Source organism: Pigmentiphaga litoralis (assembly GCF_013408655.1).
Taxonomy (GTDB): domain Bacteria; phylum Pseudomonadota; class Gammaproteobacteria; order Burkholderiales; family Burkholderiaceae_B; genus Pigmentiphaga; species Pigmentiphaga litoralis_A.
Window position 1 is genome coordinate 461,374 of record NZ_JACCBP010000003.1, and the last position, 84,637, is coordinate 546,010.

Sequence of the window (84,637 nt, forward strand, 5' to 3'; positions counted from 1 at the left end):
TCGGCCTGTCCGATTCCGTGCCGTTTACCGAAGTCGATCCCCGTGCACCGCAAAATCGGCGCATCAGTATCGTGGTGCTGAACAAACGCAGTGAAGAATTCCTCAAGAAAGGCGGGGTTTCGGCCGATGTTCCAGCCATCCCCGAAGCACTGGAAGTTGAAGGGGCACCCTGGCGCGTCTCCGCGACCACGGACGCACGTTAATCATTATTTAGGCCGGGGCAACCCGGTCGGTTTGGAGGAAGATCATGGGTGCCGGTGACAATCGGTTGATGGATATGGTCGACGAAAAAGCGCGGCTGGCAGGCTCCAACAAAATGGAACTGCTGCTGTTTTCGTTGGGCGGCAATGAAGTATTCGGCATCAATGTGTTCAAGGTTCGCGAAGTGTGCGAAACCATTGCCATCACCAAGACGCCGAATGTCCCGCGTGGTGTGGAAGGCATCATCTCGCTGCGTGGCGCGATCCTGCCCGTGATCGACCTGGCAACCGCCATCAACATGCAGATCGATGCCCCGCGCACCAAGCTGTTGATCACGGAATTTTCCAGCCACACCCAGGCGTTCCTGGTGGCGGACGTGGACCGTATCGTTCGTGTGGACTGGGAAAAGGTGAAGTCGCCCCAGTCGATGCCCACCAGCAACATGACGTTCATGACGGCGCTGACCGAGCTGGCCGACGGCAAGCTGGTCTCGATCCTGGATGTGGAACAGATCCTGGCGTCGGTGATTGGCGAAGACAAGATCCCGACCGAGATCCTGCCAGTCGACGCGGACATCAAATCGAACGTGTTCTTTGCCGACGATTCCGTGCTGGCACGCAAGAAGATCACCGAAGTGCTTGACCGGATGGGCCTGCCGCACCAGCACGCCATCAACGGCGCCGAGGCGTGGGACAAGCTGAAGGGCATCGCTGCGCGCTGCGACGCCGAAAAGATTCCGCTCGACCTGTCGCTCGGCATGATCCTGGTTGACGCCGAAATGCCGGAAATGGACGGTTATGTCCTGACGCGCCACATCAAGTCCGACTCGCGCTTTGCCGGCATTCCCGTCGTCATGCACTCGTCGCTGTCGTCTGTCGCGAACAAGAAGCTGGGTCAGCAAGTGGGCGTTGACGCCTACGTGGCCAAGTTCCACCCGACCGAGCTGTCTACTATGATCGCCGCTCAACTCACCCACGTAAAGGCTAGAAAGGGAGCAAATGAAGCCTGACGATCTCAAGTTCCTCATCGTCGATGACTTCTCGACGATGCGGCGAATTGTCCGCAACCTCCTGAAAGAGTTGGGATACAACAACGCCGACGAGGCCGAAGACGGCCAGATCGCGTTGGGTAAGCTGCGCACCGGAATTTTCAATTTCGTTGTCAGCGATATCAACATGCCCAACATGAACGGCTTCGAGCTGCTTCGGGAGATTCGCGCCGATGACAACCTCAAGAAATTGCCTGTCCTGTTGGTGACGGCAGAGGCCAAGAAAGAAGACATCGTCCTCGCGGCGCAGATTGGCGCAAACGGCTACATCGTGAAGCCGTTCACCAAGGCAACGCTCGAAGACAAACTGACAAAAATCGTCCAGAAAATGAACGGGAGCGCGTGATGGCCAACGCCCGCGACAATGAAGACCTCGAAGCGTTGTTCGATCAGATCTCGTCCGAAACTCTTGCACGTATCAACGACGAGAGCGCCCCGTCCGCAGCGGCGGCAGTGCCAGCCGCGCCGGTAGCCGTCTCGGCACCGGCTGCCAGCAGCAGTGCCGCCAGCAACGTCACCAGCCATGCCGCGGGCAACGCGCCTGGCATCGCTTCCGGTGAACTGGGCGAAGCCGAACAGGCCGAGTTCTATCAACGCGTGGGCGCGCTGACGCGTCAGTTGCATGACGCGCTGCGCGAGCTGGGGTATCACCAGAAAGTCGAGCAGGCGGTCAATTCGCTGCCCGACACCCGTCAGCGCCTGGACTATATTGCCCGCCTGACCGGGCAAGCCGCCGAGCGCGCGCTGTCCAACGTCGAGAAGGGCCACGACATCCAGTCGCGCGTCGAAGCCGATGCGTCGGCGCTCGACGCCCAGTGGACCAAGTTGTACGCACGGACCTTGTCGGTCGACGAGTTCAAGCAGGTGGCAAGCGACACGCACGCCTATCTGCGCCGCTCGGCCCAGGATTCCCAGGCCACGCAAGCGCTGTTCACCGACATCATGATGGCGCAGGATTTCCATGACCTGACGGGTCAGGTCATCCAGAAAGTGCTCAAGCTGGCTCAGGACTTCGAAGAACAGCTGGTCATGCTGCTGATCGAAAGCACCCCCGCAGACAAGCGTCCGGCCGCCCATGGCGAATGGATGAACGGTCCCGTGGTCGACACATCAGGGCGTGACGATATCGTCACGGATCAGGCCCAGGTCGATGACCTGTTGGAAAGCCTGGGTTTTTGAGCGAGAAGATAGTGTCCGCCTTTGCCGAAATGCAGGATTTGCTGTCAGATTTCCTGACGGAAGCGTCCGATCTGCTCGATGACGTCGATATCGGTCTGCTTGACCTCGAACAGCGGCCCCACGACACGGGGTTGCTGAACCAGGTCTTCCGCGGATTCCATACCGTCAAGGGCGGCGCGGGCTTCCTTGATGCGACGCCGTTGGTCGAACTGTGTCATCGCGGTGAAAACCTGCTCGACCTGCTGCGCAGTCACGTGCTGGTGATCACCCCGGAAATCATGGATTTGATCCTGGCGGCGACGGGTGAAGTTCGCCGCATGTTTGGCGAGATGGAACGGGGCACCATGCCCGAAGCGGCGCCGCAAGCGTTGCTGCTGGCACTTGAAGCAGCCGCACGCGGCGAGACCGTCGACACCAGCGCGCTGCGCGGCATCGTGGCTGAAAGCATCGAGCCGCACATGGCGCCTGTGATGGCGCTGGACCACAACGAGCCCGACTGGCTGGGTTACTACCGCGCTGCCTTCGGCGAACCGCCGGCGGTGGCAGGGCAGGGGGCTGGCGCAGCACCCGTTCCGGCATCCGGCGCTGCGCCGGCCCCGGCCGGTGCGCAGGCCGCTGCAGGCTCGCCTGCAGGTGTTCCCACCGCCAAGCAGGCCGCCAAGCCGTACCGTGCCGACATGCTGGCGCCGCCCGCGGCGACGGCCGTTGTCAAGGATTCTACGATTCGTGTCGATACGGCGCGTTTCGACCAGATCCTGAACCTGTCGGGCGAAATCGGCCTGACCAAGAACCGTTTGAGCTGCCTGCGCGACGCCCTCGTGGCCAACCGCGCTGATGACGACATCACCGAGACGCTGGACGTCGTGTTCAGCCAGCTCGATACGCTGGTGTCCGACCTGCAGTCCGCGGTCATGATGGCGCGGATGCAGCCGGTCGGCCGCGTGTTCCAGAAGTACTCGCGCCTCGCTCGCGATCTGGCGCGGCAACTTGAAAAGGATGTCGAGCTGGTCATCACTGGCGGCGAGACCGAGGTCGACAAGACCATCCTCGACGAACTGAACGATCCGCTGGTCCACCTGATCCGCAATGCCGTCGACCACGGTATCGAAACGATGGTGGAACGCCGGTCGGTCGGCAAGTCGCCCCGCGGCAAGCTCCACCTGTCCGCGCGGCAGACGGGCGACTCGATCGTGATCGAAGTGTCCGATGACGGGCGCGGGATGGATCCCGAACACATCCGCCGCAAGGCGGTGGAAAAGGGTGTCATCAGTGCCGAAGAAGCGTCGCTGCTTGACCACTCGCAGTGCCTGAAGCTGATTTTCCTGCCGGGGTTTTCGACCCGCGCCGAGGTCAGCGATCTGTCGGGCCGGGGTGTCGGGATGGACGTCGTCAAGACGAACATCGAAAAGCTCAAGGGTCAGATTGACCTGCAATCGTCCCCAGGCATGGGTTCGCACATTGTGGTGTCGCTGCCACTGACGCTGGCGATCCTGCCTGTCCTGATGCTCAAGCTTGTCGATCAGCCATATGCGATCCCGCTGTCCGCCGTGCGTGAAATCATCCCGCTCCGCCAGGAAGAGATGCACAACGTCGGCAACGCGCAGGCCATGACGATCCGCGGTGAAGTATTGCCCGTGATCGATCTGGCGGTGCTGCTGGGACGCGCCCGCAAGGCGCCGCCGACATTGGCCGTGGTGCTGGCCTATGGCGACCGGCAACTGGTGCTTGGCGTCGATGGTTTCATCGGCCAGGACGAGGTCATGATCAAGCCGCTGGAAGGCATCCATCCGAAAGGTGTCGCTGGCGCAACGCTTTCGGGCGACGGCACGCTCGTGCTGGTGCTGGAAATGAAGCAACTTCTCGACGGTCTGTTCTGACGTCAACCCGCGCCGGACCGCGCTCTGCAAGGGCGCGGAGCCGGTCGCGGTCATTCGCGGGTCCGCCAGCCATTCGGCTCATTGGATAAGCCCCGGTTTCCGCTGTCTGTTCATCGTTTTGCCTGTTACGCGTAACGGAAATAATGGGTTACGTATTGAAGGATTAATCCCGCGTCTCTCGTGTCGCGGCTTCCTTCAAGCCGTTATCAGGCATTCCGGAACACCGTGTCAGACAGCAACGAAAGCGACAACGAAAAACCCCTAGCCCCGTCCCAACGGCGGCTGGATCAGGCACGTGAGAACGGCCAGGTCGTTCGTTCGCGCGATCTGTCTGGCGCGCTGTCCACGTTCGCGTGTGTGTGCGCAGTGGCCATCGCGGGCGGCCACATCTCCGAGCAGGCGATGGGCTGGATGAAAACCTCATTCGTCACCGCCGCCAGCATGGCGTCCAGCACGCGTGATGACGCTGTCCTCGTCAACGCTGTCTACGAATTGATTGGCGCGGGCCTGCTGGTGACGGCCCCCATCATGGTCGCGGGCATGCTCGCCGGCGTCGTCGGTTCGGTGGCGCTGGGCGGCTTTCTGCTGTCAGGCAAGGCGCTGACCCCCGACTTTTCCCGTCTGTCGCCCCTCAAGGGACTTGGCCGCATTTTCTCGATGGCCGGCCTGGGCGAGCTTGGCAAGTCCATCCTCAAGGTCGTCGTGCTCGGCGGTATCGCTGGCGCGCTGGTGTGGCAGGGCGTGCAGGAATGGCTTGTCCTCATGCTGCCATCGCAGCCCGAAGCGCTGTTCACGCTTGGCAATCTGCTGTCCAGCCATTCGCTGGCAATGGCCGGCGCGCTGTTCATCATTGCAGCCGCCGACGTGCCCTTGCAGTGGTGGAAGCATCACAAGCAGCTGCGCATGACGCTGGAAGAGGCCAAGCAGGAAAACAAGGAATCGGAAGGCGATCCCCAGGTCAAGGGCAAGATCCGGCAGTTGCAGCGCGAGCGTGCCCGCGCGCGCATGATGCAGGCCGTGCCGACTGCCGACGTGGTGGTGACCAACCCGACCCACTACGCCGTCGCACTCAAGTACGACGACCGCCGCATGGGCGCCCCGCGCGTCGTTGCCAAGGGTTCCGACGATGTGGCCGCAAGGATCCGCGAGATTGCGGCCCAGCACCGGGTGCTCCGTGTCGAAAGTCCGCAACTGGCGCGGGCCCTGCACAAATACGCCGAGATCGAGCAGGAAGTTCCGACCGCCCTGTATCGCGCCGTGGCGCAGGTGCTGGCCTACGTCTATCAGGTGCGCGACCACGTCCGTGGCCCGATGCCCGAACTGCAGCCCGTTGAAGTGCCCGATGGCTGGGACCCGATGGATGGTCATGAGCCGGTTGACCTGCGGGGCCGTCGATGAACGCGCGTTCGATCAAGGTAGGCGGCCTGGTCTTCAGCACCTCGCAACTGCGCGAGATGGGCATGCCGGCATTCATCCTGCTCGTGCTCGGGATGATGCTGCTCCCGCTCCCACCGTGGATGCTGGACCTGCTGTTCACCTTCAACATTGCCATTTCGCTGCTCGTGCTGCTGGTGTCGACGTACACCAAGCGCCCGCTGGACTTCGCCGTTTTCCCTACCGTCATTCTGGTGACGACACTGCTGCGCCTGTCGCTCAACGTGGCATCGACGCGTATTGTCCTGCTGCACGGGCACAGCGGCCCGGACGCAGCCGGCAAGGTCATCGAGGCGTTCGCCACCTTCCTGGTCGGCGGCAATTTTGCGGTGGGCGTGGTTGTTTTCCTGGTGCTGGTGATCATCAACTTCGTGGTGGTGACCAAGGGCGCCGGCCGGATCGCGGAAGTGTCGGCGCGATTCACCCTGGATGCCATGCCGGGCAAGCAGATGGCCATCGATGCCGACCTGAACGCCGGGCTGATCAACGAAGCCACGGCGCGCCAGCGCCGTTCCGACGTGTCCCGCGAAGCCGACTTTTACGGCGCCATGGACGGTGCTTCGAAATTCGTGCGCGGCGATGCCATCGCCGGCATCATGATCCTGTTCGTCAACATCATCGGCGGCCTGCTGATCGGCGTGACGCAACATGACCTGAGCTTTGCCGAAGCCGGCCGCAACTACGTGCTGCTGTCCATCGGTGACGGCCTGGTCGCCCAGGTTCCGGCGCTGCTGGTATCGATCGCCGCCGGCCTGATCGTGTCTCGTGTCGGTGAAGGCGAAGACATTGGTACCGAGGTAGGCCGGCAGTTGCTGGGCACGCCGCAGGCCCTCGCGTTGTCCGCTGGCATCATCGGCATGCTGGGGCTGATTCCCGGCATGCCCAACTTTGCGTTCCTGTTGCTCGCCGCCTGCATGGGCGCCCTGGCGTGGAAGCTGGCGCGCACACGGGCTGACGCCAAGGCCGCCGCCATAGCCCCCGTCGTGCCGAACGAGCCCGCCGAAGCCCAGGAAGCCAGTTGGGATGACGTCAGTCACGTGGATACCGTGGGCTTTGAAGTGGGGTATCGCCTGATTCCCCTGGTCGACAAGACAGGCGACGGCGACCTGCTCAAGCGCATCAAGGCCCTGCGCAAGAAGTTTGCGCAAGACGTCGGCTTCCTGCCCGCGGCGGTCCATATTCGCGACAACCTGGAATTGCGTCCGGGTGGCTACCGCATCACGCTTAAGGGCGTGACGATCGGGGAAGGCGAGGTGCAGACCAACTGCTCGCTGGCCATCAATCCGGGCCGTGTCACACGGGAAGTGCAGGGCACGCCAACCCGCGATCCGGCATTTGGTCTGCCTGCCTTGTGGATCGATGCCACGACCCGCGAACAGGCGCAGGCGGCCGGCTATACGGTGGTTGACGTCAGCACCGTGGTGGCCACGCACCTCTCGCACTTGCTGCATGCCCACGCGGCGGAACTGCTGGGCCGCGGCGAACTGCAGGCGCTGGTCGATCATTTCACGCGCGCCAACCCCAAGATTCTGGAAGACCTTGTTCCAAAGCTGATGTCGATGGCCAGCCTGCAGCGGGTGTTGCAGTCCCTGCTCGACGAGGGCGTCCATATCCGCGACTTCCGCAGCATTGTCGAGACCCTGTCCGAACACGCGGTCCGCACGCAGGACCCGGCCGAACTGACTGGCGCCGTGCGGGTCGCCCTGGGCCGGGCCATCACGCAGGGCATCTTCGGTTCGACGGGCGATGCCGAAGTGCTGGCGCTGGACCCCGAACTCGAACGCATCCTGCAGAACACCAGTGTCCGTCCGGGCGAGCTTGGCGCGATCGAACCCATGCTGGCCGAGCGCCTGCTGCACGAAGCGTCGGCTGCCGTCGACAAGATGGACGCGCTGGGCAAGCCCGCCGCGCTGCTGGTTCCCGACCGCCTTCGCCTGGGCCTTGCCCGACTGTTTCGCCGTACCGTGCCCCGCCTGAAGATTCTGGCGCATTCCGAAATTCCGGAGTCGCGTCTGATTCGCGTGGCCATGACGCTGGGTGGGCGCTAGCCATGACCCGCCGCGTTTGCTCCATCACCGCTGTAGCTGGAAACTGACTCATGACATTCCGTAAATTCGTTGCTGCCTCGACCCGCGACTGCCTGCGCCTGATGCGCGAAGCGCTGGGTCCCGATGCGATGATCGTGTCCACGCGCCGCACGGCCGGCGGGGTGGAGGTGATCGGTACGCGAGGCGAGCCGATGCCGGAAGCACCTGCGCCGGCTCCGGCCCAGATGCAGACGCGCGCGCCGCAGTACGAGCCCTCGCCGCTGGCCGCTTCGAACCTGTGGGACGCGATGGAAGACGAGCCCGTGCGCCTGTCGCCCGCAGCGCGCGTGCTGGCCGAACATGACCGGCCGGAAGGCTATCCGCCCGAGCCGGGCGACCTGCCGCTGGCACGCTGGCCCCAGTTGCCCGAGCGCCAGATCCCGCATGTCGTTCGTTCGGCACGCAACGAATACGCCAGCCACGCCCAACCGGCGCCAGCTGTCGAAGAGCCCCGCGGCGTGCCCGCACACCGTCCGGTCCCGCCTTCGGCGACGGTGCCGTCGGAATCCGAACGCAAGATGCGTGAAAGCATGGGCCTGCCCCGCGCGGCAGACATTCACACCGCCGACGCCAGTGCGCGCGCGCAGGCCTCGGCCACCACGCGCCTGGATGACGGGGACCGTGCCGCGCTGGCTTCCGAAGTCTCGGAACCGATCATGAGCGAAATGCGGTCGATGCGCGGCTGGCTCGAGCATCAGATGGACGCCCTGGCCTGGCGCGATTCGACCCAACGCGATCCGTCACGCCGCATCTTGTGGCGCAAGATGGTCGATGGCGGTTTCACGCCGGAACTGGCGCGTACGGTGGTGACCCACCTGCCTGAAGGCATGAACGAAGACCGCGCCGATGATTGGCTGGCGACGGTGCTGACGCGCAACCTGGCTACGGTCGACCCGATTGACACGATGGTCGAGCGCGGCGGCCGCTTTGCCATCGTCGGCCCGACCGGCGTGGGCAAGACCACCACCACGGCCAAGATCGCGGCTCATTGCGTCGTCAAGTACGGCGCGGCGGCGCTTGGCCTGATCACGACCGACCAGCACCGCATCGGCGCGGTCGACCAACTGCACACCTTCGGCCAGATTCTTGGTGTGGAAGTCTATGCGGCACGGGGCGCCTCTGATCTGGAAGCGATCCTGGCAGGCATGGGTGACCGTCGTCTCGTGCTGGTCGACACTGCCGGCATGAGCCAGCGTGACGACAGCATGAGCGATCACCTGCGCGCGCTGAATGTCTCCGGCGTGAAGCGGATCCTGGTTATGCCCGGCGGCACCCATGCCGAGCAGGCCGAAGACATCGTCCAGGCGTACAGTGCGGGCGGACTGGCTGGGCTGATCATGTCCAAGCTGGACGAAGCGGTTCGTGTGGGCGGCGTGCTCGACGCGGCCATCCGTCATCGCGTGCAGCTGCAATTCGTGACCAACGGGCAGCGCGTTCCCGATGACCTGCACGTGCCCAATGCACCGGTGCTGGTGCATCGCGCTTTGCGCCCGCGTCATTCGCCGGTGTTCGCACTGAATGCCAATGAGCTCGACTGGGCATGCATGCCTTCGGCGGCCGGTGCAAGCCTGCACGCGGCGAGCGTTTGATGTCCGGGATGTGTGACGTCGGCCCCGGCCCGACTCTATTTGGTGACGCGTATGTATACCCGTGAAGGCGTGCTCGATCGGCAGGACAATATCGAGCAATACATTCCGATGGTCCGCCGCATGGCCCATCACCTGGTTGCGCGCTTGCCTGCCAGCGTACAGATCGAAGACTTGATGCAGGCCGGCATGATGGGGCTGCTGGATGCCCTGGGCCGGTTCGAAGAAGGCCTGGGCGCCCAGTTCGAAACCTATGCCACCCAGCGGATCAAGGGGTCAATGCTCGACGAGTTGCGCCGTGGCGATTGGCTGCCCCGCAGCGTGCGCCAGACGCAGCGCAAGATTGAAGGCGCCATGCAGCGAGCCGAGCACAAGCTGGGCCGGGGTGCGTCCGATGCCGAAATGGCTGCCGAGATGGAAGTGCCGCTGGGGCAGTATCAGGAAATGCTGGCCGACGCGCGTGGCGCGCAGTTGTTCTATTACGAAGACATGGACAGTGGCGAAGACAGTGACAACTATCTGGACCGCCATGTCGTCGACCGGACGGCAGATCCGCATCAACGCCTGTCTGATCGCCGGTTCCGCGAAGCTATCGTCACGGGCATCGAGCGTCTGCCCGAACGTGAAAAGCTGGTCATGGGCCTGTATTACGAACAGGAAATGAACTTCAAGGAAATCGCGGTGGTGCTTGGCGTGACCGAGTCGCGTATCTGTCAGCTGCACTCCCAGGCGGTCGCGCGGTTGCGCACCAAGCTCAAGGATTGGGGCAAGTAGAACGATCGCCGTAGGAAGGAATAAAAAAAGCGCCTTGAGCAATCGGGCGCTTTTTTTTGGTGCTGGGTCTGCCTGCTGGGTCTGGCCTGCTGGGTCTGGCCGGTTTGATCTGGCCTGTTTGATCTGGCCTACCTTGTCCGGTCTGGCTTGGTCTGGCTCGGTCGGCTTTGCGATCCGGCTCGTCAGTAATCAGTAACGCGCGCCCAATCCCAGCTGGCCATTGTTCGCGTAGGACAGGTCCGCGCCGCTGGCTTGCGCAAGGAACGCCAGACGGCTGGTGGCCGATGCGGCCTGGATATCTGACAGTTCTGCACCGACCTTGGAATCCAGCGCGGCAGCTTCCAGGCGAACCGTGAAGGCTTCACGGATGGCGGGGGAGCAGTGTTGCAGCTGCACAACCGCTTTGGGCATGGCTTGCTGCAAGGCCAGCGTGGCGTCGGCCAGCTTGCGGCTGGCGAGCTGAATGCCGTCCGCGTCGCGGGTGTGCACCAGTCCGGTCAGCGTGGCGCTTGCCGCGGCGAAGCGGTCAAGAAGCACGGAAAAAGCGTCCAGCGTCATTAACGTCCCAACGTGTCTCGTTCGATTTCCAGCATCTTGTCGGCAACCGCTTCGGCGTTCACGTGGAACTCGCCGTTCCTGATCGCCGTCTTGATGCGTTCAACATGTTCCAGATTGACCGGGGCTTCTCCGGCGCTGGTGCCGGCAAGGCGGCTCGACAGCTTCGAAAGATGCACGGATTCGCTTGCGGCTGTGGATGGCGAGGACGCGGCTTGCGTCCGGGCTTCCGTTGGTTCGTTGCGGGTCAGGTTGACTGGCGGCGAACCCTTTTGTGTGATTTTCACCATGTAACTCCGTCCAGGCATGTCCGGGAAGAGGACTGAATGTCCAGCTTCGGACGATATCTAGCCTTATCGGCTCTTCCTGCCCAAACTTTAGCACTGGCCTAAAACCGGTGTTACAGGTTGACCTCGATCTCGCGGCCGTCGCGCATGGTGCCCGCCACCGTGCGCCCGGACTCCAGTTGCACGCGCGTGGACTGGCCGGGGGTGGCCTGCTGAAGAAGCTTGCCGGCTGCCTTGATAGTGAAACCCGGCCCGATCAAGACCACTTGCACTGGATCCCCTGACGCCATGCGGGCGCCGGACTGCAGGGCGTCTGGCGGGATGGGTTCGCCCGCGCGCGCCTGCCGGACGATCCGGGACCCGGCCAGCGCCTTGTCGTCGGTTACCACGCCGCGTGGCCAGGCGGCCATGTTCACGTCGCTGTAGGTCCAGTCGCCGGGTTGGACCACGGAACCCGGAGCCATGGGACGCACGAACATGGGAACGGAAACGATCAATGCGACGTCCACGGGCACCCTGACCTGCCAGTTGGGCGTGGCGCAGCGCAGTCCGATGTACGTTTTTCCCCACACGCGCGTTCCCGGTGGCAGAAAAACGTCAGGTTGGCACGGAGCACGGGACAACCGGTCGTCCAGTACGGATCCCAGCGCGATTTCGATCCGTGCACCCAGGGCCTGAGCCTGTGCTTCGACCCGCTCGCGCAGCATCTGCTCGGCCTGCGCGGCGGCACCGCCTTGCGCGGGCGCGGCGTTCACCCCTGTGGTCCACGCCAGGGCGAGGGCCACAAGAAAGAAGAGGGTGCGTGTCATCGGGCATTCCGGTTCATCAACGATGAAGCACTCTACCGTGCACCCTGATTCGCCAAGATGAAAACAGCACTGAAAAACGAGGCTTACTCCGGGTTTAGTCCTCAACCCCACCCCGAATAATGGTTACGTCTGGAAAAGTTTCCATCCTCTGTCCCACCCGGTCGTGGAGTCCTCGTGATCAGCCGTCTAAGTGATGAATTGCGCTTCAACGCGCAATCGCTCGAGTTGCGCGCGCAGCGCCAGGAAGTGTTGTCCGCCAACCTGGCTAACGCCGAAACGCCCAATTTCAAGGCGCAGGACTTCAATTTCAGCGATGCCTTGCGATCTGCCACGGGTGCCGGCAACGGGCCGTCCGTCCCGCCGGTACAGATGGCGACGACCAACACCCGCCACTTGAGCGGCGATGGCAGCGTCGGCATTCCCGTGGCCCTGCAATACCGCACGCCCACCCAGGCCGCGATCGATGGCAACACCGTCGACCCCGATCTGGAGCGCACCCAGTTCACCGACAACGCGATGCGGTATGACGCGTCGCTGCGCATGCTGAATGGTCAGATCCAGACCCTGCAGCGCGCCATCCAGGGCAACTAAGGAAACCGACGATGTCCCTCAACAAGGCATTCGAAATCGCCGGCTCGGCGCTGACCGCGAACAGCCAGCGCCTGAATACGGTGGCCAGCAACATGGCCAACGCCGAAAGCGTCAGCGGCCCCGATGGCGAAGTCTATCGCGCTCGCAAGGTAGTGTTCGAGTCCTACCTCGTGCCAGGCGCCGCCTCGGGCGGGCAGGGCGTGCGCGTCCGCGAAGTCATGACGGATCCGGCGCCTGCCAAGCGGCTGTATGACCCGCAACACCCCATGGCCGATGGCGAAGGCTATATCAGCATGCCCAACGTCGAGATCGTCGACGAAATGGTGGACATGATCGCCGCGTCGCGGGCGTACCAGACGAACGTCGAAGTCATGAACACCGCCAAGACATTGATGCAAAAAACGCTGTCGCTAGGCAGCTAAGGACCCACCATGGCCGTTTCGAACGTTTCCAACGTCAGCAGTACCGATAACCAGTCCACGTCCAGCCTTGCCGCCACCAGCGCCAAGGAACTGTCCGATCGTTTCCTGACGATGCTGACCGCGCAGATGCGCAATCAGGATCCGCTGAATCCGCTGGACAACGCGCAGTTGACCTCGCAGATGGCGCAGATCAGTACCGTGACGGGCATCAGCCAGCTCAACACGACCATGCAGTGGCTGGGCTACAGCATGGGTTCGCTGCAAGCAACGCAGGCCACGTCGCTGATCGGCCGCCAGGTGCTGGCCACCGGCAACACGCTTACCCTCGACGAAGGGAAGGGCACCATCGGCTACACGGTAGCTGCCGATGCGGACAGCGCGAAGCTGCAGGTCTACGACAAGGACAAGAACGTCGTGGCGACCCTGCCGCTTCAAGGCAATACGGTTGGCACGCACACCTTCGAATGGGACGGCAAGACCGCCGATGGCAAGACCGTGCCCGATGGCGCCTACACGTTCGACGTCATGCTGACGCAGGCGGACAAGTCCGCCAAGGCCGCGACGCTCGACGTCAAGGAAGTGGCCGCCGTGCGTCCGTCGTCCAACGGCACGGTCGTGCTCGATTCCAAGGGCGCCTCGATCAACCTGGCCGACGTCTACCAGGTCTGGTAAGTCCACTTTCACACCGATCATGCCAAGGTTCGTCGCAGGCGGCGAACGGCACCTCCTACTTACGCAAGGCACATCATGAGCTTTCAACAAGCACTGAGCGGACTGAACGCCGCCGCAAAGAACCTCGACGTGATCGGCAACAACGTTGCGAACGCGAACACCATCGGCTTCAAGGGCGGCCGTGCCGAATTTGCTGACGTGTACGCGGCCAGCGTGGTCCAGTCCACAGCATCGCAGTCGGGTATCGGCACCAAGGTGGCGGCAGTCACGCAGCAGTTCACCCAAGGCAGCATCACGACCACGAGCAATCCGTACGACGTCGCCATCTCGGGCAACGGCTTCTTCCGCATGGATAGCCAGGGCGCGACCGTCTACACCCGCAACGGGCAATTCCATCGCGACGACGCCGGCTATCTTGTCAACGCCGAAGGCCTTAAGTTGACCGGCTATTCGGTCAACGCGAACGGCCAGGTCGTCACCGCGCAGCCACAGCCCCTGCAGCTCGTCGTGAACTCGATCGAAGCCAAGGCAACAACCAAGGCAACGCAAAGCGTGATCCTCGATTCGCGCAAGCCGGCAATTGCCGACAACGTCGCGTTCGACAAGAATAACTCCGACACTTTCACTGACGCGAACTCGATGAGCCTGTACGACTCGCTTGGCAATTCGCATCTGTTGTCGGTGTACTACCGCAAGACTGACGCGGGTGAATGGGACACGTACTACTCATTCGACGGCGGCGAAGCGAAAAAGGTCGCCAGCATGCAGTTCAACACCAGCGGTCAGCTGATGTCCATCGACGGCAACGTCGATAAATTGCAGCCCACCATCACGATTCCTGCTGCCCAGATGACGACGGGCGCCGCCGATTTGACGTTCACCTACGACATGTCGAAGACAACGCAGACCGGCCAGGCCTTCAGCACGAACACCCAAACGCAGGACGGCTACACGTCCGGCCGCCTGACCGGCTTCAGCATCGACGAGACCGGCTCGCTGCTCGCCAGCTATTCCAACCAGCAGTCGCGCGTGCAGGGTCAGATTGCCCTGGGCATGTTCAACAACCCGACCGGGCTCGCGTCCATCGGCGGCAACAACTTTGCCGAGACCGCGGCATCGGGCACGCCGCGTCTGGGTTCGCCGGGCAGCAGCGACTTCGGCACCGTACGTTCCGGCGCGCTGGAAGAAGCCAACATCGACCTGACGGCCGAGCTTGTCAACATGATCACTGCGCAGCGCGGCTACCAGGCCAACGCGCAAACGATCAAGACGCAAGACTCGATCATGCAGACCATCGTCAACCTGCGTTAACGCAAGCCAGGAAACGCCTCCCCATGGACCGCGCCCTTTTCATCGCTGCCACCGGAGCGCGCGAACTCATGCGTCGCCAGGATGTGCAGACGAACAATCTGTCCAACGCGATGACGCCCGGGTTCCGCGCCGAAGTGGCCGCGCAGCGCACTGCGCCGGTAATCGGTGGCGCCGGTCTGCCGACACGTGCGTATGCCGTCGAATCGACGCCGGGTGCCGATCTCGCGCCTGGCGCGATGATCGCCACGGGTCGCACGCTGGACGTTGCGGTGCAGGGCGAGGGCTGGTTCGTGGTGCGGTCGAATGACGGCACCGAAGCCTTCACGCGCTCGGGCAGCTTCCAGCAGTCCGCCGACGGCGCCCTGGTCGACAACGCGGGCCGTCCGGTCATCGGGTCGAACAATCAGCCGGTGGTCCTGCCGGTCAACAGCCGAGTCGAAATCAACGAAGACGGTTCGATTTCGTCGATTCCAAACGACGACCGCATTCAGGCCGCGATTGTGGGTGACCTGAAACTGGTCAATCCGCCGGCAGCCAGTGTGACCCGCGGCGGTGACGGACTGTTCCGGCTGACAGCGGGTGGCGTGGCGCCGAACGTGGACGGCGTTCGCGTGGCGGGGGGCATGATCGAAGGCAGCAACGTCAATTCGGTCGAGACCATGGTCACCATGATTTCGGCAGCGCGCCACTTCGACATGCAAGTGCAAATGATGCAGAAGACCGATCAGAACCAGCAGGCGGCAACACAGATCCTGTCCCTGAGCTGATCTGGCTCCAAACTGATTGCGCATGTCGGGCGCGTCGGCGCCGGCTTGGATCGTGGTTGCGACCCGAACATCGCAAGCGACGTCTTAATGAACATCCCGCGGCCCGTATCAGGGCGGCGGCAAGAAAGAACATGGGTGGCGCGGGCTGCCCTCAAGGAAAGTCATCATGATGCGTGCCCTCTGGATTGCCAAGACCGGTCTCGATTCGCAGCAGACCCAACTGGACGTCATTTCGAACAACCTGGCCAACGTCAGCACCAACGGCTTCAAGCGTTCGCGCGCGGTATTCGAAGATTTGCTGTATCAGACCATCCGTCCGGCCGGCACACAGGCAACTCAGCTGAACCAGGTGCCTGCAGGGTTGACCGTGGGCACGGGCTCGCGCCCAATCGCCACTGTACGCAACTTCACCCAGGGCGCGTTGCAGCAGACGTCGAGCAGTACCGACGTGGCCATCAACGGCCAGGGCTTCTTCCAGGTGCAGATGCCCGACGGCACGCTGGCCTACACCCGTGACGGCAGTTTCCAGGTGGACGGTCAGGGTCAGCTTGTCACCAGCAACGGTTTTGTTGTCGACCCCGGCATCGTGTTGCCGCAAGGCGCGAAGGAATTGGCGATCGGCCAGGACGGCACCGTCAGCGCCGTGGTCGCGGGGCAGGTCCAGCCCGTGCAGTTGGGACAGATCCAGGTCGCGACCTTCATCAACCCCGTCGGCCTGTCGCCGCTTGGCCAGAACCTGTTCGGCGAAACGGCGGCGTCGGGCGTGCCGACCGTGAACGTGCCGGGCGAGAACGGCGCCGGCATGCTCAATCAAGGCTATGCCGAAGCATCCAACGTCAACGTCGTCGAAGAACTCGTTGGCATGATCCAGACCCAGCGCGCGTACGAAATCAACTCGCGCGCCATCTCCACTGCCGACCAGATGCTGTCGCGCATTGCGCAGCTGTAAGCGCGATCACGAGGTTCGTATGACCAAGGTTGTTGTGTGCCGCGCGCCGCTGCGCCGGATTCTGATGGGCGTTGCCGCGATGGGATCGTTGCTGGCGGCATTGGGCGGTTGCGCCGTGCCCAAGATCGATATCGCGGGTCCCACCACCGCGCGTCCGGTTGACCCGATCGCCATGAGCGCAGCGCGTCGGCCCACCGGCGGCATCTATGCGTCGGCACCGGGGTATCGCCCGCTGTTTGAAGATGTGCGGGCACGCGACGTAGGCGACACCCTCGTGGTCAAGCTTGAAGAGCGGATCAACTCCACGCAAAGCAACAACACATCAACCCAGCGCACCGCGTCGGCACGCGCCAGCATCCCGTCGCTGGCCAAGTTGCCGGGCGGCGGGCTGCTGCGCGGCCTGGGCATCGAAGCTGACAGCGACAACAAGTTCAACGCCAAGGGCGCCACGGGCGCATCCAACATCCTGTCGGGCACCGTGGCCGTGACCGTGACCGAAGTGCTGCCCAATGGCAACCTGGTGGTCGCCGGCGAAAAGCAGATCGGCACCAACCGGGAGACCGAGCGCGTGCGCTTCTCGGGTGTCGTCAACCCGACCAACATTGTTGGCGGCAATACGGTCAGCTCGACCCAGGTGGCCGACGCCCGGATCGAGTACCGCGGCCAGGGCGCCATTGATGATGCCCAGACCGTTGGCTGGCTGTCGCGTTTCTTCTTCTCGGTGTTGCCTTTCTGATGTCTTCCTTCTTCTTTCCGGTGCGTACGGGCGCCTCGCGTGCCGGCTTGGCCCGCCTTGTGGGCGCAGTGTGCATAGGCGCGCTGTCGCTGGTGCTTGCCGCCGCGCCGGTGCAGGCCGCACGCATCAAAGACCTGGCGACCCTGCAGGGTGTGCGCAGCAACCAGCTGGTGGGCTACGGCCTTGTGGTCGGCCTGGACGGTACCGGCGACCAGACCACGCAGACGCCATTCACCACCCAATCCCTGATGTCCATGCTGTCCAACCTGGGCATCAACGTGCCGCCCGGGACGCGGCTCCAGCTTAAAAACGTGGCAGCCGTGATGGTCACGGCGTCATTGCCCGCGTTTGCGCAGCCAGGTCAGCAACTCGACATCACCGTCAGTTCCATGGGCAACGCCAAGTCGCTGCGCGGCGGCACCTTGCTGCTCACGCCACTCAAAGGCCTGGATAACCAGGTCTATGCAATGGGACAGGGCAACCTGTCGGTGGGCGGTGCGGGCGCGTCGGCGGCGGGAAGCCGCGCGCAGATCAACCACTTGAGCGCTGGACGTATTCCCGGCGGCGCCACGGTCGAACGCGAAGTCGCGACCCCGTTTGCCGACGACAGCATGCTTCGCCTGGAACTCACCACGGCGGATTTCTCGACCGCGCGTGCGGTGGTTGAAGCCATCAACAAGTTCTTCGGCAGTTCGGTGGCCCGCGCGCTGGATGGCCGCGTGATCGAACTGGCATCGCCCGGTACTCCGAACTCGCGGGTGACCTTCATGTCGCAGATCGAAGACATCGAAGTCAACGGCAGCCGCGCACCGGCACGCGTCGTCATCAACGCGCGCACCGGGTCAGTCGTCATGAACCAGAGCGTGCGCCTCAGCCCGGTTGCGGTGGCGCACGGCAACCTGAGCGTCACGGTGTCGACGACGCCCCAGGTCAGCCAGCCGGCGCCGTTCAGCGCCGGGCAGACCGTGGTGACCGAACGTGCCGACATCGAAATCCGCCAGGGCGGGGGCCCGATCATGCATCTTGATGGCGGCGCGCAGTTGTCCGAAGTGGTCAAAGCCTTGAACATGCTGGGCGCGACACCGCAAGACCTCATTTCCATCCTGCAGGCACTCAAGACGGCAGGCGCACTGACGGCGGACCTGGAGATCATCTGATGGCAAAACTGGATGCAGGCACTTCGGCCGGGATGGCCATCGATGCGCGGTCGCTCGACGCGCTCAAGGTGCAGTCGCGGACCGACCCGAAGGCGTCCGCACGGACCGCCGCGCGTCAGTTCGAAGCCCACTTCGCGCAGACGCTGCTGAGCCAGATGCGCCAGACGTCCTTCGCGGGCGAAGGCGGCATTGCCGAAGCCTTCAACAGTCCCGCCACCCAGAACTGGCGTGGCATGCTGGACCAGCAGATGGCGCAGACACTGTCTGGCGTGCCGACCAAGCGTCCCGATGGGTCCACGTCGCCCGCACCCGAACATAGCGGTCTGGGGCTGGCCGACGTGATCGAAAAACAGATGACACGCAGCACCGTGTCGGCCGACTCGGTGGCCCGCGCGGGCATGCCGCTGTCGATGTCGACGCTCAGCCTGGCGCGCTCGCGTGCCAGCCTGCAAGGGCAGGGGCAGCAGGTCGACCCCGGCGCGGCGCTGAATCTGAACGGAGCGCGCCGCATCCAGAACGGCAGTTTTTCCAGTGCGTCGGGCAGCAACGGGGTAGATGCAGGAACAGGTAAAGGTTCAGTCGGCGGGGTGGGTGCGGGCGGCGCCATGGCCGACACGATCCGCCGCTACACCGGGCAGACGCAGCAGCGGGTCGGCGCCGCGGTTTCCGCGGGTGCAGCAGGCGCATCCGGCGCGGCTGCAACGGCCACCGTCGCCGGCTCACCCGAAGACGTGCGCACCGCGTTTCTGGCGAAATACATGCCGGCGGCGCGCAGAGCGGAAGAAGCGACCGGCATTCCGGCCGTGTATATCCTCGGTCAGGCAGCGCTCGAGTCCGGCTGGGGCAAGCACGAGATCCGCAGCGCGGACGGCCAGCGCAGCCACAACCTCTTTGGCGTCAAAGCCACGGGCTGGTCAGGCCGTGTCGCTGAAACCCGGACCACCGAATACACCGATGGCAAGGCGGAACGCGTGTCCGCCAAATTCCGGGCGTATGACTCTTACGAAGACGCGTTCGAAGATTATGCGCGCATGTTGTCGACCAATCCCCGTTATGCCAACGCCTTGAAGGGCAGCGGCAGCGCCGAGCAGTTCGCGCAGGGCCTGCAGCGCGCCGGCTACGCCACGGATCCGCGCTACGCCGAAAAGCTGTCCAGCACGATCCGCCGCGCCATGAAGGTGGTGGTCTGACGGGGGTGGTCGGCGTAGGTCCGGTTGGGCAGGCAGCGCCAGCTTGCCGACCCAGGCGATTTGTTCCGAGCGAGCTTGACCCCAAGCGGTTCAGTGCAGCGCCGTGGCTCAAGATTCCCCCCCGACAACCGTTAATCCAAGGAACGGGCGAAACCGCTCCAGGCACTTCGCATAGGCATCTGCTGATATGGCAACCAGTATCCTGAACATCGCATTGACCGGACTCAAGGCCGCCCAGGCCGGCATGTCCGTCACCGCGAACAACATCACCAATGCCGATACGGTCGGGTATTCACGCCAGACCTTGGTGCAGAACGCGTCGTTCTCCAATTTTTCCGGTTCGGGATACTTCGGCCAGGGCGTGGACGTGGTGACCGTTACCCGCGCCTACAACGCGTTCCTGACCGCACAGACCACGCAGGCCGCGTCGTCGCTCAGCTACCTCGATACCTACTCCGACCAGATGACCGGGCTGATGAACCGGATGGGCACGGTCGAAACGGGTATCACGAACTCGCTGAATACCATGTACGAGGCCATGAGCAATCTTGGCCAGCGTCCCAGCGAATCGGCGCCGCGGCAGGCGGCGCTGACGGCGGCCCAGTCCGCGTCGGCGCGCTTTCGCAGCATCAGCGATGACCTGAGCAGCCTGCGCAACGGCACCAACCAGCAGATCTCGGCGACCACGGTCAAGATCAACGAACTGGTTCAGTCCATTGCGACCTACAACGACAAGATCAACGTGGCCATGGGCGCTACCGGCAATGGCCACTCGCCCAACGAACTGCTGGACCAGCGCGAGCAGGTGCTGCGCGAACTCGGCAAGCTCACGTCCATCAGCTTCAGCACGCAAGAAAACTCCGTCAACGTGAACCTGACCAGCGGCCAGCCGCTGGTTGTTGGCACCGTGGCATCGCAATTCGTTTTCCAGTCCGATGCGAACTCGCTGGCCGGCGGTACGCTGACCCTAATGCGTTCGGGCAAGGAAACGCCGCTGCGCGAGTCCGACCTGGAAGGCGGATCCCTTGGCGCGCTCGTCCAGTTCCGCGACAAGGAACTGAATAACGCGCAGACCCAGCTTGGCAAGATCGCCATTGCCATGGCTGCCGGCTATAACCAGCAGCAGCAATTCGGGATCGACGCCAAGGGCGCCGCGGGTACGCCCATGTTCACCATTGGCGCCCCCCTGGTCGTGCCGGGCCGCAGCAATACCGGAGACGGCTCGGTATCGATCAGCGTGACCGACATCCGGTCGCTGACGGGCGATGACTATCAGGTGACCCGCAACGGCAGCGATTACGTCGTGACACGCGGCAGTTCCGGCGCGGTCGTGGGCACCTACGATTCCTTGCCCCAGAAATTTGAAGGGCTGCAAATTGGCCTGACGTCCGGCGACATGGCCGACGGTGACTCGTTCACCATCAGCGTGGCGCGGGAAGCGGCAAGCGGTCTGCAGGTGCTGATCAACGATCCGAACAAGATCGCCACGGCGGCGCCGATGGAACTCAAGACGGCAGCCGCCAACAAGGGTACGGGCGTCATCGGCCACCTGCATTCGGTTCAGGCTGATACCGTGGACTACGGCAGCTCGGTCAATGTCGTGTTCACCGACAGCAGCAAGTACGAGCTGCGCAACAATGCAGGCGCGGTGCTGGGCGCTGGCGCGCTTACCCCGCCCAAGTCCGAGATCGCGTTGAACGGCTGGTCGTTCGACATGACCGGCACGCCATCCGCAGGGGACACCTTTACGGTGGCTGCGTCGCCCGGCGATCCCTCGGGTGACAACCGCAATGCATTGGCCATGGCCGCGCTGAGCACAACCAAGCTGCTTGATGGCAATACCCTGACCGACAAGTACGCGTCGCTGGTCGCGCAGGTCGGTACCCGGGCCAGCGCCGTCAACGTCAGCAAGACGGCGCAGCAGGCCGCCTTCACGCAGTCGATCAACGAAGAACAGTCGAATGCCGGCGTGAACACCGACGAGGAAGGCGCGTCCCTGATCCGCTATCAGCAAGCCTATGCGGCGGCCGGCAAGATCCTGGCGATGTCGTCGCAATTGTTTGATGAACTGATCACGTCGATCCGCTGATTGGTGGGGTAGTCACCCTATCCGCACTTCGATCCGTACGCCGTTCCGACTTTCGCCTGACCCGCATACCCCACGCACCAAGAGACTTGCCATGAGAATCAGCTCCGCCCAGTTGCATGAAGCCAGCGTCCGCGCCATGACCACCCAGCAGGCGTCCCTTGTGAAGGTGGCCCAGCAGGTGGCAGAAGGCCGTCGTGTCTTGACGCCGGCCGATGACCCGATCGCGTCGAGCCGCGAAGTGGCGCTGGATGCCAGCCTCCGGTCGTCGGAACAGATGCAGAAGAATCAGGCGGACGTGAAGGGGCAGCTGGAGCAGGCCGAAAACTACCTGGGCCAGGGCAGCACGCTGCTGTCGGCGTTCAAGTCGTCCATCGTCAAGGCGGGCAGCGGCGTGTTGAGCCCGTCCGATCGGGCCTCGGTCGTGGCGGACATGACCAGCCTGCGCGACCAGATGATGTCGTTGGCCAACACCCAGGACGAAAGCGGCAACTTCGTGTTCGCAGGCTTCAAGCGCGACTCCCAGCCGTTTTCACGCACGTCCGAAGGCGTCGTCTACGGCGGCGACAGCGGCATCCGCCAGAGCCAGATCGGACCGAACCGGTTCATCGACGCCAACTTCTCGGGCGCGTATGTGTTCGATACGGCGCTTACCGGCAAGTCCGGTGTCGTGGCAACCGCCGGCGACGCCAATATGGGTGGCCTGCTGCTGACGGGCAGCACCATCAACGACAAGACAATCTGGGGCACCGAAAAAGCCCTCGGCCCGTTCAACGTGGCGTTCGGCGCCGACGGGGCGTACACAGTCACTGACGGCGATGGCGAGCCTTACGCTGCCGGCACGCTGACCAAAGGTGCGGCCACGCTGGACGTTGCCGGCGTCCGCCTGTCGTTCAGCGGCGCGCCCAAGGCCGGCGATACGCTCAGCGTGTCCAGCTCGACCAGTCAAAGCATCTTCGACACCATGGATCAGGCCATTGCGGCGCTGAGCATGCCGGAGTCGTCGCAGGAATCCGCGCGGCGGGGCAATGCGCTGTTTGCCCTGTCGGCAAACATCGACGGCGGCCTGGACCGGATGCTGGAAGCCCGCACATCGCTGGGCAGCCGGCTGAACGAGGTCGAAGCCGCCCTGTCGGCGGACAGCGCGCGCAGCGACGCGTTGACCGAAGAAATTGCCCGCGTGACCGGGGCCGACGCAACGTCGCAAGTCGAGTTGGCAACGCAACTGGCCCAGCGCAAGTTCAGCGTCGAAGCCGCCCAACTGACTTACACTAAGATTTCGCAACTAAGCATCTTCAACTACCTCTGATCCCAGCTGCCGGTGTGAACTTCGCCCTCCGGCACGGACCGCAGGGGCATACTCAGAGGCAGCATGCAGCAGGACCTGTTCAACATCTTGGTCGTGGATGATGAGCCACTCAATCTGGCCATCATTTCCGAACACTTGTCGGACCCCCGATACCGATTGAAGGCTGCCAGTGATGGCATCCAGGCCTGGGACATGCTGCAGCATGGCGGCGTCCCCTTCGACATCGTCGTGCTCGACCGCATGATGCCGGGCATCAATGGCATCGAATTGCTCGAGCGGATGAAGTCCGACCCCCGCTTCGCCGACATCCCCGTCATCATGCAGACGGCCGCGTCGCGCCAGCACGAGGTCCTGGAGGGCTTCACGAAGGGGGCCCACTACTACCTGACCAAACCCTACGAACACGCGATCCTGGTGGCTGTGGTGTCCGCTGCGATCGATGTTCGCGCGCGGCAGAAGCAGCTCAAGCGCCAGCTGACCGACGCGCAGGAAATCTTCTCCAACGTTCAGCGTGCGCAGTTCACGTTTTCGACCCTGTCGGAAGCGCGCCAGCTGGCGTCTTTCCTGGCCAAGCTGTGCCCAAATCCGGAAGCCGTCGTGGTCGGCCTGGCCGAGCTCATGATCAACGCGATCGAACACGGCAACCTGGAACTCGGCTATGCCGAGAAGGGCCGCCTGAGCGTGGAAGGTGGATGGGCGCAGGAAATCGAGCGGCGCCTGGCCATGCCCAAGTACGCGCACCGCATCGCGCAGGCGACCTTCCGGCGTTTGCCCGACCGGCTTGTCTTTCACATTCTGGACGAAGGCCCGGGCTTCGACTGGCCGTCATTCCTGGAAATGTCGCCCGATCGCGCCTTTGATTCGCACGGCCGGGGCATTGCCATGGCGAACATGCTGGCGTTCGATAATCTTTCGTATCTGCGTGACGGGCGGGAGGCAGTCTGTACCGTGCTGCATTCCGACACGACCGGGGCGGCGTTGGACAAGGCCGGCGGCGGGAAGTACTACACGAGCCGGATGGGCGAGTAACTCTGCCGTGACTGCCGCGCCCTGACGGGCGACGACGGCACGGTCCTACACGCCACCCAAACAAAAGGCGTCGCCCACCGGGCGACGCCTTGTACCTTCAACTGCAGCAGCAAGAGCCTGAGCGTCAGTCCACCAGCCGATGCTTCAGCGCGTAGTGCGTGAGCTCGGAGTTGTTCTTCAGCTTCATCTTTTCGAGCAGTCGCGCGCGATAGACCGACACCGTCTTGGGCGACAGCGACATGGCTTCGGCGATCTGCGTCAGCGTGCGGCCCGAGGCGATCATGGCCATGGTCTGGTATTCGCGATCGGACAGCGTTTCGTGCACCGGGCGCTCGTCCCCCTGGCTCAGATGCGTGGCCAGCTGTTCGGCGAGTTCGGGCGTGATGTACTTCTTGCCGCGCGCAACGGTGCGGATCGCTTCGATAACCGTTTCGGGCGGCGAGTTCTTGTGCAGATAACCGGCGGCGCCTGCCTTGACGCTGCGTACCGCATACTGGTCTTCGGGATACATGCTGAGCATCAGCACGGCCGTCTTGGGCCAGCGCTCTCGTACCTGCTTGAGGGCGTCGAGCCCGCTCTTGCCAGGCATGGAAATATCCATCAGCACCACGTCGGCTTCGGTCTTGCGCAGCATGTCGAGCAATTCGCCGCATTCGCCGGCTTCACCGACGACGCTGATGCCGCCTTCTGTCTGTGCGATCTGACGCAGGCCAGAGCGAACGATGGCGTGGTCGTCAACGATAACCAGGCGAATCATTCGGCGCCTGCATTGGGCTTGGGATCTTTGGAATGTGCGGCCATGGATGGATCCTGACTGTGTAGCGGTATAGATATCATTAGTGTAGTTCCTTTGGATGAGGCTGCGCTGCCACTATCCGCCATGGGTGTTCCACTTATATCCATCCAGCCACCTAAACTGTGGATGCGTTCCATCATGCCGCGCAGCCCGAAAGACGTCTGTTTTCGCAGGGCATCGGGGGCCAGACCGACCCCGTTATCGCGCACTTCCAGCGTCATGCTGGTGTCGTCTGCAAACAACTCTATGTTCACGCGCGTGGCCTGCGCGTGCTTGAAAATGTTGGTCAGGGCTTCCTGGAAGATGCGAAACACGGCGGTGGATTGCTCCAGGCCGAGCGACAGATCTTCCTGATTGGTGTTCACCTTCACTTCGATGCCGGAGTGCTGCGAGAAGTCGCGGGCCTGCCATTCGATGGCGGCGACGATGCCAAAATCCAACACCGGTGGCCGCATGGCGCGCGCAATGCGCGAGATCGCCACGCCCAATGATGCAACCATCTGCTCGGCTTCTTCCAGCAATTGTGCCGTAGCCGGTTCACTGGAGCGACGGCGGGCCAGCGCGAGGTCGGCGCGGATTCGCGTAACGAGTGCACCCAGGTCATCGTGAATCTCGCGGGCAAGCTCCGCGCGTTCGTTTTCGCGAACGAGTTCGGTATGGCGCGACAGTTCGCGCAACTGCTGTTCGGACCGGCTCAGTTCGGCTTGCGCGCGAGCCAGGTGGGTCACATCCGACAGCGACACCACACAGCCTGCAGGCGGCCGGCCGCTCAGCGGGCTGGCGGACACCAGCAGCTCGCGGCGTTCGCCGCGGGCCTGCATGCCGAAGGGCAGGCCGGTCAGGGGGAAGCCGCCAAGTGCCGGCATGATCAGCGTCAGCAGGCGTTCGGTGTCGCCCGGATCGGGCAAGGTGAATTGTTTGGTCAGGACTTCGGTGTGCGACATGCCGGTCAGTTCTTCGATCGCCGGGCTCCACATCGTGACCTGCAAGTTGCGGGCTACTGCAAACAGCGCAACGGGTGTGGCCGAGAAGATCGCGTTTAACTGATCATGCGCGGATTCCAGCGCGGTCTCGGCACGCATGCGCTGATCGCGGCTGCGCACTTCGCGCAGGCTGCGTTCCAGGGCAGGCGGCAGCCGGCGCAGGTTGTTCTTCATGACGTAGTCGTCGGCGCCCGAGCGCATGGCGTCCACCGCGGCTTCTTCGCCGATGGCGCCCGACACGATCAGGAAGGGACCGGAAAAGCCGATGTCCTTGGCCACCGCCAGCGCGCGTTTGCCGCTGAAGGTGGGCAGGGAGTGATCACTGACGATCGCGTGCCATTGCGCCGTGCTGAGCGCTTCGCGCATGTCCTGTTCGGTCTCCACGCGGCGTGCGGAGATCGTCAGGCCAGCATTGGCCAGCACCGCCCGCATGAGCGAGAAGTCGGAGGGGGAATCCTCGACGAACAGCACGCACAACGGCGTGGCATCGCGGCCGTCGGCGTCGTCCGGACCGGGCAGGGTGGGTGGCGTAGCCATCATGGTGTGAAGAACCTGGTATTGGGTGCCCACGCCGCACCGGCAGTCAGGCGTGTCATCGGATTTGCAGCAATTTGACGGGCTGCTCTCAATAAGCGTGGGCCTACTGCCGATAAGCTCTGCAATGATAGCGTGCGACGATATCACGCGGCGCAGCCGCGCGGGCGTCGCCCCCCTTTTTAAGGACCACCGTGATCCCGAGAAGCCCCACTTCCACACTCGTACAGGGCCTGGCCGCGCTCGGCGAGTCCGCCGGGGCCACCGAATTTGCCTTCGACACCGCCGATTTCGACAAGGTGCGTTTGCTGCTGAAGCAACACACCGGCATTGCGTTGTCGGAAGCCAAACGCAGCATGGTCTACAGCCGTCTGGCGCGCCGCCTGCGCGCCACCGGGGCGTCGACCTTCCGCGCCTACCTTGACGCGCTGCGCAGCGGGTCGCCGGAATGGGAACAGTTCGTCAACGCCTTGACGACCAATCTGACCTATTTCTACCGCGAAAGCCATCACTTCCAGATGCTGGCCGACCACTTCAAGCAGCGGGCTCGCCCGGGTCATACCCAGCAGATCTGGTGCGCTGCGGCATCTACCGGGGAAGAAGTCTGGACCATCGCGCTGACCGCGGCGGAATCCTTCGGCACGTTGACGCCGCCGATTCAGATCATCGCGACCGACCTCGATACCCACGTGCTGGACCAGGCGCGCAAGGGTGTCTACCGCGAAGACCAGATCGCCAAGGTGCCCGAAGCGCAGGTGCGCCGGTACTTCGTGCAAGGGCCGCCCGGCACGTATACGGTGCGGCCGGAATTGCGGGCGCTCGTCACTTTCCGGCAACTGAATCTGCTGGACCCGGTGTGGTCGGTGCGGGGGCCTTTCGATGCCATTTTCTGTCGCAACGTGCTGATCTATTTCGACCGCGCCACGCAGCTCAAGGTCGTGTCGCGCATGGCGCCGCTGATGCCGCCCGACGCCTTGTTGTTTGTCGGCCATTCCGAGAACTTCTCGCACGGTCAGCAGGCGTTCGTGCTGCAGGGCAAGACGGTGTACGCGCGGGCACGCCAGCCCGGCGCAGCCACCTGATCGCCCGGACCCGGCCATGACCGAGCCCCTTGCGCCCACGTGCGCCACCCTGGCCGCCGTGCATGCCGGCCGGTACGACCGCCGCCTGATCATTGCGATCGGCGCGTCGACCGGCGGCACCGAAGCCATCCGCGAAGTGTTGATGCATTTGCCCGCCGGCCTGCCGCCGATCGTGATCACGCAGCACATGCCGCCCGGCTTTACCCGCAGTTTTGCCGACCGGCTGAACAAATATTCAGCCGTGCACGTGAAGGAAGCCGAACACGAAGAACGCCTGCTGGCAGGCTGGGCCTATGTTGCGCCCGGCCATGCGCACCTGGCCGTGCGGCATGCGCTGTTCGGCTACAGCGCGGTGCTGTCCGAAGACGAACCGGTGAACCGCCACCGGCCGTCGGTCGAAGTGTTGTTCTTGTCGGTCGCAAAGATGGCGGGGCAGGCTGCCGTGTCTGTCATGCTGACGGGCATGGGCAAGGATGGCGCACGCGCCATGCTGACCCTGCGCGACGCTGGCGGCTACAACCTGGCGCAGGACCAGGCCACCAGCGTGGTGTTCGGCATGCCGCGCGAGGCAATCGCGCTGGGCGCCGTACACGAGGTGGTCGCGCTGCCGCAGATCGCGCAGCGCATTCTGGTGGCGGTGGAAGCCAGGCAGCGGGCGCTGGTGCCCTGAAAGGCCGCCTTGCCTTGGACAACCGCCTTACCCCTGACCCACCGCCTTACTTCAGTCCGAGCACGTCCTGCATGTCGAACAGGCCGGTGGCCTGGTCGGCCAGAAAGCGCGCGGCGCGTACGCTGCCTTCGGCGTAGGTGGCGCGGCTGCTGGAACGGTGCGTGACTTCGATGCGTTCACCCGGTCCGCAGAAGAACACGGTGTGATCGCCCACCACGTCGCCCCCGCGCGCAGCGGAAAAACCGATCGTGCCGGCTTGACGCGCGCCGGTGTCGCCATGACGCGCCCAGGTTGCCACGTCGGCCAGGGGCTTGCCCCAGGCGTCGGCCACCGTTTCGCCCATCTTGAGCGCGGTGCCCGATGGTGCGTCGACCTTGTGCTTGTGATGCAGGTCGAACACTTCCACGTCGTAGTCGTCTTTCAGGATGCGCGCGGCAATATCCAGCAGCTTGAGCGTGACGTTGACGCCGATGCTCATGTTCGGCGCGAACACCACGCCGACCTGCTCGCCAGCCTTGGCAATGGCGGCCTTGCCGGCTTCATCGAAGCCCGTGGTGCCAATCACCAGTTTCACGCCGTGGCGTGCGCAGGCGTCCAGATGGTCCAGCGTGGCCTGGGGCCGCGTGAAGTCGATCAGGCAGTCGGCGTTCGCCAGCGCGTCGAGGTCGGACGTGACGATGACCCCGCTGTCGCGCCCCGTGAATGCCGTGGCGTCGGTGCCGATGCTTTTGCTGCCGGCATGGCCCAGGGCCACCGTCAGCGTCATGTCGGGCGCGGCAGTCACGGCTTCGATCAGCATGCGGCCCATGCGCCCGCTTGCGCCTGCAATGGCAATCCGCATCGTCAGTTCCTTGCCGGCGTCGGCATGGGCACCGAGCTGGGATCCAGGCTGGCGGGCGGCGGCGTGCCGTCCAGCGTCTCGCCTTGCGGGACCGTTTCCGGACCGGGATTGGCGGCCGTATTCGAGCGGAACACGGGCGTCGCGGCTTCGCGGCGCGTGTCCGTCTTCTGGAACGGCTGGCGTGCCGGCTGCTTGTCGCCATTCCAGCGGTCCAGCTTGTCGTTCGCGAAGTAGACGGTGAACACGCGTTCTTCGGTCGGGCCATTACCCGGAATGAACAGGTAAGGGTAGTCCCAGCGTTCGCCGCGGAAGATGCTGGTCAGCGTTGGCGTGCCGAGGGCGAAACGCACCTGTTCGCGCGTCATGCCCTGGCGCAGCATGTCGACCTGCGACTGCGTGAGCCAGTTGCCCTGCTGAATGTCGGCCTTGTAGGGCTTGATGAAGCCCGGCACGTAATTGGTCACACTGCTGCATCCGGCCAGTGCCATGACGGCAGCCATGCTGGCAAGCTTCCAGCGCACAGGGGCTGCGCGGCGGGAATCAGGGGCGGCCGGCAGCGTGGCGCGGGCGGGCGAGCGAAATAGGTAAATCAGAGCGTTTGGCACAGATGCGCAACTCGTCTTGACTGGGGAAACCGTTATCATAAAGGCTGAACGAAGTAACAGGCTGCTAAAGGACCACCATGACTGACCAGAACGAACTCAAAAGCATCGGCCTGAAGGCGACGTTTCCTCGATTGAAGATCCTGGATGTGTTCCGTAAAGCCGAAACGCGCCACATGAGCGCAGAGGACGTTTACCGGGCGTTGATCGGCGAAAACGTCGAAATCGGACTGGCAACCGTGTATCGCGTGCTGACCCAGTTCGAACAGGCCGGCCTGCTCAGCCGCAGCCAGTTCGACAGCGGCAAGGCCGTGTTCGAATTGAACGAAGGCGAACACCACGACCACCTGATCTGCACCAACTGCGGCCGCGTCGAAGAGTTTTTTGATTCCGAAATCGAAAAGCGCCAGCAGAAGATCGCCAAGGACCACAACTTCACCCTGACCGGCCACGCCCTGTCGTTGTACGGTATCTGCCAGCGCTGCACCAAGGCGCGCTGACCTGCTCCCGCTGCCGCCCCGCTAGTTGTTCCCCAACATCTCCCGCGCGTGTTTGCGGGTGGTGGCCGTAATTTCGATACCCCCCAGCATGCGGGCAATTTCGTCGATCCGGCCGGTACGGTTCAACAGATGCACGCCTGATACGGTGCTGCTTCCCGACTGGCGCTTTTCCACCTCGTAATGCACGTTGCCGCAGGCCGCGACCTGGGGCAGGTGGGTCACGCACAGCACCTGGTGGAAGTTGCCCAGCTCGCGCAACAGGCGGCCCACCACTTCGGCCACTGCGCCGCCCACCCCGGTATCCACCTCGTCAAAGATCAGGGTCGGCACGCGGGCCGCGCGGCTGGCGATCACTGACAGCGCCAGGGAAATCCGTGCCAGTTCGCCGCCCGACGCCACTTTGGCCAGGGCGCGCGGCGTGGTGCCGGCATGGCCGGCCACACGGAACTCGACAAGGTCGGCGCCCGCCACGCCCGGTTCGCCGGGCTGGACCACGGCTTCGAACTTGCCGCCGCTCATGGCCAGCGTCTGCATCGCCTGCGTGACCTGCCTGGATAATGACGCAGCCGCCTTGTGGCGCGCGGTGCTCAGTTCCTTGGCCAATGCGTCGTAGGCCGCCCGGGCGGCCTCGGCACGCGCACGCAGGGCCTGGACGTCTTCCGATTCCTTGAGCGTATCCAGCTGGGCCAGCAGGGTCTGATGCCGTTCAGGCAGTTCGTCGGGCGTCAGCCGGAACTTGCGGGCGGTCTCGAACACGGCCTGCAGCCGGGCTTCCACGATCGACAGCCGCTGCGGGTCCACTTCGAGCCGGGCCAGATAGCTGTTCAGATCGGACACGGCCTCCTGCAGGGCGATCCGCGCGGATTCCAGCGCTTCGGATACCGGGGTCAGCGCCGAGTCATGATTGGCGAGCTGGGCGATCCGCTGCGATGCCGCGGCCAGCCGGGTGTGTGCCGCGTCGTCGTCTTCTTCCAGCGCCGCAATGGTCTGGCTCGCGCCGTCGATCAAGGATTGGGCATGCGCCAGCCGGGTGTGTTCGGCCTGCAGTTCTTCCCACTCGTCGGCGCCCAAGGCCAGGCGGTCCAGTTCGTCGGCCTGCCATTGGAGCCGTTCGCGTTCCTGCTGCAGGCTTTCGGCGTCGCGTTCCACGGTTTCCAGGCGGCGCGCCACGTCGCGCCAGGCCTTCCAGGCGTCGGCGATGCCGCGGCGCAGGGCGGAATGATCGCCATGACCGTCGAGCAGATCGCGCTGGGAATCGGCCTTGAGCAGGCTCTGGTGGGCATGCTGGCCATGAATGTCGACCAGTTGCTCGCCCAGTTCACGCAGTTGCGTGAGGGTGGCTGGCATGCCGTTGATGAAGCTGCGGCTGCGGCCCTGGCTGTCGATCAGGCGGCGGAGCACGAGGCTGTCGCTGTCCAGTTCGTGGTCGGCCAGCCAGCCGGTCAGGGTATCCGGAACGTCGAAGACGGCGCTGATTTCGGCGCGGGTCGCCCCTTCGCGCAAAACCGAGGCGTCCGCCCGCTCGCCCAGCGCCAGGGCCAGTGCGTCGATCAGGATCGACTTGCCTGCGCCCGTCTCGCCGGAAAACACGGTGAATCCGGGGCCAAACTCGACCTCGGTGTGGTCGACAATCACAAAATCATTGATGTGCAGCGCGCGCAGCATACGGGAGAAGGCCAGTAAAGATCGGGGTCAGTCGACTGCTGCGCCGGAAATCTGGTTCCAGTGCAACTTTCGTCGCAAAGTGGAAAAGTAACTGTATCCGGCCGGATGAAGGAAGCGGATGGTATGTTCTGCACGTCTCACTACGATGCGGTCGCCGACCTTCAGGGACGACCAGCTCTGCATGTCGAAGTGAACGCTGGCACTCTCGTCACGGCCACCCTGCGCGCGGGTGAGCGTGATTTCGATCGTACAGTGATCGGGGATGGTGATCGGCCGGTTGGACAGCGCCTGGGGCGCGACCGGAACAAGCACCAATCCGCGCAATGACGGATGCAGGATCGGACCGTTGGCGGACAACGCGTAGGCGGTCGACCCGGTGGGGGTGGCGATGATCAGGCCGTCGGCGCGCTGCTTGGACATGTACAGCCCGTCCACCTGCACCGTGACTTCGATCATGCCGCCCAGCCCGGCCCGGCTCAGCACCACGTCATTCAGCGCCAGCGCCGAGATCATGGTGGTTTCGCCGCGGATCACGCTGGAGTCCAGCAGGATCCGCTCTTCAGACTCGAAATTGCCTTCCATCATGCCGGCAATGGCTTCTTCGGCCGATTCGAGCGGGATATCAGTGATGAAGCCCAGACGGCCGTGGTTGATGCCGACAAGCGGCACATTCCAGGGCGCCAGTTGCCGGGCCAGGCCCAGCATGGTGCCGTCGCCGCCCATGACGATCGCGAGCGAGGCGCGCTGCCCGATCTCGTCGACCGTGGCGGCCGGGTAGTCGGTCAGCCCGATATTGACGGCGGTTTCGGCTTCAAACAACACTTCTCGGCCGCTGGCCTGAAGCATGCGCGCAAGGGCCCGCAGCGGCCCGGCGATGCCGGTGTCATGGTATTTGCCAACGAGGGCGACGATGGGAAAATGCATGCTTGGGATTATATGGGTGAAGGTGGCCGGCGAGCGGGAAAAACCGTCCTGCCAAGCCCGACCGTCATTACAATAGCGGATATGGACGATCGCGCACGCACGCTACTCAAGGCGCTCATAGAGCGTTACATCACTGACGGCCAGCCCGTCGGTTCGCGCACCTTGTCGAAAGTCTTCGATCTGTCGCCGGCCACGATCCGCAACGTCATGGCCGACCTGGAAGACCACGGGCTGATCCACAGTCCGCACACCTCGGCCGGGCGGGTTCCCACGCCCAAGGGCTACCGGGTGTTCGTCGATTCCCTGCTGACCGTCCGCCCGTACGAAGTGTCCGAAGAAAACCGGATACAGACGCTGCTGCCCGCGGCCGACCCGCAACGCGTCATTGCATCAGCCGCGTCGCTGCTTTCCAACCTGTCGCAATTTGCAGGGGTGGTGATGGCGCCCAAACGCACGCAAATGTTCCGGCAGATCGAATTCATCCGGCTGTCCGACAAGCGGGTGCTGCTGATTATCGTGACGCCGGAAGGCGACGTGCAGAACCGCATCCTGTTCGCGCAGCGCGACTATTCGTCCACCGAACTGATGGAAGCGGCCAATTTCTTCAACCAGCATTTCGGCGGCAAGTCGTTTGACGACGTGCGGCTGACGCTGCAGCGCGACCTGGGCAAGCTGCGCGAAGACATCTCCCGCCTGATGCAGCAGGCCGTGGACGCCAGCACCGAAGTCGCGGCTGACAACTCCGATTCGGTTGTCATTTCGGGCGAGCTGAACCTGCTGGGGGTATCCGACCTGGGCGCCGACCTGGACAAGCTGCGCAAGATGTTCGGCCTGTTCGAAAAGAGAACCGATCTGATGCAGCTGCTCGACATTTCCAGCCGCGCGCAGGGCGTCCAGATCTATATCGGCGGCGACTCGCAACTGGTCCCGGTCGAAGAATTGAGCGTGATCACCGCGCCCTACGGGGTCGACGGCAAGATCGTGGGCACCCTGGGCGTCATCGGCCCTACGCGTATGTCGTACGATCGCGTCATCCCGATCGTCGACATCACGGCGCGCCTGCTTTCCAACGCGCTCAGCCAACACTAGGACACGCATGCGTTTTCTTCCCGAACCGCCCCATCGTCATGGCGCGGTTGTCCACGGCGCGGCCGCCAAGACCGGCGTGCTGCTGGTCAATCTCGGCACGCCCGACGCGCCGAATCCCAAGGCCGTCCGCCGTTTCCTGGCCGAATTCCTGTCCGATCCCCGCGTCATCGAAATCCCCCGGCCGATCTGGTGGGTGATCCTGAACGGCATCATCCTGAACGTGCGTCCCAAGGACGCGGCGGCGCGGTATGCGTCGGTGTGGATGGCCGAAGGATCGCCGCTCATGGTCTGGAGCCGGCGCCAGACGGCGGCGGTGGACGCGGCGTTGACAGCACGCGGCCACGCGGTTGAAGTGGTGCTGGGCATGCGTTATGGCAATCCGTCGCTGGCCAGCGCCATGCAGACCCTGCGCGAGCGTGGCTGCGACCGGATCCTGGTGTTGCCCCTGTACCCGCAGTATTCCGCCAGCACGACGGCCACTGTGTCCGACGCGATCAATGCGCTGCTGGCGCGCACCCGCAACACGCCCGAACTGCGGTTCGTGAAGCATTTCCATGACGACCCGGGCTACATCGCCTCCCTGGCGGCGCGGGTGAACGACTTCTGGGAACACAACGGCCGCGGGCAGAAACTGGTGCTGAGCTTTCACGGCCTGCCGCGCCGGTCCCTCGACCTGGGCGATCCGTACTTTTGCGAATGCCAGAAAACCGGGCGGCTGCTGATCGCTGCCCTGGGGCTGACGCCGGACCAGGTCGAAATCACCTTCCAGAGCCGCTTTGGCGCCGCCGAGTGGCTGCAGCCCTACACCGAGCCCACGCTGAAAGAACTGGCCAAGAATGGCGTGACGTCGGTCGACGTGTTCTGTCCGGGATTCGTGGGCGATTGCATCGAGACCCTGGAAGAAATGGCCCAAGAAGCGCGCGACGCGTTCCTGGCCGCCGGCGGTACGCAATACCGCTACATTCCGGCGATCAATGACTCGGCGCCGTGGATCGACGCCCTGACGTCGCTGGTCGAACGCCACCTGCAGGGCTGGCCGACAAAAGCGGCCCGTTCCCCCGACATGGCCGCCGCCGAGGCACGCGAATTGCAGGTTCAGCGCGAACATGCCCTTGAACTTGGCGCAACCGACTGAATATGTGTCCGGGCATGCTGGCATTTCCAGTCTGGAACACACATACGTATGGAAGAACTGCGGATCGATAAATGGCTCTGGGCAGCCCGTTTCTTCAAGACGCGCACACTGGCCCAGGCCGCCGTGGAAAACGGGCAGGTCAAAGTGGCCGGCGATCGGGTCAAGCCCTCCCGGTCCGTCCGGCCGGGCGACATGCTGCAGATTCGGGTTGGGCAGCAGGACTGGGAAGTCCTGGTCCGCGGCATTGCCGCCCTGCGTGGCCCGGCGGTGTTTGCGCGCACGCTGTACGACGAAACGCCTGACGGCATGAAAAAACGGCTCACTGCCATCGAACTGAACCGTCAGGCGCGCGACCCTTCTGTCGAACTCAAGGGCCGTCCCACGAAAGCCGATCGCCGCCGCCTGGATCGCTTCCGCCACGGCGACGAATGAACTTTCTTCTGCCTGCCGCGTCGCGGCAGGCTTGAAATGCCGGTCCTTACCCCCATCTGTGGCATATCGCGAAAGCAAGTGCCTGATTTTTCTCGACTTTTTTCATTGGAGGACTTCGATGTCTGCTGAGCAGTCGCCTGGCGACCAACCTACCCAGCGCGCCCCGCAGGAAGACGCTTTTTCCATGCCCGAGGGCAATGCCGGGACCCCGCAAGAACAGCCCGCGGTCGAGACCGATCCTGTAGCCGACCTTCAGGCGCAGCTTGCTGCCGCCCAGGCTCAGGCCCAGGAACACTACGACGCCCTGCTGCGTGCACGTGCCGACGCGGAAAACGCGCGCCGCCGCGCCCAGGACGACGTGGCCAAGGCCCACAAATTCAGTATCGAATCTTTCGCCGAAAGCATGGTGCCGGTGCGGGACAGCCTCGAAGCGGCGCTGGCCCAGCAAGGCCAGACCGTGGAATCGCTGCGTGAAGGCGTCGACATCACGCTCAAGCAGCTGACCGCCGCGTTCGAGCGCAACAAGCTGATGGTCATCCAGCCGGAAGCCGGCGCCAAGTTCGATCCGCATCAGCACCAGGCGATTGCGTCAGTGCCGTCGGATCAAGCCGCCAACACGATCCTGCAGGTGCTCCAGAAGGGCTACCTGATAGCGGACCGTGTGCTGCGTCCGGCCCTGGTGACCGTCGCCGCCGCGAAGTAAACGGACGCTGTGGAAGGCGGCCGGTTGATGCAACGCCGGTGGCCGCCATAGCGGATTCAGGCACATCGGGCATGGCCCGATAAAACAAATTGATGGAGGCCATTGAAAATTCCTCCATCCCACCTATTTAGTGTTCAAGCAAAGTTTTTCTGATATTTCAGGAACAGGATCATGGGCAAAATCATTGGTATCGACCTTGGAACCACCAACAGCTGCGTAGCTGTCTATGATGGCAACCAAGTCAAAATTATCGAAAACGCCGAAGGCACCCGCACGACCCCGTCCATCGTCGCCTACATGGAAGACGGTGAGACCCTGGTCGGCGCACCCGCCAAGCGTCAGGCAGTCACAAACCCGCAGAACACCCTTTACGCCGTCAAGCGCCTGATTGGCCGCAAGTTCGACGAAAAGGCGGTCCAGAAAGACATCGAACTGATGCCTTACAAGATCATCAAGGCAGACAACAACGACGCCTGGGTGCAGGTTCGCGATCGCAAGCTCGCGCCGCCTCAAGTGTCGGCCGAAGTGCTGCGCAAGATGAAGAAGACCGCCGAAGACTACCTGGGCGAAGAAGTGACGGAAGCGGTCATTACCGTGCCAGCCTACTTCAACGACAGCCAGCGTCAGGCCACCAAGGACGCCGGCCGCATCGCGGGTCTGGACGTCAAGCGCATCATCAACGAACCGACCGCTGCGGCATTGGCTTTCGGTCTGGACAAGTCGGAAAAGGGCGACCGCAAGATCGCCGTGTATGACTTGGGTGGCGGCACGTTCGACGTGTCGATCATCGAAATCGCCGACGTGGATGGCGAAAAGCAATTCGAAGTGCTGTCGACCAACGGCGACACCTTCCTGGGTGGTGAAGACTTCGACCAGGTCATCATCAACTACATCATTTCTGAGTTCAAGAAAGAGCAAGGCGTCGACCTGTCGAAAGACGTGTTGGCCCTGCAACGCCTGAAGGAAGGCGCGGAAAAGGCGAAGATCGAACTGTCGTCGGCTGCGCAGACCGAAGTGAACCTGCCGTACATCACGGCCGACGCATCGGGTCCGAAGCACTTGAACCTGAAGATCAGCCGCGCCAAGCTGGAATCGCTGGTTGAAGAACTGATCGCTCGCACGATCGAGCCTTGCCGCATCGCCATCAAGGACGCCGGCGTCAAGGTTTCCGAGATCGATGACGTCATCCTGGTCGGCGGCATGACCCGCATGCCCAAGGTGCAAGAGAAGGTCAAAGAGTTCTTCGGCAAGGATCCGCGCAAGGATGTGAACCCCGACGAAGCCGTGGCTGCTGGCGCCGCGATCCAGGGTTCCGTGCTGTCGGGCGACCGCAAGGACGTGCTGCTGCTGGACGTGACGCCGCTGTCGCTGGGTATTGAAACCCTGGGCGGCGTGATGACCAAGATGATCAAGAAGAACACCACGATTCCTACCAAGTTTTCGCAAGTGTTCTCGACCGCTGACGACAATCAGCCGGCCGTGACCATCAAGGTGTTCCAGGGTGAACGCGAAATCGCGGCTGGCAACAAGGGCCTGGGCGAATTCAACCTGGAAGGGATCCCGCCTGCATCGCGTGGCACGCCGCAGATCGAAGTCACGTTTGACATCGACGCCAACGGCATTCTGCACGTGTCGGCCAAGGACAAGGGCACCGGCAAAGAGAACAAGATCACGATCAAGGCCAACTCTGGCCTGACCGAGGAAGAAGTTCAGCGCATGGTGCAGGACGCCGAGGCCAACGCCGCGGAAGACAAGAAGGTGGCCGAGCTTGCGCAGTCGCGCAACCAGGCCGACGCGCTGGTGCACGCCACCCGCAAGTCCCTGACCGAGTACGGTGACAAGATCGAAGCGTCCGAAAAGGAAGCGATCGAAGCCGCGATCAAGGATCTGGAAGACACGTTGAAGGACGGCGACAAGGCCGCCATCGACGCCAAGGTGGAAACGCTGTCGACGGTCTCGCAGAAGCTGGGCGAGAAGATGTATGCCGACATGCAGGCCCAGGCCGGCGCAGCCGGTGGTGCCGAGGGCGGCGACGCCCAGGGCGCCTCGGGCAAGCCTGCCGACGACAATGTCGTCGATGCGGACTTCAAGGAAGTGAAGCGCGACAAGTAATCGCGTCTTGAACGGGAGGATCCGGCTTGCCGGCGCCTCCCGTTTTGTCGTTTCCGAAACGGAAAGGCAAGGGAGTGCCCGCGTGGAATGCTCCCCATAGCGCCCGGATCGTGGTTGAAGGCCGGCGCTATCGAGAACATTCCCCATTCAAGGATTCCGCCGCGGCGGGATCTGGTTGTTGACATATTGGTTACCACAGGCTCCAACGCACCATGGCAAAACGCGATTTTTACGACGTCCTCGGTCTGGCACGCAATGCGTCCGACGAAGAGATCAAGAAGTCCTACCGCAAACTGGCCATGAAATACCATCCGGACCGCAATCCGGATAACAAAGAGGCCGAAGAAAAGTTCAAGGAAGCCAAGCACGCCTACGAAGTGCTGTCCGACGCCGAAAAGCGTGACGCGTATGACCGGTATGGCCATGCGGGTGTGGACGCGGCGGCAGCCGGCGGCATGGGCGGCGGCGCGGGTGGATTTGCCGATGCCTTCGGCGACATTTTCGGCGAAATCTTTGGTGGCGGCCGCCAGCGCGGCGGTGGCGGCGGATCGCAGATGTACCGCGGCGCCGACCTGAAGTACGGCCTGGAAATCACGCTGGAACAGGCCGCCAATGGTTTCGACACCGAAATCCGCGTGCCGAGCTGGGAAAACTGCGAGGTCTGCCACGGCTCGGGCGCCAAGCCCGGGACCGAACCCAAAACCTGCCACACCTGCGGCGGCGCGGGCGCGGTGCGCATGCAGCAGGGCTTTTTCAGCGTGCAGCAAAGCTGCCCGACCTGCCATGGCACCGGCAAGGTCATCCCTGATCCTTGCACGACGTGCGATGGCGCAGGCAAGGTTCGCCGCAACAAGACGCTGCAGGTCAAGGTTCCGGCCGGTATCGATGACGGCATGCGCATCCGGTCGTCGGGCAATGGCGAGCCAGGCGTCAACGGCGGCCCGTCGGGTGACCTGTATGTGGAAATCCACATCAAACAGCACGCGATCTTCCAGCGCGATGGCGACGACCTGCATTGCGAACTGACGATCCCGTTCACGACCGCGGCCTTGGGTGGCGAACTGGAAGTGCCGACCCTGGGGGGACGCGCCGAGATCACGATTCCGGAAGGCACCCAGTCGGGCAAAGTGTTCCGCCTGCGGGGCAAGGGTATCCGCGGCGTGCGCGCCAGCTACCCCGGCGACCTGTACTGCCATGTGGTGCTGGAGACGCCGGTGCGCCTGACCGACAAGCAGCGCCAGTTGCTGCGTGACTTTGAAGCATCCCTGACCGAAGGTGGCGAAAAGCATTCGCCGCAAAGCAAGTCATGGACGGATCGCGTGAAGGAATTCTTCAGCTGATCGGCCACGCCGCTCAATAAAAAACGCCCACCGGTGCAGGCCAGTGGGCGTTTTTTTATCCGGGTGCGCGAAGCCTTGCGTTCAGTGCCCGCCGCCCAGATACGCGGCCACGACCGCCGGATCGTGCCGCAGCCGTTCCGCCGAACCGTGTACCGAGATCCGGCCGTTTTCGAGCACGTAGCCGTAGTCGGCGACCTGCAACGCCGCCGCGGCAAACTGTTCGACCAGCAGCATGGTCACCCCTTCGCTTTTCAGGCGGGCGATGATGCGGAACACTTCTTCGACCAGGATGGGCGCAAGGCCCATCGATGGTTCGTCGAGCAGCACCACGTCGGGATTGAGCATGATGGCGCGAGCCATGGCCAGCATCTGCTGTTCGCCGCCCGACAGCGTGCCGGCCAGCTGCGTGCGCCGCTCCTTCAGGCGAGGGAACAGTTCCATCGCCCGTTCCAGGTCGGCCTTGACGTCACCCTTGGGCCGCCCGCCGGTCAGCCGCGGAAAGGCGCCGAGCAGCAGATTGTCGTTGACCGAACTGCGCGGAAACACGCGCCGGCCTTCGGGGGAGTGCGCCAGGCCCAGCCGCGCAATGTGATGCGAGGCCATGCCATCGACCCGCGTCCCGTTCAAGGAAATGCTGCCGCTGGTCGGCTGGATCATGCCGCTGATGGCGCGCATGGTGGTGGTCTTGCCGGCGCCGTTCGACCCGATCAACGTGACGACCTTGGCCTTCGGGACGTCGATGTCGATGCCGTGCAGCACCTTGACCTTGCCGTATCCCGCTTCGAGATTCCTGATGGACAACATGGTGTCTCCTTGGTGCTGAATGCTGGATTGGAAAGGACCGGTCAGGCCGCCGCCGCAGTGGGGGCGCCCCCCAGGTAGGCTTCGATCACCTTGGGATCCGACTGGACCTGCCGCGGCAGGCCTTCGGCAATCTTCTGCCCGAAGTCCAGCACCGACACCACATCGCACACGCCCATCACCACGTCCATGTGATGCTCGATCAGGATCAGGGTGATGCCGTGATCGCGGATCTTGCGGATGATGGCAAGCAATTCCACGATGTCGGGTGCGGTCAGGCCGGCAGCGGGCTCGTCCAGCAGCAGCAGTTGCGGATCAAGCGCCAGGGCGCGCGCGATTTCCAGCAGGCGCTGTTTACCGTAGGGCAGGTTGCGGGCTTCTTCCAGCGCAAAGTCGGCCAGGCCCACAAAGGCCAGCAGCGCCATGCCGCGCTGGCGAGCCGCCGCTTCTTCGCGCTGCCATGATCCGGTGCGCAGCATGATGCCCGGCAAGGCCGTGTTGAAGGTGTGATGCAAGCCCACCAGCACGTTGTCCAGCGCGGTCATTTCACCGAACAGCTGGACGTTCTGGAAGGTGCGCGCGATGCCCGACAAGGCGATGTCGGACGGCGTGCGGCCCGCCAGTGATCGGCCCGCAAACGTCACGCTGCCCGCGGTGGGGGTGTAGATGCCGGTCAGCACGTTCATCATCGTGCTCTTGCCCGATCCGTTCGGGCCGATCAAACCGTGGATGGTGCCGCGGCGGATTTTCAGGTCCACCTGATTCAGCGCCTTCAGGCCGCCGAACTGCATCAGCACCTGGTTGGCGTCGAGCAGGCCGGCATCGCCCGCCGGATCGCTGCCCGCCGGTGTGCGCGCAATCGCCAGGCTGGCCTCGGCTTCGGGCAAGGGCGTGGCCGCCGCACGTTCCGCGCGCTTGTGTGCAAAGAAGGTGTTGCGCACGAAGCCCACGATGCCGTCGGGAAGGTAGTACACGACGAACAGGATCATCACGCCAAAGATCGTCAGCCGCCAGTCGGTCACGGCGTCCAGCCAGAAGGCAAACGCCGCCAGCGCCACGGTGCCGATCACCGGCAGCATCACGCGCTGCGGCGTGGTGCGTTTCTGCGCAAGCAGATAGACCGCGCCCAGCACCACCAGCAAGGCGACTGCCACCGCCACCATTCGGAACGTTCCGATATCGTCCAGCATCTTGGGCAGCATCACGATGATGGTGGCGCCCAGCAGCGGCCCGATACGCGTCTTGCGTCCGCCCATGATCACGGCCAGCAGGAACAGGATTGTCAGTTCGAAGTTGTAGGTGTTGGGGGAGATGTACTGCTCGGAATACGAGTACAGCGACCCCGCCAGTCCGGCGAACCCCGCACTGATCACAAAGGCATAGACCTTGTACCGATAGACCGACACGCCCATGCAATCGGACGCGATCGGGCTGTCGCGCAGCGCTTCGAACGACCGGCCCAGATGCGACTTGAGGATGCGGTGCACGGCCAGCAGCGCCAGCACCATCAGCACGGCCACGATCCAGAAGTATTCGGTCTTGTTGACCAGATGCGTGCCGAACATGGGCTTGGACAGCTTGATGCCCAGCGGACCTTCGGTCAGGAAGGTCATTTCGTTGATCAGGATCTGGATGATCGTGCCAAACGCCAGGGTCACCATCGCCAGATATGGCCCGGTGACGCGCAGCGCGGGCAGCGCCAGCACCGCGCCGAACACGGCGGTGACGGCAATGGCCGCCGGCACCGTGATCCAGATCGGCATGCCCAAGTGGAACACCAGCACGCCGGCCGTATAGGACCCGATGCCGAACAGACCGGCATGACCGAGGGACACCTGCCCGGTATAACCCACCACGATGTCGAGCCCAAACAGCAGGATCGCGTAGATCATGATGGTTTCGGCCAGGTGCTGGTAATACGGATTGGTCACCGCCAGCGGGAACAGCGCCAGGCAGACGATGCCCAGCACCGAGAGTGCGATATGCAAAGGTTTCATCGTCATACCTTCTTGATGGCAGTCTTGCCGAACAGGCCGGCTGGCTTGAGCGCGAGCACGAGCAGCAACAGCACGAGTCCGGGCACGTCCTTGTAGCCCGTGGACAGGTAGAAGCCGGTGGTGGTCTCGGCAATGCCCAGCACCAATCCCCCGACGATCACCCCCATGCCGCTGGACAGCCCGCCGATGATGGCGACGGCAAACGCCTTGAGGCCGAGCACGGCGCCCATGGTCGCGCCGGTCAGCGTCAGCGGCGCGATCAGCACGCCCGCAAACGCGGCCGTCATGGACGACAGGGCATACGAAAACGTGATGACGCGGCTGGTGTCGATGCCCATCAGGCCGGCTGCCGCACGATCGTCCGACGTGGCCACCACGGCCTTGCCATAGATCGATTTGCGGTTGAAGATTTCGACCGCCAGCATCAGCGCCAGGGCGCCCACCACGACCAGCAGTTCCATGGGCAGCACGTTGGCGCCAAACACCTTGATCGGCGCTTCGGGCAGGGGGGACGGAAAGCGGAGGTCATCACGGCCCCATACGTTTTCGGCCACGTTCTTGAAGATGATGCCCAGCGCGATGGTGGCCATGATCCAGCCGAATTCGGACCGGGTCTTGATTGCCGGCCGCACGCCGACACGTTCGACCAGCGCGCCTTGCGCCAGCCCGAACAGACACACCAGCGGGATCATGAGCCAGTAGTTGACGCCCAGTCCGACGAGCGTCAGGCCGACGAGCGCGCCCAGCATCAGAGCTTCGCCCTGCCCAAAATTGAGGGTGCCGGATGTCGCGAACGTGACCTGGTAGCCGAACGCGATGACCGCGTAGATCATGCCAAGCGCCACGCCGCTGTAGATCAGCTGTATGAAGATTTCCATCTGGGATCCCGAGCAGAAAACCGGCTTTCCCGGCGCCTGCCGGAAAAGCCGTGGAGACAGCCGGCGCCGCAGAGCGCCGAGTCCAGGTCAGGCGCCGGGCGGCGCCTGAGTGCACAAGCCCGCCTTATTTGGCCAGGGCGGTGCTTTCTTTTTTGCGCGCCGTGGCGCCCGACTTCATGTCGGTGTCATAGGCATAGACGACGCGTCCGCCTTTCACTTCGCCGATCACGGTCAGGTTGGCCGTGATGGCGTCATGGTCGTCGTGCGAGAACGGCTTGTCGTAGGTCATCACGACGCCTTCCACCGGGGTCTGCAGGTTTTCGAGTGCTTCGCGCAGCTTCACGCCGTCGGTGCTCTTGGCCTGGTTGATCGCGGCCGCCAGCAGATAGACCGAGTCATACCCCTGCGCGGCCGACACCGGCGAGTCGATCCGGTTGTTCTTGGGCTTGAAGGTCTTCAGGTAGTTGTCGATGAAGGCCTTGCGCTTCGGGGTGTTCGGTTCCTGGATGAAGGTTTGCGGCATGCGCGCGCCTTCGCCGTTGGTGCCCGAGTTGTCGATGTAGTTGGCCATCGACAGGGTCCAGCTGCCGATCAGCGGCACCTTCCAGCCCAGCTTGGTCATGCCGTTGGCGATCTGCGCCAGTTCAGGGCCGATGCCGTAGGTCAGCACCGCTTCCGCTCCGGCCGATTTGGCCTTGAGCAGTTGCGCGGTCATGTCCACGTCCTTGATATTGAATTTTTCGACGGCGACCGGCTTCATGCCTTTGGCGGTCAGGGCTTTTTCCAGGTCTTCGCGGCCCAGCTGGCCGTAGTTGGTGGAGTCGGCCAGGATCGCGACCTTCTTGAAGCCGCGCTTGGTGACCGCTTCTTCGACGATCATGGGCGCCTGGATCGTGTCATGCGCGGCGTTGCGGAACACGTAGTTGTCGGGATGCTCGGGCTTCTTGAACTGGTGCGTGATCACGCTGCCGGTCGCCACGTTGTTGATCACTGGAATCTTGGCGTCCTGGAAGAAGCGCTGCGAGGCCAGGGCAACGCCGGTGTTGATGTAGCCCAGCATGGCCACGACCTGTTCCTTGTTGATCATTTCCTGCGCGATCTGCACGCCGCGTTCGTTCTTGGCTTCGTCGTCGCGTTCGACCAATTGCAGTTGACGCCCCATGACGCCACCGGCCTTGTTGATCTCGGTCGTTGCCAGCCGGACGCCATCACGCATGCTGACGCCCATGGACGACGAGCCCCCTGTGAAGGGCCCCGACACGCCGATCTTGATCGGGTCGGCAGCGTGGGCGAACGAGGCGGTCAACGACAGAGCGAGGATGCCGGCGAGTTTTTGTAATGGGAAAGTCATGGTGTCTCCTGAGGTGCAGCGGAAGTAGCGGACTGAGGCAGTACGAACCGGATCAAGCAACAGCGGGTCAAGCAAAACCAGGGCAAGGCAGGGCAGGCTTCAGGCCGCCGTGCGGGTGTCGTTCCAGAGCACGTCGCTCGTCACGTCGCGCACGTCGCGGGTGCCGGTCAGCGCCATGGCCACGTCCAGTTCCTTGCGAATGATGTCGAGGGTGGCCGTCACGCCGGCTTCGCCGAGCGCGCCCAGGCCATACAGGAAGGCGCGTCCGATCAGGCAGGACTTGGCGCCCAGCGCCAGCGCGCGCAGCACGTCCTGGCCCGAGCGGATGCCGCCATCGAACATGATCTCGACCCGGTCGCCCACCGCGGCCGCGATCGACGGCAGGGCGGCGATGGAAGAAGGCGCGCCATCGAGCTGGCGCCCGCCATGGTTGGACACCACGATGGCGTCGGCGCCGCTGTCGGCCGCCAGGCGCGCGTCTTCGACGTTCAGCACGCCTTTCAGAATGAGCTTGCCCGGCCACAGGCGCCGCACCCAAGCGACGTCGTTCCAGTTCAACGACGGGTCGAACTGGCCCGCGATCCATTCGGACAGGGTCTTGAGGTTGCCGGCCTTGGCCAGCTGCGCTTCCAGGTTGCCAAAGCTTTTGCGTTTGCCCATCATCACGCCCCAGGCCCATGACGGCTTGGTCGCGATATCGAGCGCATTGGCGAGCGTCAGGCGCGGCGGCACGGCCAGGCCATTCTTGATGTCGCGGTGCCGCTGCCCCTGGATCTGCAGATCGAGTGTCAGCACGAGCGCGGAACAATTGGCCGCAATGGCGCGTTCGATCAGCGACTGCGAAAATGCGCGGTCGCGCATCACGTACAGCTGGAACCAGAAGGGCTGGGTGACGGCGTCGCGTACGTCTTCGATCGAGCAGATCGACATGGTGCTGAGGCAGAAGGGCACACCGGCGCGTTCCGCCGCGCGGGCAGCCAGGATTTCGCCATCGCCATGCATGATGCCGGTCAGCCCCGTAGGTGCAAGACCCACGGGCATGCTGACGCGCTGGCCGAGCATGGTGCTTGCAAGATTGCGCGAGGAGACGTCGACCATGACGCGCTGGCGCAGACGCAGCGCCGCCAGGTCATTGCAGTTGGCGTGCAGCGTGACTTCATCGTACGAACCGCTGTCGACGTAATCGAAGATGGCGCGCGCCACCCGGCGCTTTGCCATTGCTCGCAGATCCCCGACATGCGTGATTGCCTGCATCCCCGTCCCCTCTATTTTTGTTATGAGAGAGCCATGCTATCGAGGTAGAGCATGTGTTGCGCAGAATATCATTCCGCATGAGCCTGGAAAATGTTTCCGCCTCGGGGTTAGTACGTGCTGGTTTGCCCGTTCCGGGTTAACGCGGTCAGCCAGGTGGCGAACAGATCGACGACCTCGTCAAAGGGTTGGGAGGCATCGCGGCACAGGTAGTAGTCGGATGTCGAAGGCACCGTAATGTCGAACAGGCGGACCAGCTTGCCTTCGTCCAGCCATTGCCGCACCAGGCAGTCGCGGGCCAGGCCGACGCCCATGCCGGCGCGCGCCGCTTCCAGCATCATGCCCAGATCAAACATGCGCACGCCGCCTTCGGGTTCGGAACTGTCGTTCACGCCTGCGGCCATCAGCCAGGGCCGCCACGGTTCCAGGGGGCAGCGCAGCAAGGTGGCCTGGCGGATGTCCGCCGGACTGCGCAGGCCCGGGTGCGCCGCCAGATACGCGGGCGAACACACCGGAAACACCGGGTCGTGCGTCAGGCGCTGCGAGATCAGGCCGGTAAAGCTGCCGGTGCCGAAACGGATCTGCAGGTCCGCATAGGGCGGTCCCATTTCAAGATAGGGGATGGACAGCAGCAGCTCGATTTCGACATCGGGATGCCGCTCGGTAAAGCCCGCCAGATGGGGCACCAGGATCTGCCGCGCGAACGTGGGAGTGGACACGATCCGCAGCGGTTCGCGGCGGCGCACGACGCGTTGATGCAGCGACGCGTTGGACAGCAGTTCAAGGGCGCTGCGGACCTGCTCCAGATATTCCTTGCCGGCCAGGCTCAGGTCCAGCCCGCGGCCCCGGCGCACGAACAGGCTGACGCCCAGTTGCGCTTCCAGGGCGACCACCCGCTTGCCCACTGCACTGGCCGTAATGCATAACGCTTCGCTGGCCCGCTCGAACGATCCCAGGCGGGCCGCCGCCTCGAAGGCCTGGATGCCGGCAAGGGGCGGAAGCCGGACATCTTTCCCGGTCGGACTATGCATGCGAAGGTCCTGCGCTGGCAGCGTGGCAAACCGGAAGTATAGGTTCTGCCGGACGCCAAAAAACAAGGCGCGCAGTGGGGATTTCCCGCTGCGCGCCCGGTGTCGTCAGGCTGCCTTGATGAAGCAGCCGCTACATGCCTACTTGGCCCGGAAATCTCCCGCCGCCGCCGAACTGAAGGCTTCCGGCTTGAGGTATTTCCGCAGGACGGTATTGACCTGGTCGGTCGTCAGCGCCTGCATCTTGCGGTCCAGGTCGGCCGAGAACGCAAACGTGCGGCCCAGTTCCAGGTACTCGGCCCAGGTGCGGACCACGGCGCGGTCCTGCGCCCGGGTCAGCTTGCGCAGACTCATGATCGACGCAATGCCGTCCTTGACTTCCGCGTCGGTAAAGCCGTCCTTGGCCGCGCGCGCCAGTTCTTCCTTGATGGCGGTTTCGAGCTTGGCGCGATTGCTTGGCGCGTAGATGGCGTACACGGTCCAGTCGGCCGTCGGTTCATACAACGAGACATTCAATGCGCTGCGCACGTTGTAAGACAGGCCTTCCTTTTCGCGCACGCGAGTCCAGAGCCGTGACGTTTCGGACGTGCCCAGCAGGTAGTTGGCGACATACAGCGCCGGATAGTCGGCGTTGGTGTCCTGCACCGGCATGGGCATCGTGGCGGCGTAGAAGGCATTGGCCTTGTCGGGCAGCGGCAGGTCGAACTGCTTGGGCTCGACAGGGTGGAACGGGTCCGACACGCGGGTGTAGGACGGCGCGGTCTTCCAGCCTTCCAGGCCCTTGGTCAATGACTGTTCGACCGCCTTGCCATCGAAGTCGCCCACTGCCACGAAGCGAACTTTTCCGGCGCCGTAGAACTGGTTGTAGAACGCAACCAGATCCTCGCGCTTCAGGCCGTTGATGGCCGCCGCTTTTTCTTCGAAGGTCTGCACATAGCGCACGTCACCCGCCGGCCACGGATTGCCGTGACGGGCCAGCGTGCGGCGCGCGACTTCGTCGGGTTCCTGGCGGTCGTCTTCGATCGATGCCAGTTCGCCGCGCTGGTATTCGTCCAGCTGCGCTTCCGGGAAACTGGCGTTGCGCAGGATGTCCATGACCAGTGCCACGGCAGGCGCCAGGTTGTCACGCGTGGTGGTGATGTTCACGCTCAGGTCGGTACCGCTGCCAGCAAAGCTGACGTCGGTGCGCAGGGCATCGAACTTGTCGTCGATCTGCTGGCGCGTCAGGGTCGGCGTGCCGCGATACACCAGCGCCGACACGGCGCGCGAGACGTCCATCTTCCCTTTCAGGCTGTCGGCGTCGCCGAACTGCAGCGACAGCCGTGCGTTGACAACGCGTCCACGCGTGGACTTTTCCAGCAAGGCCAGTTGCACCGGACCGTTCGGCAGGTCCAGCGTCTTGCGCTGCGTGCGCGCATCCAGGTTGGCCGGCGTCGGGTCAAAGGCCTCGGCCTGCGCGTAGTCCTTGTCACCGGTATATCCGTTCAATTCCTTATCCAGATCGAAGGCCTTCGGTGCCGGCGCGCGCTGCGGCGCGTCGGTCGGCACATAGGCGCCCAGCGTCCGATTCGATTGCAGCAGATAGCTTTCGGCCACGCGCTGCACGTCGGCAAGCTTGATCGCGCGGACGCGGTCGCGAGCCAGGAAGAAGGTGCGCCAGTCGCCGATCGCGATCGATTCCGACAGGGACACGCCCACCTTTTGCGGATCGCTGTAGGCGGCGTCCCAGTCCTTCAGCCACTTGGTGCGCGCGCGTTCCAGTTCTTCTTCGGTGATGGGTTCGGTCTTGATCGACTCCAGCGTCTTGAGCATGGCTTCGCGCGCGGCATCCTGCTGCGCGGGGCTGGCCAGCTGCGCGCCGAACATGACGGTGCCGGGATCGTGCGAGTCGAACGTAAAGCCAAAGGTGGCGGCGGCCAGGCGCGATTCCACCAGGTTCTTGTACAGACGGCCCGACGGGTTGTCGCCCAGGATGCCCGACAACAGGTCGACGGCGGTGGCGTCCGGATGGCTGCCCTGCGGCACGTGGTAGAGCGCGGCCACCAGCGGTGTGCCGCCCGTGCGGCGCAGGGTGATGCTGCGTTCGCCGTCCTGTACCGGTTCAACGGTGTAAAGCGGGGGCAGGGCGCGTTTGGGCTTGGGCAGCTTGCCGAAGGTGCGCGAGATCGATGTCAGCGTCTTGGCCGGGTCGAACGCGCCCGACACGATCAGCACGGCGTTGTCTGGCTGGTAGTAGGTGCGATAGAACGCCTGCAGGCGGCTGATGTCGACGTTCTCGACATCGGACCGGGCGCCGATGGTCGACTTGCCGTAGTTGTGCCACTGGTAGGCCACGGCGTTCATCTTGCTCATGAGAATGCGGAAAGGATTGTTCTCGCCGCTTTCCATTTCGTTGCGGACCACCGTCATTTCGGTGTCCAGGTCCTTGCGCGCAATCAGCGAATTGACCATGGCGTCGGCTTGCCAGCCCAGATACCACTCCAGGTTGTCTTCATTCGCGGCAAAGCTGGCGAAGTAATTGGTGCGGTCGGTCCAGGTGCTGCCGTTGGCGCGCAGGCCGCGGCGCGAAAATTCACCCAGCGCGTTGCGCAGCGTGGGGGTGCCCTTGAACAGCATGTGCTCCAGCAGGTGGGCCATGCCGGTCTCGCCGTAGTTCTCGTGGCGCGAGCCCACCATATAGGTCATGTTCACCGTGGTGGTCGGCTTGGATGCATCGGGCGCCAGCAGCACGCGCAGGCCATTCTGCAAGCGGTATTCGGTAATGCCTTCGACCGACGTCACGCGCGTCATGCCCTTGGGCAGCGCCGGCCCGGACTGGGCGGCCAGCACGCTGGGCGCGGTAAACGCGGCGGCAGGCACGACCACGGCCGCGGCAGCCAGCCGAAGCAGGGTTAACGAAGCCAGGTGGCGGGAAGCAAGATGACGCGGTGACGATGCACTCATGGATGCCCGATAGAGAAGTGAAAAGAAAGGTTGGAGTCGAGGCGGCCGGTTTGGTTCGGCCCGATCATTTCGACAGCAGGCGCATGGCCTGTTCAAGACCGCCCAGTGTCACACCGAACATGCGGTTCTGCATCAGCTTGCGGATGATGTCGATCGATTGCCGATACGGCCACAGGCTTTCCGGTTCCGGATTGAGCCAGATGCTTTTGGGAAACGCGGACGCCACCCGCTGCAGCCACACGGCGCCCGCTTCGGGATTGTTGAATTCGACCGAGCCGCCCGGTTGCAGGATTTCGTAGGGACTCATGGTGGCGTCGCCCACGAAGATCACCCGCCAGTCCGCGTTATAGGTCCGCAGCACGTCCCAGGTGGGAATGCGTTCGGCATGGCGTCGCCGGTTGTCGCGCCACACGAAGTCGTACAGGCAGTTGTGGAAGTAATAGACTTCCAGGTGCTTGAATTCGCTGCGCGCTGCCGAAAACAGTTCTTCGATCCGCGCAATGTGGCCGTCCATGGTGCCGCCCACATCCAGGAGCATCAGCACCTTCACGGCATTGTGCCGCTCGGGCACCATGCGGATGTCCAGGTAGCCGGCGTTGCGGGCGGTCTGGCGGATGGTGTCATCCAGGTCCAGTTCCATGTCGGCGCCCTGGCGCGCAAAGCGCCGCAGCCGGCGCAGCGCCACCTTGATGTTGCGCGTGCCGATTTCGACGGTGTCGTCGTAGTCCTTGTAGCTGCGCTGATCCCAGGCCTTGACTGCCGTGCGATTGCCCGACGATTCGTCGCCAATGCGGATGCCCTCGGGGTGATACCCGCCGCTGCCAAACGGCGATGTGCCGCCCGTGCCTATCCACTTGCTGCCGCCTTCGTGGCGTTCCTTCTGTTCTTTCAGCCGCTTCTGGAATTCTTCCATCAGCTTGTCCCAGCCCAGCTTTTCGATGGCGGCCTTGTCTTCGGGCGACAGGTCGCGCGCCAGGTTGCGCAGCATCCATTCCAGCGGAATGTCCTTGCCCGGCGGAAAGGCGGCGTCGATCGCGCGGGTGTAGCTGGCAAAGGCCAGGTCATACCGGTCGAACAGGCTTTCGTCCTTGACCAGCACGATGCGCGCAAGCAGGTAGAACTCGTCCAGCGACGGCGGAATCACCTGGGCCTTGAGCGCTTCAAGGAGGCTCAGGAATTCGCGTATCGACACCGGCAATTGGTGCTTGCGCAGGTGGTAGAAAAAGTCGATCAGCATGCGAGCCCTCCGGCGTCGGCGTCGATGCGCTTCAGCCGCGCCGGCCCGATCGCGCCATCGCGACCAGCCGTTCGAACAGGTGCACGTCCTGCTCGTTTTTCAGCAGCGCGCCATGCAGCGGCGGCACGATCGCGTCACGGTCCTGGCTGCGCAGCGCTTCGGGCGGAATGTCTTCGGCCAGCAGCAGTTTCAGCCAGTCCAGCAGTTCGGACGTGGACGGCTTTTTCTTCAGCCCGGGCACGTCGCGCAGTTGGTAGAAGGTGGCCAGGGCGGCTTCGAGCAGCGACTTTTTCAGACCCGGGAAGTGCACGTCGACAATGGCCTGCATGGTGGCCTCGTCGGGGAAGCGGATGTAGTGAAAGAAGCAGCGGCGCAGGAAAGCGTCGGGCAGGTCCTTTTCATTGTTGGACGTGATGATCACCAGCGGGCGATGCACCGCGCGCACCATCTGCTGCGTCTCGTACACAAAAAATTCCATGCGATCGAGTTCACGCAGCAGATCGTTCGGGAATTCGATGTCGGCCTTGTCGATTTCGTCGATCAGCAGCACCACGGGCTCATCGGCCGTGAATGCCTGCCACAGCACGCCACGCACGATGTAGTTGTCGATCACGCGCACGCGCTCATCGCCCAGCTGCGAGTCGCGCAGCCGCGACACCGCGTCGTATTCATACAGGCCCTGGTGGGCCTTGGTGGTCGATTTGATGTGCCACTGCAACAGCGGCCGGTCCAATGCGCGCGCCACCTCTTCGGCCAGCATCGTCTTACCCGTGCCGGGCTCGCCCTTGATCAGCAGCGGGCGCTGCAGCGTCAGCGCCGCATTGACCGCCAGGGTCAGGTCTTGCGTGGCGACATAACTGTCGGTGCCGGCAAAACGGGGGGTAGGGGCGTCGGCTTTCTGCGGCGTCTGGTCAGGCATGGAATCCGTCCGTAGGCTAAGGCATGGCAGGGCACGGCGTGCCGTGCGGGGCAGACATGAGCATAGCGGATCGGCGCGCCGGGTCGCTCTGCACTGGGCAAGGTGGCGGATAAAGCAGTGGAGTGATGTATCATCCGGCGTTATAAAGTAGAAAGGCATAAGCAGCTTCCGAGCCATGACGCGACAGCGGCACGGGCGGATGCCGCGGGCACCTCGGGGGGGATACCTTGGCGCCGCCATAGAACGAGACAGGAGCGACACCCTCGTGTCGACCGGGTCAGCCCGGTTCCGGCTCGCAGGACTTCCCGCCTGCCGCTCCCGGCCACAGGCATTGCCGACATCCCAGCGCCCCGTAGCCGTCAGCGTTGTCCAGCCAAGGCCGTTAGCGGGATTTACATCGATTCTGATAGAGCCGTCGAATGAAGTTCAGCATAACGAGCGTGTTGGGAGCAGGGCGGTTGCCGCTGCAAAATGGGCATGGATGGTCCGCCATCGCACAGCGGGCAATGCCTGTCGTGCTGGCCATGGCCGCCTGTGCGATGGCGGGTCCGGCTGCGGCGCAGGCGCCCGCCGCGCCCGTGACCGGCAATGCCGACGCCGCCCGCCAGAAGGTGTCGATGTGCATCGGCTGCCACGGCATCAAGGGTTATCGCGCCAGCTTTCCCGAGGTCTACAGCGTTCCGATGATTGCCGGGCAGAACGCCAAGTACATCGAAGCCGCCCTGAAGGAATACGCGTCGGGCGCGCGCACGCATCCGTCGATGGTGGGTATTGCCAAGAGCCTGTCCGATCAGGACATCGCCGACGTGGCGGCTTATTACGCGAACCTGAAATGAGACCCGGTATCATGACTTTCCTCACCCCCCTCATCAAGTCGCTGTCGCTGGGCGCCGCGGGCGCCGCATTGGCCATCCTGTCGACTGGCGCGCAGGCTGCGGGCAGCGTGGCGGCCGGCAAGGCCGTGTTCGAACGCGTGAACTGTGCGTCCTGCCATGGCGCCGACGCCAAGACGTCGATCGACCCCAGCTATCCGCAACTGGCCGGTCAGCATCCGGACTACCTCAAGCATGCCTTGAAGGCCTACCAGCGCGGCCAGAGCAATGCGGCGCCCAGCGCCAACGTGCGCAAGAACGCCATCATGGGCGCCTTTGCCGTTCAGCTTTCCGACAAGGACATTGAAGACGTGGCCGCTTACCTGGCCAGCCTGCCGGGCAACCTGGCGGTGCGCAAGTAAGGGCACGCCTTCGGACGGCGTCCGGGCTGGCATCGGTAAAAAAGGGAGCTTTCGGGCTCCCTTTTTTTTTGGATGCGGCAGGCACAGCGCCAACACGGCATGCAGGGCGTACACAGGGCTTATGGTCGAGCCGGGAATGGTCCTTGCGGCTTCCAGGGCAGGACTGTAAAAACCCAGGAGAACACCATGACCCAGAAATCCACTGCCCTGACCCCGGAAGAATCGGCCATTGCCAATCGCGACCTGAAAGGACAGACGGCGGGTTCGACCGTGTCCACGGCGCCGGTGACGGGCACCACGCCTGTCGGTACGACCCCCGTGGGTACGACCCCTGTGGGTACGACGCCTGTGGGGACCACGCCTGTGACGGGTGCGAATCACCCCAGGACGCACGCCAGCGCCGAGCCGGGTGATCCAAACATCGAAGAAGATGCGACCCTGCCGCACGCCGGTTCGCCCTTCAAGGACATCAACCGCGGCAACCGCAGTTCGATGGACGAATAATCCCTGTCGTCGTAGTTCCATGAAAAAGCCCCCGCCAGCACGACGCTGGCGGGGGCTTTTTTTCGTTCAGCCGGGCCGGCCGAGACGGGTTTACTTGGGATCGGTCGGCCGGATCCCGAACGCCATCGACACTGCCGTTGACAGCGCCACCGACGGCACGGACACATGGCTTTCATTGTCGAACGTGCGGTGCATGGCCACCAGGTTGCGCGACGACAGCTCTTCCAGCCGTTCGGCCAGTTCCCGGGTGCTGTCGACCATACGACGGCGGCCACGGCGCCATTCCAGGTTGCCGGTTTCCGTAGCCGACCCGCGCAATTCGCGTTGCAACAGGGTCTGCTCGCCTTCCCCGACGCCGATCAGCAGGCGCGTTTCCCGGGGCAGGGCGGTCGCGTTCACCTTGCGGGTAAAGGCCTGTTCTTCTTTTTCAATGAACCGGTTGTTCCACCAGATCGACGGGCTGGACGCCACATAGGTCGAGAACGCCTGGGGCCGCGTGTACAGGGTATGCAGCACGAACAGGCCGCCGTACGAATGCCCGAACAGCGTCTGCCGGGTACGGTCGATCCGGAAACGGCTTTCGATCCGCGGCTTCAGGTCCGATTCAATAAAGTCCAGGAAAGGGTCGGCGCCGCCGTATTCCACGACCGGGTAGGGCGTGCCGTCCAGCCGCATTTCGGGCGGGCCCGGCGGGGCCTTGGGCGTGAAATCGTATTCACGACGGCTTCGGTCCGGATAGCCGATGGCCACCACCACGCCCGCCTCAAGCGGACAGGGGTAGGCACACACTTGGTTGCGCAGCATATCGGTCGCCATCGCAAAGTAATGGCTGCCGTCCAGCAGGTACATCACGGGCCAGCCCGATGCCGGCGCCTTGCCTTCCGGCCAGGACACCATGATCTTGTACTGTTGCGCGGATTTGGTCGTGACCGTTTCGACCATCGAACGAGGCACGGTATAGGGCGCGTCGTCGGCGGGCGCGGCGTGCACCTGCAGCGCCAGCAGCGAGCCGCAGGCCAGCAGCAGGAAACGTTGGATCGTCGAAAGCATGGGGGCAGGTTTCCTGGTGCGCACGGTCGTCAGCGGCTGGCGCGTTGCTTGATGAGATCGATATAGGCTTCGGTATCGAGCGGCGTGCCCAGCCGCTGGGACTCCCACACCACCTGGCCCAGGCATTCCATGACTTCATGGGCCGCCTGGTGGGCATCGGTGCGCTGCGCCAGCGACTGGTAGGCCGCACGAATACCGGGGGGATGGTCGATCGACAGCTGCTCGGCAATCGCCAGATGCATCGACAGGTGCAGGAAAGGATTGGTGCGGCCGGCGTCGACGCTGTAGTCGGCGGTCAGCGCCTCGACGTTTTCGAGGTCCCCGTGATATTCGGGGTGCTCGAGGATCCAGTCGAGCGCCTGGGCTTCTAGCGGCGTGAGGATTTCATTGGCGCGTTGCTTGCGCCACGCATCCACGAAAAACTGCCGAACCTGATCGCGAGAGGGATTGAACATGATCGATATATTGTACTGGTTGCAGGGTTCACAAGGCATGCAGGAAGGTGGCTCTCCCTCGTAAGGACGGGGCCAACGTGGCGCTGGCGCCATGAATACGCGATAATCCTCGCCTGCGCGCCGCCGGTCTTCGCCGGCACTGCTCCAAATGTCCGCTCGGAAAGACAAACGCATGTCCTATCAGCACATCCACGTCCCGGCCGAAGGCCAGAAAATCACCGTCAATGCCGACCGCACCCTGACCGTGCCGGACCAGCCCATCATCGCGTACATCGAAGGCGACGGCACGGGCGTCGACATCACCCCGGTCATGATCACGGTGGTCGATGCCGCGGTGGCCAAGGCCTATGGCGGCGCGCGCAGCATCCACTGGATGGAAATCTATGCCGGCCGGAAGGCGACTGCCCTGTATGGCGACGGCGTCTGGTTGCCTGACGAAACGGTCGACGCACTGCGTGACGTGGCCGTCGCGATCAAGGGCCCGCTCGGCACGCCGCCCACGGGCGCCTACCGGTCGCTGAACGTGGCGCTGCGCCAGAAGCTGGACTTGTACGTCTGCCTGCGGCCGGTGCGCTATCTGCGGGGCGTCCCGTCGCCGCTCACGCGCCCGGAAAAGACCAATATGGTCATCTTCCGCGAGAATTCCGAAGACACCTATGCGGGCATCGAATACGCCGCCGACACGCCCGACGCGCAGGCGCTGATCGAATACCTGCAGACCAGGCTGGGCGCAACGAACATCCGTTTTCCGGAAACGTCGGGCATCGGCATCAAGCCTGTGTCCCGCGAAGGCACCGAACGCCTGGTGCGCCGCGCAATCCAGTACGCGCTGGACCACGACCGCCGGTCGGTCACTCTGGTGCACAAGGGCAACATCATGCGGTTTACCGAAGGTGCGTTCCGCGACTGGGGTTATGCCCTGGCCAAGGCGGAATTCGGCGCCGAGGTGATCGACAACGGTCCCTTCTGCCGCATTCGCAATCCCCGGACGGGCCGCGACCTGATCGTCAAGGATTGCCTGATGGACAGCTTCTCGCAGCTGATGGTCACGCGGCCGGTGGAATTCGACGTCATCGCCACCCTGAACCTGAACGGCGACTACCTGTCGTCCGCGCTGGCTGCGCAGGTGGGCGGCGCCAATATTGCGCCGGGCGCGAACATGAGCGATTCCGTCGCCGTGTTCGAAGCGACCCACGGCACGTCGGCCAAGTATGCCGGCAAGGATTACGTCAATCCAGGATCGGAAATCCTGTCGGCCGAAATGATGCTGCGTCATCTGGGCTGGTCCGAAGCGGCAGACCTGATCATCCGTTCCATGGAACGCTGCATTCTCGACAAGCGTGTCACGTACGACTTCGCGCGCCAGATGGAGGGCGCCACCCAGGTGTCGTGCTCAGGATTTGGCGCATCGATGATCGAGCGCATGTAGGAACTGCCGACCTGACTGGCGAGGACCCGATCCCCGCCAGTCAGCCGTCGTCATTACGCGCTGACCGTCGCACGGTCAGCGGTAGTACCCGCGGTGATAGCCCCGGCCATAGCCGTAGTAGTACACCGGCGGCGCGGGCGCCACGATCACCGGGGCCGGGCGCACATAGACGGCGCGCGGTTCATAGGGCGCCACCACGCAACCCGACAGTGTGGTTGCCAACGCAATGCCAGCCAAAGCCAGCGACAGAACGGATTTCATGACCCCACCTCGTCTCAAGGGATAGAGCTTGGACGTGGGTTCCTGCCGTTTTGCTCCGCAGTACGCCGACTTTCGTCGGTAACAGCCTGTAAACCCCAGCCTGTAAACCCAATCCTATCCGAATGTTCCCTACTGCCCGCCTTTCCGCCCGGCGAGCAACAATGGCACCCCCGACGGGCATGCGTAAAAATTACATGCAAGCATGTATATTCTTATGCATGCCGCGCGAGCTGTGCCTTACAGGATCCCGAAGATCTTGAGCAGGATCAACAATCCAAACGGCACGCCAAGCAACCACAGAATGATCATCTTCATAGGGAGTCCTACAGGTTTCGAGTGAGTGGAAGCTCATCAACGCAAGATGGGTGCCAGTCATGCCTCAAGCAGGCATTGGTTTTGCTAAAGCATGAGACGGCCGTGGGCTGTGTCCAAGGAATGACTACATGTTTACAACGCTAGAAGCGTCGGCGCGCTCCGCTGCGGGCGGCGATACGGGACCCGCAGTGGCCCTGTCGCGGTCCCGGATGGTCGACCGTGCCCCGGCGCCTCAGGTGTCGCCGCAGTTGCCCGAAATGTCCGCGGACGCCATGCGCGCAGCGGAACTGCGGGCCGGCCTGCTCAAACGGTCGGCCACGATCGACCCCAAGTTCCTTTACGACACGCAGGGCTGTGTGCTGTTCAACGCCATCTGCGAGCTGGATGAGTACTACCCGACCCGGACCGAGCGCGCCATCTTCGAGATGTACCGCACCGATATCGCGTCGCATGTGCCTCGGGCCGCGCAGTGGATCGATCTTGGTTGCGGTGACTGCGCCAAGTCGCGCACGTGGCTGGAACACGTGGACGCCAGCCGGTTCATCGGCGTGGACATCGCCGCCGAATGGATCGAGCAGTCCGTGGCCGCCGTGGGCCGCCGTTTTCCCGATATCGAATGCCTGGCGCAGGGCGCCGACTTTACGCGGGGCTTCGACATGCATGCCTTGCTGGGCGACGTCGAAGCCCGGCCACCGCTGTTCTTCTACCCCGGATCGTCGATCGGCAACTTCGCGCCGGATTCGGCCGTGACCATGCTGGAATCCGTGCGGAGCCACCTGGGCAGCCAGGGCGGCCTGCTGGTGTGCGTGGACTTGCGGAAAGATCCGGCGATCATGAAGCGCGCCTATGCCGATGGCCTGGGTGTCACGGCCGCGTTCAACAAGAATGTGCTGCGGGTCGCCAACAAGGTTTTGGGCAGCGATTTCCGCACCGAAAACTTTTCGCATCAGGCCCGGTTCGACGAAGTGCGCGGGTGCATCGAGATGCGCCTGGTGGCCAACAGCAAACAGTTCGTGCGCATGGGTGGCGAGATCCGCACCTTTGAAGAAGGTGAGCCCATCGTCACGGAACATTCGTACAAGTACACCCCCGAGCAGTTCGTGACCGTTCTGCAGCGCGCGGGCTTTACCCGTCACAAGATGTGGACCGATCCCCAGTCGTGGTTCGGCGTGTTCCTGGCAAGCGCATGAGCGCATTGCCCCAGCCCCAGCGGATGGGCGCGCGCCAGGAAAGCCTGCTGGCGTCGGTGCGGCAAGTCAGTGCGGCCACCTTGCATCTGCTGGACGGCCTGAGCCCCGAAGACTGCATGCTGCAGTCCATGCAGGACGCGAGCCCGCTCAAGTGGCATGTGGGTCACGTCACCTGGTTCTTCGAAACCTTCCTGCTGGAAACCGGCCGCGCCGAATTCGCCCCGTTCGATCCGGCATTTCGCGAGCTGTTCAATTCCTACTATGTGGGTGTGGGCGCCCGGCATCCCCGCGCGGAACGCGGCATGTTGTCGCGGCCGCCGCTGGACCGGGTACTGGCCTACCAGTATGCGGTGCATCAGCAGTTGTTCGACTGGATGGAGACGACCGTGCTGTCCGACGACGCGCTCGACCTGATCGAACTCGGCATCCATCACCAGCAGCAGCACCAAGAGCTGATGGTCACCGACCTGAAGCATCACTTTTCGCGCAACCCTGCCTATCCGGCCTATCGGCCCGTGCAAGGCAGTTCGCGGGACGGCGTCATCGGCATCGCAGCCGGCGGCTCGGTGGCAGCGCCCGTGGGGACTTCCGTGGCTGCCTGCGCCCCCATCCGCTTCATCGACCAGCTCGGTGGCCTGGTCGATATCGGCAGTCAGGCCGACGGTTTTTCCTTCGATAACGAACGGCCGCGCCATCCGTATTTTCTGCAGCCCTACGCGCTGGCGGACCGCCCGGTCAATAACGCCGATTACCTGGCGTTCATTCAGGCTGGCGGCTACCGGTCGCCCGAATTCTGGCTGTCCGAAGGCTGGGATGTGTGCCAGCGCGAAGGCTGGCAAGCGCCGCTGTACTGGGTCGAGCAGGAAGGCTCCTGGCTGGCTTTCACGGCACAAGGCCTGTCGGCGATCGACGGCAACGCGCCGGTGTGCCACCTGAGCTATTTCGAGGCGGATGCCTACGCCCGTTGGGCTGGCGCGCGCCTGCCGACCGAGCAGGAATGGGAGGCTGCCGCGGCCGGTGTTGACCCGGCGACCGCCCAAGGCGACTTTGCCGAAGACAATCACTTCCACCCGACCGCGCTGTCGGCAGCCCATGCCGATAGGTCCACCGGCTTTCAGGGGCTGTTTGGCGGCGTCTGGGAGTGGACACAAAGCGCCTATCTGCCGTATCCGGGCTTCCGGATTGCCGAGGGCGCTGTCGGCGAATACAACGGCAAATTCATGATCAACCAGATGGTGTTGCGGGGCGGCTCGTGTGCCACGCCGCGCAGCCACATCCGCGGCACGTACCGCAATTTCTTTCCTACTGGCGCGCGCTGGCAGTTCTCGGGACTGCGCCTGGCGCGTTGATGCCAGGCGATCCTGCCGGCGCGTGCGCCTCGGGATCGCCCCATATCCACCCCCCGATTTTTGGAATGTTCACTGATGTCCCTTACGCCTGCCTCTTCTGATCCCGTCACCGGTCTGCGGGTCCTGGTGGTCGACGACCATATGGACGCGGCCGAGGCGCTCGGTATCCTGCTCGAGGTCTTCGGACACGACGTCAAGACGAGTTTCGACGGCCAGCAGGCGATCGACACGATCGTTGCCTGGGAGCCCGATCTGGTGTTGATGGATCTGTCCTTGCCGGTCGTCGATGGCTATGAGGCCGGCAAGCGCGTGCAGGCCCATGTGGCGTCGCACCCGGATTTCCCGCTGCCGTACATGGCGGCGTTGTCAGGCTTCAGCGGCGATGCCGAACGGGAGCGCACCGCGCAGTGTGGTTATGCACGGCATCTGGTCAAGCCGGTCGGCCCGGACCAGTTGAAGGCCGTGATTGCCGAGGCCGCGCGGCATCGCGATGCGCGCAACGCGTCTGCGGCAGGATGAGCTGGTACGAAGCTTGCACCACAGCATGCGTACCTATCCGATTCTTACTGCGAGGCGAATCACATGACTGACGACAAACCCAATACCAAAGCGCAGCCCGGCAATACCGTCACGCAAGACCACAAGGGTGAAGCGCGCCCCAAGTTGCCGCACGAGCACGACGAATCCGACCACAGCCAGCAAAGTGATCCGCGCGGCATCATGAAGCAGGCGTACGACGATGTGCAGTCGGGGCAGGAAGATACCGACCTGCATGGTTCGCGGGGTCAGCGCCGCGACACGGTCCCGCCCAATGAGGCGACAAAGGACTGACATCGCCTGACCCTGAACAGGCGGGCCTCGAAAGAGGCCCGCTTTGTTTTGTCAACGCGTGCGGCCGCGCCGTCCGGATGGTGACTCGACCTCCTGACCCAGCACCGCGCCGCAGTTGGCGTCGCGACCGTACCCGGTGTCCACCAGCGGCACCAGTGCGGTCGCCATCGACACCCCGGACATGCCGGGCGCGCCTGCTCCACCTGCGCCCACGCCCGCACCCATCGCGGTAGTCGTCGCCCCGACCGCCCCAGGCCTGTCGGCCCGGACGTCCGGATAGGCAAACGTGCCGGTAATGGCAACCGGCGAGCGCGCCACGGCAGGCGCCGCTTCCCGAACCGTTTCCTTGCCAGGCTCCTTGCCGCCGTCACGCGCCGGGTCTTTCTGCACGTCTTTCACCACCGGCGCCAGCCGCAAGTCCAGGCGTTCATCGGCGAATGCGACGGTGCCTTGACCCGCCAGCCGCGCGTCGGGCGTGTCGACCAACAGCGTCTGTGTGCGGGCAATGCCTTTATGTACGTCAAACGCCGCCACTGCGCACCGCAGCACGGTCCGCTTGTCGGGGCCGATCAGATGCGACAGTACAGGTCCTGTATCGACCGCCAACCCGTCCGTCACCAGGGTCGACAGGTTGCCGCCTGCCAGGATCAGACCGAATGCACCGCTTGCGCTGCCCAACACGTCACGCAGGGTGTCACCCGATCCGGTCAGGCGAATGTCGGCGCCCAGCATGCCTTCGCTGCGCTTCAGGCTGCCGGCATCGGCAAACATGCGGCCATAACGGGCTTTTTGCAGCGTGCCGGTCAGGGCTGCCTGGGCGGGTGAGGTCCGGGCATCGAACGTGACCTTGGCCGAAAACTGTCCGCCCGCGTAGCCGACGGTAAAGGGTGACAGGGTCAGTTGCCCCTGATCAATCACCGCGCGTCCCGCCACGCTGTCGAAAGACCAGGCCGTGCCGGAACGCAGCACGGCCATGTCCACTTTCAGGTCGGCGTCATTGTCACGTAGCCGCGCCACGTCGAATTGCCAGTCGGGCAGGACACGGCGGTCCGGCTCCGGCTTGCCGCGCGCAAGGGCGGCACTGCGGGCCGGGCTGCTCCGGGTTGATGTATTTGATGACGGGGCCGTGCGTGAAGGCGACGCGGTGGACGCCCCCGCGGTCGACGCCGCAGTCCTGGAAGCCGCCCCACGCGGGCGATCCATGACCGGCGGTGCGGCCGGTATCCAGCCGAACAGCGGGGCAATGTCCTGAATGTCGAACACCCGGCTATGGATGTCGCCCGTCAGCTTGGGGCGAGCCCCGCCGCGCGGGTCCCACGCCAGGTCACCCGTCAGGTCGCTGCGCCCCAGCGATGCGGCAAACTGGGTCGCATCCCATTTGCCGTTGATGCGAGCCAGACGGCCGCGGTAGGCGAACGGCGGGGTATTGGGAAAGGCGATATTGACGAACGGCGCCACGTTGGCCAGCGTCGGTCCGGACAGGTCTACCGTGGCGTCCAATCCCAGGTCGCCCAGCAGGTTCTGCATCGTCCCTTCAGCCTTGAGCCGGGTCGCGCCGACGCGGCCATCGATACGGAAAGGGAAGGGGGTGTCTGCTTCGCGCAAGGAAATGACCGGGCCCGTGGCGAACTTGCCTTGGTAGCGCGCCGTGCCGTAGTAGCCGTTGAATTCGGCCTGCACGGTGTATCCCTTGGCGTCGGGCTTGCGCAGGGTGGTGGTTCGAATATCTGCGGTCAGGTCGAGCTGGCGATCGTCGTAGTCGATCAACGCGTTATCCAGCACCAGCGCTTCGACATCCATGTCGTTGCGTTCCCGGCCGGGCAGCGTCCAGTTGTTGGCGCCGTTCTTGGCGCGCGCCAGATAGACCTCGCCGCCGCGAAGTGCAAGTTGTTCCACCAGGATCTGTTTGTGCAGGGCGCGCCACGTCGACAGATGCACTTCGGCAATATCGAGGGCGACCATCTGCGGCTGGCGAGAATCGGGCACGTTGCCGATACGCAAGCCTTCGAATTGAAGTCGGGTGGTGAAAGGGCGCAAGGCCATGTGAAAGCCGGTCAGGGTGACCGGCCTTCCCAATTGCTCGCTGGCATAACGTTCGATCGGGTACCGCAGAAACCGCCAATCGATCGCCATCGCAATACCGACAATGACCACGGGAACGGCGACGACTGTCGCAACTGCTTTTTTAACCCACATCCATTGCCGTCCGTTGCGGGGCTTCCGCGTTGATAAAGCTCAGAGTTGTTTGCGCAACTCCGCGGGAGGCACTTTCATGAGGCCACGGTACTTGGTGACCGTGCGGCGGGCGACCACCACTCCCTGGTCCGCCAGCATTTTAGTCAAAGAAACGTCGGAAAGCGGATCTTCGCGGTTCTCGCTCGCAATCATGTCTTTTAACAACGCTCTGACCGCCGCTGCGGAACATTTGCCGCCCGTGTCGGTTGCCAACTCACGCGAAAAGAAGTGCTTGAATTCAAACACACCGCGCGGGGTCGCCATGTACTTGTTGCCCGTTGCGCGTGACACGGTCGACTCGTGCAGATTCAGCTCTTCCGCCACCTTGCGCAGCACCAGGGGGCGCATGGCGATTTCACCGTAGTCGAAAAAGGTTTTCTGGTGCGCCACGATGGCTTCGGCCACCCGCTGGATGGTGGTGAACCGCTGCTCGACGTTCTTCATCAGCCAGCGGGCTTCCTGCAGTTCCTGCGCCATGGGCGCACGGTCGCCGCAACGGGCGCGGCGGAACAGGTTGGCGTAGGCATGGTGCAGGCGAGCGCGGGGCATGACGGCCGGATTGGTCGCGATGACCCAGCGGCCCTTGACCTTGCGCACGATCACATCAGGAATGACGTGGTCGGTGGTCTGACGCGAATACCGGGTGCCGGGCTTGGGATCCAGGCTGCGGATCAGCTTGGTCGCCGCCGTCAATTCCGGTTCATCGCAGGTCAGGCGGCGCTTCATTTCGGCCGTCTCGCGGCGCGCCAGCAGATCCAGGTGCTGCGTGACGATCCGGCGGGCCAGGTCGCGTCCGGGAGTCTCGGCACCGAGGGCATCGATCTGCAGCTTCAGGCATTCGCCCAGATTGCGCGCCCCGATGCCAGGGCCGTCCAGCTGCTGCACCAGCGTCAAGGCAACCATCCATTCTTCTTCGGTCGGCTCCGGATCGAAATCCATCACGTCGGACAGGTCAGAAAATTCCTGGCGCAGATAGCCGTCATCGTCCAGGGCTTCGATCACGATCTCGGCCAATGCGCGGTCGCGGTCGTTCAGGCGATAGCCGCACAGTTCGCGGCGCAGATGGTCGCGCAGGTCCAGCGTCGCGTTGGTCCATTCGCCAATGTCATGCGCTTCATCATCGTTGCTCGACCCGCGTTCGCCGGCGTACTCCGACCCATAGCTGCCCAGGTCGGATTCGATCGACGTATCGTTGGTGGCGGAATAGGGGGCTTCGTCAGCCTCGGGTGCGCTCGATGTGGGCACCTCGGTCAGGCTGTGGTCCTGCGCAACGGGCATGCCATCCGAATCGGTCTCGAGGGCGACTTCGTCGTCTTCCTCCAAGAACGGATTCGAGGCCAGGGCCTGCTGTAGTTCCTGTGTGAATTCGAGCGCGGACATCTGCAAAAGCTTGACCGATTGCTGCAGCCGCGGCGTGAGCGACAACTGTTGTCGCGCGCGCATATCGTAGGTGGCTTGTACCACGTGGATCTCCCAGAATAACGGTGCCCAGGCGGGCGATAACAGACTACGGGTCTTTTGTTTGCAAGCTTCGTGCCACTTTGCGGATCCGCATGAACAGGCGCTCTCCAGCCCAAGCGGGTCATTTCACCCAGGATTTGCGCCGGTAAGTTTTACGTAGAATGTAATGAGGAACGCGGCTTGCTGTCGGGCAGCGGCCGGCACGCGGCGCCCCTGCCTGGCCTGTTCTTTCGGAGAGGTTGGCATGAGGTTTGCTCTCCATGCTCATCCATACCTCCCGGTTCGTCCGCCATAACAATGACATTGATAGGCCGAGTCGTGATCGCCGCCGCCTGCGTGGTCAGCCTGTCGCATTGCGCGACGTTGCCCGACCCCGAGACCGCGACGCAGCGCACGCAAGCAGTCCGCATTTCTTCCAAGTCCGGCTGGCTCACCTACGAGGCCAGCCAGCAGTTGATCAAGAAGGTAGCCGCCCGCGGCGACGGCGCCGACTTCCTCGCCCGGCACGTCCAGGTCGAAGAAGCCGTGGCGGGCGCGCCGCTGTCCACCGGCAATCACATCACGCTGTTTTCGGACGGGCCCAGCACCTACAAGGCCATGGGCGAGGCGATCAAGGCCGCGACCCAGTACGTGCACATGGAAAGCTATATCTTCGAAGATGACGAGGTGGGCAATCGGCTGGCCGACCTGTTGATCGACAAGGTCCGCCAGGGCGTGGCGGCCGCGGTCATGGTCGACGACGTCGGCACCATGAACGTCCCGAAGACGCTGTTCGATCGCATGCGCGCTGGGGGCGTGCAAGTTGCCGTCTTCAATCCCGTCAATCCACTGGAAAGCGCCAAGCCGTTTGCGATCAACGAACGCAGCCACCGCAAGGTGCTGGTGGTGGACGGCCGGGTCGGCTACGTGGGCGGCATCAACGTCAGCAGCGTGTATTCGTCGAGCCCCAGCGGGTCCGGGTCGGGGTCGGGTTCGGCCTCGGGTTCATTCCCGCGTTTTGGCAGCGGCAAATCGTCCGCGCAAAAAGCGCGGGACGAGGAAGCCCTTCGCACGGGCAAGCCCACGGCATCCACCGCACCGTGGCGGGATACCCACCTGGAAATCCGCGGGCCTGCCGTTGCCGACATTGAACGCGTGTTCATCGACGGGTGGAACAGCCAGAAGGCGCCGCCGCTGGAAGCGCGGGAGTTCTTCCCGCCTCCGCGCAACGAAGGTCCGCAGATTGTCCGCATTGTCGTCAACAAGCCGGGCGCCGAAGATAACCATGCGATCTACCTGACCCTGCTGTCCGCCATCAACAGCGCGCAAAAGTCCATCCACATCACGATGGCCTACTTCGTGCCGGATCCGGCCTTCCTGACCGCCCTGTGCGACGCGGCGCGCCGGGGGGTGGACGTCGCGTTGATCTTGCCCGGCTTCAGTGATTCGTCCATCGTGTTCCATGCCGGCCGATCGCACTACGAAGAGATGCTGCAGGCCGGCGTGCGGGTGTACGAGCGGGATGACGCGCTCTTGCACGCCAAGACGGCGGTCGTGGACGGCGTGTGGTCGACGGCGGGCTCAAGCAACTTTGACTGGCGCAGCTTTACGTTGAATCATGAAATCAACGCCGTGGTCCTTGGCGCCAATTTCGGCGCACAAATGGATGCGCTGTTCGACAACGACGTGGCCCTGTCCAAACAAGTGACCCTGTCCCAATGGCACAACCGACCGGTCAAGTACCGCTTCATGGAATTCATTTCGCGTTTTGGCGAACGCTGGCTGTAGCAGGCGCTTTCAGGACGCTCGGACAAACAAAAGCCCGCATAGACTGCGGGCTTGTTGTTATCACTGCGGATCGCCTGACCGGCTTATTCCACCGACCCGCCACCCGATCCGTCAGGCTTGTAGCTTTCCAGGCGGTTGTAGAGCGTCTTCAGGCTGATTCCCAACGTGCTGGCAGCCTGTCGCTTGTCGCCGTCAAAATGGGCAAGCGTGGCCAGGATGATCTCGCGCTGGGCATCGAGCAGTGGCGTGCCGATCCACACGTCCAGAAACCCTTCGCGGCGCACCGCCCGCTTGTTGCGCGGCGGCTGGGTCGGGCCCGGCAGTTCCACCACCTTGTCGGCCATGATGAACGCGCGGTGCACGGTGTTCTTCAGCTCGCGCACATTGCCGTTCCACGAGTGCTGGCCCAGGGCTTCCAGCGCGCGTTTGGAAAAGACCTTGCTGGTCTTTTCGGCGGCGTTGAACTGGTCCAGGAAGCGCTGCGCCAACAGTTCAATATCGCCCTGGCGCTCGCGCAGCGGAGGGACCCGAATCGGAAACACCGCCAGCCGGTACAACAGGTCTTCACGGAAACGACCGTCCTTGACCGCCACTTGTGGATCCCGGTTGGTCGCTGCGATCACGCGCACGTCCACTTCGATCTGTTCCGTGCCGCCCACCCGATGAAAGGTGCCGGTCTCGAGCACCCGCAGCAGCTTGATCTGCATGTCGGGCGCCATCTCGGTAATTTCGTCCAGGAAGATCGTGCCGCCGCTGGCATGTTCAAAGTAGCCGATGTGCTGATGCACGGCGCCCGTAAAGCTGCCCTTCTCGTGGCCGAACAATTCGCCCTCGATCAAGGAAGCCGGGATCGCGCCGCAATTGACCGGAATGAAGGCCTTGGCATTGCGCTGGCTTTTGTCATGGACCGTCTTGGCGATCAGTTCCTTGCCCGTGCCGCTGTCGCCGACGATCAATACCGACAGGGCCGTCTTGGCGACCTTGTCGATCTGCCGATACAGGTTCTGCATGACCGGCGAATTGCCGTACAGCAACCCGTAGGGCTGTGGAATGGCATTGGCCCCTGCCTGCGCGGCGCGCGCTGTCCCACTCCTCGGCTTAATCGACGCTGGCGCAGCATCAGCCGGAAGATTAATGGTTGGATTGGAAACATCGCCTGATTGCATCGGGTCCCTGCTTGGTCAGTGTGGTTTTGTGCATTGATCGTACCCCGTTTGATCGGTGCCTCAAACGCGCTCCCGGTTACGGTCCGCCCGTGTTGGTAACCAATCCGTGCAAGCCTTGCTCGGTCGGGAGAAATTATACGAAAGCGTGTAAATTTTACGTTATCCGACGGGATGTCGCTGGGGAAGCGGCCCGGCAATTCGTAGATCCTGCCGGGCAGTACCCTGCTGAAAACGGCGTTCCCGCAAATTGGCACGGAAGATGCATATACCCAACCAACTGCAGTACCGAGCCGGTACTCGCGGGGCCTTGCGCGGTCAAGCCGGGACAGCATCCGGCAAGCCTCACAAGGCATTGGCGGCGGGGATTTTATTGTCATTAAACGGTGGTTGTTGCACGACCTCCCGGACCGTCCGGTCCAGGTCGCGCCTTCGTCGTACACAAGGAGAAAGTCATGGGTGCCAATGCAATTGATGTGTCTTCCAAGAAAGAAAAGATCGCCAGCAACTTTCGCGGCCTGGTTGAAGGCGCCGAAGATCTGCTGCGTTCCACCGCAGCGGCGACCGGTACCGAAGTCGACAGCGCGCGCAGCAAGCTGAACGCCCAACTGAGCCGTGCCAAGGGCGTCTACAGCGACCTGGAAGCATCGGCAATCGACTCGTACAAAGAAGTGTCGGAAACCACCGACGCGTATGTGCGTGAGAACCCCTGGCGCGCTGTCGGCATCGCTGCCGCAGTCGGCGTGCTGGTCAGCCTCGTCGCGCTGCGTCGTTAAGCCGCACTGGGCATAATGCGGACCCTGCATCAATTGCATGTGGTCCGTGCATGAAGCGGGCCGTCACCGGTCTGCTCCGTTCGGCAAGCGCCGGGCAGGGCGGCCGGTGCGGCCCGGGAATCGTTTTGGAGACCCGATTTCTTGCTATCGTTTCTACTGCACGAATGGGAAGTAGGTGGTACGCGCGCATGGCGGATCGGACCCTGTTATAAGGGTAGCCAAGGTCCCCAGCGCGCATTTTTACAGGTTATCGGAGTTTGCTCGCATGCCGCACGTATTGATCGTTGATGATGAACCGAACACGCGGGCCGCGCTCGCTGAAATCATCGCTGACGAGGGATTCACCACCGCCGTCGCCGGCGATTTGCGCGAAGCCCGGATCCAGATCGTGCGGCAAGCGCCAGATGTGGTGCTGACGGACCTGAAGCTGCCCGACGGCACCGGCATGGACCTGTTCAAGGAACTGGAGCCGGGCATTCCGGTGGAAGTCATCCTGATCACGGGCCACGCCAGCGTCGAAAGCGCCGTGGACGCCCTGCGTCTGGGCGCCGCCGACTACCTGGTCAAGCCGATCAACATGCAGCGCCTGAAAGCGATCCTGGATCGCATTCCGCGCTCGGGCGACCTCAAGGCCGAAATCGGATCGCTGCGCGGCGAGCTGCGCCGCTACGGACGCTTTGGCCGCATGCTCGGCAACTCGGCCGCCATGCAGCAGTTCTACGACCAGATCAACAAGGTCGCGCCGACCGAAGCCACCGTGCTGCTGATCGGCGAAAGCGGCACCGGCAAGGAACTGGCCGCGCAAACGGTCCATGAACTGAGCCTGCGTCGCAAGCGTCCGTTCCTGGCCGTCAACTGCGGCGCCATTTCGCCCAACCTGATTGAAAGCGAAATGTTCGGCCATGAACGCGGCAGTTTCACGGGCGCTGAACGCCAGCACAAGGGCTACTTCGAACGATCCAACGGCGGCACGCTGTTCCTGGACGAAATTACCGAAATGCCGATCGAACTGCAGGTCAAGCTGCTGCGCGTGCTTGAAACCGGTCTGTTCATGCGTGTCGGTACCAATCAGGAAATCGAAAGCGACGTCCGCATCGTTGCCGCGACCAACCGCAACCCGATGGAAGCGGTGGCCGAGGGCAAGCTGCGCGAAGACTTGTACCACCGTCTGAACGTCTTCCCGTTGCAACTGCCGCCATTGCGCGAGCGGGGCAAGGACTCGGAACTGCTGGCGCAAAGCTTCCTGGACGACCTGAACGCCCAGCACGGCACAACCAAGACCTTTGCCCCAGAAATGCTGGCGAACCTGTCGGCGCATTCATGGCCTGGCAACGTGCGCGAGTTGAAGAACTACGTGCAGCGCGCGTTCATCATGGCCGACGAAGGGCTGATCAGCCCGTTCGCTGCGCCCATGCAACTGGCCACGTCCAAGGCGCCGGCGGAAACCATCATCACCATTCCGGTGGGTATGTCTCTTGCGGAAGCAGATCGTCAGCTGATCTTTGCGACGCTTGAACAATGTTCGGGCGTCAAGAAGCATGCGGCTGAAGTCTTGGGCATCAGCTTGAAGACGCTGTACAACCGCCTCGAAGAATATTCCGCTTCCGACGCGCTCGACGAGTAGGCGTGTGGGGGGCAGGGCGGCCGACAACGATAAGGAGCCAACATGCAGGATCTGCACATGCACACCACCCCCCCGATTCCTCCCGTCAATGATCCGCCAGTCGACCCGATTGGCGATCCTCCAGGTGGCCCGGTAGGCGATCCCCCGCCCAACAATCCCGAGCCCGTCGAACCCCCGCAAATCCCGCCGGCACCGGTCCCGCCGCAAGGCTGACCTGCCGCATCGTCCCTTCCTGACCAGCGCCCGCTGACCGGCACGTTTCGTGCTGTACAGCGGGCACAATGCTAATAAGGAAAACACCATGTCCCTGATCGTCGCTGCTCGATTCGACTCCTTTCCCGAGGCCGAAGCCGCAGGCCGTATGCTGTTCCAGAAAGGCTTCAAGGAAGAAGACGTCTCGATCTTTTTTGTGAACCCTGCCGGCCAGCATGCACGTCATGCCGTGGGGGGCGACCATGCCGCCAGTGAAGGCGCCAAGGATGCGCACAAAGGCGCCATCATCGGCGCCGCCACCATTGCCGTGCTTGGCGCGGTGTTGGGCGCAGCGATCTGGATGGTGTCGGGGATCCCACTGTGGGCACTGATCATCTTCGTTGCCGTGGGGGCCTACATCGGGTCGCTGGGCGGCGCGATGGTAGCCACCAAGCAGAACAGCAAGCGGCCTGCGCGGCCGGGCCAGGACATCGGTATGCGGCGCGCGGGCGTGCTCACGTCGGTGCGCGTAGTGCCGGATACCGAAACGCTGGCGTCGCAAATCCTGTTGCAGGCGGGCGGCAAGGATATCGAGCGTGCCGGTGGCCAATGGAAGAACGGCGACTGGGTCGACTTCGATGCGGCCAACACCCCCGTACTCAGCGACAAGGTGCCTGCCAAGGCTACCGAATAGTCGAGCGGGAAGTCAGATCGTCGTGGACGCGGGAGACCGCGTTCAATAAAAAAAAGGCGCCTTGATCAGGGCGCCTTTTTCATGTCAGACGTTGTCGTTCTCGTCGTCATCCGGGATCGCGTCCCCGATCCGGTCACCGACATTGCCCTGGCTGATTTCCTGTTCGTCCACGCCTTCGCCAGGAATGGGTTCGATCGAATCGGGCAGCAGGTCATCGCCTTCTTCTTCAATCGAAATGTCTACCGATGGACGATCGCCCGCGCCACCCGAATCGGAGTCGCTGTCACCTTGCGGCAAGCCTGCGCGGTCGCTGCCGGTATCCGAGCTGTCGCTGGGTCCCAGATCGGCGTTGGTGTGGCCCGGCGGAAAACCCATTGCTTCTTCGCCGTCGTTCAATAGTGTGCTGTTCGCCATGTTCGACTCCTGAGAAAAAAGGCCGCTATGAGCGGCCTGAATGGAATGCGATCGTTCTTGTCATTATGGTCTGATCCCTTTCGGAATCAGACGTTCAAGCAATTACATGTTGTAGGTCGTCTTGGCCTGCTTCTGGCACATGTCCTTGGCATCGCCGGACATGGCGTCACATTTTTCCTTGGCAACCTTATAGTCGGCTTCGCGCTTTTCCTTGTTGGCATCGGCACGCACGTCACCGGTCTTTGCGGCAGCCTTGTTGTCGACTTCAGCCTTGGTGCGCTTCGCCTTGGCTTCCTTCTCGCACACGTCCTGGTTGTTGCCCTTCATCGGCTTGCACAGTTCCATAGCGGACTTGTACTCGGCTTCGATCTGCTTGTCGCGCATCTTGTACGCGTCGTCGGCCGCGTGGGCGCCGACGGAGAAGGCAGCGCAGGACAGCAGGGCGATGGTCAGGGTGGTTTTTATGGTTTTCATAGGGCTCTCCTAGCTTCAATAGACGGGTACATCGGGTGACCGTGATCACTGCCGGTGTACCCCTGTCCTTGCAAGGGCCGTGCCATGTTGCCCGGCCTTGATAGAGCGCCATTTGAGCGTCGGCGTTGTAATGCGAGCGAGCATGCAGTGTAAAAAAAGCGATTGCTTATACCTGTTGTGTATAAAGCGCGCCGCGCGCATCAGACTCCGTACAAAGTCAGGCCGGCTTGGTCTTGCTGCGGTAGTCGCACAGGTCAACAATGCCGCACTCGGGGCACTTGGGCGTGCGGGCCACACACACGTAGCGGCCGTGCAGGATCAGCCAGTGATGCGCATCCATCAGGTAATCGCGCGGCACGAACTTCAGCAGCTTGGCTTCGACTTCCACGACATTCTTGCCCGGCGCCAGGCCGGTGCGATTGCTGACCCGGAAGATGTGGGTATCCACCGCCATCGCCACTTGCCGGAATGCCGTGTTCAACACCACATTGGCCGTCTTGCGGCCCACGCCAGGCAGGGCTTCCAGCGACGCGCGATCCGCCGGCACCTCGCCGCCATGGCGATCGATCAACTGCTGACAGGTCGCCAGCACGTTCTTGGCCTTGGTCTTCCACAGGTTGATGGTGCGCACGTACTCGCCCAGCGCTTCTTCGCCCAGCGCAAGAATGCCCTCGGGCGTGCCATGCTCGGGAAAGAAGCGGCGCGTCGCAATGTTCACCGACTTGTCGGTGGCCTGCGCGGACAGGATCACTGCAATCAACAGCTGGAACGGCGTCGTGTATTCCAGCTCGGTCTGCGGCGTGGGATTGGCCGCGCTCAGGCGGCGAAAGATTTCCAGGCGCTTGGCGTTGTTCATGGCGAAAAATGGGGAAGGATGGGGTGGGAAAGCTGTGCTGTCGGGCGCTCAGTGCCGGCTGGGGCGCGGATCCCACTGATCACATGGAGCGGCCCGGATCGTCGCCGTCACCCGGCGCGGCGCGCGCGAGCCCGGGCCAGCGCGGCGGCCAGAATGGCCTGTTTGCGTTCTGCCGCGCTGTCGGCAGGCGCCGCCGGCGCGGGGGTGGAAGACAACGGTGGCAGGGTGATGTCGGCAGACGACGCATCCGGTTGACCAATGGCGGGTGCAGATCCCGCCGTGGCACTGGAAGGGGTGTGCGCCACCGATACGGCCACGGCCTCATGGTCCTGCTGCGCTGCTGCGGGGTTCCGAGACACCCAGTCCTCGCCGGCCGTGGCCGACACTGTTGGCGCCGCGCTGTGCTCGCGGTCGGATTCCCGGATCAGTCGTGACTGCCTCAGCGTATAACGCCGCCGCGCGTCAGCAGCATCCTGTTCGGTCCACGCGCGAGGCGGTGCGACCACCTCCATGTGGATGCAATCGACCGGACAGGGTGCAACGCACAGATCACAGCCCGTACAGGCCGACGGCAGGATCGTATGCATACGTTTGTTGGCGCCGACGATGGCATCCACCGGACAGGCCTGAATGCACAAGGTACAGCCGATGCAGTGCTGTTCGTCGATGCGGGCAACCCGCAGCGGGCCAGGCAGGCCGCGCGTCAGGTCCAGCGGAACGATAGGGCGGTCAAGCAGCGCGGCCAGCGTGGCGACGCCCGCTTCGCCGCCGGGCGGGCATCGGTCGATGCCCGCTGTCCCATTGGCAATCGCCTCGGCATACGGCCTGCAACCGTCAAACCCGCATTTTGTGCATTGGGTCTGGGGAAGGCGGGCGTCGATGCGGTCAGCGAGGTCGTGCACGGAACAAAGCGTCAGGTCGAGGGGCGTTCGTGCTGGCGAATGAACGCGGCAATCTTCGGTTCAATGATGGTGCGCCAGCGGCGGCCCGAGAAAATGCCGTAGTGGCCACAATCCTTGGCGGTGAAGTGTTCCTTGTTCGCCGCGGGAATGCCCGAGCACAGATCCTGGGCAGCCTGCGTCTGGCCTGAACCGGAAATATCGTCCAGCTCGCCTTCGATCGTCAGCAAGGCCACCGAGCTGATGTCTCCGGGCGTGACGCGCTGGCCAGCAACGTCCCACGTGCCTTGAGGCAGGCGGGCTTCCTGGAACACCGTCTTGATGGTGTCCAGGTAATACTCGGCCGGCATGTCCAGCACGGCGTTGTACTCGTCGTAGAACTTGCGGTGCAGTTCCGCGTCTTCATCGTCGCCCTTGATCAGGTCCAGGTAGAAGTCATAGTGCGACTTTGCATGGCGATCGGTGTTCATGGCAACGAATCCGGCGTGTTGCAGGAAGCCGGGGTAAACCTTGCGGCCAGCGCCCGGGAAACGTGGCGGAACGCGATGGATCAGCTGGTTCTCGAACCACGAGTACGGCTTGGTGGTTGCCAGCGTGTTGACCTGGGTCGGCGACTTTCGGGGATCGATCGGGCCACCCATCATGATCATGGTGCGGGGCAGGGCGGGATCGTTCTCGGTGGACATCAGCGAAATGGCCGCCAGCACCGGGACGGTCGGCTGGCACACCGAAATCACGTGAACGTCCGGACCCAGTTCGCGAATGAAGTCCCGCACATACAGGACATAGTCGTCCAGATGGAAGGGGCCGGCCGACGCCGGCACCATGCGGGCATCCACCCAGTCCGTCACATACACATCATGCGCAGGCAGCAGCGCCCGCACGGTGTCGCGCAGCAGGGTGGCATGATGGCCCGACAGCGGTGCCACCAGCAGGACCTTCGGGTCCTTGCGTACGGCGCCCGCGCCCTTGCCCACGCTGCGGTGAACCGCGCCGCGTTCGAAGTGGACAAGGTTACAGAAGGGCTTCTGGACGGCGTTCGATTCGGTCACCGGGACCTCGACGCCATCGATCAGGGTAGTGGGCAAGTCCCAGGCCGGCTTTTCATAGTCCTTGCCGAGCCGATACAGCAGCTCGTAACCGGCAGCGATGCGCCGCGACACAGGCGTGTACGCAAGCGGGCTGAACGGATTGGAGAAAAGTTGTGCGCTGGCGTCGGCGAAGCTCGCAAACGGGGTCAACAGCGCGCGCTGCATTTCGTGGAGTTGGTACAGCATGAGTGCTCCGGGACTGCAATATGACTGACGATTATTGCTCTGCCATGGGGATCGTGCAATGCACAATGCACGACAGCGGTGCAACTACCAATAGTTCTCGACGGCCAGGTTACCGGGCCTGCCCCGGCGTGAGGCAGCAAATCCCCGGGAAGCCAGCAAGTGGCGTAAATCGGACACCATTTCGGGATTTCCGCACAACATCACCCGGCCCCGCTCGGGGTCCAACGCCACGCCAGCGCGGCGTTCCAGCTCACCGGTCTCGATCAGGGTGGTGATGCGCCCATTCAGTGCGCCTGGCACGATTTCGCGCGTGATGGACGGCAGGTAGATGAGTTTGTGCGGATTGGCGGCCACCATCTCACCAAAATAGGGATGGTCGGCCAGTCCTTCAATGGTCTCGCGGTAGGCAAGCTCTTCGGCGGTGCGTACGCTGTGCACCACAATCAGGTGCTCGTAGTCGTCCCACACCTGCAGGTCCAGCAATACCGAAATGAATGGCGCAAGCCCTGTGCCCGAGCTCAGCATCCACAGATCCTTGCCGGTCGGAAAAGCGGCGGTGGTCAGGAAACCGAAGGCGGTCTTGTCGACGTAGATCGTGTCGCCTTCACCCAGCTTTTCAAGCTCGCTGGTGAATTCCCCGCCGTCCACCACAATCGAAAAGAACTCGAGGTGCTCGTCATACGGCGCCGACACGATGGAATACGCGCGCCACACGATCGTGCTGCCCGAGCCATCGGCCGCGGACGGATCCGGCTTGGCCACGCCCAGCCGCGCAAACTGGCCAGGCACGAAACGAAAGCCCTGGTCGCGCGTGGTCCGGAACGAAAACAGCTTTCCAGGCACCCAGGTCTTGACCCAGGTGACCGTCTCGGCAGTGTATTTGTCGGCGCTCATGCAGGCGGCTTAGCGCTCCAGCAGCGGCAGCTTGTTGGGCTTGTCCTTCCATTCATCCGCATCGTCCAGCGGCTTCTTGGTGCGGGTGATGCTGGGCCAGCTCTTGGACAGCTCGGCATTGATCTCGATGAAGTGCAGCTGGTCTTGCGGCAAGTCTTCTTCGGCAAGGATGGCGTTGGCCGGGCATTCCGGGATACAGACAGCGCAATCGATGCACTCGTCCGGATCGATGATCAGGAAGTTGGGACCCTCGCGAAAGCAATCCACAGGGCACACGTCCACGCAATCGGTGTATTTGCACTTGATGCAGTTTTCAGTGACGACGTGGGTCATTCGAAGCTCCGCGGCACGAGGCGTGCCGTTGAAAAAATTGGGTTAGCCGATGATTTTACCGGACTCGCGAAGTTTCGCCTGCATAACCCCTCCGCGCGTCCGGTCTCGCCGTGCACATCACGCCACGTCTGGCGCCTGACACGCGCCGCTTCACGGCGACGTAAGCAGGCTATTCAGCCGTAATTGAGTGCTTCCCTAGGGCGATTGCCCGGTCGGAACTGTCCGTACGCGCAGGAAACGCGGCGCGCGCTGTGCTATGTTGACCGGCTCACCTGCTTGACCAAGTAGACCGGCTGACATCCTCAGCTTGATTATCCGGAGACTGCACGATGCGAACCTCTTTGAGCGCGCTGCGCAAGAAGCTCGCCAATGGCCGCAAATTATCGATGTTGACGTGTTACGACGCGGGCTTTGCCCGAGTGTTGGACGAGGCCGGCATCGACACCCTGCTGATCGGAGATTCCCTGGGCATGGTCGTCCAGGGACGCGATTCCACACTGCCCGTCACGATCCAGGACATTGCCTATCACACGGCCTGCGTCGTGCGCGGCGCCGCCAATGCCTTTGTGCTGGCCGACATGCCCTTCGGCAGCTATCAGGAAAGCCCTGCTCAAGCGCTGCACAACGCCGTCATCCTGATGCAGGCCGGCGCGCAGATGGTCAAACTCGAAGGCGGCGCGGAAATCGCCCCCAGCATCGAACTGCTGACCCGCAGCGGCATTCCGGTTTGCGGCCATATTGGCCTGATGCCGTCCCACGTGCATGCATTGGGCGGCTTCCGGGTGCAAGGCAAGGAAACGGCCGACGCCGACCGGATCGTGGCCGACGCGCAGGCCGTCGAAGCGGCGGGCGCCGCCATGCTGGTCATCGAAGCCGTACCGGACGCCGTCGCGCGCCGGGTGTGCAACGACACCACGCTGATGACCATCGGCATCGGCGCCAGCGCCGCGTGCGACGGCCAGGTCCTCGTGCTGCACGACATGCTCGGCCTGACCCACAGCCCGGCCAAGTTCGTGAAGAACTACATGGTCGACGTATCGGGTGGCGGCGACGCCGTGCTGCAGGCGGCACGCCGCTACGCCCAGGAAGTCGAAAGCGGTGTCTTTCCCGGTGCCGAACACGTCTACGGCCTGACCTCCGGGTCGGTCGCCGGTCTGTATGGCAGTTCTGCCACGCCCGGAACTGCAACGCCTGGAGCGGCAACATGATCATCACGTCCCTGCTGGATACCGACCTCTACAAGTTCACGATGATGCAGGTCGTCCTGCATCAGTTCCCGGCCGCACAGGTTCAGTACAAGTACAAGTGCCGCACCCAGGGCGTCGACCTGCAGCCCTATGTGGACGAAATTCGCGACGAGGTCCGTCAGCTCTGCGCGCTGCGCTTCACCGACGAAGAGCTCGATTACCTGGGCAGCATGCGCTTCATCAAGAGCGACTTCGTCGACTTCCTGCGGCTCTTTCACCTGCCCGAACGCTGCATCTCGATCGAAAAGTCGGCAAGCCCGGGCGAACTCGACATCATGGTGGAAGGCCCGTGGCTGCACACCATCCTGTTCGAAATTCCGGTCCTGTCGATCGTGAACGAGGTGTACTTTCGCAATACCCAGCTGGCGCCGGCCTACGAAGAAGGGCGCGCTCGCCTGCAGAGCAAGGTGCAGCTGGTCCGCAACGACCCCGACCTCAAGGAATTCCGGGTGGCCGATTACGGCACCCGCCGCCGCTTCTCCAAGCGCTGGCACGAAGAAGTCATGGTCACGCTGCGCGACACGCTCAAAGAAAACTTTGCCGGCACCAGCAACGTGTACTTCGCCATGAAGCACGGCCTCACGCCGCTGGGCACCATGGCGCATGAATACCTGCAGGCCTGCCAGGCGCTCGGGCCGCGTCTTCGCGACTCGCAAACCTATGGCTTCGAAGTGTGGGCGCGGGAATACCGGGGCGACCTCGGCATTGCGCTGTCCGACGTGTACGGCATGAGCGCGTTCCTGCGCGACTTCGACATGTACTTCTGCAAGCTGTTTGACGGCGCGCGCCATGATTCGGGCGACCCCTTCCAGTGGGGCGAACGCCTGATCGCCCACTATCGCCAGAATCGGGTCGACCCGCGTACCAAAACGCTGGTGTTTTCCGACGGCCTGACCTTCCCGCTGGCGATCGAACTGGCCAAACGTTTCGCCGGCCGCTGTATCACGGCGTTCGGGATCGGGACCAATCTGACGAACGACCTCAGCTATCAGCCGCTGCAGGTCGTAATGAAAATGGTTCGCTGCAACGGGCAACCGGTCGCCAAGGTGTCCGACACACCCGAAAAAACCATGTGCGACGACAAAGCCTATCTGGCCTACCTGCGACAGGTCTTCGAGATCCCGGCGGAATAAAAAAAAGCCAGGCTGTCCGATACGGAAGCCTGGCTTTTTTACTGGCGCGGTGGGACGGTGCGCGAACCTTAAATGGACTCGCGTTTCACCAGTTTGATGGGTCGCACCGGCACGCCAGGATCGGTCTTGGGGGACGTCATTGCCGGCGACGCGTCCGACGACGTGCCGCAGCTGTCGCACGTCCCGCACCCGCTCCCGCAACCCCCGGCGTCGACCTTGCGTGCCGACCATTTCCGGCCGACCGATTGCATCCACGCGGGGTGCCCGTCCTTCGTCATCCAGCTTCCCGCACGCTGTTTCAGTCGCGCGTGGGTCTTCGGCATCATCCGCCGGAAAGCGCCCAGCGCGCATGCCAGCACGACCAGGCCAACTACCAGGCTTTCGAAGGTCGAATACGCAGTCATGTCAGCATCCTTGTGACGTGATAGGTGATGAACGAAGCAATGTAGGCCAGCGCGAACAGGTACACCGTCGCGATGCCGACCCATTTCCACGAGGCCGTCTCGCGGCGGATCACCGCCAGCGTCGACAGGCACTGCGGCGCGAAGATGAACCAGGCCAGCAGCGAAAACGCCGTCGCCAATTCCCATTGGGCGGCAATCAGCGGCGTCAGCGTGGTGGCTGCGTCATCTGCCGCGCCCGACAGCGCGTACACGGTGGCCAATGCGCCCACGGCGACTTCCCGCGCGGCCAGACCCGGCACCAGCGCAATAGAAATCTGCCAGTTGAACCCGATCGGCTCGAAAATGGTCTGCAAGGCATTACCGATGCGGCCGGCAAAGCTGTACTCGATGGCCGGGCCCACGGCGCCTTCCGGTGGCGACGGGAAGGTCGACAGGAACCAGATCAGCACGGTCAGCGTCAGGATCACGCCCCCCACGCGCATCAGGAAGATGCGGGCGCGTTCCATCAGGCCCACGAACAGGTCCCGGGCATGCGGCACCCGGTACGACGGCAGTTCCAGCAGCAGCGAGTGCTCACGCGTATCGCGTCGGAACAGCTTCATCACCCAGGCCACCCCCAGCGCGCTGACAATGCCCGCCACGTACAGCACGAACAGGGTCACGCCCTGCAGGTTGAAGATGCCCAGCACCGTGTCCGCCGGCACGAAAGCGCCGATCAGCAGTGCGTAGACGGGCAGGCGAGCCGAACACGTCATCAGCGGCGCCACCATGATGGTCGCCAGCCGCTCTCGTGTGTCCTGGATGCTGCGGGTGGCCATGATGCCCGGAATGGCGCAGGCAAAACTCGACAGCAGCGGAATGAAAGATCGGCCAGTCAGCCCGGCGCCGATCATCATGCGGTCGAGCAGGAAGGCCGCCCGCGGCAGATAGCCTGATTCTTCAAGGATCAGGATGAAAAAGAACAGGATCAGGATCTGCGGCAGGAAGACCAGCACGCTACCCACGCCGGCGATCAGGCCGTCCACGATCAGGCTGTGCAGCAGACCTTCCGGCATCAGGTTGCCGACCTGTTCACCCAGCCAGCCGATGCCCGATTCGATCCCGCCCATGATGGGCTCGGCCCACGAAAACACGGCCTGGAACATCAGGAACATGACCGCAGCCAGGATCACCAGGCCCAGTACCGGGTGCAGCACCCATCGGTCCACGGCATCGTCGATGGCGGCGGTACGGCGGGGGATGGTCACGGCCGCCTTCAGCAAGCGATTGACCTCGGCATGCAGGTCGGCGCCTTCGGGCAGCGAGGGCGGAAGGGCCGGTACGCCCTCATCGATGCGCGACAGCAGGCTCGCCGCGCCGTCGTGCTTGACTGCCACTGTCTCGACGATCGGCATGCCCAGCTGCTCCTGCAGCCTGGCGCGGTCGATCACGATGCCGCGGCGGGCGGCCGCATCGCTCATGTTCAGCGCCATCACCATCGGCAGGCCCAGGCGCTGCAGTTCCAGCACGAAGCGCAGATGCAGCCGCAGGTTGGTCGCGTCCACTACCGCCACCAGCATGTCGGGCCGGGCCTCGCCGGCCCGCAGGCCCATACAGATGTCCCGCGTGACCGCTTCATCGGGGCTCACCGCGTGCAGACTGTAGGCGCCAGGCAGATCCAGGATGCTTAGCGTGTGGCCCGCCGGCGTGGTCAGGCGGCCTTCTTTGCGTTCAACCGTGACGCCAGCGTAGTTGGCGACCTTCTGGCGGCTGCCCGTCAGCAGATTGAAGAGGGCGGTCTTGCCGCAGTTGGGATTGCCGACCAGCGCGATACGCTGGGCGGACAGAACTTGAGTCGTCATGAGTGGAAATCAGCCTGCAGCAAAGGGTTCGACCAGGACGCGCGCCGCTTCGGCACGGCGCAGGGCAAAACGTGTGAACCCGATCTGGATCAACAGCGGGTCGGCGCCAATCGGGCCTCGGGCAACGATGCGCACGGGCTCGCCAGCGACAAATCCTAGGTCGCGCAAGCGTGTGGCGATGGGATCCGGCAGCCCCACGTCCTCCACCGTAGTCACGGCCGCCTGTTGGCCGTACGGCAGGTCGGAGAGACGAATGGTCATGGGCGCACCTGTTCCTTTAATGAAAATGATTGTTAATTATAAAAGTTTTCGGCGTCCGGGGCGTTGCAGGTGGGTGGATCCGCTTGAACGGCGTCGCAGCTGACGATCCGGCACGTCAGGAACGGCGACCCACCGCGTCTGGCAGCCTCCAACGCATGCCACTCGTGCAGGGCGCGGCGGGATCATGCCATCATTCGTCTGCCTTCCAACAGTCGCATACGAGGAGTTCCGATGTCCCGTCCCGTGGTTGCTTTCACCCGTCAGTACTTTCCCGATACCGCCGAGCCCCTGGCCCATCGTGCGGACCTGCGGCTCAGCCCGGCAGACGAAGCCCTGGATGCGGCCGGAATCGTGCGCCACGTGGCGGGGTGCAGCGCAGCCGTTGCCACCACGGGCTGCCCGTTCACGGCCTCGGTGATCGACCAGTTGCCGGAACTGCGCCTGATCGCGAATGTGGGAGTGGGGTACAACAATATCGACGTGGCCGCCGCCACCCGCCGCGGGATCATGGTGACCAACACGCCGGACGTGCTGACTGAATCCACAGCCGACATGGCCTGGGCGTTATTGCTGGCCGCCGGCCGCCGGATCGGTGATTCGGAACGCTGGTTGCGCGACGGCCAGTGGAACCGCTGGGCCATCGACCTCTGGCTGGGCGCTGACCTGCACGGCACGACGCTGGGCATTGTCGGCATGGGTCGTATCGGCCGCGCGATTGCCCGCCGGGCAAAGGGCTTTGGCATGAACGTGATCTATCACAACCGCCGCACCTTGCCTGCCGGCGAAGACGAAGGCGCTCGCTGGGTGGACAAGGCCGAATTGTTGTCGACGGCCGACCACGTCATCCTGGTCGTGCCGTACTCGGCCGAAACGCACCACATCATCGGCGCAGAGCAACTGGCCGCGATGAAACGCACCGCCGTCCTTGTCAATATCGGGCGGGGCGGCCTGGTGGACGACGTGGCCCTGGCCCAGGCGCTCAAGTCCGGCCAGATTGCCTCAGCCGGCCTCGACGTATTCGAAAACGAGCCCCGCATTCACCCCGACCTGCTGGCCGCGCCCAACGCGGTCCTGACCCCGCACATCGGCAGCGCCACATTCCGCACGCGCCGCGCGATGTGCGACCTGGCTGTCGCCAACGTGGCCGACTGGCTGGACGGCAAGCCGCCCCGCACGCTGGTCAACAAGGACGTGCTGCCAGTCTGACGTTTGCGTGGGGCCTCTGCCATGGCGGGAGCCCTCGCGGTCGCGGGCGTGCGTGTGGCCGGCCGGCCGGGTATTGGTCCTGGCAGTCCGGCTCGTCATGGGAGTCGGGCTGCTCAGCCCGCCTCGTGATTCGCTTCATCAGTCCGCCTTGTGGGCCCGCCGCTTCAGTCTTTCAGCGAGTCGTACAAGGCCACGTATTCTTCCATTGCCTGCTCGCGGCTCTTGCCTGATTGCGTCTGCCACGCGTCCCACTTGGCGCGAGCCACGAAATCCGTCATGCCGGGGCGTTCACCCGAGGCATCGCCCTGGCTGCCCTGCTTGTAGAGCGAGTACATCTTCAGCAGCGTCATGTTGTCGGGCCGCTCCGACAAGGTCTTGCTTGCGGCAACTGCGTCGTTGAATCGTGTCGTCAGATCGCTCATGGTGGTTCCTGTCAAAGGTAAAGGGGATGGCTCCACCCTACCGAATTCCGCTGTCACTGTCCAAGCAGCAGGCGCAGGCCTTCGGGCAGTGCCGGGCATCGAGAGGGTTCGGCATCTAAAGGGTGCGGCATCGAAGGATGGGGATTAAAAGGGCCGGACGCCAGACTGCCGCACATCGCAGGCCCGGACATCACAGGCCCGGACATCACACGACGTGGCAATCAAAGGGTAGGGCGCACAAGGGTGGACTTGCCGAAAAGGCTGCTCAAGAGATCGACCGCCAGAAGGGCCGTGCGGTTCTGCACGTCACGTGCGGGGTTGATCTCGACGACATCGACCGAGCCCAGCCTTCCGGAATCGGCGATCATCTCCATACATAACTGCGCCTCGCGATACGTTACGCCTCCGAGAACGGGCGTCCCCACGCCCGGCGCAATGTCGGGGTCCAGGAAGTCCACGTCGAAGCTCACGTGCAGGTGCGTATCGTCGTCCAGTCCTTCCAGCGCACGTTCGACTGTCGCACGCATGCCGACCTCGTCGATATACCGCATGTCGTACACGGTCAGGCCGGTCTGCTTCACGAACTGCTTTTCCCCTTCGTCGACGCTCCGGATGCCCACCTGCCTGACTTCGGTTGCCAGGATTGCCGGTTGCCGGTCCGACAATGAGATCAGTTCCATCGGCCCGTGACCGCACAGGCAAGCGACAGGCATGCCATGGATGTTGCCGCTTGGGGTCATGGCCGACGTGTTGAAGTCGGTGTGCGCGTCCAGCCAGAGCACCCGCAGCCGTTTGCCGCGTCGCCGGCAATCCTGGGCGACCGCACTGATCGATCCGATGGCCAGCGAATGATCACCGCCAAGCACAACAGGAAGGGCATTGCGCGACAGGCTTCCCAGCACGGCGTTGAACAAGGCCGTGTTCCAGGCATGAACTTCGCCAAGGTGACGGTAGCCATTGGCCGCCGGTTGCCGGGGATTCAACGGCCCCACAAGGTCCCCACAGTCGACAACATGAAAGCCCAGCAATCGAAGTGCGGTGTCCAGGTCGGCAACCCGCAGCGCCGCCGGCCCCATGGAGGTTCCTCGGACACCGGCGCCGACATCTGTAGGCGCACCTATGAGTTCTATGACGGGCAGGCTTGCGTGACGACTCATGAACGTGTGCTCCTGATTGGGCGGCGAAGATAACGATCCTGGAATGCCATGGCGATGGTGCAGGCGCGGAACGCAGGCAGCAAGCGCCACGCCCATTGACCAAGAACTTGTGATCGCGTCAGACCCCCTATATATAGTGAGCACCAACGTGTGTCGATCGACCACACGCCTATCGTATCGATCAATCAAGCCAGTTGGCGCGACGGCGCCAGCAAAACTCCATGAGGGATGTCCACGATGACTACTGCAGCGCCGACGATGCCTGGCACCTTTGACCCGAGGCCGGCAGCCGAGCTGCTGTGGGAGACCTGGCGTGATCACGGGGTCCTCCAGGCCTTGCCCGAGGGCGTCCGCCCGGCCACGCTGGAAGACGGCTATGCCATCCAGGACGTGGTGGCCGCGTTACGGGGCGAGGCAGTGGCGGGGTGGAAGCTCGGAGTCGGCAGCGTTGGCGCTCTCCGGCAAGGCACCTTGACGCGGCCGTTGGCGGGCCGGGTCTTTGAGTCACTGGTTTACGCCGCCGGCAGTACGGTGCTACTGCCCACCGACCGCCCGATCACCGTGGAGTGCGAAATTGCGTTCGTCCTGGGCCAGGATATCGAACCCGGCAAGGCGCCAAGTCGCCTGGCCGACGTGGTGTCTGCTACCCATGTGACATTCGAGCTCGTACTGTCGCGGTTCCAGGATCGGCGAGCGGTTGGCTGGCCCAGCTTTGCGGCAGACGGGGTAGGCTTTGGCGCCTTGGTCGTGGGGCCCGAAGTCGAGACGGGCAGGATCGATGAGGTCGCACAAAGCATGGCGGTGCTGGCAAACGGCATGGAACGAGCACGGGTCGCAACCGGGGATGACGTGACCTCCCCATGGGCCTCCTTCGAAGCCCTGATCGACCACGCCGCGGAGCGGGGTGTCACATTGAGGGCAGGCCAGATAATCACGACAGGCGCTTGCGCCATGCCGTTCAATATTGCCGGGGAGCGGGTCGAGCTGGAGGCCCGTTTTGACGGGAAATACCTGCGAGCCTTAGTCGGCTCTTGAATTTCGTTTTGCCGACTTGCAGACCCGAAAATAACCGTGCTATATTTCAAGGCTCGACGGAGCAAACGCAACGCGATCTGCCTAGGCAGCAGCGGTGCAGCGAGTTCTGAAGAGCAGCGGTGAACAGGCCAAAACCTGTGGGTGAAAACCCTGTGAAGATGTCTGGCAGTTGAAAGTTTGAATGTTTCAACGGTTTGACAAGCGTAAAAAACTCCTTCATAATCTCGCTTCTGTGCTGATGAAGAAATTCAACGGCAACGCAATAGAAAGTGCGGTACGAAGTAAACGAACCAGCGCAGCGAAACACGCGGCGCACGCAGCAAAGCAAGGCGACTTGCACGACGCGAAAAGATGGTTTAGAATAGCAGGCTTGCTGCAGCAAACG

General features: G+C 63.4%; 84 protein-coding genes (1 of these 84 cut by a window edge). 48 read left to right on the forward strand and 36 right to left on the reverse strand.

Going from position 1 to position 84,637, the window contains the following annotated elements:
- From motB to HD883_RS26440, 9 genes are all read left to right on the forward strand, one after another.
- Nucleotides 1–203, forward strand: partial view of a flagellar motor protein MotB gene (gene motB, locus HD883_RS26400; protein WP_179590050.1) — the end only. Its footprint begins 712 nt before the window's first position; 203 of the gene's 915 nt are visible here — the last part of the coding sequence; its start codon lies beyond the left edge, outside the window; its stop codon occupies nt 201–203.
- Nucleotides 204–247: 44 nt separating this feature from the next.
- Complete coding sequence (locus HD883_RS26405) at nt 248–1,210, forward strand: chemotaxis protein (RefSeq protein WP_179590048.1); 963 nt, start codon at nt 248–250, stop codon at nt 1,208–1,210.
- Nucleotides 1,200–1,595, forward strand: coding sequence for a chemotaxis response regulator CheY (cheY, locus tag HD883_RS26410; RefSeq protein WP_179590046.1), 396 nt, complete (start codon nt 1,200–1,202; stop codon nt 1,593–1,595). Before HD883_RS26405 ends, cheY begins: the two co-directional genes overlap by 11 nt.
- Nucleotides 1,595–2,428, forward strand: a complete 834-nt coding sequence (gene cheZ / locus HD883_RS26415; RefSeq protein ID WP_179590044.1) for a protein phosphatase CheZ — start codon at nt 1,595–1,597, stop codon at nt 2,426–2,428. The genes cheY and cheZ overlap by 1 nt, the downstream gene beginning before the upstream one ends.
- Nucleotides 2,425–4,305, forward strand: a complete 1,881-nt coding sequence (locus HD883_RS26420; RefSeq protein WP_257022696.1) for a chemotaxis protein CheA — start codon at nt 2,425–2,427, stop codon at nt 4,303–4,305. The genes cheZ and HD883_RS26420 overlap by 4 nt, the downstream gene beginning before the upstream one ends.
- A 225-nt stretch (nt 4,306–4,530) precedes the next feature.
- On the forward strand, nt 4,531–5,703 hold the full coding sequence (gene flhB, locus HD883_RS26425) for a flagellar biosynthesis protein FlhB (RefSeq protein WP_179590042.1): 1,173 nt from the start codon (nt 4,531–4,533) through the stop codon (nt 5,701–5,703).
- On the forward strand, nt 5,700–7,787 hold the full coding sequence (gene flhA, locus HD883_RS26430) for a flagellar biosynthesis protein FlhA (RefSeq protein WP_179590040.1): 2,088 nt from the start codon (nt 5,700–5,702) through the stop codon (nt 7,785–7,787). Before flhB ends, flhA begins: the two co-directional genes overlap by 4 nt.
- Before the next feature lie 50 nt (nt 7,788–7,837).
- Nucleotides 7,838–9,415 (forward strand): flagellar biosynthesis protein FlhF, encoded by a 1,578-nt coding sequence (gene flhF / locus HD883_RS26435; RefSeq protein WP_179590038.1) that lies wholly within the window; start codon nt 7,838–7,840, stop codon nt 9,413–9,415.
- A 51-nt stretch (nt 9,416–9,466) separates the two neighbouring features.
- Nucleotides 9,467–10,186 (forward strand): RNA polymerase sigma factor FliA, encoded by a 720-nt coding sequence (locus tag HD883_RS26440; protein WP_179590036.1) that lies wholly within the window; start codon nt 9,467–9,469, stop codon nt 10,184–10,186.
- A 189-nt stretch (nt 10,187–10,375) separates the two neighbouring features.
- Here the strand turns inward: HD883_RS26440 and HD883_RS26445 are convergent, their stop codons facing one another.
- The 3 genes from HD883_RS26445 to flgA form a co-directional block, all read right to left on the reverse strand.
- Nucleotides 10,376–10,744: a hypothetical protein gene (locus HD883_RS26445; RefSeq protein WP_179590034.1), complete on the reverse strand. Its 369-nt coding sequence runs from the start codon at nt 10,742–10,744 to the stop codon at nt 10,376–10,378.
- Nucleotides 10,744–11,049 carry a flagellar biosynthesis anti-sigma factor FlgM gene (gene flgM / locus HD883_RS26450; protein WP_306456329.1) on the reverse strand — a complete coding sequence of 102 codons (306 nt, stop codon included), beginning with the start codon at nt 11,047–11,049 and terminating at the stop codon, nt 10,744–10,746. The genes HD883_RS26445 and flgM overlap by 1 nt, the downstream gene beginning before the upstream one ends.
- Before the next feature lie 92 nt (nt 11,050–11,141).
- Nucleotides 11,142–11,837: a flagellar basal body P-ring formation chaperone FlgA gene (gene flgA, locus HD883_RS26455; RefSeq protein ID WP_179590030.1), complete on the reverse strand. Its 696-nt coding sequence runs from the start codon at nt 11,835–11,837 to the stop codon at nt 11,142–11,144.
- Between the two features lie 174 nt (nt 11,838–12,011).
- On the opposite strand from flgA, the gene flgB reads away from it, so the two are divergent.
- The 12 genes from flgB (at nt 12,012) to HD883_RS26515 (ending at nt 24,056) form a co-directional block, all read left to right on the forward strand.
- Nucleotides 12,012–12,428, forward strand: coding sequence for a flagellar basal body rod protein FlgB (flgB, locus tag HD883_RS26460; RefSeq protein WP_179590028.1), 417 nt, complete (start codon nt 12,012–12,014; stop codon nt 12,426–12,428).
- 11 nt (nt 12,429–12,439) lie between these two features.
- Nucleotides 12,440–12,850, forward strand: a complete 411-nt coding sequence (gene flgC, locus HD883_RS26465; RefSeq protein WP_179590026.1) for a flagellar basal body rod protein FlgC — start codon at nt 12,440–12,442, stop codon at nt 12,848–12,850.
- A 9-nt stretch (nt 12,851–12,859) separates the two neighbouring features.
- Nucleotides 12,860–13,522 carry a flagellar hook assembly protein FlgD gene (locus tag HD883_RS26470; RefSeq protein ID WP_179590024.1) on the forward strand — a complete coding sequence of 221 codons (663 nt, stop codon included), beginning with the start codon at nt 12,860–12,862 and terminating at the stop codon, nt 13,520–13,522.
- A 75-nt stretch (nt 13,523–13,597) separates the two neighbouring features.
- A complete protein-coding gene (gene flgE, locus HD883_RS26475; RefSeq protein WP_179590023.1) occupies nt 13,598–14,833 on the forward strand; it encodes a flagellar hook protein FlgE in 1,236 nt (411 codons plus the stop codon).
- A gap of 23 nt (nt 14,834–14,856) precedes the next feature.
- Nucleotides 14,857–15,600 (forward strand): flagellar basal body rod protein FlgF, encoded by a 744-nt coding sequence (locus HD883_RS26480; RefSeq protein WP_179590020.1) that lies wholly within the window; start codon nt 14,857–14,859, stop codon nt 15,598–15,600.
- Nucleotides 15,601–15,766: 166 nt separating this feature from the next.
- The gene (flgG, locus tag HD883_RS26485) at nt 15,767–16,549 is read left to right on the forward strand and encodes a flagellar basal-body rod protein FlgG (protein ID WP_179590018.1); all 783 of its coding nucleotides are present in this window, start codon (nt 15,767–15,769) and stop codon (nt 16,547–16,549) included.
- Between the two features lie 19 nt (nt 16,550–16,568).
- Nucleotides 16,569–17,285: a flagellar basal body L-ring protein FlgH gene (locus HD883_RS26490; RefSeq protein WP_257022698.1), complete on the forward strand. Its 717-nt coding sequence runs from the start codon at nt 16,569–16,571 to the stop codon at nt 17,283–17,285.
- Nucleotides 17,285–18,442, forward strand: coding sequence for a flagellar basal body P-ring protein FlgI (locus tag HD883_RS26495; protein ID WP_179590016.1), 1,158 nt, complete (start codon nt 17,285–17,287; stop codon nt 18,440–18,442). Before HD883_RS26490 ends, HD883_RS26495 begins: the two co-directional genes overlap by 1 nt.
- Nucleotides 18,442–19,632, forward strand: coding sequence for a flagellar assembly peptidoglycan hydrolase FlgJ (flgJ, locus tag HD883_RS26500; RefSeq protein ID WP_179590014.1), 1,191 nt, complete (start codon nt 18,442–18,444; stop codon nt 19,630–19,632). Before HD883_RS26495 ends, flgJ begins: the two co-directional genes overlap by 1 nt.
- A gap of 187 nt (nt 19,633–19,819) precedes the next feature.
- Complete coding sequence (flgK, locus tag HD883_RS26505) at nt 19,820–21,721, forward strand: flagellar hook-associated protein FlgK (RefSeq protein WP_179590012.1); 1,902 nt, start codon at nt 19,820–19,822, stop codon at nt 21,719–21,721.
- Between the two features lie 91 nt (nt 21,722–21,812).
- Nucleotides 21,813–23,027, forward strand: a complete 1,215-nt coding sequence (gene flgL, locus HD883_RS26510; RefSeq protein WP_179590010.1) for a flagellar hook-associated protein FlgL — start codon at nt 21,813–21,815, stop codon at nt 23,025–23,027.
- 63 nt (nt 23,028–23,090) lie between these two features.
- Nucleotides 23,091–24,056, forward strand: a complete 966-nt coding sequence (locus HD883_RS26515) for a response regulator (RefSeq protein WP_179590008.1) — start codon at nt 23,091–23,093, stop codon at nt 24,054–24,056.
- A gap of 124 nt (nt 24,057–24,180) precedes the next feature.
- Here the strand turns inward: HD883_RS26515 and HD883_RS26520 are convergent, their stop codons facing one another.
- Nucleotides 24,181–24,813, reverse strand: a complete 633-nt coding sequence (locus HD883_RS26520) for a response regulator (protein ID WP_179590006.1) — start codon at nt 24,811–24,813, stop codon at nt 24,181–24,183.
- Nucleotides 24,810–26,375 (reverse strand): sensor histidine kinase, encoded by a 1,566-nt coding sequence (locus tag HD883_RS26525; protein ID WP_179590004.1) that lies wholly within the window; start codon nt 26,373–26,375, stop codon nt 24,810–24,812. Before HD883_RS26525 ends, HD883_RS26520 begins: the two co-directional genes overlap by 4 nt.
- Before the next feature lie 191 nt (nt 26,376–26,566).
- Between HD883_RS26525 and HD883_RS26530 the strand changes: the two genes are divergently transcribed.
- Nucleotides 26,567–27,451 carry a CheR family methyltransferase gene (locus tag HD883_RS26530; RefSeq protein WP_373563494.1) on the forward strand — a complete coding sequence of 295 codons (885 nt, stop codon included), beginning with the start codon at nt 26,567–26,569 and terminating at the stop codon, nt 27,449–27,451.
- Nucleotides 27,452–27,467: 16 nt separating this feature from the next.
- Complete coding sequence (locus tag HD883_RS26535) at nt 27,468–28,121, forward strand: CheB methylesterase domain-containing protein (protein ID WP_179590002.1); 654 nt, start codon at nt 27,468–27,470, stop codon at nt 28,119–28,121.
- A 46-nt stretch (nt 28,122–28,167) separates the two neighbouring features.
- Here HD883_RS26535 and dapB read toward each other — a convergent pair whose 3' ends face one another.
- Together dapB and HD883_RS26545 are read right to left on the reverse strand one after the other, a co-directional pair.
- Nucleotides 28,168–28,962: a 4-hydroxy-tetrahydrodipicolinate reductase gene (gene dapB, locus HD883_RS26540; RefSeq protein WP_179590000.1), complete on the reverse strand. Its 795-nt coding sequence runs from the start codon at nt 28,960–28,962 to the stop codon at nt 28,168–28,170.
- 2 nt (nt 28,963–28,964) lie between these two features.
- Entirely contained in the window at nt 28,965–29,462 is a 498-nt protein-coding gene (locus HD883_RS26545) for an outer membrane protein assembly factor BamE (protein WP_179589999.1), read from the reverse strand.
- Nucleotides 29,463–29,644: 182 nt separating this feature from the next.
- Between HD883_RS26545 and fur the strand changes: the two genes are divergently transcribed.
- Nucleotides 29,645–30,064, forward strand: a complete 420-nt coding sequence (gene fur, locus HD883_RS26550) for a ferric iron uptake transcriptional regulator (RefSeq protein WP_179589997.1) — start codon at nt 29,645–29,647, stop codon at nt 30,062–30,064.
- Between the two features lie 21 nt (nt 30,065–30,085).
- Here the strand turns inward: fur and recN are convergent, their stop codons facing one another.
- Complete coding sequence (gene recN, locus HD883_RS26555; RefSeq protein ID WP_179589995.1) at nt 30,086–31,729, reverse strand: DNA repair protein RecN; 1,644 nt, start codon at nt 31,727–31,729, stop codon at nt 30,086–30,088.
- 27 nt (nt 31,730–31,756) lie between these two features.
- Nucleotides 31,757–32,653, reverse strand: a complete 897-nt coding sequence (locus HD883_RS26560; RefSeq protein ID WP_179589993.1) for an NAD kinase — start codon at nt 32,651–32,653, stop codon at nt 31,757–31,759.
- Between the two features lie 81 nt (nt 32,654–32,734).
- On the opposite strand from HD883_RS26560, the gene hrcA reads away from it, so the two are divergent.
- The 6 genes from hrcA to dnaJ all read left to right on the forward strand — a co-directional run bounded on the left by hrcA (nt 32,735) and on the right by dnaJ (nt 39,464).
- Nucleotides 32,735–33,742, forward strand: a complete 1,008-nt coding sequence (gene hrcA / locus HD883_RS26565; protein ID WP_179589991.1) for a heat-inducible transcriptional repressor HrcA — start codon at nt 32,735–32,737, stop codon at nt 33,740–33,742.
- 7 nt (nt 33,743–33,749) lie between these two features.
- Nucleotides 33,750–34,877, forward strand: coding sequence for a ferrochelatase (gene hemH / locus HD883_RS26570; protein WP_179589989.1), 1,128 nt, complete (start codon nt 33,750–33,752; stop codon nt 34,875–34,877).
- A gap of 48 nt (nt 34,878–34,925) precedes the next feature.
- Entirely contained in the window at nt 34,926–35,309 is a 384-nt protein-coding gene (locus tag HD883_RS26575) for an RNA-binding S4 domain-containing protein (RefSeq protein ID WP_179589987.1), read from the forward strand.
- A gap of 118 nt (nt 35,310–35,427) precedes the next feature.
- Nucleotides 35,428–36,012 carry a nucleotide exchange factor GrpE gene (grpE, locus tag HD883_RS26580; RefSeq protein ID WP_179589985.1) on the forward strand — a complete coding sequence of 195 codons (585 nt, stop codon included), beginning with the start codon at nt 35,428–35,430 and terminating at the stop codon, nt 36,010–36,012.
- A gap of 171 nt (nt 36,013–36,183) precedes the next feature.
- A complete protein-coding gene (dnaK, locus tag HD883_RS26585; protein WP_179589983.1) occupies nt 36,184–38,124 on the forward strand; it encodes a molecular chaperone DnaK in 1,941 nt (646 codons plus the stop codon).
- Between the two features lie 212 nt (nt 38,125–38,336).
- Nucleotides 38,337–39,464: a molecular chaperone DnaJ gene (gene dnaJ / locus HD883_RS26590; RefSeq protein WP_179589981.1), complete on the forward strand. Its 1,128-nt coding sequence runs from the start codon at nt 38,337–38,339 to the stop codon at nt 39,462–39,464.
- An 81-nt stretch (nt 39,465–39,545) separates the two neighbouring features.
- On the opposite strand, the gene HD883_RS26595 is transcribed toward dnaJ, so the two are convergent.
- From HD883_RS26595 to HD883_RS26635, 9 genes are all read right to left on the reverse strand, one after another.
- Nucleotides 39,546–40,268, reverse strand: coding sequence for an ABC transporter ATP-binding protein (locus HD883_RS26595; RefSeq protein ID WP_179589979.1), 723 nt, complete (start codon nt 40,266–40,268; stop codon nt 39,546–39,548).
- 41 nt (nt 40,269–40,309) lie between these two features.
- The gene (locus HD883_RS26600; RefSeq protein ID WP_179589977.1) at nt 40,310–42,262 is read right to left on the reverse strand and encodes a branched-chain amino acid ABC transporter ATP-binding protein/permease; all 1,953 of its coding nucleotides are present in this window, start codon (nt 42,260–42,262) and stop codon (nt 40,310–40,312) included.
- A gap of 2 nt (nt 42,263–42,264) precedes the next feature.
- Nucleotides 42,265–43,140, reverse strand: coding sequence for a branched-chain amino acid ABC transporter permease (locus HD883_RS26605; protein WP_179589975.1), 876 nt, complete (start codon nt 43,138–43,140; stop codon nt 42,265–42,267).
- A gap of 124 nt (nt 43,141–43,264) precedes the next feature.
- On the reverse strand, nt 43,265–44,491 hold the full coding sequence (locus tag HD883_RS26610; RefSeq protein ID WP_179589973.1) for an ABC transporter substrate-binding protein: 1,227 nt from the start codon (nt 44,489–44,491) through the stop codon (nt 43,265–43,267).
- A gap of 99 nt (nt 44,492–44,590) precedes the next feature.
- Entirely contained in the window at nt 44,591–45,745 is a 1,155-nt protein-coding gene (locus HD883_RS26615) for an alpha-hydroxy acid oxidase (protein WP_179589971.1), read from the reverse strand.
- A 107-nt stretch (nt 45,746–45,852) separates the two neighbouring features.
- Entirely contained in the window at nt 45,853–46,773 is a 921-nt protein-coding gene (locus HD883_RS26620) for a LysR substrate-binding domain-containing protein (protein ID WP_179589969.1), read from the reverse strand.
- 138 nt (nt 46,774–46,911) lie between these two features.
- Nucleotides 46,912–49,713, reverse strand: a complete 2,802-nt coding sequence (locus tag HD883_RS26625) for a M16 family metallopeptidase (RefSeq protein WP_179589967.1) — start codon at nt 49,711–49,713, stop codon at nt 46,912–46,914.
- A gap of 64 nt (nt 49,714–49,777) precedes the next feature.
- Entirely contained in the window at nt 49,778–50,950 is a 1,173-nt protein-coding gene (locus tag HD883_RS26630; RefSeq protein ID WP_179589965.1) for a vWA domain-containing protein, read from the reverse strand.
- A gap of 31 nt (nt 50,951–50,981) precedes the next feature.
- The gene (locus HD883_RS26635) at nt 50,982–51,869 is read right to left on the reverse strand and encodes an AAA family ATPase (RefSeq protein WP_179589963.1); all 888 of its coding nucleotides are present in this window, start codon (nt 51,867–51,869) and stop codon (nt 50,982–50,984) included.
- A 506-nt stretch (nt 51,870–52,375) separates the two neighbouring features.
- Here HD883_RS26635 and HD883_RS26640 point away from each other — a divergent pair.
- From HD883_RS26640 to HD883_RS26650, 3 genes are all read left to right on the forward strand, one after another.
- Complete coding sequence (locus HD883_RS26640) at nt 52,376–52,705, forward strand: c-type cytochrome (protein ID WP_179589961.1); 330 nt, start codon at nt 52,376–52,378, stop codon at nt 52,703–52,705.
- Between the two features lie 32 nt (nt 52,706–52,737).
- Complete coding sequence (locus HD883_RS26645) at nt 52,738–53,103, forward strand: c-type cytochrome (protein WP_373563495.1); 366 nt, start codon at nt 52,738–52,740, stop codon at nt 53,101–53,103.
- A gap of 186 nt (nt 53,104–53,289) precedes the next feature.
- The gene (locus tag HD883_RS26650) at nt 53,290–53,607 is read left to right on the forward strand and encodes a hypothetical protein (protein ID WP_179589957.1); all 318 of its coding nucleotides are present in this window, start codon (nt 53,290–53,292) and stop codon (nt 53,605–53,607) included.
- 90 nt (nt 53,608–53,697) lie between these two features.
- Here the strand turns inward: HD883_RS26650 and HD883_RS26655 are convergent, their stop codons facing one another.
- Nucleotides 53,698–54,657, reverse strand: a complete 960-nt coding sequence (locus tag HD883_RS26655; RefSeq protein WP_179589955.1) for an alpha/beta hydrolase — start codon at nt 54,655–54,657, stop codon at nt 53,698–53,700.
- A gap of 29 nt (nt 54,658–54,686) precedes the next feature.
- Entirely contained in the window at nt 54,687–55,112 is a 426-nt protein-coding gene (locus HD883_RS26660) for a DUF1841 family protein (RefSeq protein WP_179589953.1), read from the reverse strand.
- Nucleotides 55,113–55,284: 172 nt separating this feature from the next.
- Here HD883_RS26660 and icd point away from each other — a divergent pair, with 172 nt between their 5' ends.
- The gene (gene icd, locus HD883_RS26665; RefSeq protein ID WP_179589951.1) at nt 55,285–56,541 is read left to right on the forward strand and encodes an NADP-dependent isocitrate dehydrogenase; all 1,257 of its coding nucleotides are present in this window, start codon (nt 55,285–55,287) and stop codon (nt 56,539–56,541) included.
- A 75-nt stretch (nt 56,542–56,616) separates the two neighbouring features.
- Here icd and HD883_RS26670 read toward each other — a convergent pair whose 3' ends face one another.
- Nucleotides 56,617–56,802, reverse strand: coding sequence for a hypothetical protein (locus HD883_RS26670; protein ID WP_179589950.1), 186 nt, complete (start codon nt 56,800–56,802; stop codon nt 56,617–56,619).
- A gap of 443 nt (nt 56,803–57,245) precedes the next feature.
- Between HD883_RS26670 and egtD the strand changes: the two genes are divergently transcribed.
- The 4 genes from egtD to HD883_RS26690 all read left to right on the forward strand — a co-directional run bounded on the left by egtD (nt 57,246) and on the right by HD883_RS26690 (nt 60,487).
- Entirely contained in the window at nt 57,246–58,307 is a 1,062-nt protein-coding gene (egtD, locus tag HD883_RS26675) for an L-histidine N(alpha)-methyltransferase (protein ID WP_179589948.1), read from the forward strand.
- On the forward strand, nt 58,304–59,656 hold the full coding sequence (gene egtB, locus HD883_RS26680; protein ID WP_218863656.1) for an ergothioneine biosynthesis protein EgtB: 1,353 nt from the start codon (nt 58,304–58,306) through the stop codon (nt 59,654–59,656). The genes egtD and egtB overlap by 4 nt, the downstream gene beginning before the upstream one ends.
- 75 nt (nt 59,657–59,731) lie before the next feature.
- Nucleotides 59,732–60,175 carry a response regulator gene (locus HD883_RS26685; protein ID WP_179589946.1) on the forward strand — a complete coding sequence of 148 codons (444 nt, stop codon included), beginning with the start codon at nt 59,732–59,734 and terminating at the stop codon, nt 60,173–60,175.
- Nucleotides 60,176–60,238: 63 nt separating this feature from the next.
- Nucleotides 60,239–60,487, forward strand: coding sequence for a hypothetical protein (locus HD883_RS26690; RefSeq protein WP_179589944.1), 249 nt, complete (start codon nt 60,239–60,241; stop codon nt 60,485–60,487).
- A gap of 51 nt (nt 60,488–60,538) precedes the next feature.
- On the opposite strand, the gene HD883_RS26695 is transcribed toward HD883_RS26690, so the two are convergent.
- Both HD883_RS26695 and HD883_RS26700 read right to left on the reverse strand, forming a co-directional pair.
- On the reverse strand, nt 60,539–62,683 hold the full coding sequence (locus tag HD883_RS26695; protein WP_257022699.1) for an AsmA family protein: 2,145 nt from the start codon (nt 62,681–62,683) through the stop codon (nt 60,539–60,541).
- Nucleotides 62,684–62,722: 39 nt separating this feature from the next.
- Nucleotides 62,723–64,186: an RNA polymerase factor sigma-54 gene (locus HD883_RS26700; protein ID WP_373563487.1), complete on the reverse strand. Its 1,464-nt coding sequence runs from the start codon at nt 64,184–64,186 to the stop codon at nt 62,723–62,725.
- A 294-nt stretch (nt 64,187–64,480) separates the two neighbouring features.
- On the opposite strand from HD883_RS26700, the gene HD883_RS26705 reads away from it, so the two are divergent.
- Nucleotides 64,481–65,950, forward strand: a complete 1,470-nt coding sequence (locus tag HD883_RS26705; RefSeq protein WP_179589940.1) for a phospholipase D-like domain-containing protein — start codon at nt 64,481–64,483, stop codon at nt 65,948–65,950.
- 83 nt (nt 65,951–66,033) lie between these two features.
- Here the strand turns inward: HD883_RS26705 and HD883_RS26710 are convergent, their stop codons facing one another.
- On the reverse strand, nt 66,034–67,116 hold the full coding sequence (locus tag HD883_RS26710) for a sigma-54 interaction domain-containing protein (protein WP_179589938.1): 1,083 nt from the start codon (nt 67,114–67,116) through the stop codon (nt 66,034–66,036).
- Between the two features lie 452 nt (nt 67,117–67,568).
- On the opposite strand from HD883_RS26710, the gene HD883_RS26715 reads away from it, so the two are divergent.
- The 4 genes from HD883_RS26715 to HD883_RS26730 all read left to right on the forward strand — a co-directional run bounded on the left by HD883_RS26715 (nt 67,569) and on the right by HD883_RS26730 (nt 70,399).
- Nucleotides 67,569–67,889 (forward strand): DUF883 family protein, encoded by a 321-nt coding sequence (locus HD883_RS26715; protein ID WP_179589936.1) that lies wholly within the window; start codon nt 67,569–67,571, stop codon nt 67,887–67,889.
- A 265-nt stretch (nt 67,890–68,154) separates the two neighbouring features.
- Nucleotides 68,155–69,513, forward strand: coding sequence for a sigma-54-dependent transcriptional regulator (locus HD883_RS26720; protein WP_179589934.1), 1,359 nt, complete (start codon nt 68,155–68,157; stop codon nt 69,511–69,513).
- A 57-nt stretch (nt 69,514–69,570) separates the two neighbouring features.
- The gene (locus tag HD883_RS26725; protein ID WP_179589932.1) at nt 69,571–69,726 is read left to right on the forward strand and encodes a hypothetical protein; all 156 of its coding nucleotides are present in this window, start codon (nt 69,571–69,573) and stop codon (nt 69,724–69,726) included.
- Between the two features lie 88 nt (nt 69,727–69,814).
- Nucleotides 69,815–70,399 carry a hypothetical protein gene (locus HD883_RS26730; protein ID WP_179589930.1) on the forward strand — a complete coding sequence of 195 codons (585 nt, stop codon included), beginning with the start codon at nt 69,815–69,817 and terminating at the stop codon, nt 70,397–70,399.
- Nucleotides 70,400–70,483: 84 nt separating this feature from the next.
- Here the strand turns inward: HD883_RS26730 and HD883_RS26735 are convergent, their stop codons facing one another.
- The 7 genes from HD883_RS26735 to fdxA all read right to left on the reverse strand — a co-directional run bounded on the left by HD883_RS26735 (nt 70,484) and on the right by fdxA (nt 75,546).
- Nucleotides 70,484–70,813, reverse strand: a complete 330-nt coding sequence (locus tag HD883_RS26735; RefSeq protein ID WP_179589928.1) for a hypothetical protein — start codon at nt 70,811–70,813, stop codon at nt 70,484–70,486.
- 102 nt (nt 70,814–70,915) lie between these two features.
- Nucleotides 70,916–71,287 carry a hypothetical protein gene (locus HD883_RS26740; protein ID WP_179589926.1) on the reverse strand — a complete coding sequence of 124 codons (372 nt, stop codon included), beginning with the start codon at nt 71,285–71,287 and terminating at the stop codon, nt 70,916–70,918.
- A gap of 217 nt (nt 71,288–71,504) precedes the next feature.
- Nucleotides 71,505–72,143 carry an endonuclease III gene (gene nth / locus HD883_RS26745; protein ID WP_179589924.1) on the reverse strand — a complete coding sequence of 213 codons (639 nt, stop codon included), beginning with the start codon at nt 72,141–72,143 and terminating at the stop codon, nt 71,505–71,507.
- Nucleotides 72,144–72,250: 107 nt separating this feature from the next.
- Complete coding sequence (rsxB, locus tag HD883_RS26750; protein WP_179589922.1) at nt 72,251–73,045, reverse strand: electron transport complex subunit RsxB; 795 nt, start codon at nt 73,043–73,045, stop codon at nt 72,251–72,253.
- An 11-nt stretch (nt 73,046–73,056) separates the two neighbouring features.
- A complete protein-coding gene (locus tag HD883_RS26755) occupies nt 73,057–74,319 on the reverse strand; it encodes a polyhydroxyalkanoate depolymerase (protein ID WP_179589920.1) in 1,263 nt (420 codons plus the stop codon).
- 84 nt (nt 74,320–74,403) lie between these two features.
- The gene (locus HD883_RS26760) at nt 74,404–75,213 is read right to left on the reverse strand and encodes a ferredoxin--NADP reductase (protein ID WP_179589918.1); all 810 of its coding nucleotides are present in this window, start codon (nt 75,211–75,213) and stop codon (nt 74,404–74,406) included.
- Between the two features lie 9 nt (nt 75,214–75,222).
- Complete coding sequence (gene fdxA, locus HD883_RS26765; RefSeq protein WP_179589916.1) at nt 75,223–75,546, reverse strand: ferredoxin FdxA; 324 nt, start codon at nt 75,544–75,546, stop codon at nt 75,223–75,225.
- Between the two features lie 329 nt (nt 75,547–75,875).
- On the opposite strand from fdxA, the gene panB reads away from it, so the two are divergent.
- Both panB and pncB read left to right on the forward strand, forming a co-directional pair.
- Nucleotides 75,876–76,754: a 3-methyl-2-oxobutanoate hydroxymethyltransferase gene (gene panB, locus HD883_RS26770; protein WP_179589914.1), complete on the forward strand. Its 879-nt coding sequence runs from the start codon at nt 75,876–75,878 to the stop codon at nt 76,752–76,754.
- On the forward strand, nt 76,751–77,926 hold the full coding sequence (gene pncB, locus HD883_RS26775; protein WP_179589912.1) for a nicotinate phosphoribosyltransferase: 1,176 nt from the start codon (nt 76,751–76,753) through the stop codon (nt 77,924–77,926). Before panB ends, pncB begins: the two co-directional genes overlap by 4 nt.
- Nucleotides 77,927–77,994: 68 nt before the next feature.
- Here the strand turns inward: pncB and HD883_RS26780 are convergent, their stop codons facing one another.
- Genes HD883_RS26780 through HD883_RS26790 form a run of 3 tightly spaced genes read right to left on the reverse strand, consistent with a single transcriptional unit; the run spans nt 77,995 to nt 80,432 of the window.
- Nucleotides 77,995–78,330: a DUF6587 family protein gene (locus tag HD883_RS26780; RefSeq protein ID WP_179589910.1), complete on the reverse strand. Its 336-nt coding sequence runs from the start codon at nt 78,328–78,330 to the stop codon at nt 77,995–77,997.
- Entirely contained in the window at nt 78,327–80,171 is a 1,845-nt protein-coding gene (gene feoB, locus HD883_RS26785; protein WP_179589907.1) for a ferrous iron transporter B, read from the reverse strand. The genes HD883_RS26780 and feoB overlap by 4 nt, the downstream gene beginning before the upstream one ends.
- 9 nt (nt 80,172–80,180) lie before the next feature.
- Nucleotides 80,181–80,432 (reverse strand): FeoA family protein, encoded by a 252-nt coding sequence (locus HD883_RS26790; RefSeq protein ID WP_218863654.1) that lies wholly within the window; start codon nt 80,430–80,432, stop codon nt 80,181–80,183.
- 231 nt (nt 80,433–80,663) lie between these two features.
- Here HD883_RS26790 and HD883_RS26795 point away from each other — a divergent pair, with 231 nt between their 5' ends.
- On the forward strand, nt 80,664–81,638 hold the full coding sequence (locus tag HD883_RS26795) for a 2-hydroxyacid dehydrogenase (RefSeq protein ID WP_179589905.1): 975 nt from the start codon (nt 80,664–80,666) through the stop codon (nt 81,636–81,638).
- A 164-nt stretch (nt 81,639–81,802) separates the two neighbouring features.
- Here HD883_RS26795 and HD883_RS26800 read toward each other — a convergent pair whose 3' ends face one another.
- Both HD883_RS26800 and rocF read right to left on the reverse strand, forming a co-directional pair.
- Nucleotides 81,803–82,060: an acyl-CoA-binding protein gene (locus tag HD883_RS26800; protein WP_179589903.1), complete on the reverse strand. Its 258-nt coding sequence runs from the start codon at nt 82,058–82,060 to the stop codon at nt 81,803–81,805.
- Between the two features lie 221 nt (nt 82,061–82,281).
- The gene (rocF, locus tag HD883_RS26805) at nt 82,282–83,217 is read right to left on the reverse strand and encodes an arginase (protein ID WP_179589901.1); all 936 of its coding nucleotides are present in this window, start codon (nt 83,215–83,217) and stop codon (nt 82,282–82,284) included.
- A gap of 258 nt (nt 83,218–83,475) precedes the next feature.
- Here rocF and HD883_RS26810 point away from each other — a divergent pair, with 258 nt between their 5' ends.
- Together HD883_RS26810 and HD883_RS27495 are read left to right on the forward strand one after the other, a co-directional pair.
- Nucleotides 83,476–84,252: a 2-keto-4-pentenoate hydratase gene (locus HD883_RS26810; RefSeq protein WP_257022700.1), complete on the forward strand. Its 777-nt coding sequence runs from the start codon at nt 83,476–83,478 to the stop codon at nt 84,250–84,252.
- A 181-nt stretch (nt 84,253–84,433) separates the two neighbouring features.
- The coding region (locus tag HD883_RS27495; protein ID WP_218863653.1) for a hypothetical protein at nt 84,434–84,637 on the forward strand (204 nt) is incomplete at its 3' end.

Coding starts and splice junctions, on each gene's coding strand:
- grpE (WP_179589985.1), top strand. CDS start 35,428: ATGTCTGCTGAGCAGTCGCCTGGCGACCAACCTACCCAGCGCGCCCCG.
- nth (WP_179589924.1), bottom strand. CDS start 72,143: ATGAACAACGCCAAGCGCCTGGAAATCTTTCGCCGCCTGAGCGCGGCC.
- fur (WP_179589997.1), top strand. CDS start 29,645: ATGACTGACCAGAACGAACTCAAAAGCATCGGCCTGAAGGCGACGTTT.
- pncB (WP_179589912.1), top strand. CDS start 76,751: ATGATCATCACGTCCCTGCTGGATACCGACCTCTACAAGTTCACGATG.
- HD883_RS26715 (WP_179589936.1), top strand. CDS start 67,569: ATGGGTGCCAATGCAATTGATGTGTCTTCCAAGAAAGAAAAGATCGCC.
- HD883_RS26620 (WP_179589969.1), bottom strand. CDS start 46,773: ATGCATAGTCCGACCGGGAAAGATGTCCGGCTTCCGCCCCTTGCCGGC.
- dnaK (WP_179589983.1), top strand. CDS start 36,184: ATGGGCAAAATCATTGGTATCGACCTTGGAACCACCAACAGCTGCGTA.
- HD883_RS26790 (WP_218863654.1), bottom strand. CDS start 80,432: ATGACCATTCGTCTCTCCGACCTGCCGTACGGCCAACAGGCGGCCGTG.
- egtB (WP_218863656.1), top strand. CDS start 58,304: ATGAGCGCATTGCCCCAGCCCCAGCGGATGGGCGCGCGCCAGGAAAGC.
- HD883_RS26705 (WP_179589940.1), top strand. CDS start 64,481: ATGACATTGATAGGCCGAGTCGTGATCGCCGCCGCCTGCGTGGTCAGC.
- HD883_RS26575 (WP_179589987.1), top strand. CDS start 34,926: ATGGAAGAACTGCGGATCGATAAATGGCTCTGGGCAGCCCGTTTCTTC.
- HD883_RS26405 (WP_179590048.1), top strand. CDS start 248: ATGGGTGCCGGTGACAATCGGTTGATGGATATGGTCGACGAAAAAGCG.
- HD883_RS26810 (WP_257022700.1), top strand. CDS start 83,476: ATGCCTGGCACCTTTGACCCGAGGCCGGCAGCCGAGCTGCTGTGGGAG.
- HD883_RS26495 (WP_179590016.1), top strand. CDS start 17,285: ATGTCTTCCTTCTTCTTTCCGGTGCGTACGGGCGCCTCGCGTGCCGGC.
- fdxA (WP_179589916.1), bottom strand. CDS start 75,546: ATGACCCACGTCGTCACTGAAAACTGCATCAAGTGCAAATACACCGAT.
- flhA (WP_179590040.1), top strand. CDS start 5,700: ATGAACGCGCGTTCGATCAAGGTAGGCGGCCTGGTCTTCAGCACCTCG.
- HD883_RS26780 (WP_179589910.1), bottom strand. CDS start 78,330: ATGACTGCGTATTCGACCTTCGAAAGCCTGGTAGTTGGCCTGGTCGTG.
- HD883_RS26655 (WP_179589955.1), bottom strand. CDS start 54,657: ATGCTTTCGACGATCCAACGTTTCCTGCTGCTGGCCTGCGGCTCGCTG.
- hrcA (WP_179589991.1), top strand. CDS start 32,735: ATGGACGATCGCGCACGCACGCTACTCAAGGCGCTCATAGAGCGTTAC.
- HD883_RS26595 (WP_179589979.1), bottom strand. CDS start 40,268: ATGTTGTCCATCAGGAATCTCGAAGCGGGATACGGCAAGGTCAAGGTG.
- HD883_RS26625 (WP_179589967.1), bottom strand. CDS start 49,713: ATGAGTGCATCGTCACCGCGTCATCTTGCTTCCCGCCACCTGGCTTCG.
- HD883_RS26695 (WP_257022699.1), bottom strand. CDS start 62,683: ATGTGGGTTAAAAAAGCAGTTGCGACAGTCGTCGCCGTTCCCGTGGTC.
- icd (WP_179589951.1), top strand. CDS start 55,285: ATGTCCTATCAGCACATCCACGTCCCGGCCGAAGGCCAGAAAATCACC.
- HD883_RS26720 (WP_179589934.1), top strand. CDS start 68,155: ATGCCGCACGTATTGATCGTTGATGATGAACCGAACACGCGGGCCGCG.
- flgC (WP_179590026.1), top strand. CDS start 12,440: ATGTCCCTCAACAAGGCATTCGAAATCGCCGGCTCGGCGCTGACCGCG.
- recN (WP_179589995.1), bottom strand. CDS start 31,729: ATGCTGCGCGCGCTGCACATCAATGATTTTGTGATTGTCGACCACACC.
- HD883_RS26760 (WP_179589918.1), bottom strand. CDS start 75,213: ATGAGCGCCGACAAATACACTGCCGAGACGGTCACCTGGGTCAAGACC.
- HD883_RS26525 (WP_179590004.1), bottom strand. CDS start 26,375: ATGATGGCTACGCCACCCACCCTGCCCGGTCCGGACGACGCCGACGGC.
- HD883_RS26600 (WP_179589977.1), bottom strand. CDS start 42,262: ATGAAACCTTTGCATATCGCACTCTCGGTGCTGGGCATCGTCTGCCTG.
- HD883_RS26730 (WP_179589930.1), top strand. CDS start 69,815: ATGTCCCTGATCGTCGCTGCTCGATTCGACTCCTTTCCCGAGGCCGAA.
- HD883_RS26520 (WP_179590006.1), bottom strand. CDS start 24,813: ATGATTCGCCTGGTTATCGTTGACGACCACGCCATCGTTCGCTCTGGC.
- egtD (WP_179589948.1), top strand. CDS start 57,246: ATGTTTACAACGCTAGAAGCGTCGGCGCGCTCCGCTGCGGGCGGCGAT.
- HD883_RS26685 (WP_179589946.1), top strand. CDS start 59,732: ATGTCCCTTACGCCTGCCTCTTCTGATCCCGTCACCGGTCTGCGGGTC.
- HD883_RS26480 (WP_179590020.1), top strand. CDS start 14,857: ATGGACCGCGCCCTTTTCATCGCTGCCACCGGAGCGCGCGAACTCATG.
- flgK (WP_179590012.1), top strand. CDS start 19,820: ATGGCAACCAGTATCCTGAACATCGCATTGACCGGACTCAAGGCCGCC.
- feoB (WP_179589907.1), bottom strand. CDS start 80,171: ATGACGACTCAAGTTCTGTCCGCCCAGCGTATCGCGCTGGTCGGCAAT.
- HD883_RS26795 (WP_179589905.1), top strand. CDS start 80,664: ATGTCCCGTCCCGTGGTTGCTTTCACCCGTCAGTACTTTCCCGATACC.
- HD883_RS26470 (WP_179590024.1), top strand. CDS start 12,860: ATGGCCGTTTCGAACGTTTCCAACGTCAGCAGTACCGATAACCAGTCC.
- HD883_RS26710 (WP_179589938.1), bottom strand. CDS start 67,116: ATGCAATCAGGCGATGTTTCCAATCCAACCATTAATCTTCCGGCTGAT.
- HD883_RS26690 (WP_179589944.1), top strand. CDS start 60,239: ATGACTGACGACAAACCCAATACCAAAGCGCAGCCCGGCAATACCGTC.
- HD883_RS26545 (WP_179589999.1), bottom strand. CDS start 29,462: ATGGCTGCCGTCATGGCACTGGCCGGATGCAGCAGTGTGACCAATTAC.
- HD883_RS26635 (WP_179589963.1), bottom strand. CDS start 51,869: ATGCCTGACCAGACGCCGCAGAAAGCCGACGCCCCTACCCCCCGTTTT.
- flgM (WP_306456329.1), bottom strand. CDS start 11,049: ATGCCTGGACGGAGTTACATGGTGAAAATCACACAAAAGGGTTCGCCG.
- HD883_RS26515 (WP_179590008.1), top strand. CDS start 23,091: ATGCAGCAGGACCTGTTCAACATCTTGGTCGTGGATGATGAGCCACTC.
- HD883_RS26615 (WP_179589971.1), bottom strand. CDS start 45,745: ATGCAGGCAATCACGCATGTCGGGGATCTGCGAGCAATGGCAAAGCGC.
- HD883_RS26740 (WP_179589926.1), bottom strand. CDS start 71,287: ATGAAAACCATAAAAACCACCCTGACCATCGCCCTGCTGTCCTGCGCT.
- flgG (WP_179590018.1), top strand. CDS start 15,767: ATGATGCGTGCCCTCTGGATTGCCAAGACCGGTCTCGATTCGCAGCAG.
- flhF (WP_179590038.1), top strand. CDS start 7,838: ATGACATTCCGTAAATTCGTTGCTGCCTCGACCCGCGACTGCCTGCGC.
- HD883_RS26755 (WP_179589920.1), bottom strand. CDS start 74,319: ATGCTGTACCAACTCCACGAAATGCAGCGCGCGCTGTTGACCCCGTTT.
- panB (WP_179589914.1), top strand. CDS start 75,876: ATGCGAACCTCTTTGAGCGCGCTGCGCAAGAAGCTCGCCAATGGCCGC.
- HD883_RS26660 (WP_179589953.1), bottom strand. CDS start 55,112: ATGTTCAATCCCTCTCGCGATCAGGTTCGGCAGTTTTTCGTGGATGCG.
- HD883_RS26725 (WP_179589932.1), top strand. CDS start 69,571: ATGCACACCACCCCCCCGATTCCTCCCGTCAATGATCCGCCAGTCGAC.
- hemH (WP_179589989.1), top strand. CDS start 33,750: ATGCGTTTTCTTCCCGAACCGCCCCATCGTCATGGCGCGGTTGTCCAC.
- HD883_RS26640 (WP_179589961.1), top strand. CDS start 52,376: ATGCCTGTCGTGCTGGCCATGGCCGCCTGTGCGATGGCGGGTCCGGCT.
- dapB (WP_179590000.1), bottom strand. CDS start 28,962: ATGCGGATTGCCATTGCAGGCGCAAGCGGGCGCATGGGCCGCATGCTG.
- HD883_RS26440 (WP_179590036.1), top strand. CDS start 9,467: ATGTATACCCGTGAAGGCGTGCTCGATCGGCAGGACAATATCGAGCAA.
- flgJ (WP_179590014.1), top strand. CDS start 18,442: ATGGCAAAACTGGATGCAGGCACTTCGGCCGGGATGGCCATCGATGCG.
- HD883_RS26490 (WP_257022698.1), top strand. CDS start 16,569: ATGACCAAGGTTGTTGTGTGCCGCGCGCCGCTGCGCCGGATTCTGATG.
- cheY (WP_179590046.1), top strand. CDS start 1,200: ATGAAGCCTGACGATCTCAAGTTCCTCATCGTCGATGACTTCTCGACG.
- HD883_RS26650 (WP_179589957.1), top strand. CDS start 53,290: ATGACCCAGAAATCCACTGCCCTGACCCCGGAAGAATCGGCCATTGCC.
- rocF (WP_179589901.1), bottom strand. CDS start 83,217: ATGAGTCGTCACGCAAGCCTGCCCGTCATAGAACTCATAGGTGCGCCT.
- flgE (WP_179590023.1), top strand. CDS start 13,598: ATGAGCTTTCAACAAGCACTGAGCGGACTGAACGCCGCCGCAAAGAAC.
- HD883_RS26735 (WP_179589928.1), bottom strand. CDS start 70,813: ATGGCGAACAGCACACTATTGAACGACGGCGAAGAAGCAATGGGTTTT.
- cheZ (WP_179590044.1), top strand. CDS start 1,595: ATGGCCAACGCCCGCGACAATGAAGACCTCGAAGCGTTGTTCGATCAG.
- HD883_RS26605 (WP_179589975.1), bottom strand. CDS start 43,140: ATGGAAATCTTCATACAGCTGATCTACAGCGGCGTGGCGCTTGGCATG.
- HD883_RS26610 (WP_179589973.1), bottom strand. CDS start 44,491: ATGACTTTCCCATTACAAAAACTCGCCGGCATCCTCGCTCTGTCGTTG.
- flgL (WP_179590010.1), top strand. CDS start 21,813: ATGAGAATCAGCTCCGCCCAGTTGCATGAAGCCAGCGTCCGCGCCATG.
- HD883_RS26560 (WP_179589993.1), bottom strand. CDS start 32,653: ATGCATTTTCCCATCGTCGCCCTCGTTGGCAAATACCATGACACCGGC.
- HD883_RS26630 (WP_179589965.1), bottom strand. CDS start 50,950: ATGCTGATCGACTTTTTCTACCACCTGCGCAAGCACCAATTGCCGGTG.
- HD883_RS26800 (WP_179589903.1), bottom strand. CDS start 82,060: ATGAGCGATCTGACGACACGATTCAACGACGCAGTTGCCGCAAGCAAG.
- dnaJ (WP_179589981.1), top strand. CDS start 38,337: ATGGCAAAACGCGATTTTTACGACGTCCTCGGTCTGGCACGCAATGCG.
- HD883_RS26445 (WP_179590034.1), bottom strand. CDS start 10,744: ATGACGCTGGACGCTTTTTCCGTGCTTCTTGACCGCTTCGCCGCGGCA.
- HD883_RS26670 (WP_179589950.1), bottom strand. CDS start 56,802: ATGAAATCCGTTCTGTCGCTGGCTTTGGCTGGCATTGCGTTGGCAACC.
- HD883_RS26535 (WP_179590002.1), top strand. CDS start 27,468: ATGACCGAGCCCCTTGCGCCCACGTGCGCCACCCTGGCCGCCGTGCAT.
- flgA (WP_179590030.1), bottom strand. CDS start 11,837: ATGACACGCACCCTCTTCTTTCTTGTGGCCCTCGCCCTGGCGTGGACC.